111 protein-coding genes, 1 other RNA gene, 2 pseudogenes, 1 riboswitch and 1 other annotated feature (1 of these 116 running past the window's edge) are annotated in these 115,343 nt (G+C 37.2%); of the genes and pseudogenes, 92 read left to right on the plus strand and 22 right to left on the minus strand.

Features of this window, described 5'->3' with window-relative positions:
• Nucleotides 1-31: 31 nt before the first annotated feature.
• Nucleotides 32-355, minus strand: coding sequence for a transposase (locus N7Z68_RS09995; protein WP_275116927.1), 324 nt, complete (start codon nucleotides 353-355; stop codon nucleotides 32-34).
• A 488-nt stretch (nucleotides 356-843) separates the two neighbouring features.
• On the opposite strand from N7Z68_RS09995, the gene ssrS reads away from it, so the two are divergent.
• From ssrS to N7Z68_RS10025, 6 genes are all read left to right on the plus strand, one after another.
• A non-coding RNA gene (gene ssrS, locus N7Z68_RS10000) (6S RNA) lies at nucleotides 844-1,022 on the plus strand.
• Nucleotides 1,023-1,310: 288 nt separating this feature from the next.
• Entirely contained in the window at nucleotides 1,311-2,078 is a 768-nt protein-coding gene (locus tag N7Z68_RS10005) for a tRNA threonylcarbamoyladenosine dehydratase (RefSeq protein ID WP_275118343.1), read from the plus strand.
• A gap of 271 nt (nucleotides 2,079-2,349) precedes the next feature.
• Complete coding sequence (locus N7Z68_RS10010) at nucleotides 2,350-4,134, plus strand: L-lactate permease (protein WP_275118344.1); 1,785 nt, start codon at nucleotides 2,350-2,352, stop codon at nucleotides 4,132-4,134.
• Between the two features lie 228 nt (nucleotides 4,135-4,362).
• On the plus strand, nucleotides 4,363-5,082 hold the full coding sequence (locus N7Z68_RS10015; RefSeq protein WP_275118345.1) for a (Fe-S)-binding protein: 720 nt from the start codon (nucleotides 4,363-4,365) through the stop codon (nucleotides 5,080-5,082).
• A gap of 24 nt (nucleotides 5,083-5,106) precedes the next feature.
• A complete protein-coding gene (locus tag N7Z68_RS10020) occupies nucleotides 5,107-6,534 on the plus strand; it encodes a LutB/LldF family L-lactate oxidation iron-sulfur protein (protein WP_275118346.1) in 1,428 nt (475 codons plus the stop codon).
• Complete coding sequence (locus N7Z68_RS10025; RefSeq protein ID WP_275118347.1) at nucleotides 6,534-7,253, plus strand: LutC/YkgG family protein; 720 nt, start codon at nucleotides 6,534-6,536, stop codon at nucleotides 7,251-7,253. Before N7Z68_RS10020 ends, N7Z68_RS10025 begins: the two co-directional genes overlap by 1 nt.
• Nucleotides 7,254-7,575: 322 nt before the next feature.
• On the opposite strand, the gene N7Z68_RS10030 is transcribed toward N7Z68_RS10025, so the two are convergent.
• Complete coding sequence (locus tag N7Z68_RS10030) at nucleotides 7,576-8,205, minus strand: RsfA family transcriptional regulator (protein WP_275118348.1); 630 nt, start codon at nucleotides 8,203-8,205, stop codon at nucleotides 7,576-7,578.
• A 391-nt stretch (nucleotides 8,206-8,596) separates the two neighbouring features.
• Here N7Z68_RS10030 and N7Z68_RS10035 point away from each other — a divergent pair, with 391 nt between their 5' ends.
• The 21 genes from N7Z68_RS10035 (at nucleotide 8,597) to greA (ending at nucleotide 29,214) form a co-directional block, all read left to right on the plus strand.
• The gene (locus tag N7Z68_RS10035) at nucleotides 8,597-9,841 is read left to right on the plus strand and encodes a replication-associated recombination protein A (protein WP_275118582.1); all 1,245 of its coding nucleotides are present in this window, start codon (nucleotides 8,597-8,599) and stop codon (nucleotides 9,839-9,841) included.
• Between the two features lie 88 nt (nucleotides 9,842-9,929).
• Nucleotides 9,930-10,640 (plus strand): YczE/YyaS/YitT family protein, encoded by a 711-nt coding sequence (locus N7Z68_RS10040; protein ID WP_275118349.1) that lies wholly within the window; start codon nucleotides 9,930-9,932, stop codon nucleotides 10,638-10,640.
• Nucleotides 10,573-10,992: a cysteine metabolism transcriptional regulator CymR gene (cymR, locus tag N7Z68_RS10045; RefSeq protein ID WP_275118350.1), complete on the plus strand. Its 420-nt coding sequence runs from the start codon at nucleotides 10,573-10,575 to the stop codon at nucleotides 10,990-10,992. The genes N7Z68_RS10040 and cymR overlap by 68 nt, the downstream gene beginning before the upstream one ends.
• An 89-nt stretch (nucleotides 10,993-11,081) precedes the next feature.
• Nucleotides 11,082-12,224 (plus strand): cysteine desulfurase family protein, encoded by a 1,143-nt coding sequence (locus N7Z68_RS10050; RefSeq protein ID WP_275118351.1) that lies wholly within the window; start codon nucleotides 11,082-11,084, stop codon nucleotides 12,222-12,224.
• Between the two features lie 36 nt (nucleotides 12,225-12,260).
• Nucleotides 12,261-13,376, plus strand: coding sequence for a tRNA 2-thiouridine(34) synthase MnmA (mnmA, locus tag N7Z68_RS10055; protein ID WP_275118352.1), 1,116 nt, complete (start codon nucleotides 12,261-12,263; stop codon nucleotides 13,374-13,376).
• Nucleotides 13,377-13,475: 99 nt separating this feature from the next.
• Complete coding sequence (locus N7Z68_RS10060; RefSeq protein WP_275118353.1) at nucleotides 13,476-14,138, plus strand: tetratricopeptide repeat protein; 663 nt, start codon at nucleotides 13,476-13,478, stop codon at nucleotides 14,136-14,138.
• 12 nt (nucleotides 14,139-14,150) lie between these two features.
• Nucleotides 14,151-16,427 (plus strand): SF1B family DNA helicase RecD2, encoded by a 2,277-nt coding sequence (gene recD2 / locus N7Z68_RS10065; protein WP_275118354.1) that lies wholly within the window; start codon nucleotides 14,151-14,153, stop codon nucleotides 16,425-16,427.
• Between the two features lie 55 nt (nucleotides 16,428-16,482).
• Nucleotides 16,483-16,956 carry a PRC-barrel domain-containing protein gene (locus tag N7Z68_RS10070; RefSeq protein ID WP_275118355.1) on the plus strand — a complete coding sequence of 158 codons (474 nt, stop codon included), beginning with the start codon at nucleotides 16,483-16,485 and terminating at the stop codon, nucleotides 16,954-16,956.
• Between the two features lie 18 nt (nucleotides 16,957-16,974).
• A complete protein-coding gene (locus N7Z68_RS10075; protein WP_216829090.1) occupies nucleotides 16,975-17,163 on the plus strand; it encodes a YrzR-like zinc ribbon domain in 189 nt (62 codons plus the stop codon).
• A gap of 22 nt (nucleotides 17,164-17,185) precedes the next feature.
• Entirely contained in the window at nucleotides 17,186-17,368 is a 183-nt protein-coding gene (locus N7Z68_RS10080; RefSeq protein ID WP_275118356.1) for a DUF3918 domain-containing protein, read from the plus strand.
• Nucleotides 17,369-17,654: 286 nt separating this feature from the next.
• Nucleotides 17,655-18,719 (plus strand): AI-2E family transporter, encoded by a 1,065-nt coding sequence (locus N7Z68_RS10085; protein ID WP_275118357.1) that lies wholly within the window; start codon nucleotides 17,655-17,657, stop codon nucleotides 18,717-18,719.
• A gap of 45 nt (nucleotides 18,720-18,764) precedes the next feature.
• Nucleotides 18,765-18,972, plus strand: a binding site (T-box leader).
• A 438-nt stretch (nucleotides 18,973-19,410) separates the two neighbouring features.
• Nucleotides 19,411-22,053, plus strand: coding sequence for an alanine--tRNA ligase (gene alaS / locus N7Z68_RS10090; RefSeq protein ID WP_275118358.1), 2,643 nt, complete (start codon nucleotides 19,411-19,413; stop codon nucleotides 22,051-22,053).
• A gap of 86 nt (nucleotides 22,054-22,139) precedes the next feature.
• Nucleotides 22,140-22,409: an IreB family regulatory phosphoprotein gene (locus tag N7Z68_RS10095; protein ID WP_209122861.1), complete on the plus strand. Its 270-nt coding sequence runs from the start codon at nucleotides 22,140-22,142 to the stop codon at nucleotides 22,407-22,409.
• The gene (gene ruvX, locus N7Z68_RS10100; protein WP_275118359.1) at nucleotides 22,409-22,828 is read left to right on the plus strand and encodes a Holliday junction resolvase RuvX; all 420 of its coding nucleotides are present in this window, start codon (nucleotides 22,409-22,411) and stop codon (nucleotides 22,826-22,828) included. The genes N7Z68_RS10095 and ruvX overlap by 1 nt, the downstream gene beginning before the upstream one ends.
• Before the next feature lie 14 nt (nucleotides 22,829-22,842).
• Complete coding sequence (locus N7Z68_RS10105; RefSeq protein ID WP_275118360.1) at nucleotides 22,843-23,151, plus strand: DUF1292 domain-containing protein; 309 nt, start codon at nucleotides 22,843-22,845, stop codon at nucleotides 23,149-23,151.
• Between the two features lie 484 nt (nucleotides 23,152-23,635).
• On the plus strand, nucleotides 23,636-24,799 hold the full coding sequence (gene mltG / locus N7Z68_RS10110) for an endolytic transglycosylase MltG (RefSeq protein WP_275118361.1): 1,164 nt from the start codon (nucleotides 23,636-23,638) through the stop codon (nucleotides 24,797-24,799).
• 191 nt (nucleotides 24,800-24,990) lie between these two features.
• On the plus strand, nucleotides 24,991-25,638 hold the full coding sequence (locus tag N7Z68_RS10115; protein WP_275118362.1) for an O-methyltransferase: 648 nt from the start codon (nucleotides 24,991-24,993) through the stop codon (nucleotides 25,636-25,638).
• Nucleotides 25,639-25,652: 14 nt separating this feature from the next.
• Complete coding sequence (locus N7Z68_RS10120) at nucleotides 25,653-26,585, plus strand: peptidase U32 family protein (RefSeq protein ID WP_275118363.1); 933 nt, start codon at nucleotides 25,653-25,655, stop codon at nucleotides 26,583-26,585.
• Between the two features lie 12 nt (nucleotides 26,586-26,597).
• Nucleotides 26,598-27,875 (plus strand): peptidase U32 family protein, encoded by a 1,278-nt coding sequence (locus tag N7Z68_RS10125; RefSeq protein ID WP_275118364.1) that lies wholly within the window; start codon nucleotides 26,598-26,600, stop codon nucleotides 27,873-27,875.
• Nucleotides 27,875-28,522, plus strand: a complete 648-nt coding sequence (udk, locus tag N7Z68_RS10130) for a uridine kinase (RefSeq protein WP_275118365.1) — start codon at nucleotides 27,875-27,877, stop codon at nucleotides 28,520-28,522. Before N7Z68_RS10125 ends, udk begins: the two co-directional genes overlap by 1 nt.
• A 215-nt stretch (nucleotides 28,523-28,737) precedes the next feature.
• Nucleotides 28,738-29,214, plus strand: coding sequence for a transcription elongation factor GreA (greA, locus tag N7Z68_RS10135; protein ID WP_275118366.1), 477 nt, complete (start codon nucleotides 28,738-28,740; stop codon nucleotides 29,212-29,214).
• A gap of 68 nt (nucleotides 29,215-29,282) precedes the next feature.
• Here the strand turns inward: greA and N7Z68_RS10140 are convergent, their stop codons facing one another.
• Nucleotides 29,283-30,512 carry a L,D-transpeptidase family protein gene (locus tag N7Z68_RS10140; protein ID WP_275118367.1) on the minus strand — a complete coding sequence of 410 codons (1,230 nt, stop codon included), beginning with the start codon at nucleotides 30,510-30,512 and terminating at the stop codon, nucleotides 29,283-29,285.
• A gap of 363 nt (nucleotides 30,513-30,875) precedes the next feature.
• Between N7Z68_RS10140 and N7Z68_RS10145 the strand changes: the two genes are divergently transcribed.
• From N7Z68_RS10145 to N7Z68_RS10160, 4 genes are all read left to right on the plus strand, one after another.
• Nucleotides 30,876-31,253, plus strand: coding sequence for a GntR family transcriptional regulator (locus N7Z68_RS10145; protein ID WP_275118368.1), 378 nt, complete (start codon nucleotides 30,876-30,878; stop codon nucleotides 31,251-31,253).
• Entirely contained in the window at nucleotides 31,250-32,110 is an 861-nt protein-coding gene (locus tag N7Z68_RS10150; protein ID WP_275118369.1) for an ABC transporter ATP-binding protein, read from the plus strand. The genes N7Z68_RS10145 and N7Z68_RS10150 overlap by 4 nt, the downstream gene beginning before the upstream one ends.
• Nucleotides 32,094-33,266: an ABC-2 transporter permease gene (locus tag N7Z68_RS10155; RefSeq protein ID WP_275118370.1), complete on the plus strand. Its 1,173-nt coding sequence runs from the start codon at nucleotides 32,094-32,096 to the stop codon at nucleotides 33,264-33,266. Before N7Z68_RS10150 ends, N7Z68_RS10155 begins: the two co-directional genes overlap by 17 nt.
• An 88-nt stretch (nucleotides 33,267-33,354) precedes the next feature.
• Nucleotides 33,355-33,942 (plus strand): YrrS family protein, encoded by a 588-nt coding sequence (locus N7Z68_RS10160; protein ID WP_275118371.1) that lies wholly within the window; start codon nucleotides 33,355-33,357, stop codon nucleotides 33,940-33,942.
• A gap of 204 nt (nucleotides 33,943-34,146) precedes the next feature.
• On the opposite strand, the gene N7Z68_RS10165 is transcribed toward N7Z68_RS10160, so the two are convergent.
• A complete protein-coding gene (locus N7Z68_RS10165; RefSeq protein ID WP_275118372.1) occupies nucleotides 34,147-34,356 on the minus strand; it encodes a DUF2536 family protein in 210 nt (69 codons plus the stop codon).
• A gap of 123 nt (nucleotides 34,357-34,479) precedes the next feature.
• Here N7Z68_RS10165 and mtnN point away from each other — a divergent pair, with 123 nt between their 5' ends.
• Both mtnN and N7Z68_RS10175 read left to right on the plus strand, forming a co-directional pair.
• Nucleotides 34,480-35,175 (plus strand): 5'-methylthioadenosine/S-adenosylhomocysteine nucleosidase, encoded by a 696-nt coding sequence (mtnN, locus tag N7Z68_RS10170; RefSeq protein ID WP_275118373.1) that lies wholly within the window; start codon nucleotides 34,480-34,482, stop codon nucleotides 35,173-35,175.
• Between the two features lie 155 nt (nucleotides 35,176-35,330).
• A complete protein-coding gene (locus N7Z68_RS10175; RefSeq protein ID WP_275118374.1) occupies nucleotides 35,331-35,579 on the plus strand; it encodes a YrhC family protein in 249 nt (82 codons plus the stop codon).
• 186 nt (nucleotides 35,580-35,765) lie between these two features.
• On the opposite strand, the gene N7Z68_RS10180 is transcribed toward N7Z68_RS10175, so the two are convergent.
• The 3 genes from N7Z68_RS10180 to N7Z68_RS10190 all read right to left on the minus strand — a co-directional run bounded on the left by N7Z68_RS10180 (nucleotide 35,766) and on the right by N7Z68_RS10190 (nucleotide 38,584).
• Entirely contained in the window at nucleotides 35,766-36,338 is a 573-nt protein-coding gene (locus N7Z68_RS10180) for a YIP1 family protein (RefSeq protein WP_275118375.1), read from the minus strand.
• A 319-nt stretch (nucleotides 36,339-36,657) separates the two neighbouring features.
• Nucleotides 36,658-38,304 (minus strand): sodium:solute symporter family transporter, encoded by a 1,647-nt coding sequence (locus tag N7Z68_RS10185; RefSeq protein ID WP_275118376.1) that lies wholly within the window; start codon nucleotides 38,302-38,304, stop codon nucleotides 36,658-36,660.
• Nucleotide 38,305: 1 nt separating this feature from the next.
• Nucleotides 38,306-38,584 carry a hypothetical protein gene (locus N7Z68_RS10190; protein ID WP_275118377.1) on the minus strand — a complete coding sequence of 93 codons (279 nt, stop codon included), beginning with the start codon at nucleotides 38,582-38,584 and terminating at the stop codon, nucleotides 38,306-38,308.
• 346 nt (nucleotides 38,585-38,930) lie between these two features.
• On the opposite strand from N7Z68_RS10190, the gene N7Z68_RS10195 reads away from it, so the two are divergent.
• Nucleotides 38,931-40,433, plus strand: a complete 1,503-nt coding sequence (locus N7Z68_RS10195; protein WP_275118378.1) for an MDR family MFS transporter — start codon at nucleotides 38,931-38,933, stop codon at nucleotides 40,431-40,433.
• Here the strand turns inward: N7Z68_RS10195 and N7Z68_RS10200 are convergent.
• The 3 genes from N7Z68_RS10200 to N7Z68_RS10210 form a co-directional block, all read right to left on the minus strand.
• Nucleotides 40,430-41,059 carry an NUDIX hydrolase gene (locus N7Z68_RS10200; RefSeq protein ID WP_275118379.1) on the minus strand — a complete coding sequence of 210 codons (630 nt, stop codon included), beginning with the start codon at nucleotides 41,057-41,059 and terminating at the stop codon, nucleotides 40,430-40,432. The genes N7Z68_RS10195 and N7Z68_RS10200 overlap by 4 nt on opposite strands.
• Nucleotides 41,060-41,249: 190 nt before the next feature.
• Entirely contained in the window at nucleotides 41,250-43,238 is a 1,989-nt protein-coding gene (locus tag N7Z68_RS10205) for a S9 family peptidase (protein WP_275118380.1), read from the minus strand.
• An 11-nt stretch (nucleotides 43,239-43,249) separates the two neighbouring features.
• Nucleotides 43,250-43,693 carry an Lrp/AsnC family transcriptional regulator gene (locus N7Z68_RS10210; RefSeq protein ID WP_275118381.1) on the minus strand — a complete coding sequence of 148 codons (444 nt, stop codon included), beginning with the start codon at nucleotides 43,691-43,693 and terminating at the stop codon, nucleotides 43,250-43,252.
• A 214-nt stretch (nucleotides 43,694-43,907) separates the two neighbouring features.
• On the opposite strand from N7Z68_RS10210, the gene N7Z68_RS10215 reads away from it, so the two are divergent.
• From N7Z68_RS10215 to N7Z68_RS10265, 10 genes and pseudogenes are all read left to right on the plus strand, one after another.
• Nucleotides 43,908-44,585, plus strand: coding sequence for a response regulator (locus tag N7Z68_RS10215; RefSeq protein ID WP_308447223.1), 678 nt, complete (start codon nucleotides 43,908-43,910; stop codon nucleotides 44,583-44,585).
• 243 nt (nucleotides 44,586-44,828) lie between these two features.
• Nucleotides 44,829-45,161 carry a hypothetical protein gene (locus tag N7Z68_RS10220; protein WP_275118382.1) on the plus strand — a complete coding sequence of 111 codons (333 nt, stop codon included), beginning with the start codon at nucleotides 44,829-44,831 and terminating at the stop codon, nucleotides 45,159-45,161.
• A gap of 510 nt (nucleotides 45,162-45,671) precedes the next feature.
• Nucleotides 45,672-47,417: a PucR family transcriptional regulator gene (locus N7Z68_RS10225; protein WP_275118383.1), complete on the plus strand. Its 1,746-nt coding sequence runs from the start codon at nucleotides 45,672-45,674 to the stop codon at nucleotides 47,415-47,417.
• Nucleotides 47,418-47,710: 293 nt separating this feature from the next.
• Nucleotides 47,711-48,873 (plus strand): annotated as a pseudogene (locus N7Z68_RS10235) (IS3 family transposase).
• Nucleotides 48,874-50,148: 1,275 nt separating this feature from the next.
• A complete protein-coding gene (locus N7Z68_RS10240) occupies nucleotides 50,149-51,357 on the plus strand; it encodes a M24 family metallopeptidase (RefSeq protein ID WP_275118385.1) in 1,209 nt (402 codons plus the stop codon).
• Nucleotides 51,358-51,379: 22 nt separating this feature from the next.
• Nucleotides 51,380-52,585, plus strand: coding sequence for a cystathionine gamma-synthase family protein (locus tag N7Z68_RS10245; protein ID WP_275118386.1), 1,206 nt, complete (start codon nucleotides 51,380-51,382; stop codon nucleotides 52,583-52,585).
• A 24-nt stretch (nucleotides 52,586-52,609) separates the two neighbouring features.
• On the plus strand, nucleotides 52,610-53,647 hold the full coding sequence (locus N7Z68_RS10250) for a homoserine dehydrogenase (RefSeq protein ID WP_275118387.1): 1,038 nt from the start codon (nucleotides 52,610-52,612) through the stop codon (nucleotides 53,645-53,647).
• Between the two features lie 109 nt (nucleotides 53,648-53,756).
• Nucleotides 53,757-55,190, plus strand: coding sequence for an aldehyde dehydrogenase family protein (locus N7Z68_RS10255; protein WP_275118388.1), 1,434 nt, complete (start codon nucleotides 53,757-53,759; stop codon nucleotides 55,188-55,190).
• A gap of 310 nt (nucleotides 55,191-55,500) precedes the next feature.
• The gene (locus N7Z68_RS10260) at nucleotides 55,501-55,809 is read left to right on the plus strand and encodes a hypothetical protein (protein WP_275118389.1); all 309 of its coding nucleotides are present in this window, start codon (nucleotides 55,501-55,503) and stop codon (nucleotides 55,807-55,809) included.
• A gap of 40 nt (nucleotides 55,810-55,849) precedes the next feature.
• Nucleotides 55,850-56,092, plus strand: a complete 243-nt coding sequence (locus tag N7Z68_RS10265) for a helix-turn-helix domain-containing protein (protein WP_275118390.1) — start codon at nucleotides 55,850-55,852, stop codon at nucleotides 56,090-56,092.
• A 35-nt stretch (nucleotides 56,093-56,127) separates the two neighbouring features.
• Here the strand turns inward: N7Z68_RS10265 and N7Z68_RS10270 are convergent, their stop codons facing one another.
• The 3 genes from N7Z68_RS10270 to sinI (N7Z68_RS10280) form a co-directional block, all read right to left on the minus strand.
• On the minus strand, nucleotides 56,128-56,463 hold the full coding sequence (locus N7Z68_RS10270; RefSeq protein ID WP_275118391.1) for a helix-turn-helix domain-containing protein: 336 nt from the start codon (nucleotides 56,461-56,463) through the stop codon (nucleotides 56,128-56,130).
• Between the two features lie 81 nt (nucleotides 56,464-56,544).
• Nucleotides 56,545-56,667, minus strand: a complete 123-nt coding sequence (locus N7Z68_RS10275) for an anti-repressor SinI family protein (RefSeq protein ID WP_275118392.1) — start codon at nucleotides 56,665-56,667, stop codon at nucleotides 56,545-56,547.
• 477 nt (nucleotides 56,668-57,144) lie between these two features.
• On the minus strand, nucleotides 57,145-57,279 hold the full coding sequence (gene sinI / locus N7Z68_RS10280) for a DNA-binding anti-repressor SinI (protein ID WP_275118393.1): 135 nt from the start codon (nucleotides 57,277-57,279) through the stop codon (nucleotides 57,145-57,147).
• 301 nt (nucleotides 57,280-57,580) lie between these two features.
• On the opposite strand from sinI (N7Z68_RS10280), the gene N7Z68_RS10285 reads away from it, so the two are divergent.
• The 30 genes from N7Z68_RS10285 to N7Z68_RS10430 all read left to right on the plus strand — a co-directional run bounded on the left by N7Z68_RS10285 (nucleotide 57,581) and on the right by N7Z68_RS10430 (nucleotide 86,878).
• Complete coding sequence (locus tag N7Z68_RS10285; protein WP_275118394.1) at nucleotides 57,581-57,925, plus strand: helix-turn-helix domain-containing protein; 345 nt, start codon at nucleotides 57,581-57,583, stop codon at nucleotides 57,923-57,925.
• Nucleotides 57,926-58,152: 227 nt separating this feature from the next.
• On the plus strand, nucleotides 58,153-58,845 hold the full coding sequence (locus N7Z68_RS10290; RefSeq protein WP_275118395.1) for a YveK family protein: 693 nt from the start codon (nucleotides 58,153-58,155) through the stop codon (nucleotides 58,843-58,845).
• Complete coding sequence (locus N7Z68_RS10295; protein WP_275118396.1) at nucleotides 58,838-59,500, plus strand: CpsD/CapB family tyrosine-protein kinase; 663 nt, start codon at nucleotides 58,838-58,840, stop codon at nucleotides 59,498-59,500. The genes N7Z68_RS10290 and N7Z68_RS10295 overlap by 8 nt, the downstream gene beginning before the upstream one ends.
• 261 nt (nucleotides 59,501-59,761) lie before the next feature.
• Complete coding sequence (locus N7Z68_RS10300) at nucleotides 59,762-59,905, plus strand: hypothetical protein (protein WP_275118397.1); 144 nt, start codon at nucleotides 59,762-59,764, stop codon at nucleotides 59,903-59,905.
• Between the two features lie 25 nt (nucleotides 59,906-59,930).
• Nucleotides 59,931-61,757 (plus strand): polysaccharide biosynthesis protein, encoded by a 1,827-nt coding sequence (locus N7Z68_RS10305; RefSeq protein ID WP_275118399.1) that lies wholly within the window; start codon nucleotides 59,931-59,933, stop codon nucleotides 61,755-61,757.
• A gap of 18 nt (nucleotides 61,758-61,775) precedes the next feature.
• Nucleotides 61,776-62,654: a UTP--glucose-1-phosphate uridylyltransferase GalU gene (gene galU / locus N7Z68_RS10310; protein WP_275118401.1), complete on the plus strand. Its 879-nt coding sequence runs from the start codon at nucleotides 61,776-61,778 to the stop codon at nucleotides 62,652-62,654.
• 26 nt (nucleotides 62,655-62,680) lie between these two features.
• Entirely contained in the window at nucleotides 62,681-63,847 is a 1,167-nt protein-coding gene (locus N7Z68_RS10315; protein ID WP_275118402.1) for a glycosyltransferase family 4 protein, read from the plus strand.
• On the plus strand, nucleotides 63,810-64,877 hold the full coding sequence (locus N7Z68_RS10320) for a glycosyltransferase (RefSeq protein WP_275118403.1): 1,068 nt from the start codon (nucleotides 63,810-63,812) through the stop codon (nucleotides 64,875-64,877). Before N7Z68_RS10315 ends, N7Z68_RS10320 begins: the two co-directional genes overlap by 38 nt.
• A 2-nt stretch (nucleotides 64,878-64,879) precedes the next feature.
• Entirely contained in the window at nucleotides 64,880-66,010 is a 1,131-nt protein-coding gene (locus N7Z68_RS10325; protein WP_275118404.1) for a glycosyltransferase family 1 protein, read from the plus strand.
• 16 nt (nucleotides 66,011-66,026) lie between these two features.
• Nucleotides 66,027-66,929 carry a glycosyltransferase family A protein gene (locus tag N7Z68_RS10330; RefSeq protein ID WP_275118405.1) on the plus strand — a complete coding sequence of 301 codons (903 nt, stop codon included), beginning with the start codon at nucleotides 66,027-66,029 and terminating at the stop codon, nucleotides 66,927-66,929.
• Between the two features lie 43 nt (nucleotides 66,930-66,972).
• Nucleotides 66,973-68,040, plus strand: coding sequence for an EpsG family protein (locus tag N7Z68_RS10335; protein ID WP_275118406.1), 1,068 nt, complete (start codon nucleotides 66,973-66,975; stop codon nucleotides 68,038-68,040).
• A gap of 25 nt (nucleotides 68,041-68,065) precedes the next feature.
• Nucleotides 68,066-68,239 (plus strand): YwzD family small protein, encoded by a 174-nt coding sequence (locus N7Z68_RS10340; RefSeq protein WP_275118407.1) that lies wholly within the window; start codon nucleotides 68,066-68,068, stop codon nucleotides 68,237-68,239.
• Complete coding sequence (locus N7Z68_RS10345) at nucleotides 68,239-68,835, plus strand: sugar transferase (protein ID WP_275118408.1); 597 nt, start codon at nucleotides 68,239-68,241, stop codon at nucleotides 68,833-68,835. The genes N7Z68_RS10340 and N7Z68_RS10345 overlap by 1 nt, the downstream gene beginning before the upstream one ends.
• 13 nt (nucleotides 68,836-68,848) lie before the next feature.
• The gene (locus N7Z68_RS10350) at nucleotides 68,849-69,484 is read left to right on the plus strand and encodes an acetyltransferase (RefSeq protein ID WP_275118409.1); all 636 of its coding nucleotides are present in this window, start codon (nucleotides 68,849-68,851) and stop codon (nucleotides 69,482-69,484) included.
• A 49-nt stretch (nucleotides 69,485-69,533) separates the two neighbouring features.
• Complete coding sequence (locus tag N7Z68_RS10355) at nucleotides 69,534-70,649, plus strand: aminotransferase class I/II-fold pyridoxal phosphate-dependent enzyme (protein ID WP_275118585.1); 1,116 nt, start codon at nucleotides 69,534-69,536, stop codon at nucleotides 70,647-70,649.
• Nucleotides 70,650-70,660: 11 nt separating this feature from the next.
• Nucleotides 70,661-71,401: a glycosyltransferase family 32 protein gene (locus tag N7Z68_RS10360; protein WP_275118410.1), complete on the plus strand. Its 741-nt coding sequence runs from the start codon at nucleotides 70,661-70,663 to the stop codon at nucleotides 71,399-71,401.
• Between the two features lie 17 nt (nucleotides 71,402-71,418).
• Nucleotides 71,419-72,654 (plus strand): glycosyltransferase, encoded by a 1,236-nt coding sequence (locus tag N7Z68_RS10365; RefSeq protein ID WP_275118411.1) that lies wholly within the window; start codon nucleotides 71,419-71,421, stop codon nucleotides 72,652-72,654.
• 11 nt (nucleotides 72,655-72,665) lie between these two features.
• Nucleotides 72,666-73,712, plus strand: coding sequence for a glycosyltransferase (locus N7Z68_RS10370; RefSeq protein WP_275118412.1), 1,047 nt, complete (start codon nucleotides 72,666-72,668; stop codon nucleotides 73,710-73,712).
• A gap of 1 nt (nucleotide 73,713) precedes the next feature.
• The gene (locus N7Z68_RS10375) at nucleotides 73,714-74,874 is read left to right on the plus strand and encodes a polysaccharide pyruvyl transferase family protein (RefSeq protein WP_275118413.1); all 1,161 of its coding nucleotides are present in this window, start codon (nucleotides 73,714-73,716) and stop codon (nucleotides 74,872-74,874) included.
• 12 nt (nucleotides 74,875-74,886) lie between these two features.
• Nucleotides 74,887-76,077 (plus strand): glycosyltransferase, encoded by a 1,191-nt coding sequence (locus tag N7Z68_RS10380; RefSeq protein WP_275118414.1) that lies wholly within the window; start codon nucleotides 74,887-74,889, stop codon nucleotides 76,075-76,077.
• Between the two features lie 6 nt (nucleotides 76,078-76,083).
• Complete coding sequence (locus tag N7Z68_RS10385) at nucleotides 76,084-77,271, plus strand: glycosyltransferase (protein ID WP_275118415.1); 1,188 nt, start codon at nucleotides 76,084-76,086, stop codon at nucleotides 77,269-77,271.
• Between the two features lie 15 nt (nucleotides 77,272-77,286).
• On the plus strand, nucleotides 77,287-78,483 hold the full coding sequence (locus tag N7Z68_RS10390; protein WP_275118416.1) for a glycoside hydrolase family 88 protein: 1,197 nt from the start codon (nucleotides 77,287-77,289) through the stop codon (nucleotides 78,481-78,483).
• On the plus strand, nucleotides 78,477-79,037 hold the full coding sequence (locus tag N7Z68_RS10395; RefSeq protein WP_275118417.1) for an acyltransferase: 561 nt from the start codon (nucleotides 78,477-78,479) through the stop codon (nucleotides 79,035-79,037). The genes N7Z68_RS10390 and N7Z68_RS10395 overlap by 7 nt, the downstream gene beginning before the upstream one ends.
• Before the next feature lie 187 nt (nucleotides 79,038-79,224).
• A complete protein-coding gene (locus N7Z68_RS10400; RefSeq protein ID WP_275118418.1) occupies nucleotides 79,225-79,770 on the plus strand; it encodes an acyltransferase in 546 nt (181 codons plus the stop codon).
• A 2-nt stretch (nucleotides 79,771-79,772) separates the two neighbouring features.
• Entirely contained in the window at nucleotides 79,773-80,675 is a 903-nt protein-coding gene (locus N7Z68_RS10405; RefSeq protein ID WP_275118419.1) for a beta-1,6-N-acetylglucosaminyltransferase, read from the plus strand.
• Nucleotides 80,676-80,702: 27 nt separating this feature from the next.
• Nucleotides 80,703-81,905, plus strand: a complete 1,203-nt coding sequence (locus N7Z68_RS10410; RefSeq protein ID WP_275118420.1) for a protein kinase family protein — start codon at nucleotides 80,703-80,705, stop codon at nucleotides 81,903-81,905.
• 53 nt (nucleotides 81,906-81,958) lie between these two features.
• Nucleotides 81,959-83,734, plus strand: coding sequence for an ABC transporter ATP-binding protein (locus N7Z68_RS10415; RefSeq protein WP_275118421.1), 1,776 nt, complete (start codon nucleotides 81,959-81,961; stop codon nucleotides 83,732-83,734).
• 76 nt (nucleotides 83,735-83,810) lie between these two features.
• Nucleotides 83,811-84,848: a UDP-glucose 4-epimerase GalE gene (galE, locus tag N7Z68_RS10420; protein WP_275118422.1), complete on the plus strand. Its 1,038-nt coding sequence runs from the start codon at nucleotides 83,811-83,813 to the stop codon at nucleotides 84,846-84,848.
• Nucleotides 84,849-84,878: 30 nt separating this feature from the next.
• On the plus strand, nucleotides 84,879-86,054 hold the full coding sequence (locus N7Z68_RS10425; RefSeq protein ID WP_275118423.1) for a glycosyltransferase family 4 protein: 1,176 nt from the start codon (nucleotides 84,879-84,881) through the stop codon (nucleotides 86,052-86,054).
• The gene (locus N7Z68_RS10430; RefSeq protein WP_275118424.1) at nucleotides 86,051-86,878 is read left to right on the plus strand and encodes a glycosyltransferase; all 828 of its coding nucleotides are present in this window, start codon (nucleotides 86,051-86,053) and stop codon (nucleotides 86,876-86,878) included. The genes N7Z68_RS10425 and N7Z68_RS10430 overlap by 4 nt, the downstream gene beginning before the upstream one ends.
• Nucleotides 86,879-86,948: 70 nt before the next feature.
• Here the strand turns inward: N7Z68_RS10430 and N7Z68_RS10435 are convergent, their stop codons facing one another.
• Together N7Z68_RS10435 and N7Z68_RS10440 are read right to left on the minus strand one after the other, a co-directional pair.
• Nucleotides 86,949-87,377, minus strand: coding sequence for a right-handed parallel beta-helix repeat-containing protein (locus N7Z68_RS10435; RefSeq protein WP_275118425.1), 429 nt, complete (start codon nucleotides 87,375-87,377; stop codon nucleotides 86,949-86,951).
• Between the two features lie 438 nt (nucleotides 87,378-87,815).
• Nucleotides 87,816-88,340, minus strand: a complete 525-nt coding sequence (locus tag N7Z68_RS10440) for a right-handed parallel beta-helix repeat-containing protein (protein WP_275118426.1) — start codon at nucleotides 88,338-88,340, stop codon at nucleotides 87,816-87,818.
• Nucleotides 88,341-89,341: 1,001 nt separating this feature from the next.
• Between N7Z68_RS10440 and N7Z68_RS10445 the strand changes: the two genes are divergently transcribed.
• The 10 genes from N7Z68_RS10445 to N7Z68_RS10490 all read left to right on the plus strand — a co-directional run bounded on the left by N7Z68_RS10445 (nucleotide 89,342) and on the right by N7Z68_RS10490 (nucleotide 99,628).
• Complete coding sequence (locus tag N7Z68_RS10445; protein WP_275118427.1) at nucleotides 89,342-91,282, plus strand: asparagine synthase-related protein; 1,941 nt, start codon at nucleotides 89,342-89,344, stop codon at nucleotides 91,280-91,282.
• Nucleotides 91,283-91,296: 14 nt separating this feature from the next.
• Complete coding sequence (locus tag N7Z68_RS10450) at nucleotides 91,297-91,452, plus strand: paeninodin family lasso peptide (protein WP_275118428.1); 156 nt, start codon at nucleotides 91,297-91,299, stop codon at nucleotides 91,450-91,452.
• Between the two features lie 416 nt (nucleotides 91,453-91,868).
• Nucleotides 91,869-93,815 carry an asparagine synthase-related protein gene (locus N7Z68_RS10455; RefSeq protein ID WP_275118429.1) on the plus strand — a complete coding sequence of 649 codons (1,947 nt, stop codon included), beginning with the start codon at nucleotides 91,869-91,871 and terminating at the stop codon, nucleotides 93,813-93,815.
• An 18-nt stretch (nucleotides 93,816-93,833) separates the two neighbouring features.
• Complete coding sequence (locus tag N7Z68_RS24360; protein ID WP_373323127.1) at nucleotides 93,834-94,001, plus strand: paeninodin family lasso peptide; 168 nt, start codon at nucleotides 93,834-93,836, stop codon at nucleotides 93,999-94,001.
• A 151-nt stretch (nucleotides 94,002-94,152) separates the two neighbouring features.
• Nucleotides 94,153-95,082 carry an aldolase gene (locus N7Z68_RS10465; protein ID WP_275118430.1) on the plus strand — a complete coding sequence of 310 codons (930 nt, stop codon included), beginning with the start codon at nucleotides 94,153-94,155 and terminating at the stop codon, nucleotides 95,080-95,082.
• A complete protein-coding gene (locus tag N7Z68_RS10470; protein ID WP_275118431.1) occupies nucleotides 95,079-95,366 on the plus strand; it encodes a lasso peptide biosynthesis PqqD family chaperone in 288 nt (95 codons plus the stop codon). Before N7Z68_RS10465 ends, N7Z68_RS10470 begins: the two co-directional genes overlap by 4 nt.
• Nucleotides 95,367-95,405: 39 nt before the next feature.
• On the plus strand, nucleotides 95,406-95,885 hold the full coding sequence (locus N7Z68_RS10475; RefSeq protein ID WP_275118432.1) for a lasso peptide biosynthesis B2 protein: 480 nt from the start codon (nucleotides 95,406-95,408) through the stop codon (nucleotides 95,883-95,885).
• On the plus strand, nucleotides 95,878-97,047 hold the full coding sequence (locus N7Z68_RS10480) for a nucleotidyltransferase domain-containing protein (RefSeq protein WP_275118433.1): 1,170 nt from the start codon (nucleotides 95,878-95,880) through the stop codon (nucleotides 97,045-97,047). Before N7Z68_RS10475 ends, N7Z68_RS10480 begins: the two co-directional genes overlap by 8 nt.
• 11 nt (nucleotides 97,048-97,058) lie before the next feature.
• Nucleotides 97,059-98,870 (plus strand): ABC transporter ATP-binding protein, encoded by a 1,812-nt coding sequence (locus tag N7Z68_RS10485; RefSeq protein ID WP_275118434.1) that lies wholly within the window; start codon nucleotides 97,059-97,061, stop codon nucleotides 98,868-98,870.
• Nucleotides 98,871-99,139: 269 nt separating this feature from the next.
• A complete protein-coding gene (locus N7Z68_RS10490) occupies nucleotides 99,140-99,628 on the plus strand; it encodes a VanZ family protein (RefSeq protein WP_275118435.1) in 489 nt (162 codons plus the stop codon).
• Nucleotides 99,629-99,746: 118 nt separating this feature from the next.
• Here N7Z68_RS10490 and sinI (N7Z68_RS10495) read toward each other — a convergent pair whose 3' ends face one another.
• Entirely contained in the window at nucleotides 99,747-99,956 is a 210-nt protein-coding gene (gene sinI / locus N7Z68_RS10495) for an anti-repressor SinI family protein (RefSeq protein ID WP_275118436.1), read from the minus strand.
• A 39-nt stretch (nucleotides 99,957-99,995) separates the two neighbouring features.
• Nucleotides 99,996-100,091, minus strand: a riboswitch (cyclic di-GMP riboswitch).
• Nucleotides 100,092-100,611: 520 nt separating this feature from the next.
• On the opposite strand from sinI (N7Z68_RS10495), the gene sigK reads away from it, so the two are divergent.
• Nucleotides 100,612-101,316, plus strand: a complete 705-nt coding sequence (gene sigK, locus N7Z68_RS10500) for an RNA polymerase sporulation sigma factor SigK (protein WP_275118437.1) — start codon at nucleotides 100,612-100,614, stop codon at nucleotides 101,314-101,316.
• A gap of 163 nt (nucleotides 101,317-101,479) precedes the next feature.
• On the opposite strand, the gene srtD is transcribed toward sigK, so the two are convergent.
• On the minus strand, nucleotides 101,480-102,055 hold the full coding sequence (srtD, locus tag N7Z68_RS10505) for a class D sortase, LPxTATN-specific (protein WP_275118438.1): 576 nt from the start codon (nucleotides 102,053-102,055) through the stop codon (nucleotides 101,480-101,482).
• A gap of 158 nt (nucleotides 102,056-102,213) precedes the next feature.
• Here srtD and N7Z68_RS10510 point away from each other — a divergent pair.
• From N7Z68_RS10510 to N7Z68_RS10520, 3 genes and pseudogenes are all read left to right on the plus strand, one after another.
• Nucleotides 102,214-103,367, plus strand: a pseudogene (locus tag N7Z68_RS10510) (iron-containing alcohol dehydrogenase).
• Between the two features lie 12 nt (nucleotides 103,368-103,379).
• A complete protein-coding gene (locus N7Z68_RS10515) occupies nucleotides 103,380-105,056 on the plus strand; it encodes an ATP-binding protein (protein ID WP_275118439.1) in 1,677 nt (558 codons plus the stop codon).
• 66 nt (nucleotides 105,057-105,122) lie between these two features.
• Complete coding sequence (locus N7Z68_RS10520; RefSeq protein WP_275118440.1) at nucleotides 105,123-106,586, plus strand: sigma-54-dependent transcriptional regulator; 1,464 nt, start codon at nucleotides 105,123-105,125, stop codon at nucleotides 106,584-106,586.
• A 116-nt stretch (nucleotides 106,587-106,702) separates the two neighbouring features.
• Here the strand turns inward: N7Z68_RS10520 and N7Z68_RS10525 are convergent, their stop codons facing one another.
• The 5 genes from N7Z68_RS10525 to pssA form a co-directional block, all read right to left on the minus strand.
• Nucleotides 106,703-107,359: a carboxymuconolactone decarboxylase family protein gene (locus N7Z68_RS10525; protein ID WP_275118441.1), complete on the minus strand. Its 657-nt coding sequence runs from the start codon at nucleotides 107,357-107,359 to the stop codon at nucleotides 106,703-106,705.
• 31 nt (nucleotides 107,360-107,390) lie between these two features.
• On the minus strand, nucleotides 107,391-108,911 hold the full coding sequence (adh, locus tag N7Z68_RS10530; protein ID WP_275118442.1) for an aldehyde dehydrogenase: 1,521 nt from the start codon (nucleotides 108,909-108,911) through the stop codon (nucleotides 107,391-107,393).
• A 156-nt stretch (nucleotides 108,912-109,067) separates the two neighbouring features.
• Nucleotides 109,068-110,228, minus strand: a complete 1,161-nt coding sequence (locus tag N7Z68_RS10535; RefSeq protein WP_275118443.1) for an iron-containing alcohol dehydrogenase — start codon at nucleotides 110,226-110,228, stop codon at nucleotides 109,068-109,070.
• A gap of 395 nt (nucleotides 110,229-110,623) precedes the next feature.
• Complete coding sequence (gene hbs / locus N7Z68_RS10540) at nucleotides 110,624-110,896, minus strand: non-specific DNA-binding protein Hbs (protein ID WP_275118444.1); 273 nt, start codon at nucleotides 110,894-110,896, stop codon at nucleotides 110,624-110,626.
• A gap of 133 nt (nucleotides 110,897-111,029) precedes the next feature.
• On the minus strand, nucleotides 111,030-111,569 hold the full coding sequence (gene pssA / locus N7Z68_RS10545; protein ID WP_275118445.1) for a CDP-diacylglycerol--serine O-phosphatidyltransferase: 540 nt from the start codon (nucleotides 111,567-111,569) through the stop codon (nucleotides 111,030-111,032).
• Nucleotides 111,570-111,692: 123 nt separating this feature from the next.
• On the opposite strand from pssA, the gene N7Z68_RS10550 reads away from it, so the two are divergent.
• The 4 genes from N7Z68_RS10550 to N7Z68_RS10565 form a co-directional block, all read left to right on the plus strand.
• Nucleotides 111,693-112,493, plus strand: a complete 801-nt coding sequence (locus N7Z68_RS10550) for a phosphatidylserine decarboxylase (RefSeq protein ID WP_275118446.1) — start codon at nucleotides 111,693-111,695, stop codon at nucleotides 112,491-112,493.
• Nucleotides 112,490-113,632, plus strand: a complete 1,143-nt coding sequence (locus N7Z68_RS10555; RefSeq protein ID WP_275118447.1) for a CdaR family transcriptional regulator — start codon at nucleotides 112,490-112,492, stop codon at nucleotides 113,630-113,632. Before N7Z68_RS10550 ends, N7Z68_RS10555 begins: the two co-directional genes overlap by 4 nt.
• Before the next feature lie 176 nt (nucleotides 113,633-113,808).
• Nucleotides 113,809-115,221, plus strand: a complete 1,413-nt coding sequence (gene glcD / locus N7Z68_RS10560; protein WP_275118448.1) for a glycolate oxidase subunit GlcD — start codon at nucleotides 113,809-113,811, stop codon at nucleotides 115,219-115,221.
• Nucleotides 115,218-115,343, plus strand: the 5' portion of a protein-coding gene (locus N7Z68_RS10565; RefSeq protein WP_275118449.1) for a (Fe-S)-binding protein. Its footprint extends 1,209 nt past the window's final position; 126 of the gene's 1,335 nt are visible here — the first part of the coding sequence; its start codon is at nucleotides 115,218-115,220; its stop codon lies off the right edge, out of view. Before glcD ends, N7Z68_RS10565 begins: the two co-directional genes overlap by 4 nt.

Here is a 115,343-nt window from a genome sequence, read left to right on the forward strand (position 1 = left end):
TCGGAGCGATGTTTCTCAATGAACTCAAACCTCATGGCCGTGGTCTGCTGAAGATGTGCACCGCCTTTTTTACAATAGCTAATTCTTCTTTTGTAGATGCTAGCTCGCGGTCCTTTTCTTTCAATTGGCGCTCTTTATCACGTAGCTGTTGTTCTAACTGAAGGTTACGTTCTTCAGCTGCTAAAGGTTCATTCTCAAACTCACGATATTGAGTCATCCACTGATGCAAGCAACTAAGCGGAATATCTAATTCCTGTGCAATATCTCTCATTGTTTTCCTTTGTCTTTGTTCTTGTGCGAATTTAACCGTTTGTCGTTTAAATTCTTCATTATACCTTTGCCGATGTTCACCCATGGGAACCCCTCCTTGTTATTATCATCATATCCAAAAATGATGTTCGTTAAAGGGGTGTCCACTTTTTATTCTAATTGCACTCAGTCCTCTAAATCCATAAAGTTGACGATTTTCCCTAAAATAAGGGCTTCTGAGTCCGCTAAAGATATCTTATACGGATCAGAGCGTGTATCCTATATCTTCTACTAAGGGCTCCAGTCCATACGCCGCTAAACGGTCGCTTCCACTTTTCGATGTCTAGTTCCAGGTGCCATCGGCTCGATGTCGCTTCTGTCCATCAAAAGTGTCCAAAGGTCAGGACACTAATTGCTGGCCCTCCAGCGCTTGTCGCCGATAAGCAGGCACCTTCCACCTTTCATAATTCCTAATGAAACTTTAGCATAGCTTATATCATTTTTCAAAAGTTGACTTAATAGAAAATTCTGAAAGGTTTACTTTTTTCGCTTGAAGCTCATATCTTTTTATGCTATTATTTCCTTAACAAAGTAAGAGTCCTAGCGTGTTCGTGAGCGACTGACAGTTTTGAGCCAACATTTTTTTATTGGGAGTATCAAGTCTTCTTTTGGAATACATGCCTTCATTTGTGAGGACGTATAAAGAAAGAAGCTGGACACCCACCTGCGAGAGCAGGTTCAAAACTAGGGAGTTACGGCACTTTGGGTCTCTTATTTATTTTACGCTTTAATCTGAGCTGACTTTGTTCTGCTTCTTAATCGATGTGAAATGTGTATTACTACACGTGACGATGTCGAAAAGATGCGTATACTAAAAGTCAGCTTTTTCTTATGGCTGCTCGCCTTTTGGTACATAATAAGGATAGGTTTCATAACACTATAGATTTTTTATGGAAGCTGTGGTATATTTTACCCCGACTACTTTTATAGGTATAATCAGTATATTAAAAAAGCTAACAGTTGTTGAATGTGTTTTTATAGAGAGAAAGGACGAGGAACGAATGTTGTATCAATTTTCAAGAAATGAATTAGCGATAGGAAAAGACGGAGTAGAAGCTTTAAAAAACAGCACAGTTGCCGTGTTAGGAATAGGAGGAGTAGGTTCATTTTCAGCCGAAGCTCTTGCTCGGTCAGGTGTGGGTCGATTAGTATTAGTGGACAAAGATGATGTCGATATTACAAATGTAAACCGTCAAATTCATGCTCTGTTATCTACTGTAGGAAAACCGAAAGTGGAGTTAATGAAAGAACGTATTAAAGATATCAACCCAGATTGTGAAGTTATTGCTTTAAAAATGTTTTATACAGAAGACACATATGAGGATTTCTTTAGTCATGGACTAGACTTTGTCGTAGATGCTTGTGATACGATCACTTATAAAATTCATGTCATTAAGCAATGTTTACAAAGAAATATTGGGATTATTTCGAGTATGGGTGTTGCCAATAAAATGGACCCGACGAGGTTGCGAATTGCCGATATCTCAAAAACAAGTTACGACCCAATTGCCAAAGTGGTTCGTACAAAGCTTCGTAAGGAAGGTATTCATAAAGGAGTAAACGTTGTGTTTTCTGACGAGATCCCAGTGAAAATCCGTGAAGAAATTCGTAAAGAAATCGTTCCTGAAAAGGCTGAAGAAGGACCAATTCGCAAGGCAAAACTGCCGCCATCTTCCAATGCATTTGTACCGTCGGTTTCAGGACTTATAATGGCAGGTCATGTTATTACAACAATTTTAGAACAAAATGAAATTACAATTGAGCGTTAATGAACCCAATACTCACAAAAAATCACGATGCAAGTAAGGTATCGTGATTTTTTGATCTTTTCAGCAAAGAGTTGCAATCATAGGATATATTTCCATGTAAATACAAGTGAATTTTTTTCAAAAATATATTGAATAATTTATGAACTTTTTTTATAATGAAAGCACTTACAACAAATGAAACATCTGATGACCATAAGACATGATGATACGGTTATTAGATGACAGTGTTTGGTTTGCAAGAGTTACATATATTTTAGGGGGAAGACGAACTATGAGTTTAGGAGTTTTATCACTATTGGCATTAGTGCCTATTTTAACTGTATTAATATTTCTGGTTATATTAAGATGGCCTGCAAGTCGTGCAATGCCTTTGGCGTTTGTTGTGACAGCAGCAGTTGCACTCCTTGTTTGGAAAGTGCCTTTTAACCAAGTGGCTGCAGCCAGTTCTCGTGGCTTAGTTACGGTTATTGAAGTATTATTTATTGTTTTCGGTGCTATTCTTCTTTTAAATACGTTAAAAGAAAGCGGGGCACTGCACTCAATTCGTGAAGGTTTTACAAATGTATCCCCCGACCGTCGTGTACAGGCGATTATCATTTGTTGGTTATTCGGTTCATTTATTGAAGGCGCTTCTGGCTTTGGTACTCCAGCAGCTATTGCTGCTCCACTATTAGTAGCAGTTGGTTTCCCAGCGATGGCTGCAGTTATGGTTGCATTAATTATTCAATCCACACCAGTAACATTTGGAGCGATTGGAACGCCAATTTTGATCGGTGTTAATAACGGTATTGGTACAGATGAGAAAGTTTTAGCTACTGCTGCGGAATTAGGAATGACCTATGAAGCGTACTTAAATTCAATTGGTGCACAAACAGCTATTTTTCATGCCATTATCGGTACATTAATTCCATTATTCATGGTTGCAATGTTAACTTGGTTCTTTGGTAAAAACAAATCAATTGCAGAAGGTTTAGCGATTTGGAAGTTTGCTATTTTTGCAGGACTTGCGTTTACGGTTCCTTATGCATTAATTGCTAATTTGTTAGGGCCGGAATTCCCGTCACTATTCGGTGGGTTAATTGGTTTAGCAATCGTTGTACCTGCAGCAAAACGCGGTTTATTTATGCCGAAGAAAACGTGGGATTTTGATCGTAAAGAAAACTGGGATCCTGAATGGGTTGGTAAGTTACAAATTACAAATGAAGCACCAGCTAAAAAAGTGTCAGTTTATAAGGCATGGGTTCCATATGTACTCGTTGGATTATTATTAGTATTAACTCGATTAAACGAGCTGCCTATTAAAGGTTGGTTAACTAGTGATGTTGTAAAAATTAATTTCACAGAGGTATTTGGTACATCGATTTCATTTGCAAGTACACCACTATACCTGCCAGGTACAATTATGGTTGTAGTTTCACTAATCTGTATTGCTTTATTCGGCATGAACGGACAAGCATATGGACGTGCGGTTAAAGACTCGTTTATGACAACCGTAAGTGCTGCAGCAGCTTTACTATTTGCAGTACCAATGGTTCAAGTGTTCATTAACTCAGGGGTTAATGCTGCAGAATTAGCGAGTATGCCGATCTTATTAGCAGAAAGTGTATCTCTGTTGATTGGTGATAATTGGCCGGCAGTTGCTCCTTTAATTGGTGCACTTGGAGCCTTCGTTGCAGGAAGTAATACAATTAGTAATATGATGTTCTCTTTATTCCAATTTGGTGTCGCTGATAATATCGGCGTCAACCCTTCTACGATTATCGCTTTACAAGCGATAGGTGGAGCGGCAGGTAACATGATTTGTGTGCATAACGTTGTAGCAGCTTCAGCGGCTGCCGGGTTAGTCGGGCGTGAAGGAACATTAATTCGTAAGACAATGATCCCGACTTTATACTATATTGTATTTGCTGGTGGTCTTGGGTTTGTTTTCCTATACGGTGTAGGATTTAATATTGGAACATTCATGGTATTAGCTGTTGTTGCAGGTATTGTCTATGCTATTTTAAAAGGAAATAAACAAAGTAAGAAAGACCAAGACGATCAAATTGCCGCGTAAAGTCGTTGTGTATACTGGTGATCTTGATTATAATTTAATGTAAATGTTGAAAGAGCGTTAGAGGTCGACTCATGCTTGTTTGGACACTTCATCTATTGATTGAGGTGGTGCTGGACTGTTGAGTGGGCCCCAATACGCTTTTTCAATTGTTATAGACTCAGAGTGAAATATCTTATTTTTAACATAATGGTCTGATGACCAGATAACTGATGAAGGGGATGTTATCCTATGAAAGTATCATTATTTATAACCTGTCTTGCGGATGTTTTTTATCCAGGCGTTGGTAAAGATACAGTAGAAATCTTAGAAAGACTTAAGTGTGAAGTTGTGTTTCCTGACAATCAAACGTGCTGTGGCCAGCCGGCCTACAACAGCGGTTATCATAAAGAAGCGAAAGAGGTTGCCAAACATATGATTGAAACATTTGCTGCATCTGATTATGTCGTTTCACCGTCAGGGTCTTGCGTTTCGATGATCCACGAATATCCACATCTTTTTAAAGATGATGAAGCGTGGAAGGCAAAAGCGGAAGCGTTAGTTGCTAAAACGTTTGAACTCACTCAATTTATTGTGGATGTCTTAAAAATTGAGGATGTTGGAGCATCGCTGCCAACGAAAGCGACGTACCATACATCGTGCCATATGACTCGTTTATTAGGTGTGAAAGATGCACCGATGAAATTATTAGAAAATGTCGAAGGTCTTGAGTTTGCAAGTTTACCAAATAAAGAAACGTGCTGTGGTTTTGGTGGTACATTCTCGGTTAAAATGGTTCCCATCTCAGAACAGATGGTTAATGAAAAGATCGATCATATCGAAGAAACAGAAGCAGAAGTGCTAGTTGGAGCTGACTGTGGCTGCTTAATGAATATTGGCGGCAGGATTGAACGACAAGGAAAGCCGATTAAAGTAATGCATATCGCGCAAGTATTGAACAGTAAAAAATAATAAACAAGTAAGGCGGTGATACAAATGACGATGAAAATAAGTGATGAGAAGTTTTTTGACCGAGTGGATAAGGGGTTAAAAAATGAATTTATGAGAAATGCAATGGTTTCTGCTCAGGAACGCTTAAAGAATAAGAAACTAGAAGCGCAAGAAGAGCTAGGAAACTGGGAAGAGTGGAGAGATTTAGCGGAAGAAATTCGCCAGCATACGTTAGAAAATCTAGATTACTATTTAGAGCAGTTAACTGAAAACGTAGTGAAACGCGGGGGACACGTCTTTTTTGCACAAACAGCAGAAGAAGCCAATGAATATATCACAAATATAGCAAAGCAAAAAAATGCCAAAAAAGTCATTAAATCTAAATCGATGGTGACTGAAGAAATTAGCATGAATGAAGCGCTAGAAAAAGCAGGCTGTGAAGTGATTGAGTCGGATCTAGGGGAATACATTCTGCAAATCGATGATCACGATCCGCCGTCACACCTTGTTGCTCCTGCACTGCATAAAAACAAAGAGCAAATTCGTGATACGTTCTCTGAAAAACGAGGTTATGACAAATCGTCCAAACCGGAGGAACTAGCACTATTTGCAAGAGAACAATTACGGAACGAATTTTTAGAAGCTGATATCGGTGTGACCGGCTGTAACTTTGCTGTTGCAGAATCAGGGGCCATTTCACTTGTTACGAATGAAGGAAATGCTCGTCTGTCTACTACACTTCCAAAGACACAAATTACAGTAATGGGTATGGAACGAATTGTACCGACTTGGGAAGAGCTTGATATTTTAGTAAGTATGTTATGCCGCAGTGCTGTCGGCCAAAAGTTAACGAGTTACATTACGGGATTAACAGGACCAAAAGATGAAGGTGACGTTGATGGACCTGAGGAGTTTCATCTGGTCATCGTCGATAATGGACGTTCAAATATTTTAGGAACAGAATTCCAAGCAGCACTTCAATGTATTCGATGTGCTGCCTGTATTAACGTTTGTCCCATTTATCGTCATATCGGCGGCCATTCTTATGGTTCTATTTATCCGGGACCAATTGGAGCGGTTCTTTCTCCATTGCTTGGCGGGTATGAAGATTATAAAGAACTTCCTTATGCTTCGAGTTTGTGTGCAGCATGTACGGAAGCATGTCCAGTAAAAATTCCATTGCATGACCTGCTCGTCAAACACCGTCGCAATATTGTTGAAGAACAAGGAAAAGGTGGCTTTGGTGAGAAGTTAGCAATGAAAGGCTTCGCAATGGCGGCTAGTTCACCAAAGTTATATAGCATGGGTTCAAAAATGGCACCATCGATGATGGGACCATTTGCAAAAGAGGGGAAAGTGACAAAAGGTCCTGGTCCAATTAAGCCTTGGACAGACATTCGTGATTTCCCGGAGCCAAGTAAAGAAAATTTCCGTAACTGGTTTAAGGATCGTGAAAAGGGGGAGAACAACTAATGGCTAACGGTACAGTACACAACAAAGAAAAGTTTTTAAATCAAGTAGCAAAAAGTCTTGGTCGAAGCCGGCAAACAGGTCCTGTCTCACGTCCGAATTGGAAAAAACAACCCCAATGGGATGTTTTTAAAGATCTAACACAAGATGAACTTCTTGATGTGTTAAAAGAACAATGTGCTCGTATACACACTCAGGTCGCTCTAGCAACAACAGAAACATTAACTGATGTACTATCAGAGGTTGTTGATGGCTTTGAAGCAAAATCAATTGTAAGCTGGGCAGACCCTCGTTTAGAAGAGTATGGGGTTGATCAGTATTATAAGCAAGCGGATGTCAAAGGAATAGATGTTCATATCTGGGATACGAATGCAGGAGAAGAGAATATAAGAATTGCTGAGAAGGCGGATATCGGTCTAACGTTTGCAGATTTAACGCTTGCAGAATCTGGTACAGTTGTTTTACTGAGTGATAATGGCAAAGGAAGATCTGTCAGTCTTCTACCGAAGTATTATGTAGCCCTTATACCAAAAAGTACGATCGTTCCAAGAATGACACAAGCAACAAGCTATATTCATAAGCTTCAAGAAGAAACAGGTAAAGTGCCTTCTTGTGTCAATTTCATTTCAGGTCCAAGTAATAGTGCTGATATTGAAATGAACTTAGTTGTAGGTGTTCATGGTCCTATTAAAGCAACGTATATTATTATAGAAGATAAATAGAGAGGATGTTCAAAAAGTCCGGGAAAAATAGCTTTCGAGAGAAGAACTTCGACTAAGAGCCCCACGTCCTGTGGGAACGTCGAAGTCACCACATCCTGTGGAAGCTCGTCAGCTTGCTCCTTCACTCCTCACGTATTAACCGCATACGTTCCGCTCCTTGGAAAAGAAGAACACTTTTCCGGCGTGCGAGGATTATGCTTACGGAGCAACCAGCTTTATGCTCGGAGACTACACTTCCTTGATTTTCTCGGCTCTTTTTGTCCTCCTTTTTGAACCGTACAAATAGAAAAGAAAAAAGCAACAGAAAAGAATTCTGTTGCTTTTATTTTGCGACTTTTTCTAGATTACCGTTTTTATCCATGCGGAATGTAGCGTTAGATAAAGGCTCTTCTTCTTGTAAAATAGCCATACGTCTAGCACGATTCATAATTTGAATAAGTGATTGATAGTCCTCTTCAATCGTTTGATGCTCATCTTGGATCGTCTTCAACTCAGCTTCAAGCTCTTTGTTTTGCGTTAATAGCTCAAGGTTTTCTTTTAATAGCTTTTCATTCTCTTTTTTCAATTGATCTGCTGGAAGTTGATTTGAAGTTAGAGAACGAAGGTATGAAATAACCGTTTCGATATCTAAACCTTCTAAGTTTAAAGGTTGTGCTGTATTCATAACGGGATAATATAAAGAAGCGTTTCTTACAGGTCTGCGATTCGTTGCGAATGCAGCTGCTCTCTTACGTTCTTTACGTTCTTTTTTAGCTTCTCTAATTTGATCTACATATTTTTGACGTACAACTGCGTTCCAACGAAATCCACAAGCTGCAGAAGTTCGGTGTAATTCATCTCCTACTTCATCAAATGCAACTAATTGAGTACTTCCTTCTCGAATGTGACGTAATACGGTTTCTGCTAAAAGAACATCATCTTCATGTGACCAAGCATCTTGGCGTACTTTCATAATACCATCTCCTTATCTTTCTTGATTTACAAGTAAATTCATATTTTAGTTAAATTTACTAATACTATTACCAAGAATTCTAGGAATTATACATTCGATATGAAAATACTAGTATTGCTTATTAACGAAGAGGTTCATCAATCAGACGAAATACAGTCCTTCCGTTTGCAAACTAGAACGGTATAGTATATATAATAGAACTATTAATATTTGGGACTATTACTAAAAAGCCAATGGACTTGGTCCAGTTAAGGTGTCTAAGAGAAAAATGGATGGACTATTAGAATAAGAATAGATAAATAATCTAGAGAATACTAGATTGATACAAGGAATGTTTTATTGGAGTTGATATATAGTGGAAAATTACTTTACGGAACCACTTGCCTATCGAATGCGACCTGCGGCATTAGATGAAATTGTTGGTCAAAAGCATATTGTCGGTGAAGGTAAATTATTGCAGCGAATGATTAAATCGAACCGATTATCGTCTATTATTTTATATGGGCCACCAGGAACAGGAAAAACAACCATTGCCAATGTAATCGCACAGCTAACTTCATTGCCTTATTATGAAATCAATGCTGTTTCGTCAGGAAAAAAAGAGATGGAAGCCGTTGTTCAAGAAGCGAAATTACTCGGAAAGTCGATCTTATTTGTTGATGAGGTCCATCGATTTAATAAAAGTCAACAAGACTTCTTACTTCCATATATGGAAAGCGGACTGATTATTCTCATAGGAGCAACGACAGAAAATCCACATTTCGAAATTAATAATGCAATTAAGTCCCGATGTACCGTTTTAGAGTTAACTCACCCGCAGCCTGATGAGATTAAAGAAGTGTTACAGAGAGCCTTACATGATGAGCGGAAAGGCTTTGGGAAACTCAATATCGAATTAGAAGATGGTGTTCTTGATGAGCTGGCTCTCCATTGTGGCGGAGATATTCGCGCGGCACTTAATGGCCTAGAGATCGCTGTATTATCAACGGATCCAAATGATGATGAGCAAATTTTAATTACGCTAGATATCATTAAAGAGTGCTTACAAAAGAAAAGTTTACATTATGATAAAAAGGGAGATCACTTTTATAACATCATTAGCGCCTTTCAAAAAAGCATGAGAGGGTCTGATGTAGACGGTGCCCTTCATTATTTAGCTCGGTTAATTGAAGCAGGAGACTTGGATGTGATCTGCCGAAGACTGCTCGTAACAGCATGGGAGGATATAGGTCTTGCGAACAGCCATGTTCCTCAAATGGTATTGTCAGCGATCCAGTCAGCAGAAAGGCTAGGATTGCCTGAAGCTCGGATTCCATTGTCTGTTGCTGTGACAGAGTTATGCCTTTCTCCCAAATCAAATAGTGCTTATAAGGCATTAGATCATGCATTAAATGATGTTCGGTCCGCCAATATTGGAGAGGTACCTGATCATTTAAAAGATGCACATTATCGAGGGGCAAAGGAATTAGGTCGAGGGGTAGATTATAAATATCCTCATGACTTTGGAGGTTGGGTAAAGCAACAATACTTGCCGGATCATTTAAAAGACAAAAAGTATTATAAACCAAAAGAAAGCGGGCAAGAAAAGAGACTCGCTCAATTCCATAATCGCATTCAAGAATTGAAAAAGAGTTAGATCTGTTTCCATGCAAATAAAATCCCATTCATGCTATAATGGCAAAGAATTTAAAGTTTGAGAAGAGCATAGAGAGAAGGAATTCAACATGGGATTAGAGGAGCACAGCGATTGGAAAAGAAAGAAGCTAGGCCTGCGTTGGGGAATTTTTATGTTAGGTTTAGTGATCATGTCTTTTGGAATTGCCTTAATGATAACAGCTGATCTAGGAAGTGCTCCTTGGGATGTACTTCATATTGGCCTGACCTTGCAATTAGGGTTAACTATCGGTACATGGTCAATTATTATGGGATTTGTTATTATTGGGGTTACAACCTTATTGACAAAAGAATGGCCTCAAGTAGGTGCGTTTGTTAATATGGTCCTAGTTGGAGTTTTTATTGATATTTTTTTATTTGTATTAAGTACGCCAAGTTCATTTATTGGCAAACTTATTATGCTGGTAAGCGGAATTATTATAATTGGTTACGGGATTGGCCTTTACATTGCACCTAAATGTGGAGCCGGCCCTAGAGATAGCCTTATGTTAGCAATAACGGAAAAGACAAAACTCAAAGTACAATGGGTTCGAAGTGCAATGGAAATTGTAGTTCTTACAACGGGATGGTTATTAGGGGGACCTGTTTTTATTGGGACTTTAATTTTTTGTTTTGGAATTGGAAGTGTGGTAGGGATTACTCTGCCACAATGCCAACGACTAGTGGATCGATTGATAGAAAGAGGGGTAAATAATGAAGATATCAACAAAGGGACGTTACGGGTTAACCATCATGATGGCATTAGCAAAGAAATACGGTGAAGGACCGATTTCATTAAAATCAATTGCAAAGGATCACGATCTGTCTGAGCATTACCTAGAGCAATTAATTGCACCCTTACGTAATGCGATGCTTGTTAAAAGTGTAAGAGGAGCATATGGCGGCTACATGCTGGCTAAAGAACCAGTTGAAATTACAGCTGGGGATATTATTCGTGTTCTTGAAGGGCCGATTAGCCCAGTTGAAGTACTCGAGGATGAAGAACCTGCAAAACGTGATCTATGGATAAAAATCCGTGATGCGGTTAAAGATGTATTAGATAATACTACACTTCAAGATTTAGCTGAATATGAGGATAAAGGAAACCAGGAATATTACATGTTCTATATCTAATTTCTTGCCTTTATGGCTGTTTCTATAAAAGTGGTATATCACCAAATAGATAGAAAACATATAAGTGAACGATAAAGTAGGTGTGGAAATTGAAACCGATATATTTAGACCATGCAGCGACTTCACCCCTGCATCCGAAAGCATTAGAAGCGATGATGCCCTATTTCAGCGAGCATTTTGGCAATCCTTCAAGTATTCACAGCTTTGGTCGCAGAACGAGACATGCATTAGATGAAGCTAGATTATCGTTAGCTCAAACGATCGGGGCTCATCCAGATGAATTAATTTTTACAAGCGGTGGGACGGAAGCTGATAATATGGCGATCATCGGCTATGCGTTGAAAAATAAAGCCAAGGGAACTCATATTATCACAACAGTCATTGAGCATCACGCTGTTCTACATACATGTAAGTCATTAGAAGAACAAGGGTTTGAGGTCACTTATTTACCTGTAGATGAACAGGGGAGAGTGTCGTTAACGGATTTAAAAAATCATGTCCGTGAAGAAACGATCCTCGTTTCGATCATGTACGGGAATAATGAAGTAGGTGCAGTTCAACCCATTGCAGAGATTGGTGCGTTCTTAAAAGAACAGGGCATTGCGTTTCATACGGATGCCGTCCAAGCCTATGGAACGATCCCGTTAGATGTTGAGGAATTGTCGGTACAGTTTCTATCCGTTTCTGCCCATAAAATTAACGGACCAAAAGGAACTGGTTTTTTATATGCAAAAAAGGGCTATGATCTAAAGCCTCAATTGTTCGGTGGGGAACAAGAGAGAAAACGCAGGGCTGGGACAGAAAATGTAGCGAGCATCGTCGGCTTTGCAGAAGCTGCAAAAATAGCAATGGAAGACGTGCAAGAAAAGAGGCAGCGCTATTTTCAATTTCGTGAGCAGATGATTGGTATTTTTCAAGAAGAGGGGCTAGACTTTTCTGTTAACGGGCATGTTTCCGATGTCCTTCCGCATGTTTTAAATATCAGTTTTAAAGGTGTGAATGTAGAGTCACTGCTTGTTAATTTGGATCTAGCAGGGATAGCGGTTTCTAGCGGATCAGCATGTACAGCCGGATCCTTTGAGCCATCGCATGTTCTTTCGGCGATGTTTAAAGATGATGAAAAAGCAAAATCGTCCGTGAGATTTAGCTTCGGATATGGAAATACTATAGAGGATATAGAGAAAGTAGCTAAGGAAACAGTAAAAATCGTCAAAAGAATTACAGCACTATAAGCTGTTACAGCCTTAGCTTTGTAGGTGGTGAGTAGTATGAACAGACAACTAGATAAAAAGCCAGAAGATACTCGTGTCGTTGTTGGAATGAGTGGAGGAGTTGACTCGTCCGTTACTGCCCTCGTTTTAAAAGAACAAGGATATGATGTGATCGGCATTTTTATGAAAAACTGGGACGATACAGATGAGAACGGTGTTTGTACCGCGACAGAAGATTATAACGATGTTATTAAAGTATGCAACCAAATTGGTATTCCGTACTATGCCGTTAATTTTGAAAAGCAATACTGGGATAAAGTGTTTACTTACTTTTTAGATGAGTATCGGGCAGGCAGAACACCGAATCCAGATGTGATGTGTAACAAAGAAATAAAATTTAAGGCCTTTTTACAACATGCACTAACACTTGGTGCGGATTACGTAGCAACCGGTCACTATGCGCGTGTCGATTTCCATGATGGAGAGCATCGTTTAATTCGTGGCTTAGATAATAATAAAGATCAAACGTACTTCTTAAATGCGTTAAGCCAAGAACAACTCTCCAAGACAATGTTCCCAATTGGACATATCGAGAAAAAAGAAGTCCGCGAAATTGCAGAACGAGCGAACTTAGCAACCGCTAAAAAGAAGGACAGTACGGGGATTTGCTTTATAGGTGAACGTAACTTTAAAGAGTTTCTAAGCTCCTATCTACCTGCTCAACCTGGTGAAATGCAGACGCTAGATGGAGAAGTCAAAGGAAAACATGATGGCCTCATGTACTACACATTAGGACAACGCCAAGGATTAGGTATCGGCGGTGCTGGAGAGCCTTGGTTTGTGATCGGAAAAAATATCGAGAAAAACATATTGTATGTTGGACAAGGGTACCATCATCCAGGTCTCTATTCATTAGGGTTAACCGGTGTCCATGTGAATTGGATCAGTCCTAATCCGCCAACGGAGCCATTCAAGTGTACAGCAAAATTCAGATACCGTCAGCCAGATCAAGGAGTTACCGTCATTCCGCTCCCGGACAACAACGTCAAAGTCATTTTTGATGAACCACAACGAGCAGTTACCCCTGGTCAAGCTGTCGTGTTTTACGACGGTGATGTATGTCTAGGCGGCGGTACAATAGATGTCATTTTGACAGAAGAGGGAGAACTTTAATCTAAGTTCTCCTTTTGTGTTTGGGTGACAGTCACAATTCTTTGATATACTGAATGAGGACAACCACATATTAAGTTAAAAGATAAGGATGGGAAAATAATGAGCGATTACATACAACAAGGAATGCAAGCGATGCAAGAAAGAGATTATGAAAAGGCAGCTTTATACTTTAATCAAGCAATTGAAGCTCATCCAAATGATCCAGTCGGATTTATTAATTTTGGAAATTTACTAGCGATCGTTGGTGAATTGGAAAAAGCGATCGTATTTTTTGAAAAGGCAATTTCCTTAGATGCTTCTGCAGCAACAGCCTATTATGGTGCAGGAAATGCCTTTTATCAACTGGAGAAATTTGATGAGGCGATTCAGATGTTTAACCAAGCGATCCAAAATGAGCTTAAAGAGGCTGATGTTTATTTTATGATTGGGATGAGTCACTATCAATTAGGACAATTAAATCATGCACTCGTTCATTTTCAAACGGTAACGGAAATGAATCCAGACGATATTGATGCTCGTTTTCAATACGGCCTTTGCCTTGCACAACTTGAACAAATAGATGAGGCGTTGAAACAATTTAAAGAAGTTGTAGCCCAAGAGGAAAATCACGCTGATGCCTTTTTTAACATCGGTGTAGCCTATGCGTATAAAAACGAACTAGAAAAAGCGTTAGAAGCGTTTAATCGAGCAATTAAAATTCAACCAGACCATCTCCTTGCTGGAAACGGGAAAAAGAAAATGGAGGAACTGCTAACGCAATAGGAGGCAGATAAAATGGAGAACCGAGGAAGTCAAGAAGACCAAGCTCCATATATAAAAGGAGAGGTCACTCACGTTATTTTTCATAACGAAGAAAATTTTTATACCGTAGCGGCTGTAAAAGTTCTCGACACCACAGAGCAGCTGGATGAACCACAAGTTACCGTTGTCGGAACGCTGCCCAAAGTAGAACCTGAGGATGTATACGTCTTTTTTGGAAGGCTGCATGACCATCCGAAATTCGGCTTGCAATATGTGGTCGAGCAATTTCGCCGAGACATTCCGCAAACGGCTCAAGGGATTATTCACTATTTATCAAGTGATCGATTTCCAGGGATCGGAAAGAAAACAGCCGAGTCCATTGTTAAAAGCTTAGGAGAACGTGTAATTACATTGATACTTGAAGACCCTTCCGTACTCGAAAATGTTCCGAAATTAACTGAAGATAAACGTAAATTAATATATGACCAATTAGTAGAACACCAAGGAATCGAACAAGTCATATTATTTTTATCGAAATACGGGTTTGGGATTGAACTCGCAGTTAAAATTTATCAGGTATATAAACAACAAACACTTGATGTCATTCAAACTAACCCGTATCAATTGATCCAAGATGTAGAAGGGATCGGCTTTAAAAGAGCAGACCTGCTCGGTGAAGCAATTGGAATTTCAGGTAATCATCCGGACCGAATTCAAGCGGGCTGTATTTTTTGCTTAAATGAACTAAGTAATCAACAAGGACATGTCTTTCTAGCTCAAACTGAAATTGTTCATGAAGTCATTCAATTATTATCGACGTCTTCCAACCCGATTTCAGCAGAAGAAGTAGAAAGTGCTTTAACGATCATGGATGAAGAAGGAAAGATCGTCATTGAAGAAGAACGCATTTACTTAAAGACATTATTTTTTGCTGAAAAAGGCTTAGTGACGAATATCAAACGTCTTGTGAACCGTGAAGAGCCTTTGACATTTGTTCAGTCTGAATTTTTAACAGCACTTGGTGAGTTAGAGGAAACTTTGAAAATGGAGTACGCGGAATCACAGAAAAAAGGAATTGAAACCGCCCTTTCTTCACCCATCATGATCTTAACGGGTGGACCCGGTACAGGAAAGACAACGGTTATTAAAGGAATTGTGGAGATTTATGCCAAGCTTCATGGCGTATCACTTGAACCGAGTGATTATAAAGACGGAAATCCATTCCCAGTCCTTCTTGTAGCGCCTACCGGAAGAGCCGCTAAACGAATGGGGGAAGCGACAAACCTTCCTTCGTTAACGATTCACCGCTTATTAGGATGGAAAGGCGGAACGGGTGGATTTGAAAAAAACGAACATGAACAATTAGAAGGGAACTTACTTATTGTCGATGAAGTATCGATGGTGGATATATGGCTGGCCAATCAATTATTTAAATCCATTCCCGATCATATGCAAGTGATTTTAGTTGGTGACCAAGATCAGCTTCCATCCGTTGGTCCGGGACAAGTTTTAAGTGATTTACTGCGGTCACGTGCGATACCTATTGTTGAGCTAACGGATATTTACCGGCAGGAAGAAGGATCGTCGATTATCAAGCTTGCTCATGAAATTAAAAATGGAGCGTTACCAGAAGACTTAAAAGAAGCGAAAGATGACCGTCGTTTTTTTCCATGTCACCAAAATCAAGTAATGCAAGTGATCGAAAAAGTGTACCTTAATGCAGTAAAAAAAGGATATGCACCAAAGGATATCCAAGTTCTAGCCCCGATGTACAGAGGAAATGCAGGAATTGAACGACTGAACCTCCACTTGCAGAACCTTGTCAATCCTCCTGTAGAAGGGCGAAGAGAAATCGAATTTGGAGACGTGGTGTATCGAAAAGGCGATGTTGTCCTACAGCTCATGAACAATCCCGATGAGCAAGTGTTTAATGGAGACCGCGGTGAAATTGTAGCGATTATCTATGCAAAGGAAAATGTAGAAAAAGTCGATCAAATCGTCATTTCTTTCGAAGGAATAGAGGTCGTATACACTAAAAAAGATTTAAGCCAAATTACACATGCGTACTGTTCATCGATACATAAAGCGCAAGGCAGTGAATTTCCGATCGTTATTATGCCTGTCGTGAAAGGATATTTTCGTATGCTCAGACGTAACCTAATTTACACGGGAGTGACAAGAGCTAAGCAATTTTTAATCTTATGCGGCGAACAAGATGCCCTTTTCCAAGCGATTGAGCAAAAAGACGAGCACAATAGAAATTCCATGCTTTGCGATAAGCTAAAGGATTCATTGGTAACAGGAAACTAGGATGAAGACAAAGTAAAAGGCAGAAACTATAACTGTTCGAGAGGAGGAGGTTCCTTTGCGAACATTTTCAAGTATTTGCGGCCAGTCCCTTTTTTGTGCAAAAACAGGAGAAGAACTTGGAACCGTCAATGATTTGTTGTTAAACGATCATGGAGTGGTGACTGGTATTGTGGTAGATAAAAAAGGTTGGTTTAATCGTCACCTATTTGTTCCGATTGATGCAATTACAGGGTTCGGACATGAAAGTCTCATGATCCAAGATTTAAAGGATGCTTCGATATACCATAAAAAGAAGACGGAGCATCACTTAAAGCAAGGGAAGGAAAAGCTGTCAGGAAGACCATTACTGACAAGTGAAGGCGAAAAACTTGGGTTGGTAGAAGATGTATATTTCATGGAAGAATTGGGCACGATTGTAGGGTATGAAGTAACAGAAGGTTTAATTGCTGATATTAAGGAAGGACGTAAAGTAGTGAAGACGGATCATCCTTTAACAATCGGCAAGGATATCCTTGTTGTTCAATTATAAAAAAGAGGAGACCCTATGATGCAATGTCCAAACTGTAATTGTAAAGATATCGGAAAAATAGGAACAAATCAATATTATTGTTGGAATTGCTTTGTTGAAATGACAATTACCAAAGGAAAATTGTCACTTCATCAAGTGGAAGAAGACGGTTCACTCAGTTCCTTAGACGACCTATTTGAAGACCATGATTTACAAATAGAAATGTAATTCCAATCTGGTGGTGATACGGATGCGTAATCTATTGTTAGCAATTGGTTTAGGCGCGGCGGCTTACTCGATGAGAGATCGCCGTAATCGAAAACGAATGATGCAATGGGTGCAGCCACTTACAAAGCTCGATATTCAAAATATCGTCCCAGATCAAAATGACTTACAAAAAATGAGAAAACGAATGATGAAAAACTTTGCTTAATTTTATAGAGATCGATACATCTATTTGTATCGGTCTCTTTTTATTTTTGTTGTAGACATCAGCGTTTGCAAGGCAGCTATCTTAGTAATGAAGAGGCATGAAAAGTTGGTGGCTGTCACAGTTTGGCAAATAAATTCTTCAATTCGGACAATAAAATAGAAAAACGGACAATAAAAAATTAAATCGGGCAATAAATTAAGTAAAAGAATATGACTAGGCCGACATGCTTCCTTTCTCTTCATAGTTTTTGCGTAATTGTGCAGTATATAACTATGGAGGAATTTATATGGAACATACAAAAGGGATCAAGTGGATTATTCGGTTATCTATTACAATTTTAGTATTGTTATGTATATACTTTTTTTTACAAGTGTCTCCACTCTGGTTACCGGTCTTAGAAGTATTATCAAGAGTGGCTATTCCCTTATTAATTGCAGGTATTATTACTTATTTATTACATCCTATTATTGAAAATGCTCATGCTTATGGACTTCCTCGCCCTGTTGCCGTTTTAATCATTTATTTACTATTTTTTGGGGGAATTGCTTATTTAATTACTGCTGCTTTCCCTTATGTTGTTGAACAGCTCAGGGAGTTTGTAGAAAATCTCCCTTATATAATTCAGCAAATTCAACAGTGGAGTAATCTATTCGAAAGACAAATCAATGCTTTACCAGAAGGAATGCAAGCACAATTAGCGGATTGGATGACTGGCTTAGAGGCACAGGCTGATTCATTAGGAGAACGCATAATAGACACACTGGGATCGATTATTGGTTCATTTATTTACTTTATCGTTATCCCGTTTCTAGTCTTTTATTTACTAAAGGATTATCAATTGATTGAAAAAGTTGCGTGGTATGTTACACCGAAAAAGTGGAGAAAAGAAGGCGTTGCATTTATTCGTGATGTCGATCATTCCTTAGGAAACTATATCCGCGGACAAATTCTTGTATCGATGTGTGTCGGCCTCATAGCGATGATCGGGTTATGGATTATTGGCGTTCCCTATCCGATAATTTTGGGGTTATTTATTGGGATGACCGATATTATTCCATACTTCGGTGCATTTCTTGGGGCGTTTCCAGCTGTTATTGTCGCCGGACTTCATTCTTGGCAAATGCTTATTTTTACAGTGTTACTGATCTTTATCCTTCAACAAATAGAGGGAAATATTTTATCGCCCGTTATTGTGGGGAAGTCTGTGCATTTACACCCTATCTTAATTATGATTGCTCTTCTCATTGGAGTAGAAACCGCCGGAATACTTGGACTCGTTTTAGCTGTTCCTGTCCTATCGGTTGTAAAAGTGGTATTGCTCCATTTGCGAACAAATTTACTCAATCATTGACAATTGGTGTGTCGATTTCTATAATAATATTGAAATCAAAATATAATGAATACGTTGAAGGAAAAAGTATGTTAAAGCCCGTTTGATAGAGAGGTATTTCCTAGGCTGAGAGAAATACTAAACGAAGAGTAACAGAAAGCTACTCCTGAGTGTAGAAAAACCTACCGTTAGCTGCGTTAAAGCATATCGAGTGATGGACTATTGGTGTCCATAACTAGGGTGGTACCGCGTGAATATAACTCTCGTCCCTTATTTTAGGGAGGAGAGTTTTTTTATTTGTTCGGCGGGTTTTCATCGAACTGGATGAATTTGAATGATGAATTTGCATCTTGAGTTAGTTTAGCGGACACACAGGCCCTTATATCAGTAGAAAACCTCTTTTTTATTTGTTTAGAGGACTCAGAAGCCCTTATTTACTACATTTCATGATGTTTTTTAATGATTTCAAGCAAATAGAGGCCTCTCAGTCCGCCAAAAACAAAAATAGGTGTTTTACCCTCGAATAAGGTCCTCTCAGTCCGCTAAATAAAGGCCGGTAGCAAAATCATCGTCAATGACATAATCATTGACTTAAAGGCTGAGCAGATTGCTCTTGCACATAATCACTGCTAGCCACCCGTCTTCCGCTTTTAGGATTATTTTTTACTTTTTTTGGTTACGATGAATAACGAGAATTAAGGAGGAATACATAGTGAAGAAGTTAACTTCTGCTCAAGTACGTCAAATGTATTTAGATTTCTTTAAGGAGAAAGGTCATGATGTGGAACCGAGTGCATCATTAGTACCTGTCGAGGACCCGTCACTGCTATGGATTAATAGTGGTGTAGCTACATTGAAAAAATATTTCGATGGACGAGTTATCCCGGAAAACCCTCGAATCACAAACGCTCAAAAATCGATCCGAACCAACGATATCGAGAATGTAGGAAAAACAGCGCGCCACCATACGTTCTTTGAAATGTTAGGTAACTTTTCGATCGGTGACTATTTTAAAGAAGAAGCCATTGACTTTGCATGGGAATTTTTAACGAGTGAAAAGTGGATTGGTTTTGATCCAGAACTCTTATCGGTAACCGTTCATCCCGAAGACGAGGAAGCCTATAACTTCTGGAAAGAAAAAATCGGGATTCCAGAAGAAAGAATAATTCGTCTTGAAGGAAACTTCTGGGACATCGGGGAAGGTCCGAGTGGTCCAAATACGGAAATTTTCTATGATCGAGGACCAAAGTATGGAAATGATGAAAATGATCCAGAACTATATCCTGGTGGAGAAAATGATCGTTATTTAGAAGTGTGGAACTTAGTATTTTCACAGTTTAACCACAATCCAGATGGTACATATACACCGCTTCCTAAAAAGAACATTGATACAGGCGCAGGGTTAGAACGACTAGTTTCAGTCATTCAAGATGTTGAAACTAACTTTGATACGGACCTCTTCATCCCGATTATCCGTGCAACAGAAGAAATTTCAGGTGTGAAGTATGGTCAGGACAAAGAAACGGATGTGTCTTTTAAAGTCATCGCAGACCACATTCGAACGGTTACGTTTGCAGTTGGTGACGGTGCACTGCCATCGAATGAAGGACGTGGCTATGTTCTTCGTCGTCTTTTACGTCGTGCTGTTCGCTATGCAAAACTAATTCAAATTGAAAAGCCGTTCATGTATAATCTCGTTCCAATTGTCGGAGAGATTATGGTCGATTTCTACCCGGAAGTGAAAGAAAAAGCCGACTTTATTCAAAAAGTCATTAAAAATGAGGAAGAACGCTTCCACGAAACCCTTCATGAAGGGTTAACGATCCTGTCTAAAGTCATTGCTGAGGCTGAGAGTAAAGGTGAAACGACGATATCTGGCAAAGACGTGTTCCGTTTATATGATACGTATGGATTCCCTGTGGATCTTACGGAAGAATATGTAGAGGAAAAAGGTCTAGTCATAGATCGTGAAGGCTTTGAGCGTGAAATGGAAGGTCAAAGAGAACGTGCACGTGCGGCTCGACAAGAAGGCGACTCGATGCAAGTTCAAGACCTTGTCTTAGGTGAATTAAAAACGGAAAGTACATTTGTCGGGTATGAACAACTTTCAGCAGAAGCTACAGTTGAAGTCATTATTAAGGATAAAGAGTTAACTGATTTTGCAGGAACATCACCTGATACGATTCAAGTGATACTTGATGTCACACCTTTTTATGCGGAAAGCGGTGGGCAGGTTGCTGATAAAGGTGTCCTAACAGGTGATGGATTTGTGGCACATGTTGAAGACGTACAAAAAGCACCAAATGGTCAAAACCTTCATCTTGTTAAAGTAGTAGAAGGGACATTGAAAAAAGGTGCAAAAGCAGAAGCTGTTGTTTTAGAAACGAACCGTAATGGAATTGTAAAAAACCATACAGCAACACATTTATTACATCGAGCATTAAAGGATGTACTAGGAGAGCATGTCAACCAAGCTGGTTCATTAGTTTCTGAGGATCGTTTACGTTTTGACTTCTCACACTTCGGTCAGGTGACAAGTGAAGAATTAACGAAAATCGAAGAAATCGTTAATGAAAAGATTTGGAATGCAATCTCAGTAAATATTATGAGTAAAAACATTGAAGAAGCTAAAGCAATGGGAGCAATGGCTTTATTCGGTGAAAAGTATGGGAATGTCGTTCGTGTCGTTCAAGTAGGCGATTACAGTATTGAGCTTTGCGGCGGTTGTCATGTCCAAAACACAGCTGAAATCGGTCTTTTTAAAGTGATTTCTGAGTCTGGTATTGGAGCCGGTGTTAGACGTATTGAGGCTGTAACTGGCCAAGGTGCGTATGAATTTATGAATGGTCAACTCGATTTATTACGCGATGCGGCCGACCTGTTAAAAGCGAAAAACCTGAAAGATGTTCCACAACGTGTACAAACGATGCAACAACAAATCCGTGACCTTCAACGAGAGAATGAGTCACTAAGTGCTAAATTAGGAAATATGGAAGCAGGCAACCTGATTAACGAAGTTATCGAAATTGCTGGAACTAAAGCACTAATTAAGCAAGTTCAGGCAACTGACATGGATAATTTACGAGGAATTATGGATACACTGAAAGATAAAATTACTTCAGGGGTTATCGTACTAGGAGCTGCAAGCGGTGGGAAAGTAAACATCGTTGCTGGTGTTTCTAAAGACCTTGTTGAAAAAGGTTTCCATGCTGGAAAACTAGTGAAAGAAGTTGCTACGCGTTGCGGTGGCGGTGGCGGTGGCCGTCCTGATATGGCTCAGGCAGGTGGTAAAGATCCTGAAAAGCTGGAAAGTGCTTTAAATTATGTTGAAGAATATATAAAATCAATTTCCTAAAAAGGAAAATTTAGTGTACAATTAAATCAAACTACTGTGGGTATGAATACTCACAGAAATAGGCAGTATAGAAAGAGGTGTTTGTGATGGGCTCAATGGACAATACGATGAAGTTTAATATTCAAGAAGATACGGTTGATGTCGATGTCCGCGAAGTGCTGCTAACGGTTTATGAAGCCCTTGAGGAGAAAGGTTATCACCCCATTAATCAAATTGTAGGATATCTTTTATCGGGGGACCCTGCTTACATTCCTAGACACAAGGATGCAAGAACAATTATTCGTAAGTTAGAGCGTGACGAATTGATCGAGGAGCTAGTTAAGTCTTATTTATCACAGCACCAAAAGGAGAAGTAATGAGAATTTTAGGCTTAGATGTAGGCACTAAAACAATTGGAATTGCTGTTAGTGATGAATTAGGATGGACTGCTCAAGGAATTGAGACGTTTAGACGAAAAGAGGACGACCCGGCAGCGGATATCAATTATATTGTGAATCTTGCCAACGAGTATAAAGTTGGTAGCATCGTTGTCGGACTGCCTAAAAATATGAACGGAACGATTGGACCTAGCGGCGTGGCATGCCAACAATTCGCAGAAAATGTAAAAGAACATGTCGAATGCCCTGTCATCTTATGGGACGAGCGTTTAACGACGGTTGCAGCAGAACGTATGTTAATTTCTGCTGATGTAAGCCGTAAAAAGAGAAAACAAGTCATTGATAAGATGGCAGCAGTTATTATATTGCAAGGCTATTTAGACAGTAAATCAAATTGATGAAGAGGTGTAGTATGACACAAGAAGAAAGAGAACGTATTATTATCCCTGATGAAAATGGGGACGAGCATTTATTCGAAGAACTGTTCAAATTTACAGTAGATGAAACAGGTAAGAACTATATCTTACTTGTACCAGTCGGAGACAGTGAAGAAGATTTAGAAGATGACATGCAAGAAGTCATTGCCTTTCAATACGAGGACAAAGAAGGCGACGATGGAAGCGACCTTGCATTAATGCCTATTGAAACGGAAGAAGAATGGGCAATGGTTGAAGAAATGTTCAATACATTCGTTGAAGAACAAGACGAGGAAGAAGAATAATTAAGTTTGAAACAGAGCCAACTTGGCTCTGTTTTTTTTGGTGTGTGTGCTGTTTCCTAACAATTACGGATTGCCTTCTATAATTTCTAGGATGAGTCCGATATGAGAGGGAACAAGTGTAACGGGGGTCAAAACAGCGGATTGAAGCTCGAAAAAAGAGGAAAGCGAGAAAAACGGGAATCAAAGAGCCGATTGAAGCTCGAAAATAGAGGAAAGTGAGAAAAACGGGGGTCAAACAGCGGATTGAAGCTCGAAAAAAGAGGAAAGCGAGAAAAAGCGGTCGTCAAAAGTTAGATAGAGCACGAAAAATATCGACAACGGTGCGCATCTATACATAATATCCTAACAGAATTAGAAGAGTAAGAACCTCAGTGAGGACAACACTGAAACAACTCGATTCGCATCTGGAAATAAAATCTGTCTTTTTTACACGAATAATGAAATGTTTTGTAGTATAATGGTAATCGTGAAAGGGGGATATCTAGTGAGTGATCAAAATAAAGATGAGCAGCTAGACAAATATGCTGAAAAAGTTCGGAGGGCAAAGGTCGTCCGCAAAATTGTTCTTATTTGCGTTGCCATTATCTTTTTAATTTTTATTTCTGCAGTAACTTTTAGTTATTTATATATTAAGTCAGCAATGGGACCTGTCGATGCTGAAAGCACAGAAATAGTCAATGTTGAAATTCCAATTGGTTCTTCTAGTACTTCGATTGGGAGGATCCTTGAAGAAGAGGGAGTCATTAAAAACGGAACATTCTTTAGGTACTATGTAAGATATAAAAATGAATCTGGCTTTCAAGCAGGTAAGTATGAGTTAACAAAAGCGATGAATTTAGATGAAATCATTGATGAACTTAAAGAAGGCCTAATGATGCAAGAGGCTGACCTAATGTTTACGATACCTGAAGGGTTATGGTTAGAAAATACAGCACGTTTAATTGCGAAGAATACAGACCATACTGAAGAAGAAATCATGGAAACATTAAGCAATGAAGAATATCTAGAAGAATTGATTGAACGCTATTCAGTTTTGACAGAAGATATTCTTACCGATGGGATCAGACATCCGCTAGAAGGATATTTATTCCCAGCGCGATATGATTTTGTAGATGAAGATGTTTCAATAGAAACGATTATTGAAGCGATGATCGAACGAACGGATAAGATTGTAGCCAAATACATGTCGTATTATCCAGATCATCCGTATACGGTTCATGAGACTTTAACATTAGCGTCGATTATTGAGCGAGAAGCTCAAAAAGATCAAGATCGATACACAATTTCCGGTGTATTGTACAATCGATTAGACCGCAATATGAGGTTGCAAGTAGATCCAACGGTTGCTTATGCAATTGGAGAACACTTATATATGACGTCTTTTGCGGACTTACGGGTAGATTCACCTTATAATACGTATATGTACGCTGGTATTCCGATTGGCCCTGTAGCAAATCCTGGGGAAGCATCGATTAAAGCTGCCTTTGAACCAGCAGAAACGGAGTACATTTATTTCTACGCAAGGTACGGTGGGGATGTACTATATACTGTTACGTATGAAGAGCATAACCAAAATGTTCAGAAGTATCGCCATGAATGGCAAGAAGCAAGACAGTCAGAAGAAAATAAAGAAGACGAAGAAGAGTAATCACAAAAATAAACAGCACGAGCACTAGGATGTAAGGATCCTAGTGCTTTTTATAAGTAGTCTCGTCAAGGCTTAGTAATATCACTTTTTTCTAATTCTCCATTCACACTTTCATAAGATGAATTTCGTGAACTACGGTGATTGTGGTAAAATAAAGCGTTATAGATGTGGAATACTAAGGAGGAAAAGCGATGCTTCCTAATAATGATCATAAAATCGATGCTTATATTGAATCACTGATATGTGAGCGAAATGAGCTTCTTATAGAAATGGAGCAACTGGCAAAAGAACAACAAGTACCCATTATGGAATTAGTTGGAATTGAAACGTTGCTACAGCTGCTTAGAATGAAACAACCTAAGTCAATTCTTGAAATTGGGACAGCAATTGGTTATTCAGCAATTCGAATGGCTCAAGCAGTAGATGATGTGAAAATCATTACGATTGAGCGTGATGAACCAAGGTACAAGCAAGCTCTAGAATTTGTTGAAAGAGCAAATGTAAGTGATCAAGTAGAAATTATCTTCGGGGATGCCTTACATGTAGGCGAACAACTTGAATTATATGCCCCATTTGATGTATTATTTATTGATGCTGCTAAAGGACAATATGAGAAGTTCTTTCAAATATACGAGCCATTGGTACGACCAGGTGGCTTAATCATTTCAGATAATGTACTATTTCGCGGCCTTGTGGCTGAAGAATATATTGAGAATAAAAATCATGCTGGCATGGCCAAAAAACTTCGTCGGTACAATGAGTGGTTGATGAAAAATGAACAGTTTACTACTACAATATTGCCAGTAGGAGACGGCATTGCCTTATCAATAAAAAAGTAAAGAAGGTGTAAGACATGGGGAAGAAACCAGAAATCCTAGTAACCCCAAATAGCGTTGAAGCCATCGAACGATTAATTCAAGCGGGTGCAGATGCAATTCTAATTGGTGAACAACGTTTTGGTTTACGTTTAGCGGGGGAATTTTCTAGAGAAGATGTAAGAAAAGCAAAAGAAATTACCAAAGCGCACGGTGCAAAAGTATATGTGGCAATGAATGCCATTCTCCATAATGAACATTTGGATGAAGCATCTGACTATATGAAATTCCTTAATGAAACGAATGTAGATGCAATTGTATTTGGGGATCCAGCGATCTTAATGTTAGCCCGTGATGTCGCTCCAACGATGAAGCTACATTGGAATCCAGAAACGACAGCCACTAACTGGTATACAGCAAATTACTGGGGAAGACAAGGAGCAAAGCGAGCAGTCCTCGCTCGTGAAATTAATATGGATGCGATCGTGGAAAGTAAAGAGAACGCAGAAGTCGAAATCGAAGTACAAGTGCATGGCATGACGAACATGTTCCAATCCAAACGTTCATTAGTTGGGAACTACTTTGAATATCAAGGTAAAAACCTAGAGATTGAGAAAACAGAGCAAGCGCGACAAATGTTCTTGTTCGATAAAGAACGAAATGCGAAGTACCCGATTTTTGAAGATAAAAATGGTACCCACATCATGAGTCCGAAAGACATCTGCATCATCGATGAGTTAGAAGAAATGATTGATGCTGAAGTCGACTCGTTTAAAATCGATGGTATTTTAAAAAGTACTGAGTATATGGAAAAAGTAACTCAAATGTATCGAGAAGCAATTGAATTATATTTAACAGATGAAGATGCGTACGCAGATAAAAAAGAAGAGTATGTTGAAAAAATTCGCGAGATCCAACCGGCAAATCGTGACATCGACACAGGCTTCTTCTTTAAAGAAACGGTTTATTAAGGAGGGAATACGATGCAAGCTATATCAGAAGTGAACGAAACAGGAAAACGTGTCATTACAAAAAAGCCTGAACTCCTCGCACCAGCTGGTAGTTTAGAAAAGCTAAAAATTGCTGTTCATTACGGAGCTGATGCGGTCTTTATCGGTGGACAAGAGTTCGGACTTCGCTCGAATGCAGACAACTTCTCAAAAGAGGAAATGCGTGAAGGTGTTGAATTTGCGAAGCGTTACGGGGCAAAAGTATATGTTACGACGAATATATTTGCTCATAATGAAAATATGGACGGCTTAGAAGAATACTTGGAAGGTCTTCAAGAAGTAGGCGTTACCGGTATTATTGTTGCAGATCCATTAATTATTGAAACTTGTCGTCGAGTAGCACCTAATGTTGAAGTGCACTTATCTACACAACAATCATTAAGTAACTGGTTAGCGGTCAAGTTCTGGAAAGAGCAAGGTTTAGAGCGTGTTGTTTTAGCTAGAGAAGTTGGCTTAGAAGAAATGCTTGAAATGAAAAAACACGTGGATATCGAAATCGAAACGTTTATTCACGGTGCTATGTGTATTGCTTATTCAGGTCGCTGTGTATTGAGTAACCATATGACAGCGCGTGACTCTAACCGCGGCGGCTGTTGTCAGTCCTGTCGTTGGGATTACGACCTATTTGAACAAAAAGAAGAAGGAAAAGGTCTCGTAAAAGAGATTCCTTTGTTTGCAGAAAATGATACCCAATATACAATGAGTCCAAAAGACCTAAACTTGCTACAATCGATTCCACAATTAATTGAAGCAGGAATTGACAGCTTAAAAGTCGAAGGTCGTATGAAGTCTATTCATTACGTTGCAACCGTTACTTCTGTATACCGAAAAGTAATTGATGCTTATTGTGCAGACCCAGACAACTTTGTCATTCAAAAAGAATGGTTAGAGGAACTAGAAAAGTGTGCGAACCGTGACTTTGCACCACAGTTCTTTGAAGAAACACCAACATTTAAAGAACAAATGTATGGTATTCATCCGAAGCGTACGACGTATGATTTTGCTGGACTTGTCTTAGACTATGATGATGAGACTGGAATTGTCACGTTGCAGCAAAGAAACCATTTCAAACCAGGAGATGAAATTGAATTTTTCGGTCCTGAGATCGAAAACTTTGTTCAAACGGTTGAAGCGATTTGGGATGAGGATGGTAATGAATTGGATGCAGCTCGTCACCCGTTGCAAATTGTTAAAATTAAAACGAAACACCCCGTATATCCATGGAATATGATGCGTAAAGAGGTTAAATAATGAAACAAAAGCCAATCATAATTGGTGTGGCAGGAGGAACAGGTTCAGGTAAAACGACTGTTGCAAAAGAAATTTTTCACCAATTTAATCAAAAATCTATAGTATTAATCGAGCAAGATGCATATTATAAAGACCAAAGTCACTTATCGTTTGAAGAAAGACTAGGTACGAACTACGATCATCCATTGGCATTTGACAATGATCTTCTATTGAAGCATTTACAAACGTTGTTAAATGGCGAGTCAATAGAAGTGCCTGTTTATGACTACGCACAGCATACAAGGTCTGATACATTCATATCTGTTTTACCAAAGGATGTCATTATTTTAGAGGGTATCTTAATTTTAGAAGATAAGCGACTTCGTGATCTAATGGATATCAAATTATTTGTTGATACAGATGCTGATATCCGGATATTAAGAAGACTTTCTAGAGACATTCAAGAACGTGGTAGAACATTAGAGTCTGTAGTGGAGCAATATACCACTGTAGTTAGACCGATGCATTTACAGTTTATAGAACCAACTAAGCGGTATGCTGATATCATTATTCCTGAAGGTGGACAAAATAGGGTTGCTATTGATTTGATGGTAACAAAAATCCGCTCTATTTTTGAAGCGCAGTCCTTTTTAACGAAATATCAGTAAAAACAAGAAAAAAAAGTAAAAAGTTATCATATCAGGATAGCAGGATACGTTGTTTTTGTTTATACTATAAGAGTATCTTTAAAAGGGCTTTAAAGAACTAATGGGATAAAGAAAAGCGAGGTGATGAACCTTGCTTTTCTTTTACATAGCCTAATTTCTAGAAATATCATTTCATAGTAAATATACTTTTTTTGTAGGAAAGAGGAGTGAACGTCATGGCTGAAGAAAAAACACATTATATGACCCTTGAAGGGAAACAAAAGTTAGAAGAAGAATTAGAGTTCCTAAAAACGGAAAAACGTAAAGAAGTCGTTGAACGTATTAAAGTAGCCCGAAGTTTCGGTGACCTTTCTGAGAACTCAGAGTATGATTCAGCAAAAGAAGAGCAAGCTTTTGTTGAAGGGCGTATTTCGACTTTAGAAAAAATGATTCGAGATGCAGTCATCATTAAAGAAGATGAAACGAATACTTCTGTTGTTTCTTTAGGAAAAACAGTTCGTTTCGTTGAACTTCCTGATGGAGACGAAGAAGAATATACAATTGTTGGTAGTGCAGAATCTGATCCGTTTGAAGGCAAGATTTCAAACGACTCTCCAATGGCCCAAAGCTTACTTGGAAAATCGGTAGGTAATAAAGTAACCGTTAACACACCAGCTGGTGAAATGGAAGTTAAAATTCTAGAAGTAAAATAATAAGGAAAAGAACTGTTCATTGTTGAACAGTTCTTTTTTTGACTGTTTAGAAATCGAGTCTTAAGACTTTACTCACTTACAATATAAACCGTCGTTTGCAAGGGAATGTTATTGTACATCCATAGTACATCCTCATTGTGCATGCGGATGCACCCTAAGCTAACATGTTTCCCAATAGATGAAGGGTCATTGGTGCCGTGTATACCGTATTTAAAGTTATTCGTCCCTGGAACATTCAGACCTAACCAGTGGCTGCCTAATGGGTTATTTGGGCTTCCTCCAGGAATGTTCTTCGGATTATACCAAGGCTTTTCTACTTTATTGACAATCTGAAACGTTCCTTCAGGTGTTAAGGAAGCATCTTTCCCAGTCGCGACGGAAAATGTCCTTAATACTTCAGAATTTTGATACACGGTTAATGTATTCGTCGTTTTATTCACCTTTATGGTGATCCCGCTTGGCTTGTAATTTTTTAAAATTGTCGGATGTGGGATCGTTAGTGTCATTCCTGCTTTGACATCGGCCGCTGGATTTACAATTTGATTATAATTTGCAAGCGGAATGAGTTGATCTGCGTTCTGATAGTATTTCATTGTAATGTTAAATAAGGTCTCTCCGGACTCAACTTTATGAAAAGCGATAATATCTGGATCTGGGAGATTTAACTTTTGACCCGCTTTAAGATCAGTCGCTGGATTGGCAATTTTATTGAATTGCGCAACTTTATGTTGTTGAGTGTCTGGGTTGGTATAATATTTTTTCACGATGCTGTATAATGTCTCATTTGGTTTTACTTCGTGAGTAATGACAGTTTCTGCTTTTTTACTGGGCTCACTTTTTGGTTGTTCTGACGGTTGGTTGGTTTCTCTCGGCTTTACATTATTGTGAGATGATGTTTTGTCGGCATTAGAGCTTGTTCCTTGGTCCACTTCATTTTGTTTTTGTGGATGTGTGTCTTGCTCCACTTCTTTTGGATCATCTATTTCATCGGTTTCTTCATGTGCGTTGTCTGTTTCTTCTCCTAATTCATCTTCTGATGGCTCTTCTACAAGTTCTTTTTCAGCATCTTGCTTCTTTTCTAGTGGATTACTTTCCTCGTGTTGCTGTTCTTGATTGAAGACCCCTAATTGTGATGGGACTAACCCTAGTTTTAATACGGCGGCTGTAGCTCCTCCTAAAGTTAACAGGAGTAGGACAGCTACTAAAATAAATGAAGACATCTTGCTCTTTTTCTTTTTTCTCTTATGTTTAACTGAACGAGGTATAAACTCACTATGCTCTTTTGATTTCTTAGACACCCAAACTTCCTCTTCTCTATAAATAATAACTTTCCAGGTGAATTACAAAAAACTAAACATTTATTCCGCAAAAATCGAGAAATTCCTTTATTATTTGACAAAATAGTCCTTTTAAAAATTAAATTAGATCTTAAGTTCTATACTTCCAATGATCTAGAGTAAGAAAAAAGGAAAAGAGAACTACGCCTTCCTAATTATTCGACATTGATTGCCAAATTTCCTATATAAGTTATGTAAGAAGTTGAAAATTTGACACTAGAACGCGTTGTAATATTCGAAAATACATCGGTGATTTTTTCCTTGTTTTAAAAATAGAGTGGGTATATACTGGGTATATACTTTATACACAGTTGAGGTGACAACATGTGGATTCACCTTTCGAATGAATCAAAAGACCCGTTATATAAACAATTAAAAGATCAAATTAAACAACAAATTATTGACGGGACATTAGAAGGAGATACCGAATTACCATCGATCAGAACGCTGGCTAAAAACATACAAACGAGTGTAATTACCGTTAAACGGGCGTATTCAGAGTTAGAGCAAGAAGAATTTTTATATACGCGAGCCGGCCGAGGAACGTTTGTAAAAGCAACGGAAAAAAGAATATTACAACAAAAAGTCGAAAAACAATTTGAAACAGAAGTAGATCGACTTTTTCAGCTAGGGGCTAGTCTAGGACTCAGTATAGAAGAGATGATGACAATTATTCAGAGATTAAAGGAGGAAAGAAAGTGAGAGGTATCGTTACAGTTAAAAAAGCAGTTCAATCGTATAATGAATTTCAGTTAGGTCCAATTGATTTAAGCATTAAGGAAGGCTACATAACAGCAGTGATCGGACGGAACGGGGCAGGAAAGACGACACTATTAAAAGGGATCGCACATATTGAACCTTTTTTAGATGGTGAAGTCACTGTTGCAAATAGCTCGTATGATCAAGACCGGATACAGTTTAATCGGACGATCTGTTACGTTTCTGAAGAGATCAATATGTACAGCGATTTTACAGTGCAGCAATCGATTGATTTTGTCTCTTCATTTTACACCAACTGGGATAGCGACCTTGAACAAAGGTTATTAAAAGAATTTCAATTGTCTTCTAAAAAGAAAATCCATCAGCTTTCTAAGGGGATGAAGTTAAAGGTCAATGTGCTTTTAGCTCTTTGCTTTCATCCAAAGGTACTGATTTTAGATGAACCAACTGCAGGACTTGATCCAGTAGCTAGACAAGAATTATTAGTTTTACTTCAGCAATGGATTGAAACAGGAGAAAAGACCGTCATCTTATCCTCCCACATAACAACTGATTTTGAACAAATCGCTGATTACGTCATGTTTTTAAGAGACGGGCAAATAGTGTTATATGATGATAAGGAAAAGTTAAAAGATAAGTATCTCTACTTTACGGCAAATCATCATACAGATCTCTCTAATGCTCGAATTTATGGCTATCAAAAAGGAGCATATGAGGTGACAGGTGTAATCGATAGCGAGCAGGAAAATACGTTTGATGCGCAATTACGCCCGGCTACTTTAGATGAAATTTTATACTACGTAGTGGAAGGTGGAACAAACGATGCAATCTTTGATTAAGAAAGATTTACTTTCTTTGAAAAGTATTTCAATGATTTTTATTCCGCTCACGATCTTATTTCAATTTTTTATCACTTGGTATGTTAGTAGTATGAGTGGATTTTTATTAAATGATTTAAGTGGAATTATCTTTTTTATTGTATTGTTTAATTTATTGATGAGTTACGGGTTGATTACTCATATTTGTAATGCTGAGGAGTTAAGTGGAGTCAATAAAAGGATCCGTAGTTTGCCTATTACTGTTTCAACGATCGTCGTTGCAAAATTTACTTCGACTCTTATTATACTGACTAGCATTAATGCGATTACATTCGGTACGTTATTTTTTGTTCAAGCCATCCTAGGGCATCCTGTAGGCATAGGGGACTCAGGTGGTGCTGTGCTGCTCATTAATGCATTAATTCTATTGTTTATTAGTTTTTATTTATTCGCTCATTTTACTTTTGGCTCTTATATAGCGGTTTGGATCGGTCGACTGTTTATTGTTACAGCGGTTTTCCTGCCAATGTTTTTAAGCTGGCCGTCGAGTCTTATCTTTGGGGTGCCGATCGGTGTCATTACACCGTTATTAAATCAATTTTTCTTTATCAGTACCTTAATATTAGTTGGGAGTTCGATGTGGTTTTCCATACAAAGTTATCGTGATTTTTATATTGAAAAGAAAAAACTCAAGATGACGATGGCTTTTTTTAGTACATTCATAATTCTCATGTTGCTCATAGTGACGTCGGCAGTTGCACTTTCCTCTCCTCCTTTAAATACGAAGGAAGAAATTATTGATCATATATCAGTAGAACGCTTAGTTATAAACTATAAACCAGATCAATCATATGGAAGAGAAATATATGGAATAGAGTATGAAGTAATTCTCACGGCTTCTCCCCTATCGAACCCAGAGCTTCTTCAAGAGCTCGGTATAAGCCTTGTTTTTTCTAAAGATGATCCATTGTTTGATTTAATTGGACATGATATGGGGGTTCATTATAGCAGTTGGTCGTTTCATCAAAATCGTCCCACTTTCTGGCTGAACGGCGAAACAAGTCCGTATGATATGGACGAAGATCAATTATTAAAAGCAATTAGTGAAAGCCGCCCACAAATAGCCATTTTTGAAAATTTTCAGATAAAAGCACCGACAAGACTGATAAACTACTAGAAACGTCAAAGAAATAGTAGTAAAATAACTAGAAATTGAAGAAGTTGCATGGTAGTATTAGGATGGAATTGGGAAGGAGAGAAAGTCAATGAACTACTCAACTCGATATGATCAACGTAAAAAACGTCGTTTAAATCGGTTGCTGAATGTAGCAATCGGAATTGTAGCTATCTTAATTATATACGTTGCGGTAAAAGTTTTCTTTACTCCTGGAGGCAGTGAAGAAGTAATTGCTGATCTTGAGCAAGAACAACAACAGGAAGAGCAAAGTACAGAAACGGAACAAACGATCGAAAATGACCGTGATATCGATTCTTCTCAAGAAGAAGCAGAAAACGAGGAAATTCGTGAAGAAGAAGAGGAAGCGGAAGAAGAGCTGTCTGACGGTGAATGGCAACCGATTGGGACCGTGCAAAGTGAACCATTTACAATAGACTTTACGAGAGATAGCGTTAATTGGAAAGAGATGACCCATGCCATTCAATATGCAACAGGGTTAGATGATGACATGACTATTTGGCGAATAGAAAATGGTGGCGATGCAATGAGTGCCATTGGTACAGTGAGCGATAAGAACAATAGAAACACTCCTTACCGAGTAAGGATCGAGTGGGTACCAGAACGCGGCTGGAAACCAGTGGAAGTTATCAAATTGTCTTCAAATCCATATTTATAAAACAAGATTTTAATAGCTTATTATAAAATTAAGGCTCCCCATTCTACAAGAAGGTGTGGAGCCTTTTTTGATGTCTAGCTCCAGGCGCCATCGGCTCGAGGTCGCTTCGGTCCATCAAGCGTGTCTACAGAACAAGACACTTATTGTTGGCCCTCCAGCGCTTGTCGCCGATAAGCGACGCCTTGAGACTTTCATATTTAGTAGCTATTTTTTCGCTTTAAAATGAACGATGGCTGTATATATAGGTAAAGAAGTTCTTTGGTCAATATGTACAGTATGCTGAACATGATGAACTTGTAACATGAGGACCTTATTGTTATCAATTTGTTCATTCATTTGCTTTTCTAATTCTTTTAAGCTCCGAGCTTCGAAACATTCTACTTTATCTTCAATCACATCTAAATGAATTTGCATCGTTATTTCTCCCTTTTTATCAAATTTCAGTTATAATATACCAAGAACAATGGACATTGTATACTTTACTGTTTTATATGGAAAAATGTTGAAGTAAATGTTGCAAATGAAAGGAAGATAGACATGAAAATTGGAATAATTGGTGCAATGGATGAAGAAGTAGAATTACTAAAAAGTAAATTAGACAATAGAATCGATCAAACGATTGCAGGCTGTGAATTTCATGAGGGAAATTTAAATGGTCTCGAAGTTGTCCTATTAAAGTCAGGAATCGGAAAAGTAAATGCAGCAATTGGAACAACATTGCTTATTCAATTATTTAATGTTGAAAAGGTCATTAATACGGGGTCTGCAGGCGGTTTTCATGAAGGGTTAAAGGTTGGAGATATCGTCATCTCGACGGAAGTCCGATATAATGACGTTGATGCGACTGTCTTTGGGTATGAATTTGGACAAGTCCCAAGAATGCCGGCTTTTTATTCTCCAAATGAAGAATTAGTAGCGATTGCGGAAGAAGCGGCAAATGACGTTGGAGTTCATTCTGTAAAAGGACTAATCGTATCTGGGGATTCGTTCATGAGCGACCATGCTCGTGTAGAGGATTTAAAAGTTCGCTTTAATAACCCTTACTGTGCAGAGATGGAAGCAGGAGCCATTGCACAGGTATGCCATCAATTTAATTGTCCGTTTGTTATCATTCGTTCACTTTCTGACATAGCGGGCAGTGATGCTAAAGTTTCATACGATCAATTTTTAGAGAAGGCATCTGTTAATTCCGCGAACCTTGTGTTACTAATTGTCGATCAATTGAAAAAGTAAAGAGCGGATGTTACAGGCAGTGCCATACTAGCTGGCACCAGCAGTTCTTGAACTGCGGGTATCCTATATATTCCCTCTAGTAACAACAGTTACATCCTCTTGACTACAGTTTTCTATGCTAGAATAGAAGAGTGTTGATAGGGAGGAATGTAAACATGGATGATAAGAAGATTCGTGAAATTAAAGGAAAAGCAGAAGATTACAAGCGATTTGGTTTTATTTTATTGTCCTTAAGTGTATTTATGTTTCTTGGTATCATTATTCCAAACGATGTTCCTTTAACAGGAAATTATGTTGAATATATGATGGTTGGAACCGTGTTATCGTTAGTGATGGCATTGATTTTTCACCGAAAAGCGATGCGCTATCGCAAAGAACTCGATAACGAAGAGTATGGACAATAATATTCGATAATTAATATAAATGGTGAAGAGGATGACAATTGGGTCATCCTCTTCTTTGCTACGTAAAAGGTGGTATATATACAATAAAAAGGTCCTACATATACAAAGAAAGGTACCACATGTATGTACAAAAAGGGTACCAGGTACCTTTAGTGAACTAAAGGGTAACTGGTACCTTAGGTTTGTTTAGGTTGCTGGTGGCGTTACGATGTAGTAGATACTAATAAAGAAGATAAAGATTACGAGTACGGATGCATATGCTTTCCATGGTACAAATTTTTGCGTAACAAGCACGATCTTTACACATGTCATGTACATCCAAGCAATCCCTAATAAAACACCAACTACTGCGATGAATGGAACTGTCGCCCCAACGCCGTCAGCAATAAATCCTGGCATCGCTAGAATAGAAGGGATCAGGGCTCCGGCTGACAGGCGGAAAATTTGTCCGAGTAAGCCAGGACCTCCAAATCCGCGAGAGGCTGCCCATAAAAGCAGCGATAGTGCCACTCTCGTCAGAAAGACCATAATAATTCCAGATAGGATGAAAAATCCAGGTACAACTATATTTCTTAAAAACTCAGCTTCAAAGCTTGAAATATAGTCGATATTCTGCTGAATAGAGATAAAGCCATAAATGACACCTAAAAGGATAGTAACAAGGTGACCCCATATATTCCATTTTGGAGAAGTGGTTAGTTCGGCTATAGCTTCATGGTTTAGTAGAGTGGTGCGAATATAAAGTATCAACCCTGTCATAAATATCCCCTCATTTATATCATTGTTTGTTGTAGCTTTTCTATTGTCTAGTTTCAGCGCTCAGCGTCTAGTGGACTTCGCTCTCCTCCTTACGATAAGTCAACATCTGCTCGTTTGCACTCGCCGTGTTTCCTTTATCTCATACGGAGGGCTCCAGTCCATACGTCGCTAAACGAGCGCTTCCACTTTTCTATCTGTCTAGCTGCAGGCGCCATCGGCTCGAGGTCGCTTCGGTCCATCAACGTGTCCAAAGACCGGACACTAATGCTGGCCCTCCAGCGCTTGTCGCCGATAAGCAGGCGCCTTTCGCCTTTCTAACTTAAAATTCCCAAGGCATCAGTGCCCAGACAAAGATGGCAATACTTATTGCAGTAATTAAAAATGCTCCAAATGTGCTGTTGTAACGAGCTGGATTAACGTCGTTCCAACCATGAATACGTTCAATTAACTTGTGATCAGCTTTAGTAGGCAAGTTCTTTTGTAAAGCTGGGATTCGGTTTGTAATATATGATACTACAATTAGTAAAATAAAGCTAAGCGGTACACATAACATTGCTCCAGATAATCCCATACCATCTGTTAAGGCATGGCCACTGACAACGATGTTAGGGAATACGAAAGGAGAAACGATGATGTACAGAATTCCACCAACTAAAGAAGCTGCCATTGCGCCGTATCTATTCGCTTCTTTCCACCATACACCCATCATGATGAGAGGGGCATTGGTAACGCCTGCTAATCCAAAGGCCCAGAGAATACTTACGGTTAAGAATTCAGGTGGATTAAATGCTAGTAGTACACTGACTAAACCACCCATTGCAATTGAGATATAACCTAGACGTACTTTAGATTTACTAGTTAAGTTTGGCTTAAGTGTCGTAACAATATCTTGAGAAATTAGAGCACCGATTGCTAGTAAGTTACCACTTAAAGTAGATAGACCAGCAGAGATCGCACCAGCAATAACAAGTGCTGTTACCCATTCAGGATTGTAAACTAAGTTTAAGATAATTGTAAGTTTATCCGCATCTGCAGAAGAAATTTCTACTCCAGAAATTTGCGTGTAGTATACCCCTGCAAACCCCATTGCATAAGTAGCAGAGAAAACAAGACCTAAAACTAATGCAAACCATACCATTGCTTGACGTGCACTTTTTAAACTAGATGCTGTGTAAATACGCATCGCTAAGTGAGGTAATCCAAGAGAACCAATCGTTAATGCAGGAATAATTGCAAAATACCATTTAGAAGAATATTGGTAGTCAAAGAAACTCGGCATTGCTTCTAACATGGCAGGAACCATATCTGCATATAAAAGTGGAGGGAAGTACCAACCAGAACCACCCATAGCTTTCATGATTGCTCCTAATGGAACGATAAACATTAGTGCAATAATAACCATTTGAATAGCAGCGTTGTTTGTAGCTCCACTCATACCACCAATGGTTACATAACCAACAATTAAAATACCACCAACAATAAGTCCAGTAATATAAGGAATACCAAGTAACGTTTCAAATGTAACAGCAATACCGATCATTTGTCCTAGCGCGTACATAATTGAAACTAAGATCATAAACAATGCAGCGATAATAGAAGCAGAAACACCATAACGCTCACGAACGAAGTGAGTAGGTGAGAAAGCACCCATACGACGTAAAGATGTTCCGTAAATAATTGTGATTAATGGAATAGCTAAAATCATTTGGATCCATAACATAACGAATGGAACTTGGAGGTTTAAGATTAATCCGGTAACCCCTAAAAATGTAGCTAAACTCATGTATGTTGAAGCCATTGCAAGACCATTGGTTACTGGTCCGACACCACCGCCAGCGGCATATAAGTCCTCGACGGATTTACTTGCACGGTTAGAAAAATAACTTACAGCATAGAATAGTACGAATGTTGCGATAACGATTACGATACCTATAATTGGATTGGATAACTGCCACGTTTGGTCCATCTTAACTTACTCCTTTCTGGCTATCATTTGTGTCTTGACTTAATCGAGCATTTTCTTCATCAATTGCTTCATCGATGTGATTTCCAATTTTCCCTGCAATTAGGGTTAAAATGAAAATACCAAACCAACCGATTAAAATTGGAACGATGTACATAATTGGGAATCCGAACAAGTTCCCTTCTACTGGAAAGATAGAAAAGATAAAGCCGACATGCCCAGCCAGTAGGAAAATAGCAGACATAATAATTGTAAACCAAACTTCTTTTTTATACGCACTCATTAAAAATCTCCCCCTTCATTTTGTAAGTGCTTTCATTTTTACCTGAGCTCACTAACCCATTGATGAACTGAACGAACACTCAATCTGCCTTCAAACTAAAAATAAAGCTGACCGACCAGTCAGTTTTATGGAGATGAACTTCCCCTAGTTGAAGAAAAAAATGAGTTAAAAGGATCCCCCTCCCTTTCACAAGTAGAGAAAAATTAGTAAACTTAATTAGAATTTACACGAAATTTGGAATTGTTTCAAGATAAAATCGTAAGAAATTATATTTTATTTTAATTTTTCTGATATTTTATATGAATTTTAATACAATAAATTACATAATTAGAAAGAGATGATAAATATGAAAGAGCTATTACAACGTAAAACAACGAACCGACCAATTGTCTTGTTTGCAATTATTATGGCGATGTTTATGGCAGCCGTTGAAGCCACGATCGTCGCGACCGCGATGCCAGGAATTGTATCAGATCTAGGTGGATTTAGTTTATTCACTTGGGTTTTTGGCGGGTACTTACTAATGCAAGTGGTATCGATCCCGATCTATGGTAAATTAGCAGATTTATTTGGAAGAAAAATTATTTTTTCGATTGGGATTTTCATCTTTCTTGTTGGGTCCATATGGTGTGGGTTTGCGACTTCGATGGAATGGTTAATTATTGCTAGATTTATTCAAGGTCTAGGAGCGGGTGCAGTTCAACCAATTGCAACAACAATCGTAGGTGATATATATACAAAAGAAGAACGGGCAAGTATTCAAGGCTATCTAGCAAGTATTTGGGGGATCTCATCCATTCTAGGTCCCGTTCTAGGGGGAGTATTTGTTCAATACCTTCATTGGTCTTGGATTTTTTGGATGAATATTCCGTTTGGTATATTAGCTGTTCTTTTAGTCGTATTATTTTTAAAAGAGAATGTTGAGAAGACGAGACCGGCAGTCGACTATTTTGGAGCCCTCTTAATCTTAATCAGTGTTGGATCTTTAATGATGGTGTTAATTCAAGGCGGGGTTCAATGGGACTGGCTTTCACTGCCCGTCTTATTATGTATCAGTCTTTTTGGGATTAGTTTTATTGCGTTCATTTATCAAGAAAAACGAGCACAGGAACCGATTATGTCGATGGACATATGGGGAACACCATTGATTGTGATTGCAAACATTGCATCATTCGCATCAGGAGCATTGCTGCTGGCAGTATCGTCCTTTCTTCCTACGTATGTCCAAGGAGTCATGAATCAGCCGGCAATGATTGCTGGGTTTACATTAACGATGATCTCCATTGGATGGCCGATATCATCAACGATTGCCGGTAAACTTCTACTTAAAATTGGTTATAGAAAAGCAGCTCTTATCGGTGGTTTTGCTTTAGTTTTAGGTTCGACCTTTTATTTAACTTTATCGATCGTTCATCATCCGGTTTGGGCAGGGTTAGGATCGTTTTTTATTGGAGTAGGAATGGGCTTTTCAACGACAACGTTTATCGTTTCGATCCAAAGTCATGTCGATTGGAAAAAGAGAGGTGTGGCCACGGCTTCCAATATGTTTATGCGGACATTAGGAGGCGCAGTTGGTGTGGCCTTATTAGGTGGAATTCTTAATAGCAAGTTGAAATCACAGCTTGAAGGGGTTGTAGGAACTATTGACTATGAAATAGATATGGATATTGTCAATATTATTTTAAGCCCCGAACAAAGAAAAGTACTGACGGAACAAGAAGTTGTATTTATTCAAGAAGCTCTTTCACAAGCGTTATCTTATGTGTATTGGGGGATTTTCATATTCGCACTCATTAGTCTCACATTAATATTCTTTTTACCGCAAGATGAAAAAGTAAATGAAAATTAGATATCAGATTTAACTAACTCAATAAAATGCTGAAGAATCCGAGCTGTTAAGCCCCAAATGACATATTGATCGTAGAAGTAAAAAAACTCTGGAAATGCATGAGTTCGTTTCGTATAGGCTTCGCGATTCGGAATGCGGTCAAATGGAAAGTTATCATCAGGCTCAAAATGAATATTCATGTTGTACATTTTCGGTTCATTTTCTAGTAAAAAGGATAAAGGAACGGTAAATACTTCTTCAACTTCATGTTCACTCGGCGAAATCTTTTCGGGTGACAAGATTTGACCAACAAATGGGAAGATTGTCCCGCGGAATGGTGTGACTAGGACATCTAAAGCAGCAATAGTAGTAATGTCAGCATCAGTTAGTCCCAGCTCTTCACATAATTCCCGTTTCGCCGTTTCTTCTTCAGATGGATCCGTTGCATCAATTTTTCCACCGGGAAAGCAGATTTCGCCGGGTTGGCGGCTTAACTGTTTGGAGCGTACTTCGAATAAGATGTGAAGTTCACCATCTTTCTCAATAATCGGGACGAATACCGCTGATTTTAAAGCACGCGAATCTTTTAAAACACCAGCATCTCTTTTTGCGAGGAGTTGCTTGATTTGATCTATATTTACTGACATTTCCTCCATCTCCTTGCCATTTTTATTACTATCATACCAAAAAAAGAAGCTGACTCATAAAAGTTTGCGCTCCTCCCATGTATTTATCATGGGAAATAACAATTCTTCGAGTCAGCTTCTTTTAATGCGTAAGTGTTTTCTTAAGTCTAGATGAGCGCAATTTTGCGGGAACAAGCGATCTATAAATTAATTAAAGTTTTTCATTAAACCAATTAACGATATGATTTAATCGCTCAATGCGAAGGTGTGGCGGACCGCTGCGTGAAAGTTCATGGTTCGATTCTGGGAAACGAACAAACATCGTATCTTTCTTTTGATGCTTTAAGGCAATGTATAGTTGTTCTGCTTGTTCAATCGGGCAACGATAGTCATTTTCACCGTGTAAAATTAACAATGGTGTTTCAATGTTCTTTACATAACGAAGTGGAGAGTGGTACCACAGCTTTTCTGGATCCTCTTGGAAGCAAGCACCAATTTCCCATTTTGTAAAAAAGTAACCAATGTCACTAACACCATAGAAACTCGTCCAGTTTGAAATCGAACGTTGGGTAACAGCAGCTTTAAAGCGATTCGTATGACCGACAATCCAGTTTGTCATAAAACCACCGTAACTTCCTCCAGTTACACCTAGGCGATCTTGGTCAATGTAATCAAAGTTTTCTAGCACAAAATCAACTGCTGCCATTAGATCCTCATAATCTTTTCCACCATAATCACCACGACAAGCGTTCACAAACTTTTGGCCGTAACCGTGACTGCCTCGAGGGTTCGTATAAAGAACAACATAACCTTGAGCAGCTAAAAGTTGGAGCTCATGGAAGAACGAGTTGGCATACATGGCATGCGGACCACCATGAATTTCTAAGATCATTGGGTATTTTTTACCTTCTTCAAAGCCATGAGGTTTCATGACCCACCCGTGTACTTCCCAGCCGTCACTTGCCTTTGCTGTAATCGGCTCAGGGATGGAAAGATGAACTTCCGAAAGAAAAGCTTCATTAATATAAGTCAATCTCGTTTTCTTTTTCTCACCTAAGACGATTTTGTAAAGATCTCCTGGATTGGATGCATCACTAAGTCCAATGATGGCAAATTTTCTATCCTCATCAAACGTATATCCATACACATGACCTTCTTCAGCGAAAATTGGTGTAATTTCATGATTCTCATCAATTGCATAGAGGCTCGTATTCCCGTTTTCACTGCCAGTGAAGTAAAGTGTTTTTCCATCATTTGACCAGATCGGACCAGGGTTTGGATGACCAGAACGCATGTCAGAAATGGCAGCATCGGTAATATGGACATCCCATGTTTCTGTAATACATTTCTTTTTCTTCGTATGGATATCAATCGTGTAAATTTGATTGATCGTTGCCCCTAAATATTCACGTTCGTTACCAAAACAAGCAATCGTTTTTCCATCCGGTGACCAAGTTGGGTTCGTGTACACCCCGTTATGATCCGTTAACAAAGTAAGCTCTTTCGTTTCTACATTTAAAAGGTAGAGATCGGAAACGATTTGATAGTCAGCGTCATCTGTTAAGTTGGCTGAAAGTGCGATCGATTTCCCATCCGGTGACCAAGAGCTCGGTTCATAACTAAAACGGCCAGAAGTAAGCTCTGTGATTTCATTTGTTTCTATATTAATAAGTGCCAGCTGTTGATACGTTTCGTTATGGAAACCAGCACCATCTGATTTATATTTCAGGCGATTGACAACAAGAGGTTCTGATTTCTTCTTTTCTTTCTTCTTTTCCTCTTGGTCAAAGACACTCTCATCTTGATCTAGCTTTAATGACGTTTTAAAAAGTAATTGCGTGCCACACGGTGCCCAAACCGGGTTTGATGCACCATTTTTAGATTGGGTTACTTGTTGTGGCTCGCCGCCTTCAGTAGAGATAACCCAAATTTGTGATTTTCCAGAACGATTCGAAACGAAAGCGAGTTTCTTGCCATCTGGAGAAAAACATGGAGAGTGATCGCGTACTTTTCCGAATGTCCACTGTACACTAGAAGTTTCATCGAAACGTTGGAAATGAAGGTGAGAACGGTACTCTTGATCTTCATCAATTGTTGTTTTTACAAATACAAACTTGCCGTTACATGGAGAAATTTGAGCTTCGCCGACATTCGAAATTTTAAACAGATCCTCACTAGTGATTGGTCTTTTGTTTGGCATATGTATCCCCCTTAATGAATTTCAAACGTATTTTTATTAACTTCTAGTTGAACCATTACATTCGACTTGTTAATACCTGAAAGCGTATTCAAGTCTTTTAAAAACAATGTTAAATCATCATATGTTTTAACATTTACTTGCATGAGCAGTTGATATTCCCCAGTGATCAAAGAAACGTGCCGTACTTCCTTATAGGACATCATTTTTTCCATTACATCATTTAACTTCTGTGACTCAACACCTAGTTGTAAGATGGCGGAAACTTTTAACCCAAGTGAAATTGGATTAACGACCCCGACTACTTCTAAAATTCCTTGATCTACAAGAGTTCTATAACGAGTCCGCACTGTTTTTTCTGTCACCTCAAGTTGACTGGCAATTTCAGTAAAAGACATTCTTCCATCCTTTGAAAGCAGCTTAAGGATGCTCTTATCCAGGTCATCAATATCTCTCAATCAAGAAATACCTCCTTCAGGTCATAAAAAGATAGATAAGGTCTAATTCTGTTCGCTCTTTGCAAGTATACTCCTAAAATAAGAATGGTCTTTATAAAAAATTACTCAAATTAGGACTAGCTAAAGTATATAAAAATTATTGTTAAAACTCAATTGTTTTACAAATTATCTGGTAATTTCGTCGTATAATGGTGGTAGGAGATTTTAAATTGAGGTGAGTGAGTTGACGGCTATAAAAGTATTAATTGCGGACGATCAAACATTGATGAGGGAAGGTCTGAAAACGATCATTGAACTTGAAGAAGATATGGAAGTTGTAGCGACCGCTCAAGATGGACAAGATGCTATTGAAAAAGTAAAGATGTTTGAGCCGAACTTAATCTTAATGGATATTAAAATGCCAAACATGAACGGGATCGACAGCTTAAAAAAAATAAAAAAACTAAACCCGCACATGAGAATTGTTATTTTAACGACCTTTGCTGAAGACGACTATATTATCGAAGGTTTAGCAAGTGGTGCGGATGGATTTTTGCTGAAAGATATGAATTATGATCAATTAATTCACTCCATTCGAGAGGCTGCTGTTGGTCAGTTAATGCTTCCGACGGTCATTGCATCAAAATTGGCACAGCGTCTTTCAAAATTTAATTCGGCGATCGAAAATGAAATAAACGTTGATAAGCTTAAAAAGAACGGAATTCATTTATCTGAACGAGAACGAGAAGTTGCGTCTTTAGTTGTTAAAGGATTTAGCAACCGAAAAATTGCCGGGCAACTTTTTATTAGTGAAGGAACGGTAAAAAATTACATCAGTGAAATTTACAGCAAACTTGGGGTGAAAGACCGCGCACAAGCAATTGTTTATTTAAAAGAACTGCAGTTAAAATAATTCGATTTTCCTTTTTTATCCCGTTTAACAGGCGCTAAGAATTCCACTTCAAGCTTTTGAGGGAGCAAAAAGCTAAGTGGAAAATAAGCGCCTTTAACAACCCGATTGGTTCAACTAATTTTCAGTGAGGATGAGGGGAATTGCACTGAAAAAGTTTCACTGTATCTAATAAAAGAATGTGACATAATTTTCATGTTCTTGTAAATCCTATGTGTAGGGTAGATAGAAAGGATTGATTGAATCATGGATAAAAAGCAACAAATGGAACAGATCGTCAACGATTTCTTACAACATGCACAGTCAATTTCCGGTGATTTAAAAACAAATTTAAATCAAGTGAAGGAGCAACTCCACTCCATGTCAGCAGAGGACATTGATATGAAAAGTGACCATGTATTTACGTCTCCAGCCAGTCAGCATCAGCATCAAGATGATCCACAATCGATGCTTCAATCGATGTACAGCGAGATGGAAAGAGTGGCTAGACAAGAGCAAGATAACCAGCAATTACAAGAAGTCATCCAACAAATGAGATACTACTTCAATATTGAAGAAAAAGACGGATTTTTTCCGTAAGAAGATCTGACATAAAAGCTGTAAAAATAAGATTTATTTTTTATACTAATCTTACAAGGTGCTCCTTAACCAAAGAGTTGGCTCCAACTGTTCTCTCTCCAACTCCCCCTAGTGGCTATCCATTTCATTGGATAGCTATTTTTTTGATCAAAATGAAGGAAACAAAAGACTATCCCGTTTAAAAACTCCCGCTTCACAAGATTTTGGGGAACTCAAAAGGCTAAGTGGGTGATGGTTGAACAGAGACTAAGGTGTCTGTGAAAATTTCTGTGTGACCGACATCCTGTGGTCCACAGTAAAAATCCGATTGGTTTAACTGATTTTCAAGCCCCCCACTGAAAGCAATTCACTTTATAAAAACCTGCAAAAAAGAAGCAGACAATGAAGGAAACTGAATACTGGTACTCGAAAAAGGGTAAGAATTAGAGAAAATACTTGTCTTTGCTAATAATTAGAAGAGTAGTTTAATACTGTGGTAGTAAGAGAACTTTTCGAAGAGGAGGCAGAGCTTTGCAACTTACAATGAATGATATTATGAATTTCGATTTGTTGGATTCGGCTCGTGTCCTTTCTGGGGAAAAGTATTTGAAAGAACGTTATGTCGAGTGGGTTTCAATTACAGAGAACCCAGTGGAAAATTTTGTCCGTAAAAATGAACTGGTTCTAACGACTGGCATTGGCTGTGAACAAAATATTGACGCTTTTGGGCAATATGTTCAAGATGTTGTCGATTCTGAAGCAAGCGCCTTAGCAGTTGCCACGGGTCGTTATATTTATGATATCCCGACTGAAGTCATTCAACTGGCTGAGCAAGCGCAGTTTCCAATCATCGACATTCCTTGGGAAATAAGGTTTGCAGATATTACACATGAGGTCATGAAAGAACTGAACCGCAGGCAACAACAAGAATTAAAAGAGTCTGAAAAAGTCCAGCAGCAACTGATAAATATTTTATTAAATGGCGGAAATTTAGACAAAGTGGCACAATATGTCGGAAAGCATATTCAGGCCCCCGTGCTCATAACTGACAAAGACGGTCAAGTCAAAGGAAGTGCCCGGCAAACGAAAGAGATCCGATCGATGTGGGGAAAGCTAAGAGCGGATAACAAAGTCCCCCACCATACATTTATAACAGATGATACGACACATCATCCACTACATCAAAAAATTCATAAACTCGATCATCCCCCGTGGAAAATTGTCCAGTTACCGATCATCCAAGATGTTCATCGTGTTCTCGGATTTTTATTTATTATTTTACATTCTACTCACCCTCTTAAAGAGCACCTAAGCCACTTTTCTATTAATCTTCTCGAACACGCTTCAACCGCAAGTGCGCTTTGGTTTTTACGTGAAAATGCAGTGCTAGAAACTGAATTTAAGTTGCGGGATGATTTCGTATGCAGTATCGCCAAAGGAGATTTAACCTCTTGGGAACGGATTAGTGAGCGTGCCAGACTGCTAGGATATGATGTAAGTGTTCCTTATGTTTGTATTGTCGGTTATCCGGAAAATTTGCGAGCCATGTATGAAAAAAGCGATCAAATCAAGCATACGAGTTATGAAAAGTGGTTGCATAGCATGGTCTATTACATTGAAGAAGAAGTGGTATTTGCGAGCCAATCTTTAGAAAAGCAACTGCTCATGACCTATCAACTGGATGAAATTATAATATTCCTTGAAGCAACCGTGGTCTCAAGAAAAGACAGTGTTCACTATTTTCTCGACCTACTCGAACGACGATTGGGAAACTTATTACCAGGAGTAGTCATGTCGTGGGGGATTGGCAGAGTGTATGATGAGGAATTAAAGTTTACAAAAAGTTATCGAGATGCGCAGCAGTCACTCGAAATTGGCAGGCGCCAAAAAGGGCCCGGTCAAAGAATGTATTACGATGACTCTAAAGTCGAACGCATCTTATTATCTCTAAGTGAAAATGAAGAAGTCCAACACCTATCAGAATCCGTAATCACACCATTAATCAATTACGATCAAGTCCGACAAATGGAACTCGTCCGCACATTTATAATATTTACGCAGCATCACTACAATGTCAGCAAAACGGCACGCAGCCTGTCCCTCCACCGCCAATCATTGTTATACCGCCTCAGAAAAATTGAAAAACTAACCAAACTGTCACTCGTAAATCCAGACGACTTATTCCTATTAAACTTAAGCATTCGAATATGGCTGGCCACATCCGCACCAGAAGATGCCCGCAACTATATTCACTCTCAGAAGCCGCTCATTGAATGAAGGTAGATTGTATATTTAATTCGTAGAATAGTGTTCGATAGAAAAATAGAATAAGTAGGGAAGGGGTATAAATCGGATGAGATTTATATCTCTTTTTTAGGTTAGTAGAGAGATTACGAGGCCCTATGAGCTAAGTAAAGGGAAAGGGGCATTTATGAGTTACAGCAATAGAGATTAGAGTGCGGTAGAGGGGAAAATTAGGAGAAAGCGTGAACGAAATGAATGTAGACTATAAAGTGGACACGCAATGGAGAGACTTTTAAAAACAAGAATCTAAAATGGAGCGTGTCAAAATGGCTAGAAAATATGATCATGAATTTAAGGAGTACATTGCAAAGTTAGTTGTAGATGAGGGGAACAAAGCAACAGATGTCGCTAGAGAGATGGATATATCCCCCAAAACAATATCACGCTGGGTTAGAGATTACCGTAATAAAATAAAGTTAAATCAAGAGGAGATCAGCTATATCACACCAAGCGAATATAGAAAACGGGAGAAGGAGTTATTAGATCAAATCAATAACTTAAAGGAGGAAAATGAAATCATAAAAAAGGCGGCGCACATCTTCATGCAAAGCCAGAAGTAATTTTTCAATTTATCTTTAGGCATCGAAAGGAATTTCGAATAGTGAAGATGTGCACCGTTTTAAAAGTATCTAAAAGTGGTTATTATAAGTGGCTTAATAAGAAAGAGTGTGATTTACAGAAAAAGAAGAAGAAGTTAATGGCTAAGGTCCGAAGACTTTTCTTTCAATATAGGGAGGTGTACGGAAGCCCAAGGATAACAAAAGAGCTACATAAGGAAGGGATTACGATTTCAGAAAAAACCGTTGGTAGGTATATGCGTGAAATGGGTCTTCGAGCCATTCCAGAACATCGATTTGTAGTAACGACAGACTCTAATCATAATAACCCTATTTATCCAAATCTATTAAAACGTAAGTTTAATCCCGAAAAAGCAGATCGTGTCTGGGTAACAGATATTACTTATATCTGGACCCTAGAGGGGTGGTTATATTTAGCTACTGTTATGAATTTATTTTTACGAAAAATTGTCGGATGGGCTACAGATAAAAAGATGACAAAAGAATTGCCATTAAAAGCATTAAATCGAGCGATTACCTCAAGAAAACCTTCAGAAAAGCTAATACACCATTCTGACCGCGGGAGTCAATATACATCAAACGATTATATTGCACGTTTAAAGGAATGCAACATTCAAATAAGCATGAGTGGTAAAGGGAACTGTTATGATAACGCATGCATGGAGTCTTTTTTTGCCTCCTTAAAAAAAGAGTTAGTGTATCGTCATAAGTTTGCTAGTCGTGAGGAAGCTACTAAGGAGATCTGGGAATACATCATGAGCTTTTACAATGCAAGAAGAAGTCATTCAAGTATTGGCTATGTATCACCAAATGAATATGAAAGAAGTTATAAAGAAGTTATAAAGAAGTAGAAACAGGAGAAAGAGCGGTATAAAGATTTATGATCACTCAAAGTAACTTTACGTGGAGTGGCGGGTATGTTAGCCTTTTGGGCTAGCCACTGGATAATTAAACCAAGTGGCTTCGTGGCTAGGAAGACATACCCGCGGAGGCTCCATGTCAAGTTGCGAGACAACGAGCAATTCCCTTCTTTGGGTCTTTAAGAAATTTATCAGAATACTTAATAATAATAATACTCTCTAAAAAAATACATTTAGGCTGTAAAAATAAAGGAATAGATTAAATATATCTCTCTTAAATTTGTCCACTTTCTTGACAGAAGACCAGTAGAGGAAAAAATAGGAGGAAGCGTGAACGAAAAGCGCTGAAATGTGAGCAGTAGAGGAAAAAACTAGGAGAAAGCGAGAACGAAAAGCAGTGAATGGTGTGCGGTGGAGGAAAAAACTATGAGAAAGCGCTGGATCGTGAGTAGTAGAGGGAATAATTAGGAGAAAGCGTGAACGAAAAGAGCTTAAACGTGTGCGGTGGAGGGAATAATTAGGAGAAAGCGTGAACGAAAAGCGCGGAATCATGAGCGGTGGAGGGAATAATTAGGGAAAAGCGTGAACGAAAAGCGCGGAATCGTGAGCGGTGGAGGGAAAAACTAGGAGAAAGCGTGAACGAAAAGCGCGGAATTGTGAGCAGTAGAGGAAAAAATAGGAGGAAGCGTGAACGAAAAGCGCTGAAATGTGAGCGGTAGAGGAAAAAACTAGGAGAAAGCGAGAACGAAAAGCAGTGAATCGTGAGCGGTAGAGGAAGAAATTAGGAGAGAGCGTGAACGAAAAGCAGTAATTAGTGAGCGGTATAGAAAAAATTAGGAAAAATCATGAACTAAAGCAGTGATTAGAGCATAATAAAGGAAAAAATAGAGGGAACTATGAGCTAAAGCAGTGATTAGAGCACAATAAAGGAAAAAATTAGGTGAATACATGAACTAAAGCAGTGATTAAATCATAATAAAGGAAAAAGCTAGGAGAAATAAATAGTGCATTATAGAGAGTGATTAGTGCAACCTCCGTCCCTACAGCTGGCTCCCCGCAAACCGCCCCCCATCCGAAGCCCCGCGACAGCCCATCACAAGATCCACGCCCCCCCACATCACCCAAAACCTAACAAAAGTGTACTACATGATAACTGAATATTCTTACACTTTTTACAATATCGGGTTTGGCTCCATTCGCTTATGATAATAACAAATCACAAAAAGTAAGGAAAAAAGGAGAAAGGGGCGAAAGGAGTGGGAGAAGATGCTCCATTTTACACATGGGGAATTTCATGAGCGTTTGCGTCGAACAAAAGAGAAAATGGTTCAAGAAGGAATTGAAGTGCTTGTTGTGACCGACCCGGCCAATATGAATTATTTATCAGGATACAATGGATGGTCATTTTATGTTCATCAAGCACTGATCGTGATTATCGATGAACCGCAGCCACTATGGATTGGTAGAGAAATGGATGCGAATGCTGCGAAAGTAACAAGCTGGCTCTTTCATGAGCATATTATTCCGTACCCAGATTATTACGTGAATTCGAATACGACACACCCGTATGATTTCATCGGAAACATTTTAAAAGAAATTGGCCAAAGCAAGAGAGTGATCGGTCTAGAAATGGATAACTACTATTTTTCAGCGAAGTGCTTTCAACGTTTACAAAAAGCTCTTCCTCAAGCTGTTTTCAAAGACAGTACGAATCTCGTTAATTGGGTGCGTATCATAAAATCGGATACGGAAATTGAATATATGAAACGTGCAGGTCAAATCGCCGTTCGTGCGATGAAAGTCGGCATTGAAGCCATTGATGTTGGTGTACGGGAATGCGATGTGGCGGCGAAAATTTTTGAAGCTCAAATTAAAGGAACACCTGAGTTCGGCGGCGATTATCCCGCGATCGTTCCACTCATGCCGGCAGGTGAACACACATCTACCCCCCATATTACGTGGAGCGATGAAACGTATAAACCGAATACGACCGTTTTAATCGAATTAGCTGGATGTTACCAAAGGTATCACGCTCCTCTCGCCCGAACCGTAACGATTGGTGAGCCAGAAGAAAAGGTGAAGGATTTATCTGAAGTTGTTATTGAGGGCATGGAGAGTGCATTAGACGTAATAAAACCAGGAATTACGTGTGAAGAAGTGGAGCGCGCCTGGAGAAAATCGATCCAGAAAAGAGGCTACCAAAAAGAGTCAAGGATCGGCTACTCAGTCGGCCTAAACTATCCGCCAGACTGGGGTGAGCATACGGCAAGCTTACGTCCTGGTGATCAGACGGTCTTAAAGCCGAATATGACCTTTCATATGATCTTAGGCATCTGGATGGATGACTATGGCGTTGAACTAAGTGAGTCCTTCCGTGTCACAGAAACAGGATATGAATTATTAGCAAGTGCACCGAGAAAGTTGTTTGTCAAACACGCAGGAAAGAAATTATGGCCAGGGGGAATGGGAGCGTAATTAATTCAAGGAGGTAGATCGTATGGAAAACAAAATGAAAAAAGCAAATATGGGGACAAAAGCCGTCTGGGCAGGGGAGAAGGACTACCTTGTGCATGGAGCAACTCAAGTACCTGTCATACCGAGTGTTGCTTACAACTATGATGATATGGAAGAGTGGTATGAAGTCGCAGTTGGACGTAAAAAGGGACATATTTATGGCCGAAACACGAATCCAACCGTTCAAGCGTTTGAAGATAAATTAAAAGAACTTGAAGAAGCGGCAGCAGCGACGAGTTTCTCAACGGGGATGGCAGCAATAAGTAATACGCTTTATACCTTTTTGCGACCAGGCGATCGTGTCGTAACAATTAAAGATACGTACGGCGGAACGAATAAAATTTTTACGGAATTCCTGCCTCAAATGGATGTAGAAATTACATTCTGTGAAACAGGTAATCATGAAGACGTAGAAAAAGAAGTCGCCAAAGGCTGCAAGATTTTATATCTCGAAACCCCAACCAATCCAACGGTAAAAATTACCGATATTAAGCGCATGGCCGCAGCCGGTCAAAAAGCTGGAGCGATCGTCATCGTTGACAATACATTTGCGACACCGTTAAACCAGCAGCCGTTAAAGCTTGGAGCGGATATCGTCCTTCATAGTGCAACCAAATTTCTCGGCGGCCACGCAGACGCCTTAGGCGGAGTGGCGTGCAGTAATAACGAAGAGTATATCGAAAAAATATATCATTACCGAGAAATCAACGGGGCAACGATGGATCCGTGGGCGGCATACCTCATCTTACGTGGAATGAAAACGCTCGAGCTTCGCGTTCGACGTCAAGAAGAAAATGCATTAAAGCTAGCAAACTATTTAAAATCAGAAGAGATGGTCGAATCTGTATTTTACCCAGGACTTGAGGAGCATCCAAACCATGATATTGCGAAAAAACAAATGGTTGGCTTCGGGGGCATGATGAGCTTCTCTGTCAAAGGCGGCATCGATACCGTAAAAGAACTTTTACCAAACTTAACATTTGCTCATCGTGCAGCGAATCTAGGAGCTGTTGAGACGACAGTAGGCCCTGCAAGAACGACTAGTCATGTGGAGTGTACCCCAGAAGAACGTAAAGCGATGGGAATTCCTGAAGGACTCATTCGTGTCTCATGCGGGATTGAAAATGCGGAAGATATCATCAACGATTTTAAAGAAGCCTTTACGCATGTGAAAGAGGCAGTTCGCTAGCCATTTCTGAAGGAGGCTTAGACTATGCAGAAACTAGCTTTATTAGGATTTGGCACAGTTGGTCAAGGATTGGCGGAAATTTTAGCAGAAAAAAAAGCTGCCTTGAAAGCAGAAACCGGTTGGGAAGGAAAAATTGTTGCTATTTCAGATGTCATGAAAGGCTCTATTTATGATCCAGACGGCCTTGATATAGAAAAAGCATTACACATTGTGAAACGAACAGGGACTCTTGATGACTACCCCGATAGCGAGCGGTTAGTTCGCGATTTAGACAGCTTTGACACGATTGAGCAAACGAACGCAGATACGATTGTCGAAGTGACGTTCACTGATGTTAAAACCGGCCAACCGGCAATCGACCATTGCAAAGCGGCGTTTAGAGCAGGAAAGCATGTCGTCATGAGTAATAAAGGTCCTGTCGCTCTAGCTTATAAGGAGCTGTCACAATTAGCGCAACAACACGGTGTGCGCTGGGGCTTTGAAGGAACGGTCATGAGCGGTACGCCCGCCCTTAGAATGCCGCTCACAGCATTAGCAGGCAACGACATCAAAGAGATTACAGGCATTCTAAATGGAACGACGAACTACATGTTACTCAGAATGGAAGAAGGGCTTTCCTATGAGGAAGCCCTCGAAGAAACACAACAACTGGGTTATGCCGAAGCCGACCCAACGAGTGATGTAGAAGGCTATGATGCGCGGTATAAGATCGTTATTCTCGCTAATACCGTCATGAATTCTTTGCTAAAAGTCGATGATGTCCAGTGTGAGGGCATCACCCATCTGACCCCTTATGATATTAAAAAAGCGAAATCGAAAGGAAAGCGGTGGAAATTAATTGCTCGTGTCAGCAACGAAAACGGCCAGATCAAAGCATCGGTAAAACCGGAAATGCTCGATGAAACCCATCCACTCGCTTCCATACAGGGGGTCCTAAATGCAGTAACTTTTGAGTGTGATTTAGCTGGAACGATCACCCTTTCAGGCCCTGGGGCAGGACGAACGGAAACAGGATACTCCTTGTTAATCGATTTATTGAATATCTATAGGAACCATTTATAGATGTTCACAGCTCAAAATGGATGTTTTGAGTTAACTTGAACGACAAAGCTTGATAGACAGATGGAAAAGAGATGTGAGGTTTTATAAAAAATGAAAGGTGGGAAAGCCAATGAAAGTTCGAGTGGCACAAAGGAAAATGTTTCTCGCCGGAAAGTGGGTGACCCGAGACCAGACGATTACAGTAACCAATCCAGAAAATAATGAAGCAATTGCTACAGTGCCGGCAGCGACAAAGGAAGATATGCTTGAAGCGGTTCAAGCAGCTAAAAAAGGAGCTGTCGTCTCAGCAAAGTTGCCTGTTTTTAAGCGAATCGAAATTATCCAGCGAGCGGCGGATTTCATAGAAGAACAACAAGAAGATTTTGCGGTCACGATTGCCTTAGAAGGCAGCAAAACGATCCGCGAAGCGAGAAAAGAAGTAGCACGATGCATTCAAACATTGCGCATCAGTGCAGAAGAAGGTCGGCGACTAGAAGGAAAAACGATCCCTTTTGATCAAAGCAACGGAAATGAAAATCGGTTAGGATATTACTCTTTGTTCCCGATTGGAATTATCGGCGCGATCACACCGTTCAATGATCCACTGAATTTAGTCGCTCATAAAATTGGTCCAGCGGTGGCCTCAGGTAATGCGATTATTGTAAAACCAGCAACGGTGACACCGCTTAGTGCATTAAAGCTGGCGGAAGCATTTTCACAGGCGGGGCTCCCAGATGGAATTTTATCCGTCATTACGGGTAGAGGTGCTGAAGTTGGAGATACTCTCGTTACTCATCCTGATGTTAGAATGATTTCTTTTACAGGCGGTTTAGAAACCGGAACAGAAATAGCGAAAAAAGCGGGCTTGAAAAAACTAAGCATGGAACTCGGATCGAACTCTCCCGTCATCGTGTTGAATGACGCCAATCTCAATCAGGCAGTTGACTCTACGGTTTCTGGAGCATTCTGGGCAGCTGGTCAAAACTGCTTAGGCGTTCAACGCATTTATGTAGAAAAAGACGTGTATGAAGAATTCACAGCGCAATTTATTGAACAAACAAAAGCATATCGAAAAGGCAGTAAGCTGTTTGATAGTACCGACATGGGACCACTTATTAATGAACGAGAGGCGGTCCGTGTTGAGAGTCTTATAAAGGAAGCGGTCAAACAAGGTGCTACTTTAGCATGCGGCGGTAACCGAGAAGGAGCTTATCTCGAGCCGACCGTTTTAACAAACGTTCCGCCAAATGCAACGATCGCTAAAGAAGAAATCTTCGGACCCGTCGTCTTGCTCTTCGCAGTTGATAGCTTACAAGAAGCGATTGAACGATCAAATGATGTAAACTATGGCTTACAGGCAGGGATTTTTACCAATCACATTCAGGCCGCTTTTGAAGCGATCCAAAGTCTCGATGTCGGCGGTGTCATGGTGAACGACAGCAGTGACTTCCGTATTGACAGCATGCCATTCGGCGGCGTCAAAGGATCAGGATTAGGAAGAGAAGGTGTGAAATACGCAATTCAAGAAATGACCGAACCAAAAGTCGTATGCTTCAATCTTTAAAGCTTTTAAACCAAAATATTTTAGAGTGGTAGGGCCGTAATAAGGTGTCCTATCACTTTTTTATTCCACTAAATGTCATAAAGAAGATATCAAACTTTCGCATTAGTACTAAAGTTTAATTTAATTTTAGTACAATGTTATTTTCTGTTCTTAATACAAGCATAATTTAAATAAGTTAGATATAAAGAGAAATTTGAAGAAAAGTTAAGTTTTTTTGTTCTTTATTGCATAAAAAGGGTGTGTTGATATGTTTACTATAACGAACATAAGTAATAATATATTCTTTATAAAGAACAGTGGTGTTTTTAAAATGGGAAAGGAGGCTATGACGATTCAAACGATTGAAATTGAAAGTCCGATACTGGCCGAGTTAATAATTCATATTGTAAATGGTAAAGTAGTCGACTCAAAGCCAACGAATGTAAATGTAGTTGAATTTACAACAACATCACTTAAATTTCTGAGTTCTTTAAGATTTCCAGTGTCAGAGAATGTTGTTTATAGATTAAGGTTAAAGATGTTCGGTACCCAAATGGAAGTGTATGGAATGATTTTAACTTCAGTACAACAAGACCAAAGTGACCATTTTTATTATGAAATGAATTTTAAAGTGTATTAGTAACTTTTAAGGATGACAAAAAAAAGGGTGGGGTACATATATGAATGGGGGGAATATTAGACAGCTGCGACAAAAGAAAGGTATGTCTTTAGACCGTCTGTCCGAGTTATCAGGTGTCTCAAAGTCTTATCTAAGTTATATCGAACGTGGCTTACAAACGAACCCAAGTATTTCTGTATTGGAGAAAATGTCTCAAGCTCTTGGAGTAGAGCTGTTATATTTAATAGAAGTAATAAATACGGACTCTGAAGGAGAAGGCGAAAAACACCCCACCTCAATGTAATGAGATGGGTGTTCTTCCTTTCTATAATTTGTTACTTAATTGTTATTTTTACGCCATTTATTGAATTCTAAGTATTCGCGGAATTGTTCTTTAGTTACACCAGAATCCATTGCTTCTTTAACTAGTTCTACCCAAGCAGAGTCTAAGTCATATTCTGTATTCGGTTTCTTTTCTTTGTTTTCGTTTAAAAGCGTTTCGACACTAACGCCTAATACCGAAGAAATCTTTTCTAGGAATTGTATAGAGGGATTAGATTGGATGTTTCTTTCAATGGAACTTAAGTAAGATTTTGCTACTCCAGCCGATTCCGCTAATTCTGATAAAGACAAGCCTTTTTCTAATCGTAGTTTCTTAACAGTTTCTCCGATCATCTGTATCGTTTCCTCTCTCAACCTGTTTACTAAGTAAAATTATAACAGGATAAGGCTTGTACTGTAAATAGAACTGAGAGATCATGTTTTTGTGATTTTCGTAAAGAATTCTCTAATCTCCTCGATAGTTAAACCTAATTTTTTAGCCTCTTCCATTAAAACTGTCCATTCTTTGTCTAAAACCTCACAGGTCTTAGTGTCCATTTATTAACCCCCCAGTCCCTAAATTTATAATTATGTATATTATCCGTATAACATAGTCTCTAGAAAATTATTTATTTCAACTGTAATTAGTATTTATGAAAATGTAACTATGATTTATTTAACTCAGTACTATCATATATAAAAATCCTGAAAAATTTTAGTTACTGAAGTCATATTTATAAACGTTTCTTCATGATTCTTCCAATTTATATCACCTGAATAGAAGCAAACACTTAACCTATAAGTGTTTTTAAATACTTTAGTTAGAATTTATATAAAAATCTAACTATAATATAATCTATATTTTGACCTATTTTGACAATAAAACAAAAAATATCCTAAATTTTGTATAGGTAAAAAGGTAGTGATTATAGTTTTTTATACCTACTTGATTATGGAGAGAGTAATAGTACTTATCCACTTTGAATTTACGATCATCTTCTTACCTTTCAAAAAATAGTTAAAGACGTGCCACTTTTATTTCTCTTGTTTAATTTGATCAAGAAAGATTTTAACTTCACTTGGCTCCATTCCATTTTCTTTTGCCTCTTTCATAAGTAATACCCATTCGAAATCTAATTTACAATCTTTTGAAGACAGTATTGGATCCATCAAGAAAAACTCCCTTCCATTAACAATAAATATTAGTTTCGTTCATTATATAGAACGAAACTAAAAGAAATCAATAAAAAAATTTAAAAAATGTTGTTCGTTAAAAAATATGGAAATAAATAAAAAGTCATGATTTAATCTTACTTATTATATTTAGTTCTATAAAAAGAACTAAAGAGTATTTATTACTAAAAATACTTTAAACTTTGTATTGTTCATTTTGACAATTCGTGTTATGTTTTCTATATAAATTGTTCTTTTTTGAGAACATTGTTATTTCATATATTGGGGTGAGATGAGTGTGAAGCATATTGGAGAGAGGATTAAAAGTTTAAGACTAGAACATGGAATGACTTTAAAAGAGTTAGGGGATGCAATTGAATTTAATTATAGTAACTTATCAAAAATAGAACGTGGAAACCGTAAGCCTGCTATTGAGGTATTAGAAAGTCTTTCAACCTTTTTTAATATTGATATTTCATATTTTTTTAATGGACAAAAGAGATTATCCAATACAGGAAATCCAGAACATAATCAATTAATTAATATTTCAGAAGAAATGAGACGGAATAATATAAGTTTAGAAGAATTATTAGAAATGATAAAAAAGTTAGATCAGATTAAAAACGCATCAAAAAGTAATTAGAAGAATTTTATGAATAAAATTGTTTTTTCTATTGACACGTTCTTTATAAAGAACTAGAATGGCATTATAATAGGTTTTCCAAACTGAACAACTAGTTCTTTTTAACTAAAAATACACCATATATAGGTGGTAAATTAGAATGGAGATGCTAAAATTGATTTTGTTGTTCTTTAAAAGAAACGACTTTGGTTCTAGTATTAAAAGTTTATGTACTGGTGGAATATGACATGGCAAAAGAAATTAACTTAAGAGAACTATATATTATCTTAAAGAAGCGTTTCTGGATTGTTATTATCATTACATTTATTGCTGGAATTGCAGGGTATTTCCAAAATTCAACTCATACGACCTTACTATATCAAACATCTAGTCGAATTATTGTTGGTGCAAATGCAGACTATATGAATACATTGAGAGTTATTATGAGAGATACGATTATAATGGAAAAGGTTATTGAAGAATTAGATTTAAAAAAATCGCCAGAACGTTTAGCGGGACAAATAACAGTTGATAGTATTGATAATTCACAAGTAGTTAGGATTACAGTGGTCGATACGGATCCCGTGTTGGCAGCAGATATTGCAAATACAACAGCTACTATTTTTAAAAATGAAATCGGAAATATTGTAAACTTTAACGATGTTAGTTATCTATCTGAGGCAAAAATTAACCCATACCCCATAAATAGTCAATCAAACAAGACTTTCTATGTTTCTATTGTAATGGGACTTGTATTTGGAACTGGATTTATCTTCTTGCTTAATTCCTTAGATGACAAAGTGCGTTCAGATCGTGATATAGAAGAATTAGTAGGTATACCAGTTTTAGGAAGTGTTTCTAAGATGAACAGAAAAAATATTAATAAACACAAACATAAGCATCTAGAAATAGAATCGCGAGGTGAAGATGTTAATGCTTAATAGACTTAGAAGTCCATTAAAAAAAAATAAAAAAAGAAACCTAATTACTTACACTAATCCAGAATCTATAATTACTGAAGAATTTCGAGCAATACGAACGAATATACAATTTACTTCTGAAGAGCAAAATTGTAAAGCTATCTTAATGACATCACCATCTACAGAAGAAGGAAAATCAACAACTGTTGCAAATCTTGCAGTTTCATTGGCTCAACAAAAAGATAAAGTCCTAATAATTGATGCTAATCTAAGGAGTCCTCGAATACATTCAATTTTTAAGCTGAACAACTCTATTGGTTTATCGTCAGTACTTACCAACCGGAAGAAGTTTGAAGAAGCAATTAAGGAAACCAATATTGGAAAGTTGGAGGTCTTATCGAGTGGACCTATTCCTGAAAATCCTGCAGAATTATTAGGATCAAATTCATTCTCGAATTTACTTGATTTAGCATCACAAATGTTCGATTTCATTTTAATTGACTCGCCAGCAGTACTAGAATATTCTGATACAAAAATTTTAGCTAATCAGTGTAAGAATGTGATCTTAGTTGTTAGGCATGGAAAAAGTAATATCGAGAAGGCGATTGAAGCAAAGAAAGTCTTGAAAATAGCAAAAGCTGAGCTTGTAGGAGCCATTATAAATGAAAAGTCATAACATTATTTTTTTTACCCGGTCGTTCTTTATTGAGAATTAACTGTACGCTAAAGTGAATTATAGGTGATATCTCCTTACCATTATCAATGGAGATACTCGATCATGCTGTGGGTTGAATAAACCTTAGACGCCCGTCGTCAATAGTATGGTGTGAGGGTGGGTTAGATGCCCAAGCTTTTATTAAAGCTTTTTAAGTATATGGTTTACTCTAAAACGTATATTTAAAAACTTTTAATAAGAAACCCAAAGGAGTGTTTTTCGATGATAAAAGATATTGATCACCTTCCTAAATCAATAAAAAAAGCTATTAGATATATAAAACAAGATGCATCCAAGGAAGAGCTCAACGAGATTAAAAGGTTAGTTGATTATGCGATTGAAAGACGATCGTTAAAGCTGGAATAGAAACTGTAGAGAAAGGAGGGGCTTTATGACCTACCATCAAAGGTTGTCTTTATTTATTTTAATTGACTCATGTATTGTATTATCAGCGATTTTCTTTAGTCGCTTTCTCGTAAGTGCCGATTTAAATGTTTTAACGTTACCAATTGTTGTAACTTCCCTAGTTATTTTACTAAGCCATCATTTCTTTTCAATTTTCTTTAAACTTTATAAAAAAGTTTGGGAGTACGCGAGTATTGGGGAATTAGTCATCATCTTTAAAGTTGTGACCTTTTCAATAGTCACTGCATTTCTAGTTCAACAATTTATCTTTCAAGATACTTACGATCGAGTTTTAGTAATTACCTGGATGCTTCATATTTTATTGATAGGCAGTTCCCGTTTTTTATGGAGAATGTACCGAGATACACATATGAATAAAATTGACAATAAGAAAAGAACACTCATTATCGGAGCTGGGGCAGCTGGAACGATGGTAGCAAGGCAACTACTTAGAAGTAATGATGGTGAATTACTTCCTGTAGCCTTTATAGATGATGATATCCATAAACAACACTTGGAGATCTTAGGCGTATCTGTTGTAGGTGGATCAAGTGATATTGAGTCTGTTGTTGAAGAGTATCATATTGATCACATCATCATCGCTATTCCTTCACTAAGTAAAAAAGAACTAAATTCAATATTTGAAGCTTGTGTCCAAACAAAAGCCAAAACACAAATATTACCGATGTTAGAGGATCTAGTAACTGGCAAAGTTTCAGTCAATCAATTTCGAGATGTGCAAGTAGGTGATCTATTAGGAAGAGAACAAGTACAACTCGATATTGATAAAATTTCAGATTATGTGACGGATAAAGTGGTTTTAGTAACAGGTGCCGGCGGTTCGATTGGTTCAGAAGTTTGTCGCCAAGTATCAGGCTTTAATCCAAAGCAGTTAGTTCTTTTAGGACATGGTGAAAATAGTATTTACTCCATTGAAATGGAGTTAAAAGAGACATTTAGGAATACTAATATTGAGTTTATTACGGAGATCGCAGACATACAAGATGCTGAAAAGATGATCAACATTATGAGTACATATCATCCAGATGTTGTATATCACGCAGCTGCTCATAAACATGTTCCGTTAATGGAAAGAAACCCGGAGGAAGCTATAAAAAATAATGTAATCGGAACAAAAAATGTTGCCAATGCAGCCAGTGTGTGTGGTGTTGATACCTTTGTCATGATCTCTACAGATAAGGCCGTTAATCCAACAAGTGTAATGGGTGCAACAAAGCGGCTAGCTGAAATGATCATACAGGATATGGACAAGCGATCGAAGACCAAGTTTGTTGCTGTACGATTTGGAAATGTATTAGGCAGTAGAGGAAGTGTTATTCCACTATTTAAAAAGCAAATCGAAAAAGGTGGGCCGGTTACGGTAACACACCCTGAAATGGTTCGCTATTTTATGACCATCCCTGAAGCATCAAGGTTAGTCATTCAAGCAGGTGCTTTAGCAAAAGGTGGAGAAATTTTCGTCCTCGATATGGGAGAACCCGTTAAGATCGTAGACTTGGCCAAAAACCTTATTAAACTATCAGGTTATTCTCTTGATGAAATTGATATTGAATTCAAAGGAATGCGACCAGGAGAAAAGCTCTTTGAGGAATTGTTAAAAGAAGAAGAAATAGAAGAACGTCAAGTGTATCCAAAAATCTATATTGGAAAAACAGCAGCGCTCTATATCAAGGAGATTGAAGAAATCATAAATAACTATAGCTGTTTAGATAAAGCAAGCATTAGAGAGACTTTACTTCAGTTAGCTAATACAAAAGTAACTCAAGAACCATTAATGACAATATCAAGTTAAGTAAAAGGAGTAGATACAATGAAAGTGAGAAAGGCGATTATCCCAGCTGCTGGGTTAGGAACTAGGTTTCTTCCAGCAACAAAGGCGATGCCAAAAGAGATGTTACCGATCGTCGATAAGCCAACGATTCAATATATTATTGAAGAAGCGATCGAATCTGGGATCGAGGATATTATTATCGTTACTGGAAAAGGTAAGCGATCGATTGAAGATCATTTTGATCATTCTTTTGAATTAGAACAGAACTTACTTGAAAAAGGTAAATTCGAATTATTAGATGAAGTACAAAAATCATCAAAGCTTGTAGACATTCATTATATCCGCCAAAAAGAGCCAAAAGGATTGGGGCACGCGATTTGGTGTGCACGAAAATTTATCGGAAATGAACCGTTTGCAGTTCTCTTAGGGGATGACATTGTAAGTGCGGATAAGCCTTGTTTACAACAGATGATGGAACAATATGAGCGTTATAATGCTTCCATCATAGGTGTACAACATGTTACAGATGAAGAAGTATCGAGGTATGGAATTGTTGACGCGAGTCCAATTGGTGAGCGTTTCTATAATGTTAGCAATCTAGTAGAAAAACCAAAACGAGAAGAAGCTCCATCTAACCTAGCTATTTTAGGGCGTTACATTTTAAGCCCAAAAATCTTTGAAATACTCAATAACCAACAGCCGGGAGCTGGTGGGGAAATTCAATTAACAGATGCGATTAGTGGCCTGAATAAACAGGAAGCGGTATACGCATATGACTTTGAAGGAATTCGTTATGATGTTGGTGAAAAAATGGGCTTTATTCAAACGACGATTGAGTTTGCCTTACAACGTGAAGACTTAAGACATGACTTATTAGAATACTTGTCAAAAGTAATGGAAAAGGAATTAATTAAATAATTAAATTAATTAAACTGGTGATTAAAATGCCTAATAAAATTTTATTTTGCGCCACTGTGGATTACCATTTTAAAGCCTTTCACTTACCTTATATGAAGTGGTTTAAAGAACAAGGCTGGGAAGTTCATGTTGCAGCGAATGGTGAGGTTGAACTGCCATTTACTGACCAGAAATATAATATTCCTATTCAACGTTCGCCTTTTAAGTTACAAAATGTGAAAGCCTTCAATCATTTAAAAGCAATCATTAACGAACACCATTATGAAATCATCCATTGTCACACACCTATAGGCGGGGTACTGGCTCGACTAGCTGCAAGGAAAGCACGAAAACAGGGGACAGAGGTTCTTTACACTGCACATGGTTTTCATTTTTGTCAAGGAGCTCCCACTCTTAATTGGTTCATCTATTATCCGATTGAAAAGCAGCTAGCTAACTATACCGATTGTTTGATTACCATTAACCAAGAAGATTATGAATTGGCCAATAGTCGGAAGTTTAAAGCTGGTCTTATCGAGCGTGTCCATGGTGTAGGTGTTGATACGAACCGTTATAAACCAATACTAGAAACTGAAAAGATTGAACGCAAAAAGTTGTTTGGATACCATCCAGATGACTTTTTAATTTTTTATGCGGCTGAATTCAACAAAAACAAAAATCAGCAATTACTGATCCGCTCGCTTGTTTTAATTCAAGACTATATGCCAAATGCTAAGCTTTTATTGGCGGGGGAAGGCGCCCTCCAAGAACACTGTAGACAATTAGTAAAAAAATTAGGGATAGAGCATATGGTTCAATTTCTTGGATTTAGAAAAGACATTGATACTCTCCTACCAATCTGCGATATCGCAGTTGGTTCAAGTTACAGAGAGGGATTGCCTGTAAATATTTTGGAAGCAATGGCATGCGGTTTGCCAATTGTAGCGAGTAAAAACCGGGGACACGTAGAATTAGTCCAAGATCACGTCAATGGTTATCTTGTATCACCGAATGACTACGGAAAGTTTGCCAGGAGCTTGTTAAGAGTTTATCAGAATGCAAAACTGCGAAAACAAATGGGAGCAGCGAGCAGGGAGATGGTCGAAATCTATTCCTTACAACAAATTAATCTCGAACTGAGTGCTATTTACAACCGTTACATGCTGGAGGAAACGAATGAAACCAAAAGTAAGTATCATCATGCCGGTATATAATGTCGAAAGTTATTTAGAAAGATGTATGGCAAGTTTACAAGTTCAAACATTATCTGATATTGAAATGATTGCGGTCAATGATGGATCGACTGATAGAAGTTTAGACATTCTTAATGAATATGCTTCAAAAGATCAACGAATTAAAGTGATCGATCAAGAAAATGGAGGCGTATCTTCAGCAAGGAATGCTGGACTAGAAGCTGCAAGGGGAGACTACATCGGCTTTGTAGACCCTGATGACTGGATAGACAAAGAAATGTATGAAGTATTGTATGAAACAGCGGTAATTGAAAGTGCTGACATCGTAATGTGCTCGTATATTCGTGAATTTGGAAGTCACTCAAGGGAAAAACAATTTAACCTACCAGCGAAAGTGTCTTATAAAGGTCATGAGGTCCAACAAAATGTAATGAGAAGGTTAGTTGGCCCTTTAAACGAAGAAGTGGCGAACCCAGAGTTGTTAGATGCTTGGGGTACAGTATGGTCAAAGCTTTATCGAGCTGAAATTATTAAAAATAACAACATTACATTCACAGATCTAAGTGTGATTGGAACAAACGAAGATTCCTTATTTAATATTCAGGCTTTGTACTATGCCAATACATTCACTTTTCTAAACAAACCCTTTTATCATTATTGGAGAGCCAATGAAACTTCGGTTACCACTGGTTATAAGCCAAATCTGTTAAAGAAATGGTTGCAGTTATATCAGATAATAGAAGAATTTTTAAAAGAAAAAAATATGGATGCCGAGTTTTATAAAGCTCTAAATAATCGAGTAGGGTTAAATACGTTAGGTCTCGGTCTAAATGAACTGAGTAAAGCTAATAAGCTATCACCCATTGGTAAAATAAACAAGCTGAACCTCATCTTGAAAAACTATCGGATAAACTGCTCGCTTCATGAGATAGAGCTCGGACAGTTTCCCATAGTATGGAGAACATTTTATCTTTGTGCCAAGCTAAGATTTGCTCTCGGTTTTTACTTAATGCTTTCAAGTATTGAAGTTCTGCGAAAAGTAATTAGATAGGAGTGTTTGCACTGAAACCGATACGTATACTCCAAGTCGTAACGATCATGAATCGTGGCGGACTTGAAACGATGTTAATGAACTATTACCGAAAGATCGACCGTTCTAAGATACAGTTTGATTTTATGGTCCATCGTACGGAAAAAGGGCATTATGATGATGAAATATTGGCGTTAGGTGGAAGGATCTATCAGATGCCTAAAATTCGTCCAGGGAATTATAACTTATATTTCAAAGAGCTGAATCAATTTTTTGCTTCACACCCTGAATACCAAGTTGTTCATTCCCATATTAACGAAAATAGTAGTTTTGTGCTTCGCGCCGCCAAGAAAACAGGAGTTCCTTGTCGAATTGCACATAGCCACTTAAGTGACTTAGGGATTGATTTAAAACTTCCTTTTAGGGTTTACGCAAGGCTGGCTATGAAAGATAATGCTAATCAATATTTTGCATGTTCGAAACAGGCGGGTGAGTGGTTATTTGGAAAAAAAGCAAATAACTCACAGCAAGTAAAAGTGTTGAACAATGCGGTTAATATAGAAGAGTTTAAATTCAACGAAATAACTAGAGAAAAGATTAGACAAGAACTAAAAGCAGATAACAAACTCGTTATTGGTCATATTGGTAGGTTTAATAAACAAAAAAACCATGACTATTTAATTAATATTTTTAAAGCAGTCCATGAGAAGCAACCAAACTCCATCCTTGTTTTAGTTGGAGAGGGACATTTAAGGTCGCAAATTGAAAAGAAGGTTAATGATTTAAATTTAAATCCCCATGTTCGGTTTCTAGGAGTAAGGGAAGATATAGCAAATCTTATGCAAGGAATTGATTTATTCCTATTTCCGTCCCTTTTTGAAGGACTACCAGTAGTACTTGTTGAGGCGCAGGCAGCTGGCTTAAAATGTGTTGTCTCTAGCTCGATCACTGATGAAACTAATGTGACTGGTATAGTAGATTTTATTCCATTGAACCGATCACCAGATGAATGGGCTGAAAAAATATTATCTTCTACTTTTGAACATACAGATACATCAGATATGCTACGAAGAAAAGGGTATGACACAGCAACAATGGCAGATTGGTTGGCGGGCTATTATATGGGATATGCCTTTAAAGAAAAGCAAGCATAAACACGGAGGTTTAATAATGAATGTAACATTAACGATTTTTACACCTTCATTTAACCGAGCGTATTGTCTTCATTTGTGTTACGAGAGCTTGAAGAGACAAACTAGTAAAGAGTTTGTTTGGTTAATTATAGACGACGGCTCAACAGATAATACGAGGGAACTTGTGGAAAGTTGGATTTTAGAAGGAATTATTCCTATCTACTATCACTATCAAGAAAACCAGGGAATGCATGGGGCACATAATACAGCTTATGAGTTAATTGAAACTGAACTAAATGTATGTATTGATTCCGATGATTACATGGCTGATGATGCAGTCGAAAAGATATTGTCATTTTGGAAACAGTATGGAAGTAAGGATTATGCGGGTATTGTAGGACTCGATGCAACACTAGATGGTGAGATTATTGGAACAAAAATACCAGAACATCTTGAGAAAGCGAAACTTTCTGATTTGTATGGTAAATACAAAGTAAGAGGCGATAAAAAGCTTGTTTACCGTTCTGAGCTTACAAGAAAATCACCGCCTTATCCATTATTTCCTGGAGAAAAGTATTGTCCATTAAGTTATAAGTATATTCTGATTGATCAAGAGTTTCCATTACTTGTTATGAATGAAGTATTATGTCACGTCGAGTATCGCCAAGATGGCTCAAGTATGAATATGATCAAGCAATACAAGAAAAACCCTCGAGGTTTTTCTTTTTTTCGAAAAGTAGCGATGCAATACGCGCCAACCTACAAAGATAGAGTAAGAGAGTCCATTCATTATGTTTCAAGTAATTTAATGGTTAAAAATTATAATTTCTTAATAGATTCGCCATGTAAATTAACAACACTTTTGGCTACTCCGTTTGGTATTTTACTATACTTATATATTCAAAATACCAAAAAAGCTACCGTATTAAAGAATGGATAAATTTATGTAATTAATGTCTGCTCTATGGAAAGGATTTTTATAGATGACAGTCCTTTATCTCAATCTTTCTATAGTTTACTTGTTTTCACTGTTATCCAGATATTTATCAACACCTACTTCATTAAATCCTGCTTTAGTCAAGCCACACAAGTTATTTGTGTTATTAGCGATTTCTACACTAGTGTTAGTTTCAGGTCTTCGGAACAATATTGGGGATACCTACTATTACATGCATTCATATCGGGAACATCCAATGACATGGGATAAAGTATTTGATGGGAAAGATCCTGGGTTTAATATTTTACAATTATTATTACAGCAACTATCCAGTGATCCGCAATTATTATTATTAGTAACAGCTTTATTAACAAATACATTAATTGTTATTACCTTATACAAATATTCAAGATTTTTTGAATTAAGCTTATATGTTTATATTACATTAGGATATTTCTTAGTGTCAATGAACGGGGTAAGACAGTACTTGGCTGCAGCTATTGTTTTTATTGCTACTAAATATTTATTAGAAGGTAAATTTAAAAGGTATGTGCTGGTCGTTTTATTAGCATCTACTTTTCATCAGTCAGCACTTATATTAATTCCTATTTATTTTATTGTGAGAAGACCGGCCTGGTCTAAAGTAACTTTTATTTTGCTTGCAAGCTCCATTCTCATCGTTTTAGGTTTTAATCAGTTTATGGATCTTTTATTTACGGCAATTGAAGACACTCAGTATGGGGACTATAAAAGCTTTGAAGGTGTAGGGGCAAACAAACTCAGGGTAGCAGTTGCTGGAGTACCTCTACTTATTGCATATATTGGAAGAGAAAAGTTAAAAAACATTTTTCCTCATAGTGATGTCATCATTAATATGTCACTCCTAGGGTTTATATTCATGGTCATTTCAACCCAAAATTGGATCTTTGCCCGTTTTACAATTTACTTTGGATTGTACCAATTGGTCTTAATATCTTGGATAGTCTTACTATTTAGAGAGAAAGACCGTAAGCTTGTTTATTTCGGTATTATTGTTTGTTATTTTATTTATTTTTACTTTGAACATGTATTATCGTTAAACATCATCTACAGAAGTAACTATATCAATCTATAAAAATGTAAAGGATAGGTTGAGGAAAATGGGTATATCAGAAAAATTAACGCAAGAGAAGTTCGAGACAATCTTAAAGAAAGTCTATGATATTGGACAAACGGAATCGCAAATGGATGCTAAAACATTAGTCGAAGAAATTAAACAACAAATTATAGAGGTAACAACCTCAACGAATGCTACTTCTAAAGGTGATAAGTGATGAAGAGGATATTTGATGTGCTAGTTTCATTGATATTACTTCTTCTTTTATCCCCACTTATTTTTATTGTAGCCATTTTAGTAAAAAAGAAATTAGGCATTCCAATCTTGTTTAAGCAACAACGTCCAGGGTTATATAGCAAACCCTTTTATCTCTATAAGTATAGAACGATGACAGATGAAAAAGACCATGAAGGAAACCTCATGCCAGACCATGTGAGATTAACGTCTTTTGGAAAGTTCCTTCGTAAATGCAGTCTAGATGAATTGCCGCAACTTATTAATGTACTTAAAGGAGACATAAGTTTAGTAGGCCCGAGACCGTTATTAATGGAATATGTTCCGCTGTATTCTGATCAACAATTAGCTCGTCATAATGTAAGACCTGGAATAACCGGATGGGCACAGGTGAATGGGCGTAATGCAATAACCTGGGAAGAAAAATTTGAGTTGGACGTTTGGTATGTTGAAAACCAATCTTTTTGGCTAGATATCAAAATTCTATTCTTAACCGTTTATAAAGTATTTAAATCAGAAGGAATTAATCAACAAGGCAGTGTTACCACTGAACGATTTAAAGGACAAATTACACGATGAAAGCGGGGGTCTTATGAATATCGTCATTGTTGGACGAGGCGGTCATAGTAAAGTGGTAAGAGACATTATTGAAAAATATGATCATTATGAGGTCATTGGTTATTTGGACGACATATACAAAGACTTTGAAATTACTGATAATATTTATACCGGTCCTCTTTCATTAGTCCATAAAATGGTTGAATACTTTAATGATTTAAAGTTTATTATTGCGATTGGAAATAATAAAACGAGAAAACAAATCGTTGAATACTTAAATCTACCTGAAGAGTATTATGCTACGTTTATACATCCAACAGCGGTTATAAGTCGAGATGTTCAAATAGGTCATGGAACTGTGATTATGGCAAACACAGTAGTTAATTCAAGTGCAGTGATTGGAAGTCACTGTATTTTAAATACGAATTCTGTGATCGAGCACGACAATTTTATAGGAGATTTCGTTCATATTTCACCCAAAGCCGCTCTTACCGGTACTGTTCAAGTTGAAGAAGGAGTCCATATTGGAGCAGGGGCTTCTATTATACCGAACAAAAGAATTGGCGAATGGTCAGTAATCGGTGCAGGGGCCACTGTCATTCACGATATTCCGGCATACAGTACAGCGGTTGGTGTTCCTGCAAAAGTACAAATGAAAGAGGGGGTATAATTTGAAGCAATTAGAGACAAATAAAAGAATTTTTTTATCATCACCACATATGAGTGGGAATGAGGCAAAGTATATAAGGGAAGCATTCGATACGAATTGGATTGCCCCACTTGGACCAAATGTTGATGCGTTTGAAAAAGAAATAGCCAACTATGTAGGAGTCAATGAAGCGGTTGCCTTAAGTTCTGGTACAGCAGCTATTCATTTGGCTCTTATTTTATTAGGGGTCGAAACAGGTGATAAGGTATTTTGTTCGAGCTTAACCTTTGTTGCAAGTGCGAACCCGATCCTTTATCAAGGTGCTGAGCCCGTTTTTATTGACTCTGAGCCAGAGACATGGAATATGTCGCCTGATGCATTAAAAAGAGCTTTACAAGATGCAGCAATCGAAGGAAAGCTTCCGAAAGCGATCATCGTTGTCAACTTATATGGTCAAAGTGCAAAAATGAATGAGATTGTGGCCTTATGTAATGAGTTTGGCGTTCCGATGATTGAGGATGCAGCTGAATCGTTAGGTTCAACGTATAAAGGAAAACCAAGTGGAACCTTTGGTGAATTTGGAATTTTCTCTTTTAATGGTAACAAAATCATTACGACTTCTGGTGGGGGGATGCTCGTAACAAATGATCATGAGAAGGCACAAAAAGCTCGGTTCCTTGCGACTCAAGCAAGAGACTCGGCTCAACATTATCAGCACAGTAGCAGAGGCTACAATTATCGTATGAGTAATATTTTAGCAGGTATAGGAAGAGCTCAATTAGAGGTACTTGAAGATAGAGTAAAGGCAAGACGATTGATTTATGAACGATATGCTCAGGAATTAGGTTCAATTCCAGGGCTCTTTTTTATGTCTGAATTAAAAGAAACCCACTCGAATCGGTGGTTAACTGCATTAACAATAGAAGAAATGGAAGCTGGATTTTCAGCAAATGAGGTAATTCAGTCACTCGCAGAAGCAAATATTGAAGCACGTCCTGTCTGGAAGCCCCTTCATTTGCAGCCATTGTTTGCAGGAGTAACCTATTATCCACATGATGAAGAACGAGATATTTCAGAAGAGCTATTCTTTAAAGGCCTTTGTTTACCATCAGGTTCCAACTTAATGATAGAGGAGCAATTAAGAGTTATCAATGTTATTAAAAGCGCAGTTAAGTTAAAGGTTTAGTAGGTGAATCCATGTCAACTAACAGAAACATCCCTAAAATTATCCACTACTGCTGGTTTGGTAATAATGAGAAACCTGACATTGTTAAAAAGTGTATAGCATCGTGGAATAAGCATTTGTCAGATTACGAGATCAAAGAATGGAATGAAAAGAACTTTGATTTTTCTAGTAATGCATATGCTAACGAAGCTTATCAAAACAAAAAATTTGCCTTCGTCAGTGATTATGTCAGGGTTCATGTGCTTTATCATATCGGTGGCATATATCTGGATACAGACGTAGAAGTGTTCAAGTCATTTGATGATCTTCTGCACCTTGAGTCTTTCTGGGGGTTTGAACAAGAAAGTTTTATAGGGACTAGTACGATTGGTTCTAAAAAAGGAAACCCACTTATTAAAATGTTTCTTGACTCCTATGAAGATAAGAATTTTGTGAAAGAAAACGGAATGCTCGATCAATTAACAAATGTTGCTATCATCTCGGAGCTTCTACAGAATAAAGGTCTAAAGCTAAATGGAAAGTTTCAAGAGCTTGATGAGCTCGGTACATTCTTTCCACAAACGTACTTTTCTCCTTATGACTATATTAATTGTAGAAAGTTTATTACGAAAGACACTTATGCAATGCACCATTTTTACAAAAGTTGGCTGCCTCCTAAAGCAAGAATGAAAGGAAATTTAAAATTTCTTGCCTCAAAGATTATAGGTGGTAATAACATAGCAAGAATACGGAAATTAGTATCAAAAAATTAGGTATTTTGGAGGGAGTTATGAAAAAGAAAATATTAATTGCTTCCTTCGACATGGAAGTAGGCGGTGTTGAGAGAAGTTTAATCAGTATGCTTGAGAATTTTAATTATGATAATTATCAAGTAGATCTCATGTTATACCGCCACCAAGGTGACTTTATGAATTTAATACCAGAACAAGTAAACCTTTTACCTGAAATACCCCAATATGCAACGTTCCGTAAATCAATTAACGAAGTTATAAAAGAAAAACGGTATGCGATTGGTACTGCTAGACTGCTGTCAAAATTAAGTGTGGATTTCTATAATAAGAAGAAAAAAATCGCTGAACCTGGTTATTATCAGATGCAATTAATGTGGAAGTATGCGTTGCCATTCTTACCACGTTTAACAGGAGAATATGACGCTGCCATTAGTTATTTATGGCCACATGATTTTGTAGCTGAAAAAGTAACAGCCACCCAAAAAATTGCTTGGATACACACGGATTTTTCTACGATTGAAACTGACATACATATGGATATTAAAATCTGGGATAAATGTAATAATATTGTTGCAGTTTCAGATGCATGTAAGATTGCTTTTATTAATAAGTACCCAGTGCTTAATAGTAAAGTAGAAGTAATAGAAAACATTACATCCCCTTTATTTATTAAGAAAATGGCCAATGAGAATATTGCAAACCCAATGAAAAATGATAAAAGATTTAAAATTATTACAGTAGCTCGATTGTCCCATGCTAAAGGTATAGATAATGCTGTCAAAGCATTGAATAAATTAAAGGATAAGGGCTTAAAAGATATTGCATGGTACGTAGTTGGGTATGGCGGAGACGAAGCAATGATTAAAAGCTTAATTAAAGAAAATCATCTGGAAGATAGTTTTATTCTTTTAGGAAAACAAACCAATCCGTATCCATTTATAAAAGAAGCAGATATATACGTTCAGCCTTCTAGGTATGAAGGAAAAGCGGTAACGGTAACGGAAGCCATGATTTTATCTAAACCTATTCTTATTACCAATTATTCCACAGCTCGAAGTCAAGTAAATGATAATGTAGATGGAGTAATATGTGAACTGAGCATAGATGGAATTGCAACTGGAATTGAAAGGTTAATAGAAAGCAAAGGTCTTAGAGAAAAACTTAAAAACAACCTAACACAAAAGGAATTTAGTAATCGTGATGAACTCAACAAGCTGTATAGCTTAATCAATAAAAATATAGACAGAAAAGTTAAGCAACTAGAAATTGTATAGGAGTGAAGACAGTGGAGTATAAAGTAAGTGTAATTGTACCTGTTTATAATGCTGAACAATTTCTCTCACAATGTATTAAATCACTCTTAAACCAAACACTCCAACAATGTGAGTTTATCTTTATTAATGACGGATCAATCGATGATAGTGAGAAAATTATTAAAGAGTATAAAAAGAAGGATTCGAGAATTAAATTAGTTAATCAAGAAAACCAAGGGGTAAGTATTGCGAGAAATACAGGCATTGAAATAGCGTCTGGAGAATATATCGGGTTTGTTGATGCGGATGACTATATCGAAAGTGACATGTATAAACAAATGTACACTAAAGCTAATACATGTAAATGTGATGCAGTAATTACAAATTTTGAAAGCGAAATTGAAGGCCATAAAGTTATAACAACCTATCCATTTCCAGAAAATCAAGTATTAGATCGTACTTTTATTGAAGATGAGTTGTTACCTTTTTTCTTGAAATCAGAAACGCTAAATACTGCCTGTAATAAAATTTATTTCAATAAGAGGATCAACGAAAACCATATTAGATTCCCAGAAAAAGTTGCATTAGGAGAAGATGGTATGTTTAATATGCAATTTTTTTGTAGTGCATCAAATGTCAAATATCTTAATTATACTGGATACCATTACCGTGAAGTAAACGGTAGTGCAACAAGAAATATTTTGAGTAATAATTATTTTGTTAGAGCGCTAGAAGTATATAATCTTGAATTACCTCCTATCTATTTAAAAAAATTAAGTAAAGAAAGAGTACAAGAATTAAAAGCAACAAAACTTATTAATAGTGTTCTTTCTTACATATACATCTACTTTTCGGCTTCTAAAGAATTAAGCTTTAAAGATAGGTATAGTTATGTTAGTGAAATGATAGGTCACCCAGTTGTAAGAGATTCGATATCCTCTTATGTAAATGAAGTTGCAAATAATTTAGGAAGATATGACAAGCTTTTAATCCAAATGATAAAAAGAAAAGCGACATTTGCTTTGTACTGTGCAACTGCATATAGTAAATTAAGAAATCAACGCTTTGGAGGAAGTTAATATGAAACTAATGATGTTTGCTCATGATGGTAGCTCAAATAGAGGCTGTGAAGCAATCGTACGCTCATCTACAAAACTTATAAAGGAAAAATTAAATGGGGCAAAAGTCTTTTTAGTATCAAATAACCCATCCACAGATAAAAAAATTGACTTATTAGATAATATATTTGATGGGTCAAGTACACCTATTAAGAAATATTCTTACCCGTGGTTCATCTCTTCTTTTAAGTTAAAATTTTATGGAGATGAAAGTTATGCTTTAGGTAAAGTGCATCATAAAATTATTAAACGTATTGAAGGTATGGATATTTGTTTATCTATTGGGGGTGATAATTATTGTTATGGTGAACAACCTGGTTGGTATGAAATTAATAAAAGAGTAAAAGAGCAAGGAAAAAAATTAGTACTGTGGGCTTGTTCGATTGGGGAAGAGGATATATCAACTAGAAAGCTCGAAGACTTAAAACTGTTTGATCTTATATTAGCGCGTGAAACACTTACGTATAACATGCTCATAGAAAAAGGTCTTACGAATGTAAAACTATGTGCAGATCCAGCATTTACTATGGAAAAAGAAGAATTACCTTTACCAGAGGGTTGGCAAGTAGATAATACAATAGGAATAAACTTTAGTCCTTTAGTTATGAAAAAAAACCACAAATCTAAATTCGCAGTTAGGGAACTAATTAAATATATATTAAAAACGACTGATTGTACAATAGCATTAACACCACATGTAATACAAATAGATAACAATGATTATATAGTTCTATATCAACTTTACGAAGAATTTCGTGAAACTGGAAGAGTAATTTTGTTACGGTCAGATTTAAATGCCATTCAATATAAAGGATATATTGCTAGAATGAGGTTTTTTATTGGAGCTAGAACTCATGCAACAATTGCAGCCTATTCCAATTATGTTCCAACGATGGTTTTAGGCTATAGCGTGAAATCTAAAGGAATTGCTAAAGATATTTTTGGCGAAGAAAAGTTAGTGCTTAATCTTGAAGAACTTTCAGACAGTAGAAAATTAATTAATAACTTTAATGAAATGGTTAATCAGGAAGAAGAAATTAAACAAATTCTCAAAACTAATATTCCGAATATCAAAAAGATGTCTTATAAAGCAGTAGAAGATTTAAAAGAATTGATTAAATAGCTGAGGTGTTATATGAAACAAAATATATTATTTGTAATGCCTAGCTTATCAGCTGGAGGAGGAGAAAAAAGTTTAGTTAATTTACTAACACAAATTGACTATGAATTATACGATGTAGAGTTGTTCTTGTTTAAAAGAGAAGGTCTATTCTTAAATATGTTGCCAGAAGAAGTTCAAGTACTAGATTTTCCCAAAGAATACAAAATCTTCTCGAAAGGTTTATTTACTTCATTTATAACTTTTATGAAGGAAAGACAATTTAGTCTCGCATTTTACAGAATTATGTTTACTGTAAAAAGTAGATTGATCAAGGACAATAAAAACGCTGAACAACAAACTTGGAAATATTTAAATATGTATTTTAATACAACTCATAAAGAATATGATGTAGCTATTGGTTTTCTAGAAAAAACGTCTATATATTATGTAGTAGACCGAATAAAATCAACCAAGAAAATAGGTTGGATCCATACCAATTATTCGAATTCAGGAATGAATAAAGATATTGACCATCCTTATTATGAAAAATTAGACCGAATTGTTACAGTGTCCCAGGAATGTGCTAAATCGATTAGTGAGATCTTCCCAGACTTCAAGGATAAAGTAGACGTGATATTTAATATAGTTTCACCCAAAATAATAGATAAACTTTCAAAAGAAAATATGGACATGGTAATGGATGATAAGTTTGTTAATATTGTAACAATGGGAAGATTAAGTTACGAAAAAGGAATTGACATGGCTGTTAATGCTTGTGACTTATTGGTTAAAAATGGTTTTAATATAAAATGGTATGTTTTAGGAGAAGGGGATGAAAAAGAAAACTTAGAAGAATTGATCAAAAAAAAGAAACTAGGAAACAATTTTTTCTTACTAGGACTAAAAGAAAATCCCTATCCATATATAAAAAATGCTGATATTTATGTGCAACCATCTAGATATGAAGGGAAATCGATTGCTATTGACGAAGCGAAAATATTAAAAAAGCCGATTGTTGTAACTAATTACAATAGTGCTAAAGATCAAATTGCCAATCGGGTAACAGGAATAATTGAAGAATTAAATGCAACTAGTGTTGCCGAAGGTATTCAATTATTAATTGAAAATGAAGAGATAAGAAAAAGATTAATAAATAATCTTCATGCTGAACAACTAGGAACTGAAGGAGAAATTGAAAAACTATATGATCTAATAAGGCGGTGAGTGAGTTTGAAAAAAGACCTTCTTTTCATATTAAATAACTTAAATTGTGGGGGGGCAGAGAAAGCACTTATCTCACTTTTGGAGACGATTGACTATACAAGATTTAATGTAGATCTATTTTTGTTTAAACATGAAGGACTTTTCTTTAACAAAATCCCCCAACAGGTAAATATCATAAAAGAGCCTAGCAATTATAGTTATTTTGACATGCCAATAAAAAAGGCTCTTCTTCAAAGTACAAAAAAAGGAAATTTACGGTTAATGTGGTCAAGGCTTCAAGCTGGTTACATATTTAAAACTGAAGTTAATCCTGCTAGATGTGAACAAAAGGTGTGGAAATATATACAAAAAAACTTAGACAATTTAGATAAGGAATATGATGTAGCAATTGGATATTTAGAAAAAAACCCAATCTATTTTTGTTTGGATAATGTGAAAGCAAATCTAAAATTGGGGTTTATCCATAATGACTATGACAAATTAGGGATGGATCCAATGATCGATAATAAATATTTCAATAAACTAGATAAAGTAATAACAGTATCTAATGAATGTGCTAATGTTTTAAAACAAAGGTTCCCGCAGTATAAAGAAAAGGTAGAAGTAATGTATAATATTGTTTCTCCCAGTCTTATTCAAAAAATGTCTCTGCAAAAGTTAGATGATCCACAAGACGGAATTAAGATTGTTTCAGTTGGAAGGCTAAATAAACAGAAGGGATTTGAGCTTGCAATTGACGCTTGTGAAAAGTTAGTTCATCAAGGGTACCAGGTAAGGTGGGATGTAGTAGGGGAAGGCCAGGAAAGAAGTGAATTAGAGAAATTAATAAAGGATAAAAAATTAGAAAATATATTTATTCTACATGGATTAAAAGAAAATCCCTACCCTTATGTAAGAGCAGCGGATATATATGTTCAACCTTCAAGGTTTGAAGGAAAGTCAATAGCAATCGATGAAGCAAAAATACTTCAAAAACCAATTATAACTACTAACTTTACTACAGCTAAAGATCAGATTAATCACGAAGAAACTGGTTTGATCGTAGAAATGAATGGTGAAGCAATTGCAAAAGGAGTACAAAGGTTAATTGATGATAAAACATTAAAAAATAAATTAATAAAAAATTTAACACAGGAAAAGCTTGGTACAGAAGAAGAGATTTTAAAATTATATGATATTATCAATGCGGGCTAGAGAGGTACTTTTTAAATGACGTTATTACTAATAAGCTTATTAACCATATTTAGTGGCATTATCATTATTATTTTAATAGATATTATCCCGATTTTTAAGGATTGGGCAGGAAGAATTCATATTGGAAGATTTACTAGTAAGGAATCCTGGAACAAAGCCATAGTTAGTCGTGGTATACAATGGTTAAATCATACCCCAAAAATAAAAGTAACTGATAATACTAGGCTAGTCTTTATTGATATGTTAAAAGGAAATTATTCGAAGGATGCAATTCAGCATTGGCAGGAAGCGGCATTACTATTGGGGTTAATTGAATACTTAAGAACGAAGGATGATGCTGCCTTAGAAAAAGAGATTAACCAATTTCTAAATCGAAAGTTTGATCAATCAGGCCAGTGGATCGAAAAACCTGAGCATGTAGATGGAGCTATTCTAGCTTATGCTGTTATAAAGCTAAATCATATTGAAACAGGTAAGTATAAAAAAGCTTTTGATTACACGTGGAACCTAATTAAAGAACATATTGGGGAAGATGGAACAGTAGGATATAGGAAATCTATGATGGACTACAGATACGTAGACACGATAGGTTTCATATGTCCTTTTTTAGTGGCTTATGGATTGAAATATCAAATAGAAGAATGCATAGACTTGGCTGTTAAGCAAATAAAAGAATACGAACAATGGGGGATGTTAGAAGGTCATTTTATACCATGTCATGCCTATAAAGTGAAGAATAAAGCACCACTTGGTTTGTATGGGTGGGGAAGAGGTCTTGGATGGTATGCAATTGGACTTATTGATGCTTGGGGTGAATTACCGCAAGATCATCCTTCTAAGGACATCCTAGAAGAGAGTGTTAAGAAGTTTGCTAGAGCAGCTATGAATTTTCAGCAAGACAATGGTAGTTGGAACTGGACAGTAACAAGAAATGAAAGTCGGCCAGATTCTTCAGCAACAGCAACTCTAAGTTGGTTTTTAATCAATGCAGCGAAAATTGAGGGTATTTCAGAGGAATGTCAAAGTAGTACAAGAGATTCAATTAAATACTTTATGAGTGTAACGAGAAGAAATGGTACGGTAGACTTTTCACAAGGAGATACAAAAGATATTGGAGTTTATTCTAGTATCTTTAATAAACTTCCTTTTACTCAAGGGTTTTGTATTAGGTTATTAGCCTCTTACAAGAAAAGGAGTTCTTCAAAATGCTAAAAATAATTAATTATCTAAAAGTTAGGTTGAGAAAAATTTTTTTAGAGGAGATATGGTTAGAAGACTATATTAAGCTAGGGTTACAAATAGGAGAGAATTGCTCTATACAACCAGGAGTAATTCTCGATTACTCACATTGTTGGTTAATAAAAATTGGTAATAACGTTACCATAGCACCACAAGCATATATATTAGCTCATGATGCAAGCACCAAGAGATTAAATAATTATACAAAGATAAGCAGTGTAACTATCGAAGATAATGTTTTTATAGGAGCTAGAGCTCTAATTATGCCAGGAGTTACCATTGGGAAAAATTCTATAGTTGCAGCTGGAAGTATAGTAACAAAATCAGTTCCAGCGGAGAGTGTTGTAGCAGGTAATCCAGCAAGAATAATAACTACGTTGGAAGAATATATGTACAAAAAAAATAATGAATTATTACAGTCTCCAAATGTTTTTGACTATAAATATACTCTAAATGGAAATATATCAAATGAACAAAAAAATATTATGTACCTTGAATTAAAAAATAAAATTGGATTTATCGAATAGAGTGATAGCAACTGTTTAATAACTATATATTGGAAAACCTTGAGAAGAAATATTAAATAAGCAGTGAATAGAGTAAACTTGTAAAGTGTTTTCCATGTATTGATACCTTAGACATTGGGTATTATTAGTTTTCCTCAGAATTATCTATAAAGTTAGTACAAATGTATAGTAAAGGACAGATTTTATTATGATGTTACGTATTTTAAAATCACTAAAAACAAGAATAAATAATAAATTAAATCCGAGAACAGAATTAGAAGTGTTGAGGGAAAGAGGTTTAATTCATGGAAGAAACTTTAATTTTTTTAATAGTCATATAGACTATGGTCACTGCTGGCTTGTAGAAATTGGAGATGATGTGACTATTACTAATAGTACCATTTTAGCCCATGATGCAAGTATGAAACTTCAAACAGGAAAATCTAAAATAGGAAAAGTTAAAATAGGTGATAGAGTATTTATTGGGTATAACAGTGTCGTTTTATGTAATGTAAGAATAGGGAATAACGTTATAGTAGCAGCAGGGTCGATAGTAACTAAAGATATACCAGAGAATAGTATAGTAGCGGGAAATCCAGCAAGAATAATAGGAAAAACATCAGAGTATATAAAAAAACAAAAAGAGTTTATGAAAGTTAAACCTGTCTATGATACTTATTGGCCAAATAAAACTGATAATCAAATAAATCAAATAAAAAAAGAACTAGATAATGACTTTGGGTATGACGAGTAAATATGAGAAAGGAAACCGGTATGAAAATAGCTTATATCATTCTAGCTCACAACAAACCTGAACAATTAATTAGATTAATTAACAGGCTAAATGAAGAGGATATAACATTTATTATCCATTATGATAAAAATAGTCCTGACTCAGAATTTGGAGAGCTTAAAGATTTCTTTAGTAATTATAATAATATTTATTTTTCTGAAAGGATTAAATGTTACTGGGGGGGGATTAATCTAGTTAGGGCAACATTAGGGTGTTTAAGTTTACTTCAAAAAGAAAATATTCAATATGATTATGCGTCGCTTTTAAGCGGTCAGGATTATCCCCTTTTTAGTAATAGTAAGATTAAAGAATTTTTCTACCAAAATAAAGGGAAGCAGTTTATGCAATATTTTAAACCGATAAATGTTTGGAAAAATGAGGACAGGATAAGGTACTACTATTTTAATAATTACAATATCAGAGGAAATTCGTTCAAGAAATTTGTTTTCAGTAATTTTAACCGAATAATTAAGAAGTTAAACATCAGGAGATATTACTATCCATTTGAAGAATTTTATGGTGGAAGTCAATGGTGGAGCTTATCAAAGGATTGTATTAATTATATTTTAGATTATACCAGACAGAATGGTAAGGCAGTTTCCTTTTTTAAATATGTTTTTATTCCAGATGAAATATTCTTTCAAACTATCATATTGAACTCAGACTTTAAAGAACTTGTAGTAAATAATCACCTAAGGTATATTGATTGGTCTAGTGATCCAGCTCCTAAAGTTTTAGGAAAAGAAGATCTAAATTTACTTATTAATTCAAATAAATTATTTGCTAGAAAATTTGATTGTAATAAAGACTCAGAAGTTTTAGATTTAATTGATGAAATTTGTGAAGGAAAAAAACTTAAAATATAGGGGCGATAATTAATTAAGGGGATGAAGATGAAGAATAAAGAGTATACTTATTTATTTGTTGATAATTCTTTATATATTAACTTAGAGCAAAATATCATAAGCCTAATGATTTATTTATTTTTTAAGGGTAAGCCTTTTAACTTTCTTGAAAGAAAAACAAATAATATAGTTCTTAATCAATTTGTTTTCCTTAATAGAACTTTTCGTGTATTTGAATTTATTTACCTTTTTAATAAAAAAAGGCGTATTCATGACAAATCGAATGGTATTTTTCCTACAATAACTTCTAATTTTTCTGGGAATTGTTTAATAGTTCTGCGTCAAGGAGAAAGAAAAATAATAAACTTTAGAGAAAATAATGTATTAACTTATTACTCAAGAGATATAGGAACTAATACTATTGAAAACAGGATTAATACAATAATAAATTCTCAGAAATGTAATCTTGCACCTACAGTCATTAATTACGATATAAAAAAACGATATATAAGAGAAGATTACATTAATCTAAAAACTCCCTCTTATAATTATTATAATACCAAACATATTAATAATGAGTTATTTCCTATACTAAGCAAAATTATGACAAGTACCAATCCAAAAGTTACATTGTTAGGAGACTATTTGAATGATTCGACTAAGCGATTAAACGTAGTAATGGAAAGGTATGAAAACAAAGATAGTGTTAAGGAACATAATATAATAAGAATTTGTAACTTCCTTAATGACATAAAAAAATTTTTAAGAAGTTATCCGTCTGGAAAAGAAATACTTATGGTGTTTTCACATGGCGATTTTTGGGAAGGAAATATTCTTAGAAGTAAGTCTAGATCTAAGGTAATTGATTGGAATACCTTAGAGGTTAGAAGTGCTTACTTTGATTTTTATTTTATTTTATTTCATAAAATTTCACAAATAAAAGAAGAAACTGAAAGGATCTACATAGTAGAACAAATTGATCTACTGTTTAGCAATTTCAATGTTTATTTAAAAGAAAATAATATTATTTCAAATTCAAATACCTTAAATGGAGAATACGCTGAATTCTATAGATATTTATTTTACGTAGAATCTATACTATTAAAATTACAAGAATATAGCGAAATGGATTCGAAGTATTTAAAGGTAGTACTTTCTTGGGTAGAATTGCTTGAATTATATGAATACAACATGCGATCTAAAGAAGAACAAAATCAATTAGAGTTGAATGGTATTAAAAAATTAAGCTAATATACAAGGTGTTTCCATATAGCGAGAGTATTAAGTTGAAAAGGTGTGTAGAAATGAAAAATAATTTAAAAAAAATTTTAATGCTCTTCAATCCAAAGGAAAAGAAAAAATTAATATCATTATTTTTTCTAATGATAATAGCAGCACTATTAGAAACGGTAGGAATAGGGTTAATAATCCCTTTTGTAGGGATTATTACTAACCCAGAAATTATTCACGAACAGTCTGCTCTATTATATATTTTTGAACTATTTAATTTTCAATCTACAACAGCATTTATCATATTTTCCGTAGTGATCTTTTTATCTGTTTTTGTATTAAAGAACCTATATTTATTATTTTTTTATTATGCACAGTATAGAGTTATTTTTAATCAGCAGGTAAGACTATCAAGTAGATTATTTAAAGAGTATCTAAAAAAGCCGTATACTTTTCATTTACAACGTAACACAGCAGAGCTCTTAAGAAATGTTAATGGAGAAGTACCTAAAGTATTCCAAGGAATTATCCTATCTACTTTTCAATTATTAACGGAAATTCTTGTAATTACTTGTATTTTAATATTGTTATTATTTACTGCTCCTATTGCAACAATAACAGCTTCGATATTATTAGGTAGTAGCGTAATAATATTCTTTAATTCTTTCCGCAAAAAAATAACTTCCTTAGGTAAGGAGCAACAAAAAGTTGGAAGTTCGATGATTAAATGGGTAAATCAGGGATTAGGAGCAAGTAAAGAAGTAAAAGTATCAGGGAAGGAAAACTTCTTTATTAACTCCTATAAAAATAAGAGTCAAATTCAGGCAAATAATAACCGTTATATGAGAATGTTAGAGCAAGTCCCTAGATTATTCATAGAAACTTTGATAGTATCAATTGTATTTATTACAATGCTAATAATTATCTTACAAGGTACAAACACAACACAAATTGTGTCCACAATGGCACTATTTGCTATGGCTGCTTTTCGCCTTATGCCTTCCATTAATAGAGTAATAGCAATGATCACAACAATAAAATATAGTCAACCAGCATTGGAAGTCGTTTATGAAGACTTGTTTGAAAATACTGATATTACAGAGATAAAGCATTCGATTAACCTATTTGAAAAAAGCGATATAGGAGGGAGAAAATTTAAAGATTCACTTCAATTAAAAGACGTTTCCTTTCGCTATCCCAATCAAAGAGAATATTCTATTAAAGATGTTTCATTAACTATACCAATTGGTCACTCAGCTGCATTTATCGGAGAGTCAGGTGCTGGAAAAACAACTGTTGTTGATATTTTACTAGGGCTTCTCTATCCAGAAAAAGGAAAGGTAATAGTTGACGGGAAAAGTTTATTTGAACAAAAATTATTATGGCAACAAAAAATTGGATATATTCCTCAATCTATTTATTTATCAGACGATACAATACGAGGAAACGTTGCATTTGGACTTGATAGTGATTGTATTGATGATGAACAAGTATGGTATGCATTAGAGCAAGCGCATTTAAAAGAGTTTGTCATGTCATTACCAGACCAATTGGATACTCATGTCGGGGAGCGTGGAGTTAGACTATCAGGAGGTCAACGTCAACGGATTGGAATAGCAAGAGCTTTATATCATAATCCAGAAATCTTATTTATGGATGAGGCTACATCAGCTCTTGATATTGAAACAGAAAAGGAAATCATGAAGGCAATCGATGGATTAAAAGGTGAAAAAACATTAATTATCATTGCACATCGTTTATCTACAATTGAGAATTGTGATACGGTCTTTAAAATGAGTAAAGGAAGACTAGTTTCAGTGGAAAATAAAAATGAAAGATCTGTTTTATAAAAATACTCAATAAATTTAAAGAAACATCTCATTAAATGAGATGTTTCTTTTTTTCTTTTTAGAGAGGAGTAGAATTATGAAAATCTTAGTTACAGGTGGTGCAGGATATATAGGGTCCCATACTTGTGTTGAACTATTGAATGCAGGTTATGAAGTTGTGGTTGTCGATAATTTAATGAATAGTAAGCAGGAGTCTTTAGAAAGAGTGCGAGAAATTACTGGTAAGGAAGTGTTGTTTTATCAGGTAGATTTACTAGATAAAGAAGCCCTTTTTGATGTATTTGCTAAGCATAGTATTGAGGCTGTCATTCATTTTGCTGGACTTAAAGCAGTAGGGGAGTCTGTTTCTCTACCAACGAAATACTATCACAATAATATTACTGGGACACTCAATCTATGTGAGGTGATGGAAGAGTTTGGAGTTGACCGAATGGTTTTTAGTTCTTCTGCTACTGTCTATGGACTTCAGGAATGTGTTCCGTTTCACGAAGAATTATCCCTTCAGGCAACGAACCCTTATGGTAGAACAAAACTAATGATTGAAGAAATATTACAGGATCTCTATGTTTCAAATAATAATCGGAGTATTGCTTTATTGCGTTACTTTAACCCAGTCGGTGCTCACTCGAGTGGATTAATAGGAGAAGATCCAAACGGGATACCGAATAATTTGTTTCCATACATCACTCAAGTAGCAGTAGGGAAGCTAGGAAAACTAAATGTTTTTGGTGGAGATTATCCTACACACGATGGAACGGGTGTACGCGACTATATCCATGTAGTTGATCTAGCAAATGGTCATTTGAAAGCACTAGAACAAGTTTTAAATACAACTGGAGTTAATGCTTATAATTTAGGAACTGGAAATGGTTACAGTGTTCTCGATATGGTCCACTCTTTTGAAAAAGCAACTGGGAAGAAAATTCCGTACCAAGTCACTGAGCGACGACCAGGAGATATAGCTATTAGTTACGCTGATCCTTCGAAGGCGAAAAAGGAGTTAGGTTGGGAAGCTGTAAAAGGAATAGATGAAATTTGTGAGGATTCATGGCGATGGCAATCGCAAAATCCAAATGGGTATGATACAAGGTTGGAAAGGCAAGTTACAAAATAGTGGTAAATTACCAAAAGAGAGCGTGAGAATGTGAATAAGGTAAAGCTCTGTGTTGTAACGACAACCTCGATAACAATTAGAAGTTTTCTGTTACAACAACTAGAATTCCTAACAAATAATGGCTTTGATGTTACGGTCATTTGTGATGAAGATGAAGAGCTGAGAAGAGAGTTACCTAAGGGGATTCAATATCGATCGATTAGAATGAAGCGAGGGTTGGATCCATTCGGTGCTTTAAAAAATAGCTATTTCCTTTATCGGGCTTTTAAAGAAGAAAAATTTGATATTGTGCAATATTCCACACCGAACGCTGCTCTATATGCTTCAATTGCTTCTTACATGGCTAAGATCCCGGTACGGTTATATTGTCAGTGGGGGATTAGGTATGTTGGATTTAAAGGGATACGTAGAAAGCTTTTTAAGATAGTTGAAAAAATGATTTGTTCATTATCGACCTCTATTCAGCCTGATAGTTTAGGTAATCTTACATTCAGCCGTCAAGAAAATTTGTATACTGCTGAGAAAAGTAAAGTAATTGGGAACGGTAGTGCAAATGGAGTCAACCTTATAAGGTTTGATTTTTCTAAAAGAGAATGTTGGAGTGGAGAAATTCGCCGAAAATATAATTTACTAGAAGACGAAATTATATTTGGTTTTACAGGAAGAATAACGAAAGATAAAGGAATTAATGAGCTTTTAGAGGCGTTTCAGGTTATATGCAAAGAGTTCAATAACGTTAAACTATTAATTGTTGGCCCGAGTGAGAACTATGGTATAAATTCGAGCTTATATGATTGGTCCCAGCAAAGTCATTCCGTCATTTATTGTGGATATACAGATCAAGTGGAGAGGTATTATGCTGCAATGGATGTTTTTGTTTTACCGAGTTATCGTGAAGGTTTTGGCACCGTTGTTATTGAAGCGGAAGCTATGGGGATTCCTGTGATAGTCTCTGATATTCCTGGACCGACGGATGCGATGGTAGAAGGACAAACGGGAATGGTAGTACCAAAAGGTGAAGTAGAGCCATTAATAGAAGCGATGAAGAAAATGTTAGATACTTCACTTCGAAAAGAGATGGGAAACCGAGCAATCACATTTGTAAGTGAAAGTTTTGAACAAAAAACACATTGGCAACATATTCTTAATGATCGAAAACAACTTGTAGCTGAGTTAGAGAACGATAAGAGGGAGGTTTCCCTATGATCGTACAGCCAAAAGTTTCCATTATTATGGGCGTATATAATGCGGCAGTGACATTGAGTGAAAGCATAGATTCGCTATTAAACCAAACCTATACCAATTGGGAATTAATTATGTGTGATGATGGTTCATCTGATGAGAGCTACCAAATAGCAAAGCAATATGAAAAGAAATATTGGAATGTTAAAGTAATTAAAAATGGCCAAAACCAAGGACTAGCGTCTAGCCTTAACCGTTGTCTAGAATATTGTACGGGCGACTATATTGCAAGGCAGGATGCGGATGATCGTTCTCTTCCTACTCGTATAGAAAAAGAGGTGGAGATGTTAAATCAAAACTCCCAATATGATATTGTCAGTACAGGGATGAGGTTTTTTGATGAAAAAGGTACCTGGGGAGAAATCTGCCCTGTTGAAGAGCCATTAGCGGCTGATTTCATCATTCAATCTCCTTTTTGTCATGCCCCATCTATGGTCCGGCATAAAGCACTATTAGCCGTGAATGGCTATGATGTTACTAAAAAGACGTTACGAGTAGAAGATTATAACCTATGGTTTCGGATGTATGCAAACGGTTCTAGAGGTTGTAATATAATCGAGCCTCTATATGAAGTACGAGATGATAGACATGCTATTCATAGAAGGAAGTATTCATTGAGAGTTAAAGAAGCTTACGTTCGTTTCACTGGTTACAGAATGTTAAATTTACCAAAATCCTCTTATATATATGCTTTACGACCACTTATTGTAGGTTTACTACCAGTAAGTGTATATAAATTTCTTCGCAAGCTTAGATATATGAGACGACAAAAAATAGTCACCAAATAACTGTATAATCGACTAAGGTGTATTATGCAAAAAGGCTGTTGATCTATTCAATCAGCAGCCTTTTTGCTAGTTACTTTTGAGAATACGTGTCTGTACTTAAATCATTCTCCTTTAATTCAAGAATGACATTATAGAGTCTATTGTCTTCGATGGTATAGGGCGGGGCATTTTTACCGGAATAAATCGTTGAAATCCCTTTGTTTTCAATATTCGATCTAATAGTATTTTTTCTTATCGTTAGTTCTTTTACTTCATAGGGTTCATTTTTTGTCCAATAGGAGCCTACTCTGAGTATTGCTAATTCGGAACGTTCCATATGGTCTGCATTAATGTGGTTATTTTCTAATAAGACTTTATTAGCCGATGTTATAGTAATTGCATGCGTATCACCTAATGCATTAAATTCAGAGTTGGTAATAGTAACTTGATCGGGGATACCATGAACACTATTAATACTAAAACCACCATGTCTAGACTCAAAGATACAGTTTTCAAACATGTATTCTCCAGAGTTGTTGACGGCGAGGGATCCATTAACAGTTTCGTTTTCAGTAGCAATGAACTTGCAATCCTTATAAGTACCAGTTGCGTTCGGTTATAACCAATAACTTCAATGTTTTCAAAAATACTACCGTTACTCGCATTACCAGAAGAGCTATCAAGGGCAGCTTCTCCAGTTATTGTCACGTTCTTTAAACGTAATGGAATTTTATTAATTTCAAATTGAGTATGTTGTATCTTGGTATTATTGACAGCAGTGTTTGAGACCTACCAGATGGTTTTGAGCTGGCTAAATTGACAAGGCTATCCGTAAAATCCATATCATTGACTGTTAGATCATGACCGATGAAAGCAGCTAGCTCGTCATTCATTTGGTTTCCTTGAAAGTTTGCATAATTGTAGGTAAAAATATTTGTTTCATCGAAATGGTTATTTACTATTTCTCATATTTAAAGGGTTCAGATATGGCTAAGCCTATTGCTCTAGTAGAGGCAAAGTGGTTATTCTCAACTATCGCATTTCTGCCATCATACAATATTAAGTCATACCTTGCATTATCATAGAAATGGTTTTCTTTTATATGAATGTTATGGTTTAAGTTATACCCAGCCTCTAGGTCAATACCTAATTCGGGAGCAGCACCCCCCATATGATGAAAGGCACTATTAGCAATGAGTACATCGTGAGCCCCACCTATTGTAACTCCTTGCCGACGATTATGAGCAAACTCTGAGTTTTTAACCGTAATATTATGGGAAACGCCTTGCATCCAGTATTCTAGATAAATGTCGTCAGGTACATCAGTAAGAGGAAACACGACTTGCATGTAGTCTGCTTTTTTTTGAATAGGGGTAAGTCCCCAACCCACTGGAGTGTTTGAATGGGCTGAGTTATGTTTTGATAAAAATGTACCGTCTTCTTGATAAAAATAGGCGACGTATGCATAGCTTTCTTCTGGCATGTTTGTTGATGGATGAATTGAAACGTTTTTTGAATCTCAAAGTAATGGTGTTCGATTGGTAAATATGTAATTCTAGACTTTGTTCTGTCGTTAATCAAGTTTCCTTTTTCTTCGATACTTCCCGTTTCAAAATGATGTTTATAAAGACCTTGAATTAACGTTCCCATAGAGCCAATGGCTAACCCGTCACCGGTGAAGTCTCATGCTGTTGTGTTGTCAATGGTAATATCACTCGCGCCACTAGTAATAATACCGTAACCATATTCATGCGTTCCACCAGAGGAGTAGTCAAGGGTAGTTTTATCACCTTGATATGTACCACCTTTCAAGGTGATGTTTCTCACGCCAGGTCAAACTGAAGTAACGTATATTCAGGGCGGGAATTTGTTTCTTTTGCAAGATAGCTTCATCATCTAGTAAAAATTTTATATTAGAGACCATATTGATGAACTATCTTTATCTATTAGATATGTTCCTTTTGGCACTTTAAAAGTACTGTAGTCATGTTCATTAGCCCAAATGAGCGCTTTATTAAACCCTAGTTGTTTCGCTTGGATGGGTCCCGTCATTATGAATATTCCATCTTTCTATATCGAGTTCATAGAGAGGTTATTTATGACAAAGATCTCAAAGGCACTTCCTCATGATAGTAAAGGAAAAAAGTACTGAAAAGCTTAGTGCCATAGTCAAATGTATTATCTTTTTCATTGTTCAGTCCTTTCAATTAACTTCGTCTTTAGTCAATCACAGTATAGATCAAATTCTTACTTTATAAACTCTTTTAACAGTTGAGTCGTAGTATTGTGTAGATTAAAAAATTATAAGAAAAACGTTGACAATGATAGTTGTCGAAACTTATAATGTTCTTTATTAAGAACCTCAGTTTATACAAACCATGCTAACAGTTCTATTATAATTAGTAACTGTTTATATTTTCGATCTAATCGTTCTTTATTAAGAAAGAAATGCAATTTATAGCAGAACTTATATGGAGGAAACGGATGAGTGCTATTGCTGGTATCTACCATTTAAATAATCAACCTGTGTCTCAAGAAGCTAGCATAAAGATAATGAGCGAACTTTCAAAGTTCCCTGCTGATCATATCCATACATTATCTGGCGAACACTTTTTTCTAGGATGTCATGCTCAGTGGATTACCTCAGAGTCAGTCGGTGAAACTCTACCATTCTATGATTGGGATAGAAAGTTAGCTATAACGGTAGATGCCATTATTGATAATAGACAGGAACTATTTGATAAATTACAAGTGCCTTATGATAATAGAAAAAGTATGCCGGATAGCCATTTAATTTTGCTTTCCTACGATAAATGGGGTGAAGATAGTCCGAAGTACTTAATAGGTGATTTTGCATTTATGATCTGGGATGAACGTAAGCAAATGTTTTTTGGAGCAAGAGACTTCTCAGGAAGTAGAACTCTCTATTATACATATAATCAAAAAAAGTTTGCCTTTTGCTCAACAATAGAACCCCTTCTTACATTACCAGGGATAAAAGGGGTATTAAATGATCAATGGCTTGCTGAATTTCTAGCAATTGCAGGAATGATTGATACCGCTGATGCTTCTATAACACCGTTTAGGGATATTCATCAATTAGCACCCGCCCACAGTATTACTGTTAAGAAAAGTGGTACCAAGCTGCAAAAGTATTGTCATTTTAATACTTCAGAAAAGCTCAAGTTAAGGTCAGATGGTGAATACATCGAAGCTTTTCAAGACATTTTTCAGAAGGCAGTTGATTCACGGTTACGAACTCATCTTCAAGTGGGGGCACAATTGAGTGGAGGTCTGGATTCAGGGTCCATTGTAGCTTTTGCAGCCAACACTTTGCGTCAGGAAGGAAAAACCTTACATACTTTTAGCTATATTCCACCAAGTGATTTCGATGATTTTACACCTAGACACCTAATGCCTGATGAACGACCGTTTATTCGATCTACTGTTCAACATGTTGGAGGGATCAAAGATAACTATTTCAATTTTGATGGTCGAGATCCATATACAGAAATAGATGATTTCCTTGACATTATGGAAATGCCTTATAAATTTTTTGAGAATTCGTTTTGGTTAAAAGGAATGTTTGAAAAGGCATCTGAAGAAAATATTGGTCTCTTACTTAATGGTGGTAGAGGTAACCTGACTATTTCTTGGGGGGCAGCAATTGATTATTATGCAATTTTATTAAAAAAGTTTAGATGGTTACGTCTTATGCAAGAGTTGAATTATTATAGTCAAAACTTAGGTGGAGCTAGGTTTAGAAGATTACCTCTAATTGCCAAAACTGCTTTTCCTTTTATTAATGAACGACTTTCAGTGAATCATAGTTACACAAATCCGATGTTAATCAACCCGGACTTTGCTGAAAAGATTGCTGTATTTTCTAAGTTAAAAGAATATGGCATGGACGAGTCGGGGTGGTTTTCATCACCAAATATATATGAGCAGAGAGTACGTCATTTTGAGGATGATTTTCATTGGAATGCTAGTAATACTCTTGCGGCAAAATTGTCGATGCGGTATCGATTATGGAAACGAGACCCTACAAATGATCTTCGTGTCGTACGATTTTGTTTATCACTACCGGAGGAACAGTATGTTCAGAAAGGACTAGACCGTGCTTTAGTTCGCAGGGCAACGGATCAATTACTACCCGAAAAAATTCGATTAAATCAGAAAGTTCGAGGTGTTCAAGGGGCAGACTGGGTTCATCGATTGATGCCCAAATGGGATCGCTTTATGAATGATCTCCATGAGCTTGTGAATGACGAAATATCAATGAACTATTTAAATCGAGAAACGGTGCAAAGCGCTTTAGAAAGTGTTAGGAATGGGGTTAGTCCGGAGTATGTTCTCAACCCTGATAGTAAGGTGCTCATGAGAAGCTTGATCGTTCACAAATTTATAAAAAAATTCGCTTGAAAGGAGGTGACAACATGAAAAGAGAATGGAAAAAGCCAGAATTAGAAGTGTTAAATGTTAGTGAAACAATGGCATCAACTGTTTATGGTCCTTATACAGATGAAGCTTATGTACCAGGAGAAAGTGTAGACCCAAATGACCCTGAAACTTGGGATCGTTTTACGAGCTAAGTATTACTATACTTAATTTTATTAGCCTTCATAAGTCAAATTAATATGACTAGATCCCTCTTACCTTACTTGTAAAGTATGGGGGATCTTTTATATATTTGAGCCTGTTAATGTTGGTGTTGATTTTGGGCTTGAAATGTAAAACTTATAGAGCGCATTTTGAGCCGAAGATTGATGAGTATCAACTCTTGATTTACTAAACTGTCTTTAATAAAAATTATTTGTTAATGTTATTGACTTCCTACTGATTAGGTGTTAATTTATGTATATATATTTGTTCGTTATAAAGAATTAAATTATTGAGGTATCTAATTTTAATAAAGCTTTAAAGAGCTTTTAATTTTTAAACTTTTTGTTCTTTATCAAGAACTAATTGATTTTACTAGTTAAATATATTGACTAGATGGAGGAGCAGGATGAGTGCTATAACTGGGGTCATTAATCTTAATAATCAACCTATAGATAAATCATATATAGACATGCTGATGAGTGCCTATAATTACTATTCCTTTGATGCTATTGATACATGGTTGAAGGATAATGTGTTTCTTTGCTGCCATGCACAATGGATTACTCCAGAGTCTCTTGGAGAAAAGCTACCTTATTATGATTATGATCGACAATTGGTCATAACTGCTGATGCCATTATTGATAATCGGCAAGAGTTATTCTCTAAGCTACAGATTGATCGCGATGTTCAAAAGACTATTCCAGATAGTAAGCTCATTCTATTAGCCTATGAAAAATGGGGGGAAGATGCTCCGAAGCACTTAATTGGCGACTTTGCTTTTATGATTTGGGATGAAAAAAAACAAAAATTGTTTGGTGCAAGGGATTTTTCTGGGGCACGAACACTTTATTACGTTAATGGTGAATATCAGTTTGCATTTTCTACTACAATAAAACCTTTATTTAGCCTACCTTACATTAGTACAAAATTAAATGAAGAATGGTTAGCTGAATTTATAGCTATTCCTTCAATGGTCGAAGCGGTGGATATGTCAACTACAGTTTATCAATCCGTCTTTCAAGTACCGCCATCCCATAGTATCACTGTAGAAAATAGAAAAGTATCGTTAAAAAGATATTGTAAGGTATTTACAGGTGAACAAATAAGGCTAAAGTCTAATGAAGAATATGAAGAAGCATTTCGTGAAGTTCTTGAGGAAGCTGTCAAATGTCGTATTCGTACTCATGGTTCAGTAGGTTCTCATTTAAGTGGGGGATTGGACTCGGGTTCAGTAGTAAGTTTCGCTGCAAGAGAATTAAAGAAGCAAAATAAAAATATACATACGTACAGTTATATCCCTGAAGAGAATTTTATAAATTGGACACCTAACTATTATATATCTGATGAAACACCATTTATCAAAGAGACTGTAAACTACGTAGGAAACATAATAGACACCTATTGTGACTTTAAAGGAAAAAGCCCATTGAATGTAATAGATGATTTTCTTGAATTAATGGAAATGCCATATAAATTTATAGAAAATACTTTCTGGTTAAAGGGTATTTATGAGGTTGCTGAGCAAAATGGAATAAAAGTTTTATTAAATGGTGCGAGAGGGAACCATTCCATTTCTTGGGGTTCTTTAAACTTAACATATAATTACTATTCAACGCTACTTAAAAAATTACAACTAATTCGTTTAAATTATGAATTAGATTCGTATTGTAAAAATTTTAGAACAGGTAAATCTGTAATGGTACCTTTTATAGCTAAAAAAGCTTTTCCTCTATTAGCACAAAGTGTGAGAAAGAATGATGAAGGAAATCAATTTCAATCATTTATTAATCCTAATTTAGCTAAGAGAACGAGAGTTTATGAGAAATTAATGTCCTTTGGTGTGAATCCTAAAGGAGGATCTGTCACTGACTTGTCTAGTTATAGAAGAAAGTATTACGACCAGTTATTCCCATGGAATAAAAGTGGAGTGGCAGGAACCAACTTGTCTTTAAAATATTCGATTTGGGATAGGGACCCTACAAACGATATACGTGTAATTCGCTATTGTCTAGCTATACCGGATGAGCAATATGTAACGGGTGGGTTAGAGCGATCATTAATTCGAAGGTCTATGAAAAATCTTTTACCTGATAAAGTGAGACTTAATCAAAATAGTCGAGGAATACAAGGTGCCGACGTAATCCATCGAATGACTTCTAATTGGGGGAGCTTTATTTGTGAAATAAAACAGTTAAGTATCGATTCAAGAATGTCTGAATTATTAGACATGAATGTAATAAAAGAAGCAGTTAAAGAGTATGAAAATCAGCCACGTCCAGAAATGGTTTTTGAAGATAGTTTTAAAATCTTAACACGTAGCTTAATCCTTTACCGATTTATGAATAAATTTTAATTGAAAGGAGGTGATAAGATGAAAAAATTATGGAAGCAGCCAAACCTAGAAATTCTTGATGTAAGTATGACAATGAATGGACCAGGCAATGCAAACCCAGATTGTTTTGATGTTTCTGAAGGAAAAAGCGAAACACATGATGGGCAATCTAATGCAAGTTGTAGAGATGGTCAACTCTTTAGTTAAGAGGCTTTTTTGAAGAAGTTTTAGACACCAGCCCTTATACCTTAAGCAAGTATAAGGGATGTTTTGGAGAATTTCTAATCAAAAAATAAGCAGCTTGGAAGTTCTCCAGAATAGTTAATTGAGCTAATAAAAAATTGGGGGAACCAAAAACATGAATCATTTTCTAACTTACAGAGGATTTGGTTTTAATATAGCAAGTGTCATTCCACTTCGCGAATTATTGGTGATTGATAATGGAGAAAACATTGATATTACAATTGAGATGGCTGATTTATCACAAATGTGGGAGGACTTATCCGATCCTGACTATGATCCATATTTTGTAATCTATGAAAATTTCTTATTGTTTCATATGCCAAACACAGCTATCTTTCTTATAGAAGAGGGTAAACGTATTTATGTTTCTCCTATGAACGATGTTGACGAAGATACTCTCAGGCTTTACTTACTGGGAACCTGCATGGGTGGGATATTAATGCAACGCAGGATCCTGCCGTTACATGGTAGTGCGATTGCCATTGATGGAAAAGCCTATGCGGTTGTTGGAGACTCTGGTGCGGGTAAGTCAACACTTGCTTCTGCCTTTTTAAAGAGAGGCTATCAGTTAATTAGTGACGATGTTATTCCTGTGACTTTAAGTAAAGGGCAGACTCCATATGTTACACCAGCCTACCCTCAGCAAAAGTTGTGGCAAGAGAGTTTGACCGAATTTGGTATGGAATCAGGAAAATACCGACCTATTGTTGATCGTGAAACAAAGTTCGCTATACCTGTCGTTCATCAATTTGTAGATGAAATCTTACCACTAGCAGGGATCTTTGAATTAACCAAAACCAGTAATGATGAAATTCAGTTGTTACCTATACAAAAACTGCAGCGTTTTCAGTTACTTTTTTATAATACGTATCGAAACTTCTACATTGAACGTGCCGGGTTAATGAAATGGCACTTCGACTTTTCCGCTAAGATGGTCAACCACATAGAGTTCTATCAGATCCAACGACCGACATCACGTTTTACAGCGAACACATTAACCGAGATGATTTTAGACACTATTCAAAAGGAGGCAAACGTAATATGACAACGAAGCAAATCGGACTACGTACTATAGTTAATCAAGGCCCAGGAAATATTGTAAGTGATATGGATGGCGAAAAAGTAATGTTAAGCATTGATAAAGGTAAATATTTTAACTTGGGTGATGTAGGTGGAGACATTTGGGAGCTTATTGAACGCCCTATTAAAGTGGAAGAAATTGTTGAAAAGCTACTAAAAGAGTATGATGTCGAGCATAGCCAATGTGAAGAACAAGTCGTTTCTTTTCTGACTTTATTAGCGAAAGAGGATTTAATTCAGGTAAACTAACATGTTATTAATAGGTTCGAGTACTAGAGGAGACCAGGTATGATGTTACAAAAAATAAAGGCTTTTGTGAAATTAGACGTAAAAACGAAGCTGATGTTTCTCGAGGCATTTCTGTTTTTAGGTTGGGGACGGATAATGAAGTTACTTCCTTTTTCTAAAATTGCTCCGACTTTAGGGTTACCTATGGAAGAAACAAATCGTGATTATAATGAACAAGAAAAAAGGGTACTTGCTTCTGTTTCTCAATCCATACACATCATGAGTAAATACACATTATGGGAGAGCCAATGTTTAGTTAAAGCAATTGCGGGAATGAAGATGCTTGAAAGACGAGGAATTGAGAGTACTATTTATTTAGGGACAGCGAAGGATGAGAGGGGATTATTAATTGCTCATGCTTGGTTAAGAAGTGGTCCATTTTATATTTCTGGAGCCGAAGAGATGGAGAGGTTTACTGTCGTTAGTAAATTTGCCAAAAGAATAAGTGCCCGTCAGATCAAAGGAGAACATTATGGATAATATTCAGGCTCTCAATATACAAGACATCCCGAAGGAATTATCGGTCATGTTACAAATGCTTAGCCATCAACAACATTCATTAGATGAACACAAATTAGAAAAAATCGATTGGGACTTATTCGTGGAGTTAGCTTTGCATCACCGTTTATATCCTGTATTATATCCGGAGTTAAAGAAAGTAAGTAATTATGTTCCTGCAAATGTCCTACAACTGATTCATGGGTACTATAAAAGAAATACATTTCAAATGTTGCATCTCAGTGCAGAAATGGAACAAGTGAATGAACTATTTATTATTAAAGGTATTCCTCTTCTTTTCCTAAAAGGACCTGTTTTGTCTCATTCTCTTTATGGAAATCTCTCTTTACGAACATCAAGTGATTTGGACTTCCTCATTCCTATTGAACGTTTACAAGAGAGTGAGCAATTACTAGTTGAGCTTGGTTACGAGAAAGATGATTATATTGAGACGGTTTTAGAAGATTGGCGTTGGCGACACCACCATGTCACGTATTTCCACCCTCAAAAAGGAATTAAGCTAGAAATTCATTGGCGACTTCATCCCGGACCAGGAAAAGAACCGACCTTTCAAGAATTATGGAACCGTAAGCAAACAAGTAAGTACTCACACCATCCGATCTACATGCTTGGCTATGAGGATCTGTTTATTTTTCTCGTCTTACATGGAGCTAGACATGGTTGGTCGAGATTACGGTGGCTCGTGGATATTCATCAGATCTTACAAAAAGACATTGATTGGAAAGTATTGCACCACTTAATGAAAAGATATAAGGCTAAGCCTATCTGTGGGCAAGCTGTTATCTTATCGTCTCAATTTTTTCAAACAAATGTTCCAAAAGAGCTTAAGCCTTTAATCAATCAACCGTCAACTAGATTAGCTCAGGAAGCCATCTTTTATTTAGAGAGAATGGTTAACCTTCATACAGACCCTGTCCCTGAAGAGGTGTCAAACTACCATAAACGTCATTTATTCTCTTTAATGTCTAATCAGCAGAAAATCCTATTTATCTTAAGTTTTTTATACCCATACCCAGAAGATGCTGAAACATTACCATTACCGAAGCCACTTCACTTCTTGTATTTCCCTTTGCGACCCTTTTTGTGGGCTTGGAGAAAAACAAGAAAGCATGCGATTTCGTAGGGGGACTTATCTTGAAACATATTTTCTACTTTTTAAAGAAAATTCATGGTTATGCAGGCAAAGCACTCTATATTAATCTAATGGCGATGCTTTTTATTAGTTTGCTAGACGGAATTGGGATCCTGTTGTTAATTCCACTGATTAGTATGAGTGGCATAGTTGAGTTCGATACTACAGGTATACCATTACTAGGAGCATTTCAGTTTTTTGAAAATATTCCTAGCAACATTGGGTTACCTATTATTTTAGGCATTTTTGTACTGATTGTTATTGGTCAAAACCTCCTGCAAAAACAAATTACAATTAAAGGGACGATTATACAGCATGGTTTTTTTAGGTACCTCCGTGTAAAAACCTATGATTCTATCCTTCATGCGAATTGGAGCTTTTTCGTTAAAAATCGTAAATCGGATTTAATCAATTTATTAACGGCGGAAATTGCCCGGGCAAGTGCTGGGACACATTCATTTTTGCAATTTTTATCATCTCTTATTTTTACGTTTATCCAAATTGGGATTGCCTTTTGGCTTTCACCAACCATTACTACGTTCGTGTTGGTTTGCGGGGCTGTACTTGTCTTTTTAAATCGAAAGTTCCTAAAACGGTCCCTCGAACTTGGCAGTAGGAATTATACGTTAGGAAAACAATACTTAGGTGGTATTACGGATCAAATTAATGGGATTAAAGATATTAAGAGTAATACGTTAGAAGAATCGCGGATGAATTGGTATCGTATGGTTACTAAAAGTATGGAGCAGGAGCAAATTGAATATACCCGATTAAAGACTACATCGCAGTTATATTATAAAATCGCATCTGCTGTTCTTATCGCAACGTTTATCTATTTTTCGGTTAACTTATTTAATGCTCAAATCGCACAGCTCATGTTGATTATCATCATCTTCTCGCGTTTATGGCCACGTGTTGCTGGAATTCAAGGTTCACTTGAGCAAATTGCAACTACTATCCCTGCTTTGCAAGCTGTGATCGCTATGCAAGAAGAGTGTGAAAAAGCTAGGGAATTTACGTTAGCTGAGAATGCGAAAGTATTACCGTTACAGGTACATCAGGCTATCGAATGTTCTAATGTAGCTTTTCGCTATAACACCAAAGAATCAAAGTATGCATTAAACAATATTAATGTTCGTATACCAGCTAACCAAATGACGGCAGTAGTTGGGCCATCTGGTGCTGGTAAGAGTACATTGATTGATTTGTTAATGGGACTTAATCAACCTGGAAAAGGTCAAATATTAATTGATGGGTTTCCGTTATCTGATTCAAATTTAATTTCATTACGAAAAGCTATTAGCTACGTTCCACAGGATCCATTCTTATTCAATGAATCCATCCGAGAGAACTTGCAATTGGTCGTACCAGATGCAACGGAAGCGGAAATGTGGGAAGCACTTGAATTTTCATCGGCTGCCGAATTCGTGAGAAAGCTTCCAAACGGCCTGGACACTCTTATTGGTGATCGTGGTATTCGCCTATCTGGTGGAGAACGTCAACGTTTAGTGCTGGCAAGAGCGATTTTACGAAAACCTTCAATCCTGGTACTTGACGAAGCGACAAGTGCACTTGATACTGAAAACGAGTCAAAAATTCAAGAAGCCATTGACCGTTTAAAGGGACGTATGACCATTATCGTCATTGCGCATCGCTTATCGACGATCCGAAATGCTGATCAGGTAATTGTTCTAGATGAAGGTGAGATTATTCAACAAGGTGGCTTTAGCCAACTTGCTGGAGAGAAAAAAAGTATGTTTAGTAAACTCTTAAATAAACAAATGGAAGTTTTACAATCACAGACACCTACTTAATTTGGCAGGTGTCTTCTTCTATTTTTCTTTTATGGTACGCAACTTTATGAAGAAATTTAATTTTCATCTCGTAATCTCGGCAATCTTTGTAAAGTGTTAGGTTGTACCCATACAAACAACGATGGTAGGTTTTCTTGACTTTTACTTGCACCTTGTTGAAGAATATGAGCATTTGTATGACCTCCTCTATAATTAGTATTACTGTCAAGAGAGAAGTATTCAATTCGTTGTTTGGTTCCACAATGCCGCACATGAAAGTAGGTAATTCCGTGTATTTGTTTTTTATTCGTCTTTTCTTTTTTACCATGCCATTGCTGTATATTTGTTTAATCTGGCTACAATCGAGTCGTTTAAATCCGAGCCAATTAGAAGTAATCGCCCCTAGTATAAACTTCAATTTACTCTTGGCTGTTGGCATCATACTTGAACTCGGGCATTTAATTTTATTTGGTATGCTCTACCTCTTTATAATCTTTGCATTGCTAACTTTCGGTCCATTAACTCGAACAAAAGAGTTTATTGCTTTGGCCATATCTCTTTCGTACAGCGTCATTGATGAAGTCCACCAGTACTTTGTCCCGTTTCGTTCTTTTGGGTTTGATGATATTTTAAAAAACATGTTTGGCGTTTTCGTTTTATGGGTAATAGTTAGAAAGAGCTATCGTAATGGTAGTTCCAGATTTGGTGGATTTTTAAGAAGGTTATCCAATCTACCTGCAAAGGGTCGAAGGGAAAAAAGCATGGAAGAAAGGTTCTGACTCATTGTTAGTGCGTAATGATTCAAAATAAAAAGTGATAAATGATGGTTGGTTACATCATTTATCACTTATAAATCATCGTATACGAGATACTGTGGTACAACAAGGCGTTTAATGGTCATATATGAGAAACTCTTGCCTTGTACTCACTCAATTGATCGAGAAATGGGTGTCTTTTTTTCAAGACAAACATTTTCGAATCTTCGGTGCGCTTTTGACTCGTTACTAAGAACCTCCTAATTTCTTTTTTACTTAATCCCAATTCCAGTGCTTCCTTCATTAAGTCTACCCATTCTAGGTCCAACTTCTCTTTAACACTGTTATCCATACGTTATTTGCCTCCTAAAATACTAATTTTTATAGCATTTCAGGCAGTCCAGCCATCATCATTGAAAATAATAGTATCAACCTTAGACCTGTGACTTTGCGTCCCCACTTTTCAATAGGTTTGCCCTTTTCTGATTATATTTTCGGGAATGTTTCACTATTTTTTATAGTTTTTGAGATTATCTATGACTTATGTATGATCTGATTTTTAGTATAAACGATCAATAAAAATTCCTTTGTAGAATGATGTCGATTCCATTTTGTCCAAATTCAAACAAAAAACTAGTTTGTTCTTAAGTTTAGTAGTACTAAATACTCACATTAACAATATGAATATAGTGAAAATAGATTGAATTAGGATTTAAGTCCTTTATTTGTAACTATTTTACAACCGTATTTTATAGTATTTCTTGTTAAAATGGCAAAAAAAATGTCGAAAATTTCCAAAAGTTTTTTTCTGAAAAATTGGAAAAAAGTTATTGTTTCTAGTGTGTTTTTTAGTGTGACCATTGGAATGTTAAGTAATGGACAAGGCCTAATGAATATATAAGGAAAGACCTCATTGTAAAGAAACTATAACTTATTTTAATTGTACAGACACGACCGAGCCCATCCCTACATAGACATAAGATATCAAAACTTATGGGGGTGAGGAAGTGTCATTATTTGCAGCCATCACCTATTTCTTTAAGGAAGTCATTGTTTTTGTATCGTACGTAAAAAACAATGCCTTCCCGCAACCGCTTTCGAAAGCAGAGGAGCAAAAGTACTTACAGCTCATGGAGCAAGGAGACGAAGAAGCTCGAAATCGCCTCATTGAACATAATTTACGATTAGTTGCCCATATCGTTAAAAAGTTTGAAAATACACGTGAGGATACCGAAGACTTGATCTCGATAGGTACGATTGGGTTAATTAAGGCGATTGAGAGCTATTCGCAAGGTAAAGGAACGAAATTAGCGACATATGCAGCAAGGTGTATTGAAAATGAAATCCTCATGCACCTTCGTGCGTTAAAGAAAGTAAAAAAGGATGTTTCTCTCCATGATCCAATTGGAACGGATAAGGAAGGAAACGAAATTACGTTAATTGATGTCCTCCAGGAAGAAACCGACGACATCGTTGACACGATCCAACTGAAAATGGAAAAGAAACAAATTTACGATTACATCCACGTTCTAGATGAACGTGAAAAAGAAGTCATTGTCGGGCGGTTCGGCTTAGACTTAATGAAGGAAAGAACACAGCGTGAAATTGCAAAAGAATTAAATATTTCGCGAAGCTATGTTTCTCGGATTGAGAAACGAGCTTTAATGAAATTGTTCCATGAGTTTTACCGGAGAAATAACGGGCAGGTATAGAATGAGAAAGGAAGTATGAGAATAGTGACTTCTCATACTTCCTTTTAGTTGAATTCCATATTGTTTTTCACATGCATTCCAAAAGTATATCGAAATGCTAGTTTCCATATAAATATAAGATAGGCAGCGTGAGAATAGTCGTTCTCGCGCTGTCTTTTGACGTTTAATCAATCGGTTTCGCATAAATAATATAACGGTCCGGTGCACTGCCTACATAAGAAAATGGATAACACGTCGTGACAACTAGTACTTCATCCGGTGCTGTTGAGCCTATAATCGTTCGATCATCAGCATCCACGATTTTCGTACCTTCAATCTCATACGCAAACTCCCCATAAGGAAGTTTAATAATAAATTGATCCCCAATTTCAAGATCGCCCATTCTACGAAACACGGTATCTCGGTGACCGGATAAGACAATTTGATCGTTTTGCGTTGGCCAAGCTGTTCCTTTGTAGTGACCGACACCTTTTTCTAATTCATCTTCATCTGTTCCTTCAACGATTGGAAGTTCTGCATGAATGGCAGGTATCGATAATATTCCAACGGTTTCTCCCACTTCAGGATTAAAGTCGTCGATGGTAGGTCGAACGTTATCCGCTGTTTCTGACGTTTTGAGAAGTTCATAAGCAGACGTAAGACTGGCTTTTTGAGCTGATTGTGTTTGCCAATATTGATATCCACCGAACAGAAGTAATCCTAGTCCAGCTATGATAAATATGTATGAGAATACTTTCATAAATCTCTTCCTTCTGACTAATAGTTTAAGTACTTCTATTTTATACTGTGTCGACCGAATTTCGCTATAAAAACTTGTCCCTTAAATCCAAAATATAGTAAACTAATGAAAACGATTACAAATTTTTCTAGATTAATAGGATGGGTTGTTGATAATCAATGATCAATAAATTTATGTCTCCTGAAATTATTTTTGGTAAGGGTGCGTTGGAGCATGTGGGGGAAAGTTTTTTACGGTTGGGTGCAAGGAAAATATTGATTGTCAGTGATACCGGTGTTTGTCGTGCGGGTTGGGTGGATCTGGTGATGGAGAATTGTTTGAATGCTGGATTGGAGTATTCGACTTTTTTTAATTTAACGACGAATCCGAAAGATTTTGAAGTGACGTACGGGGCTCAAGTGTTTGCAGAGACGGAATGTGATGCGGTGCTTGGCATTGGCGGTGGCAGCGTCTTAGATGTCGCAAAGGCAATAGCAATTGTCGCGACAAATGGTGGAAAGATCAATGATTATGAAGGGGTAGACAAGCTGTTGGCACCGTTACCGCCAACAATAATGGCGTCGACAACGGCTGGTTCAGGCTCTGAAGTTTCCCAATTTTCTGTCATCGTAGACTCCGAGAAGAAAAAGAAGATGACGATTATTTCAAAATCGCTTATTCCTGATATCTCGATCACCGACCCACTGACTTTAGCGACGAAGGATGCGAGTTTAACGGCAGCGACGGGTCTAGATGTGTTAACTCATGCGATTGAAGCGTATGTAAGTATTGCGGCTACACCGCTTACAGATGTCCAAGCCAAGAATGCCATTCAGCTAGTCAGTAAATATTTACGGCCGTCTGTAGCGACCAAGTCGAATGAAGAAGCGAAACATGCGATGGCGATGGCGAGTCTTCAAGCGGGCTTAGCATTTTCAAATGCGATATTAGGAGCCGTTCATGCGATTTCTCATGCGGTTGGTGGGCGGTATGAATTATCCCACGGGGAAGTGAATTCAATACTATTACCTCATGTTATGGACTTTAATTTGTTAGCAAAACCTGAAAGGTATGTTGAGATTGCTGAATTACTAGGCGTGGATACGAGAGGACTTCAGCCGATGGAAGCAGGAAAAAGAGGAATTGAGGTCATTCGCCAACTAACTAAGGAAGTTGGGGCCCCCCAGCATTTTCCGAATTAGGCTTACATTCACCAGATGAAGAAAGTATGAACGAAATGGCAACGATGGCACTTGAAGATGCATGCATGATTACGAATCCTCGTGATGTAACGACAAAAGATATAAAGGACATTTTTTCACGAGCGATGTAGGGGAGATGACCAATGCCGATCAATGAAAAACAGATGATGATTGAGAGATTAACAGGGGTTAAATCGTCCAAAAGAAATTACTATACAGAGCTGAAAAAAATGGTTGAGCAGCTCGAAAAGAAGAACATGAAACTAGAAATTATTAATGAAGTGACGAAAAGCTTTACGATTGACATGACGATGGATGAACTTCTGAAAAATATCATGGAAAAACTTGAAAAGCTTTATACGTTTGATCGTATTAGTCTCACGATTTACGAGGGTCAACAGTTAATCTTAACGAATGTGTATCCGCAAGATTCATTTTTCTTAAAGGTAGGGGAAGTCCTGCCAAATAAAAATTCATTGTATTATCAAGTCATCCATGAAAAGAAGGTTCTTATGAATGATGTGAATGGAACGTATGGACAATTATCTGACGTCGAGAAAAATACAATGAAGCTTTTAGGAATAGAAACCGTTGTTTGCTTACCTCTTTTTCGGAAAAAACAAGTGATTGGTGTGCTCAGTCTTGGCAGTAAGACGAGAATTGATTACCCGAATGATGACTTTTCGTTTCTTGAACAACTAGCCGATCAAATGGCGGTTTGTATGGAAAACTCATCGTTATATAATGCCGTATTAAACGGAAAAAAAGAATGGGAAGAAACGTTTCGCGCGGTTCAAGATTTAATTTTATTTGTTGGTTTAGATTACCGGATTATTCGCTTTAATGATTCGGTCAAAGCGTTTTTTCAATTAGAAGATGATCACTTGTATGGAAGAAAAACTTATGAAGTCATTCATTATCAAGATCCGATTGACTGTCCAGTCAGTGAAAGCTACCGGACGCAGAAAACTGCTTTTCGTCAGTCGCGATTAGATCATAATCGAATTTGTGATATTTATACATATCCGGTTTTTAATGAAAACCAAGAAATGTACGGTGTCATTATTTACTTGAAAGATGTAACAAAAAAATTATATACCGAAGCGCAATTGATGCATTCGGGTAAACTGGCTGCCATTGGGGAAATGGCGGCTGGAGTAGCACATGAATTGAATAGTCCGTTAACCGCGGTTATCGGGAATAGTCAATTACTTTTACGTGATTTTGATGAGCAGGATCCGGCCTACAATTTATTGAAGGATATTCATAATTGCGGGGTGCGAAGTAAAAATATCATCCGTAATCTATTAACGTTTTCCCGCCAAGATGAATATGAATTTGAGCCGTGTCAAATCAAAAAAGCCGTTGAAGAGGTATTGAGCTTAATTCGTTATCAGGTTGAACGACAATGCGTATCGTTACGTGTCGACCTTGACCCGTCGCTTCCGATGATCGAAGGTAATTTACAACAGCTCGAACAAATCGTTATTAATTTTATTTTAAATGCAAGAGATGCTTTAGAAGAAACTGAGCAACTAGAAAAAGAGATTGTAATTCAAACAGGGATGAAACAGATCAAAAATGAAACGTTTGTTTATTTGTCGGTACAAGACAATGGAGTGGGCATTAGTGAAGAAGAAATTAACGAAATTTTCCGTCCGTTTTACACGACGAAAGATGCGTTGAATGGAACAGGTTTAGGTTTGTCTGTTAGTTTAGGCATTGCCAAAGAACATGGCGGCGGCATTGAAGTAAACAGTGAAAAAGGAAAGGGAAGTACATTTATTTTATTAGTGCCCCTGAAAAAAGAAGGCCATTAAAGATCCTTAAGGATTAGATGAGGAATTTGAAAAGCTCTTCAACTCCCTAAAGGAAGGAGTGTTTAAATGACAAAACTGCTCGTGGTTGATGATGAATACGAAATTGGAAATTTCTTAAGCTACTTGTTTACGAAAAAAGGCTATGAAGTAAGTGTGGCACGGACTTATCAGGAAGTCGTTAATCACTTAAGTCAAACAAGTTTTCACCTAGCAATGGTCGATTTAAAAATGCCGGATACGAACGGTTTACAAGTGTTACAAATGATTAAGGAAAAAACGCCTTCATGTAAGGTCATTATCATGACGGGTTATAGTACGGTTAAGACGGCTGTTGATGCGATTAAAAACGGTGCGAATGATTATATTGAAAAGCCGTTTGATGATATTGATGAACTTGAAAAACATGTGGACAATTTGCTTCACGTTCCTGGTGCTTTTTTAGATGAAGAAATTCAGAAAGTGGCTCAACAAATTGGGATGATCACAGGAAACAGTACTGAGATGAAAACAATGCTTAAGATGGCCTATAAGTTTGCGAGTAAAAATATAAATATTTTACTAGAAGGAGAGACGGGTACAGGTAAGGAAGTGCTGGCTCGGTTTATTCATGAAGCAAGTCATCGGGTACAAAACCCGTTTATCGGTTTGAACTGTGGGGCTTTAACGGAAACGTTGTTAGAAAGTGAATTATTTGGACATGAAAAAGGGGCGTTCACAGGAGCGGGACAGCAACGAAAAGGGCTGTTTGAAATGGCCAGTCATGGTACGCTCTTTTTAGATGAAATAGCAGAAGCCTCGCCAGCCATTCAAGTGAAGCTTCTCCGAGTGTTAGAAACGAGAGAGTTTATGCGAGTTGGCAGTGAGCATACGTTAAAAACAAATGCGAGAATTGTGGCAGCGTCGCATGTAAATTTACACGAAGCGGTACGTAATCGTTCATTTCGTGAGGATTTACTCTACCGGCTCGATGTCGTGAAATTACAAATTCCGCCTTTACGAGAGCGTAAAGAAGACCTTTCTCTGCTGATTCAGAAGTTACTAGAAAACCAGCCAGCGATTGAATTCTCACACGAATCTCTAGCGATGATGAAAGACTATCATTGGCCGGGAAATATTCGTGAATTGTCGAATGTCGTGACACGAGCTGTAGCGTTAGCAGAAGGTGAAACAACTATCATTACGCCAGATTACTTGCCAGTAACGATCCGTGAACGTAAAAAAGTAATCCCCATTCAACGCAAGGAAGTGGAACTAGCTGCCGATTCTGTTGTTAAAGATTTCTCAAAGTCTGAGTTGGAACACTTTTTAGAACAGTGGAATGGTGAGATGCTCGATTTGTTAGAGGAACAAGGCGACCTAGAGCAAGTGAAGGAAAACATTAAAAAATTAGAGGAAGTTGTCGAAAAAGCATTTGTCTATAAAGCCCTTCGCGACACATTGGGGAACCGAAAAGAAGCGTCAAAAAAACTAAATACGACCGTTAGAAAACTTCGTTACATATTAAACGAAAAAGGGCACGGTATCCGCTAAATTCAGCAGCACAAGAAAAATCGCATTGGGTCCAAGATCCAATGCGATTTTTTTAGTTAAGAGTTTATATAACTCTATCTTTTTCTGATCAGTATTGCCCCTATTAGTGCAATTTCTTACGCATCATAAGCTTCTAACATATTGACAGCGTGAGCCAGTGCTGATCCGGCTTTAAGTGCAGTTGCGACCATAACAGCCTCGGCGAGTTCATTGAGTGACGCACCTGCTTTTTTTGCTGCCTTTGTATGAAGGTCGATACAATACGGGCAGCCTGTCGTATGGGCGCAAGCGACAGCGATTATTTCTTTTTCTTTGCTTGATAATGCTCCGTCTTTCAGTGCTTTCTGATCAAAGTCAATAAAAGCAGCAAACGAGTCACCTGTTAGCTTCGAGAATTCCATAATTCGCCCAAAATATTGTTGCTTGTATAACACTTCTGTATCTTCTGTATACGAGTTCAGTGCATTGACACCGTGAGCGAGGGCGGACCCGGCTTTAAGAGCGGTTGCGACCATAATCGATTCGCTTAATTCCTCAAGCGTCACTTCTTCTTTTTTACTGTTAGACACATGAAGGTCAATGCAATACGGGCAACCGGTAATATGAGCGATGGCGACCGCAATAAGTTCTTTTTGTTTTGTCGTTAATTCACCGCTACCTAAAGCTTGCTGATCAAAGTTTAGAAACGCCTTAAACGAATCCGGTACATATTGGTTTAATTCACCTAATCGATTAAACGTCGATTTTTTATATAAACTATCTTTATCTGACAATACAATCACTCCCTAAAAATGATCTATGTTTTTAAAAGAATCCTAGCGCGTCTTCACTGTAACTGACGAGCATGTTTTTCGTCTGCTGGTAATGGCTGAGCATCATCTTATGATTTTCGCGGCCGATACCCGATTTCTTATAGCCGCCGAATGCTGCATGAGCAGGATACGCATGGTAACAATTCGTCCAGACACGACCCGCTTCTATGTTACGGCCAAAACGGTACGCTGTATTGATGTTACGAGACCATACACCAGCCCCTAATCCGTATAACGTGTCATTGGCAATGGCAAGCGCTTCTTCTGCGTCACTAAACGTCGTTACCGCTACAACAGGTCCGAAAATCTCCTCTTGGAAGATACGCATGCTGTTGTCTCCCTTAAACACAGTCGGTTTCACGTAATAACCGTCTTTCAATTCATTGCCTAACTCATTGCGCTCTCCGCCAATTAAGCATTGGGCACCTTCTTGTTTTCCAATTTCTAAGTAAGAAAGAATTTTCTCTAGCTGTTCTTGAGATGCTTGAGCACCCATCATCGTTTCTGTATCTAGCGGGTTTCCTGTTTTAATCGCCTCGACACGTTGAAGTACTCGCTCCATAAACGGCTCATAAATCGACTCATGTACAAGGGCACGAGACGGGCATGTACACACTTCGCCTTGGTTTAAGGCAAACATGACAAATCCTTCAATTGCTTTGTCAAAAAAGGCATCGTCTTTTTCCATAATGTCTGGGAAGAAGATATTCGGCGACTTTCCGCCAAGCTCAAGCGTAACAGGAATGATATTTTCAGATGCATATTGCATGATGAGGCGACCCGTTGTTGTTTCTCCAGTAAATGCAATTTTTGCGATACGATCACTAGAAGCGAGCGGCTTACCTGCTTCAACACCGAAGCCGTTGACGATGTTGACAACGCCTTTAGGAAGTAAGTCTTCAATTAGTTCCATAAGAACTAAAATGGATGCAGGCGTTTGTTCTGCTGGCTTAAGAACGACGCAGTTTCCAGCAGCAAGTGCAGGAGCAAGCTTCCATACGGCCATTAAGATTGGGAAGTTCCACGGAATGATTTGGCCAACTACCCCTAATGGCTCATGAAAATGATAAGCCACCGTGTTGCTGTCAATTTGCGAGATACTTCCTTCTTGACTGCGAACGACACCAGCAAAATAGCGGAAGTGGTCAATCGCAAGCGGAATATCCGCATTTAATGTTTCGCGAACCGCTTTTCCGTTTTCCCACGTTTCAGCCACCGCAAGCATTTCTAAGTTTTCTTCCATGCGATCGGCAATTTTATTTAAAATAATGGCGCGTTCAGCAGGTGATGTCATTCCCCAGCTTGTCTTTGCTGCGTGTGCGGCATCAAGAGCCATCTCAATATCTTCAGCAGATGAGCGTGCGACTTCACAAAAGACTTGGCCCGTTACCGGTGTTTTATTTTCAAAATACTCACCGTTCACTGGGGCTGTCCATTCGCCGTTAATGTAATTTTCGTATCGTTTTTTAAATGTAACTTTTGCATTTACTTCTCCTGGGTTTGCATAAATCATGTCCATTACCTCCATCTATCTATATGAAATAAAGGATGGGAATAGACCCATCCCGATTTGTGGTTGTGATTTGTGAACTATTTTACGAAATGAATATCTTAACCTTTATGTGTTTTGTGTACCATATACCTTCAAAAAGGAGGACAAAAAGTTCCTTTAGTAAGAAGCGCGGATAATCTCTTGAAGCTCATCCATCGTCGCTTTACGAGGGTTTGTTAATGCGCAAGCGTCTCGCATAGCATTTTCAGCAAGGACTGGAATGTCTTCTTCTTTGGCACCTAATTCTTTAAAGCCGGTTGGAATTCCAACGTCTTTTGTCAGTGTTTCAATGGCTGTGATTGCTTTTTCAGCAGCTTCTCTTGTAGATAAACCGCTTACATTTTCACCTAAAGCAACGGCAATATCGACAAAGCGTTCAGGTTTTGCAATTAAGTTAAATCGCTCAACGTGAGGTAAAAGGATCGCATTACACACACCATGAGGTAAGTTATAAATCCCGCCAAATTGGTGAGCAATTGCGTGAACGTATCCTAAGGAAGCATTGTTAAACGCCATTCCTGCTAAAAACTGTGCATAGGACATTTGGTTTCTTGCTTCGATATCTTCACCATTTGCAACAGCTGCACGAAGGTTTTTACTAATAATTTTCATTGCTTGTAATGCGCAAGCATCTGTAATTGGTGTTGCATTCGTTGATACGTAAGCTTCAACAGCATGAGTGAGTGCATCCACTCCTGTAGCCGCAGTTAATCCTTTAGGCTTCTTCACTGTTAAAATCGGATCGTTAATCGAAACTGTAGGCGTTGTATGTTTGTCGACAATCGCCATTTTCACTTTTCTTTCTGTGTCTGTAATAATACAAAAGCGTGTCATTTCACTTGCTGTACCTGAAGTCGTATTAATAGCAACAAGTGGAGGCATCGGTGAAGAAGATTGATCAACTCCTTCATAATCGTGGATCTTACCACCGTTCGCTGCGACAAGACCGATTCCTTTTGCGCAGTCATGCGAACTTCCGCCGCCTAATGAAATGATTGCATCGCATCCTTGTTGTTGGTAAACAGCTAATCCATCATGGACATTTGTATCGGTTGGGTTTGGTTCAGCACCAGGGAAAATTTCGACTTCAACACCAGCTTCACGAATGAGCGCAGCAACTTCGTCAGCTACACCCATTTGGTTTAAACCTTCATCGGTAACGATTAATGCTTTTTTGCATCCTAAAGATTTAACTCGTGGTCCAGCTTCTTTCACTGCTCCTACACCCATTAAATTGACGTTTGGAATATAAAATCCATATACTTGTTCGTTTGCCATTGTAAAACTCCCCCTTAAAATTGAATTCACAACTTATAATGCAAACACTGTGCCAAAAGTTTGAATATTTTAAATATTAAATAAAAAACAGGGTTATAGGGAAATAGCTAAGGAGGCGAAACCTTATTGGATCAACACTTAAAATCGATTAGAAAAAATTTAGGGGAAATGAATGGAAGGGGCTTTTTTTGCAAAAAATGAAAATGCTAAACAATTTGTGGAAACTGAATCGTTGCCGATTTTTCGGCCGAATTGGACGAACGATTGTCCAATGAGCCAAACGTAATAATTAATAAGGTCTCATCAAGTGAAGGCTAACGTCAAAGCGTAAGTGAAAAAACAAAAAAAGCAATGGAGCTTGTCCATCGCTTTTTCATTCAACTATAAATATACAATTAGTTTACAGCGTCTTTTAATTGCTTACCAGGTTTGAACGCTGGGTTTTTAGTAGCTGGGATTTCAATCTCTTCACCAGTTTGCGGGTTGCGTCCTTTACGAGCAGAACGTTCACGTACTTCAAAGCTTCCAAATCCAACTAATTGAACTTTTCCACCATCTTTTAAAGCGTCAGTAATGCTTTCAAATACAGCGTCTACTGCTTTCGCTGCATCTTTTTTAGAAATCTCTGCTTGTTCAGCAACTGAATTAATTAAATCTGTCTTGTTCATGGAAAAACTCCCTTTCATTACTATAAATAATTGCCTGCATCTCAAATTTAATCGTGAAACCCTAGTAGTGTCAAGACTTTAGAGAGAATTTCATGAAAAAATGCCATTTTTTTCTCGTTTTTTTGATAAATTTCTATACTTTTCGTATCTTAAAGGTACCAATCATTAGAAATGCTAGAATTAAAGTAATGAACATAAATTGATAATCAGGGATGATATCGATCAGTAAAAAACTCAATGTTAATAAGAGTCCGGCTACTGTAATCGGTAATCCAACAAAAAAGCCGTGCGTATCCGTGACGTTAAATCGTGCGAGTCGAATGGCGCCGCAAGCGATAAAAATAATGGCGAAAAATGCGCCTGGCATTCCAAATGTAAATAAAACACCTTGGTATAATAATATAGCAGGGGCTACACCAAATGAAATGATATCACTGAGGGAGTCGAGTTGTTTTCCAAGTTCCGATGTAGTATTTGTTTTACGAGCGACCATACCGTCAAGACGATCAAATACGGCAGCGATGGTAATTAATAGTAAACTCGTCCGTAATTCGCCTTGTAGTACTAATAAAATCGCCATGGCACCAAACCCTAAATTAATCAATGTAATGAGATTTGCCGCTTGACTTTTTATTTTTTTAACGGTTTGATCTAAGTGTTGTAATAAAAACATAACTTCACTCCTTAAGTTTATGTAAAAAATTGGAGTAGATATTGAATTGTCTTAAAATTTTATGATATCATAAAGGGCTGTTGGCTACTAGAGAAAAAAGTATTGTCTATTCGGAGGTATTTTGTGAAAAAGCAATTATATCGTGCATTTGTTGAATTATCTGGAAATCGTGTTAACTCTCATTTGTTACGTACATTTACGACTTCCCGCTTAAGTAAAGGCATCAATCGTTCCTTTACAAAAACTTATAAATTAAATACAGAAGAAATGGAAAAACCATTACATGAATATAAAAGTTTACATGAATTATTTACGAGGCGTTTAAAAGAAGGCACTCGACCGATCGATGCCGATGAACATGCTCTCGTTAGCCCGGTTGATGGGGTGCTTGCCCACGTTGGCCCTCTAAATGAACAGTCTGCGTTTCGTGTTAAAGGACAAGATTATACACTTGATGAAATGCTCGGCAGTAAAGTAAAGAGTCAACTGTATTGTGGAGGTACTTTTGTTATTCTTTATTTAAGTCCAAGTCATTATCACCGTATTCATAGTCCAATTTCTGGTCGTGTCCTTGAACGCTGGTATCTCGGAAAAAAATCGTATCCTGTAAATCAGCAAGGTCTGGAATATGGAAAGCGTCCATTATCGAAAAATTATCGTCACATCACTGAAATTGACGTCAATAAAAAACACATGGCTATCGTTAAAGTCGGTGCATTAAATGTGAATAGTATTGAGATAACCCATCATGATGAAGAGGTGACTAAAGGTGCTGAGATTGGTTACTTTACGTTTGGTTCAACGGTCATTCTTTTATTTGAAAAAGGGTTAGTCGATTTAGATCCTCAGTTGCAATGTCCTGCTGATGTAAAAGTAGGAATGAGAATTGGTACGATCCATCCTTCAAAGGATGAAGAGCAGTGAAGCTCCTTTCGTTATTGGCGCAGCGTATAGTGAATGAAGTTACGAAAGTCATTGACGAAGAAGTAATCGTTATCAACAAAGAAGGCATCATTATAGCCGCCAGTGATAGTCATCGCGTGGGTCATCTTCATGAAGGGGCACTGCGCGTTTTTCGTTCAAAGCAAAAGATGGAAATTACCGATGCGGATGTTCATTCGTTAGAAGGTGTGAAAGCAGGATTAAACTTACCGATCTTTTTTCAACATGACGTCATAGGTGTGATTGGGATTACTGGTGATCCGCAAACGGTGTCTCCCTTTGGTGAACTCATTCAACGGATGACCGAATTAATTATTCAAGAAGCCCATTCGGCTGAAAAGTTGAATTCTGAAATCCGTGGAATCGAAACATTTGTATATGAATGGATCCACAATCGCGAGTTTGACGAAGATTTTCATGAACGAGGTGAGTTGTTAGGGCTCGACATGGACCTATCGCGAATGTGTGTCTTGATTAACTTAAAAAGTATGAACAACGCTGATTTACATTTAGTTGAAAAAGAGACGGAAGAACGACTGCGACTTCTGTTTTCCGACCCAGCAATTCATACGATCGTCCGAGCTGGGCAGGGGCGTGTTCTACTTTTAAAAGGACTTAAACATCAAAAAGATGAAATAAATTTCCTTAAACAGCTAAAAACGATGCGGAAACAATTAGAGCAACTCACGCAAACGACTATTTTTGTTGGAGTTGGTACGAGACAAAGCCCAGATCTCGTTTTAAAATCTTATAGTGAAGCAAAGAAAGCCTTGCAGACGGCGTCAGATGCCGATCCAGTCGTTTTATATGAGCAATTGACATTAGAAGGCGTCCTTGCTGAAATAAGCGTAGACATGAAGCTAGAAGTCGCTGAGAAGGTTTTAGGGAATATGACAGAAGACCCCGAATTGATGGACACATTAGAAACCTACTTTTATTATCATATGTCATTAAAAGACACGGCAGAACACCTACATATTCATATTAACACGCTGCATTATCGGCTAAAGCGGATCCATGAGCGCTTAGGCGGGAATTTAAAAGACCCGAAGTTTTTAGCAACTTGTTACATTGCCTATATATTTTGGAAAGAAACTAGAGAAACCTACAATAATACTTGAATAATCCTTGTCTAACTTTGTGTTTTTACACATAGCCCGACGAGGATTATTTTTTTATAATTAGAGATATGAAAATTGATCAGATGACCTGATTAAGTGTTGGGTTGAGAAAAGATAGGGTGAATTTCTCCATCGTACACTTCTATCTGTTTTATCTAGTATACAGGAGGATTATTATGCTGCGAGCTGAAGTGAAAGAAAAGTTAATCCAAATTGTTGGACCTAAAAATCTATTAGACTCACAAGAAAGTTTACTTGTGTATTCATATGATGCGACACCCAATTATCAAGCGATGCCGGATGCGGTTATTAAGCCGAGAAATACGCAGGAGATTCAAGAAATTGTAAAGGTTTGTAATGAATTTAAAGTTCCAATCGTTCCACGTGGTTCGGGTACGAATCTTTGTGCAGGCACCTGTCCATTAGAGGGCGGTATTGTGATGTTATTTACGCATATGAACAAGATCTTAGAAATTGACGAAGAAAACTTAACAGTGACGGTTCAACCAGGTGTGATTACGTTAGATATGATTAACGCAGTAGAAGAAAAAGGTCTTTTTTATCCGCCAGATCCAAGTTCAATGAAAATATCAACGATCGGTGGCAATATCAATGAAAATTCAGGCGGACTTCGTGGATTAAAGTACGGGGTAACTCGTGATTACGTGATCGCATTAGAAGTCGTGCTGCCGAATGGCGATGTCATCCGTACAGGCGGGAAACTCGCTAAAGATGTGGCTGGTTATGATTTTACGAGATTAATGGTTGGAGCGGAAGGAACACTCGGAGTCATTACTGAAGCGACGTTGAAACTTATTCCAATCCCTGAAACGAAAAAGACGATGCTCGCTCTTTTTGACTCTTTAGAAGCATCTGGAGCAGCTGTGTCCTCAATTATCGCCAATAAAATTATTCCAGCAACACTTGAGTTTATGGATCAAAGTACTTTAGAAGTGGTTGAAGACTTTGCGAAAATTGGATTACCAACAGATGTTGGTGCTGTTCTTTTAATTGAACAAGATGGGCCTCGTGAAGTGGTAGAACGTGATATTGAAAAGATTGCAGAAATCTGCCGTGAACAGCAGGCGAAATCTGTTCAAATTGCTCAAACAGCAGAAGAAGGGTTAGCACTAGCGACGGCTAGACGTGCGGCACTTTCAGCATTGGCACGTAAAAAACCAACAACAATCTTAGAAGATGCAACTGTTCCTCGTTCGAAAATTGCTGAGATGGTTAAAGCGATCGATGAAATTGCGGAAAAGCATCAAGTTGAAATCTGTACATTCGGCCATGCTGGTGATGGGAACTTACATCCGACTTGTATGACAGATGCGCGTAATCAAGAAGAAATTGAACGTGTAGAAGAAGCGTTTGCTGATATATTTGCAAAAGCGATTGAGTTAGGCGGCACGATTACGGGAGAGCATGGTGTAGGTGTTATGAAAGCCCCTTACCTTGCATGGAAGCTTGGAGAAGAGGGCGTAAATGCAATGAAAACATTGAAGTTCGCGTTCGATCCAAATAACATTATGAACCCTGGTAAAGTGTTTGCCAAAGAAACAAAGAAACGGGTGGTTGTACAACGATGAGTAAAGTAACAGAACAACAAAAAACTCAAACCGTGATTGAATTTCAGAAGCGTATGGATTATGACGAACTGTTAAACTGTATGCGCTGCGGTTTCTGTTTACCGACCTGTCCGACGTACGGA

Source organism: Alkalihalobacterium chitinilyticum, assembly GCF_029028005.1.
Taxonomy (GTDB): Bacteria; Bacillota; Bacilli; order Bacillales; family Bacillaceae_F; genus Alkalihalobacterium; species Alkalihalobacterium chitinilyticum.

Bases quoted from the DNA above. Each gene is read 5' to 3' on its own strand.
- N7Z68_RS10520 (WP_275118440.1), top strand. From the start codon at position 105,123: ATGACAAAACTGCTCGTGGTTGATGATGAATACGAAATTGGAAATTTC.
- N7Z68_RS10085 (WP_275118357.1), top strand. From the start codon at position 17,655: ATGGAACATACAAAAGGGATCAAGTGGATTATTCGGTTATCTATTACA.
- N7Z68_RS10185 (WP_275118376.1), bottom strand. From the start codon at position 38,304: ATGGACCAAACGTGGCAGTTATCCAATCCAATTATAGGTATCGTAATC.
- N7Z68_RS10410 (WP_275118420.1), top strand. From the start codon at position 80,703: ATGAAGAATAAAGAGTATACTTATTTATTTGTTGATAATTCTTTATAT.
- N7Z68_RS10400 (WP_275118418.1), top strand. From the start codon at position 79,225: ATGATGTTACGTATTTTAAAATCACTAAAAACAAGAATAAATAATAAA.
- greA (WP_275118366.1), top strand. From the start codon at position 28,738: ATGGCTGAAGAAAAAACACATTATATGACCCTTGAAGGGAAACAAAAG.
- N7Z68_RS10360 (WP_275118410.1), top strand. From the start codon at position 70,661: ATGTCAACTAACAGAAACATCCCTAAAATTATCCACTACTGCTGGTTT.
- galU (WP_275118401.1), top strand. From the start codon at position 61,776: ATGAAAGTGAGAAAGGCGATTATCCCAGCTGCTGGGTTAGGAACTAGG.
- N7Z68_RS10275 (WP_275118392.1), bottom strand. From the start codon at position 56,667: ATGGACACTAAGACCTGTGAGGTTTTAGACAAAGAATGGACAGTTTTA.
- N7Z68_RS10465 (WP_275118430.1), top strand. From the start codon at position 94,153: ATGAATCATTTTCTAACTTACAGAGGATTTGGTTTTAATATAGCAAGT.
- N7Z68_RS10035 (WP_275118582.1), top strand. From the start codon at position 8,597: ATGCGACCTGCGGCATTAGATGAAATTGTTGGTCAAAAGCATATTGTC.
- N7Z68_RS10080 (WP_275118356.1), top strand. From the start codon at position 17,186: ATGCGTAATCTATTGTTAGCAATTGGTTTAGGCGCGGCGGCTTACTCG.
- N7Z68_RS10265 (WP_275118390.1), top strand. From the start codon at position 55,850: ATGAATGGGGGGAATATTAGACAGCTGCGACAAAAGAAAGGTATGTCT.
- N7Z68_RS10190 (WP_275118377.1), bottom strand. From the start codon at position 38,584: ATGAGTGCGTATAAAAAAGAAGTTTGGTTTACAATTATTATGTCTGCT.
- N7Z68_RS10305 (WP_275118399.1), top strand. From the start codon at position 59,931: ATGACCTACCATCAAAGGTTGTCTTTATTTATTTTAATTGACTCATGT.
- udk (WP_275118365.1), top strand. From the start codon at position 27,875: ATGAAACAAAAGCCAATCATAATTGGTGTGGCAGGAGGAACAGGTTCA.
- N7Z68_RS10455 (WP_275118429.1), top strand. From the start codon at position 91,869: ATGAGTGCTATAACTGGGGTCATTAATCTTAATAATCAACCTATAGAT.
- N7Z68_RS10005 (WP_275118343.1), top strand. From the start codon at position 1,311: ATGTTGTATCAATTTTCAAGAAATGAATTAGCGATAGGAAAAGACGGA.
- N7Z68_RS10165 (WP_275118372.1), bottom strand. From the start codon at position 34,356: ATGCAAATTCATTTAGATGTGATTGAAGATAAAGTAGAATGTTTCGAA.
- cymR (WP_275118350.1), top strand. From the start codon at position 10,573: ATGAAGATATCAACAAAGGGACGTTACGGGTTAACCATCATGATGGCA.
- N7Z68_RS10175 (WP_275118374.1), top strand. From the start codon at position 35,331: ATGGATGATAAGAAGATTCGTGAAATTAAAGGAAAAGCAGAAGATTAC.
- N7Z68_RS10390 (WP_275118416.1), top strand. From the start codon at position 77,287: ATGACGTTATTACTAATAAGCTTATTAACCATATTTAGTGGCATTATC.
- N7Z68_RS10205 (WP_275118380.1), bottom strand. From the start codon at position 43,238: ATGCCAAACAAAAGACCAATCACTAGTGAGGATCTGTTTAAAATTTCG.
- N7Z68_RS10030 (WP_275118348.1), bottom strand. From the start codon at position 8,205: ATGAAAGTACGCCAAGATGCTTGGTCACATGAAGATGATGTTCTTTTA.
- N7Z68_RS10290 (WP_275118395.1), top strand. From the start codon at position 58,153: ATGGCAAAAGAAATTAACTTAAGAGAACTATATATTATCTTAAAGAAG.
- N7Z68_RS10145 (WP_275118368.1), top strand. From the start codon at position 30,876: ATGTGGATTCACCTTTCGAATGAATCAAAAGACCCGTTATATAAACAA.
- N7Z68_RS10315 (WP_275118402.1), top strand. From the start codon at position 62,681: ATGCCTAATAAAATTTTATTTTGCGCCACTGTGGATTACCATTTTAAA.
- hbs (WP_275118444.1), bottom strand. From the start codon at position 110,896: ATGAACAAGACAGATTTAATTAATTCAGTTGCTGAACAAGCAGAGATT.
- glcD (WP_275118448.1), top strand. From the start codon at position 113,809: ATGCTGCGAGCTGAAGTGAAAGAAAAGTTAATCCAAATTGTTGGACCT.
- N7Z68_RS10355 (WP_275118585.1), top strand. From the start codon at position 69,534: ATGAGTGGGAATGAGGCAAAGTATATAAGGGAAGCATTCGATACGAAT.
- N7Z68_RS10395 (WP_275118417.1), top strand. From the start codon at position 78,477: ATGCTAAAAATAATTAATTATCTAAAAGTTAGGTTGAGAAAAATTTTT.
- N7Z68_RS10415 (WP_275118421.1), top strand. From the start codon at position 81,959: ATGAAAAATAATTTAAAAAAAATTTTAATGCTCTTCAATCCAAAGGAA.
- N7Z68_RS10515 (WP_275118439.1), top strand. From the start codon at position 103,380: ATGCCGATCAATGAAAAACAGATGATGATTGAGAGATTAACAGGGGTT.
- recD2 (WP_275118354.1), top strand. From the start codon at position 14,151: ATGGAGAACCGAGGAAGTCAAGAAGACCAAGCTCCATATATAAAAGGA.
- galE (WP_275118422.1), top strand. From the start codon at position 83,811: ATGAAAATCTTAGTTACAGGTGGTGCAGGATATATAGGGTCCCATACT.
- N7Z68_RS10260 (WP_275118389.1), top strand. From the start codon at position 55,501: ATGGGAAAGGAGGCTATGACGATTCAAACGATTGAAATTGAAAGTCCG.
- N7Z68_RS10345 (WP_275118408.1), top strand. From the start codon at position 68,239: ATGAAGAGGATATTTGATGTGCTAGTTTCATTGATATTACTTCTTCTT.
- N7Z68_RS10405 (WP_275118419.1), top strand. From the start codon at position 79,773: ATGAGAAAGGAAACCGGTATGAAAATAGCTTATATCATTCTAGCTCAC.
- N7Z68_RS10075 (WP_216829090.1), top strand. From the start codon at position 16,975: ATGCAATGTCCAAACTGTAATTGTAAAGATATCGGAAAAATAGGAACA.
- N7Z68_RS10380 (WP_275118414.1), top strand. From the start codon at position 74,887: ATGAAACAAAATATATTATTTGTAATGCCTAGCTTATCAGCTGGAGGA.
- srtD (WP_275118438.1), bottom strand. From the start codon at position 102,055: ATGAAAGTATTCTCATACATATTTATCATAGCTGGACTAGGATTACTT.
- N7Z68_RS10295 (WP_275118396.1), top strand. From the start codon at position 58,838: ATGCTTAATAGACTTAGAAGTCCATTAAAAAAAAATAAAAAAAGAAAC.
- N7Z68_RS10535 (WP_275118443.1), bottom strand. From the start codon at position 110,228: ATGGCAAACGAACAAGTATATGGATTTTATATTCCAAACGTCAATTTA.
- N7Z68_RS10010 (WP_275118344.1), top strand. From the start codon at position 2,350: ATGAGTTTAGGAGTTTTATCACTATTGGCATTAGTGCCTATTTTAACT.
- N7Z68_RS10160 (WP_275118371.1), top strand. From the start codon at position 33,355: ATGAACTACTCAACTCGATATGATCAACGTAAAAAACGTCGTTTAAAT.
- N7Z68_RS10115 (WP_275118362.1), top strand. From the start codon at position 24,991: ATGCTTCCTAATAATGATCATAAAATCGATGCTTATATTGAATCACTG.
- N7Z68_RS10120 (WP_275118363.1), top strand. From the start codon at position 25,653: ATGGGGAAGAAACCAGAAATCCTAGTAACCCCAAATAGCGTTGAAGCC.
- N7Z68_RS10350 (WP_275118409.1), top strand. From the start codon at position 68,849: ATGAATATCGTCATTGTTGGACGAGGCGGTCATAGTAAAGTGGTAAGA.
- N7Z68_RS10220 (WP_275118382.1), top strand. From the start codon at position 44,829: ATGGATAAAAAGCAACAAATGGAACAGATCGTCAACGATTTCTTACAA.
- N7Z68_RS10340 (WP_275118407.1), top strand. From the start codon at position 68,066: ATGGGTATATCAGAAAAATTAACGCAAGAGAAGTTCGAGACAATCTTA.
- N7Z68_RS10430 (WP_275118424.1), top strand. From the start codon at position 86,051: ATGATCGTACAGCCAAAAGTTTCCATTATTATGGGCGTATATAATGCG.
- N7Z68_RS24360 (WP_373323127.1), top strand. From the start codon at position 93,834: ATGAAAAAATTATGGAAGCAGCCAAACCTAGAAATTCTTGATGTAAGT.
- pssA (WP_275118445.1), bottom strand. From the start codon at position 111,569: ATGTTTTTATTACAACACTTAGATCAAACCGTTAAAAAAATAAAAAGT.
- N7Z68_RS10330 (WP_275118405.1), top strand. From the start codon at position 66,027: ATGAATGTAACATTAACGATTTTTACACCTTCATTTAACCGAGCGTAT.
- N7Z68_RS10300 (WP_275118397.1), top strand. From the start codon at position 59,762: ATGATAAAAGATATTGATCACCTTCCTAAATCAATAAAAAAAGCTATT.
- sinI (WP_275118393.1), bottom strand. From the start codon at position 57,279: ATGGATCCAATACTGTCTTCAAAAGATTGTAAATTAGATTTCGAATGG.
- N7Z68_RS10245 (WP_275118386.1), top strand. From the start codon at position 51,380: ATGGAAAACAAAATGAAAAAAGCAAATATGGGGACAAAAGCCGTCTGG.
- N7Z68_RS10095 (WP_209122861.1), top strand. From the start codon at position 22,140: ATGGGCTCAATGGACAATACGATGAAGTTTAATATTCAAGAAGATACG.
- sinI (WP_275118436.1), bottom strand. From the start codon at position 99,956: ATGGATAACAGTGTTAAAGAGAAGTTGGACCTAGAATGGGTAGACTTA.
- N7Z68_RS10320 (WP_275118403.1), top strand. From the start codon at position 63,810: ATGAAACCAAAAGTAAGTATCATCATGCCGGTATATAATGTCGAAAGT.
- mtnN (WP_275118373.1), top strand. From the start codon at position 34,480: ATGAAAATTGGAATAATTGGTGCAATGGATGAAGAAGTAGAATTACTA.
- N7Z68_RS10125 (WP_275118364.1), top strand. From the start codon at position 26,598: ATGCAAGCTATATCAGAAGTGAACGAAACAGGAAAACGTGTCATTACA.
- N7Z68_RS10440 (WP_275118426.1), bottom strand. From the start codon at position 88,340: ATGCCAGAAGAAAGCTATGCATACGTCGCCTATTTTTATCAAGAAGAC.
- mnmA (WP_275118352.1), top strand. From the start codon at position 12,261: ATGAACAGACAACTAGATAAAAAGCCAGAAGATACTCGTGTCGTTGTT.
- N7Z68_RS10470 (WP_275118431.1), top strand. From the start codon at position 95,079: ATGACAACGAAGCAAATCGGACTACGTACTATAGTTAATCAAGGCCCA.
- N7Z68_RS10435 (WP_275118425.1), bottom strand. From the start codon at position 87,377: ATGTTTGAAAACTGTATCTTTGAGTCTAGACATGGTGGTTTTAGTATT.
- N7Z68_RS10270 (WP_275118391.1), bottom strand. From the start codon at position 56,463: ATGATCGGAGAAACTGTTAAGAAACTACGATTAGAAAAAGGCTTGTCT.
- N7Z68_RS09995 (WP_275116927.1), bottom strand. From the start codon at position 355: ATGGGTGAACATCGGCAAAGGTATAATGAAGAATTTAAACGACAAACG.
- ruvX (WP_275118359.1), top strand. From the start codon at position 22,409: ATGAGAATTTTAGGCTTAGATGTAGGCACTAAAACAATTGGAATTGCT.
- N7Z68_RS10250 (WP_275118387.1), top strand. From the start codon at position 52,610: ATGCAGAAACTAGCTTTATTAGGATTTGGCACAGTTGGTCAAGGATTG.
- N7Z68_RS10200 (WP_275118379.1), bottom strand. From the start codon at position 41,059: ATGTCAGTAAATATAGATCAAATCAAGCAACTCCTCGCAAAAAGAGAT.
- N7Z68_RS10375 (WP_275118413.1), top strand. From the start codon at position 73,714: ATGAAACTAATGATGTTTGCTCATGATGGTAGCTCAAATAGAGGCTGT.
- N7Z68_RS10020 (WP_275118346.1), top strand. From the start codon at position 5,107: ATGACGATGAAAATAAGTGATGAGAAGTTTTTTGACCGAGTGGATAAG.
- N7Z68_RS10475 (WP_275118432.1), top strand. From the start codon at position 95,406: ATGATGTTACAAAAAATAAAGGCTTTTGTGAAATTAGACGTAAAAACG.
- N7Z68_RS10335 (WP_275118406.1), top strand. From the start codon at position 66,973: ATGACAGTCCTTTATCTCAATCTTTCTATAGTTTACTTGTTTTCACTG.
- N7Z68_RS10025 (WP_275118347.1), top strand. From the start codon at position 6,534: ATGGCTAACGGTACAGTACACAACAAAGAAAAGTTTTTAAATCAAGTA.
- N7Z68_RS10240 (WP_275118385.1), top strand. From the start codon at position 50,149: ATGCTCCATTTTACACATGGGGAATTTCATGAGCGTTTGCGTCGAACA.
- N7Z68_RS10480 (WP_275118433.1), top strand. From the start codon at position 95,878: ATGGATAATATTCAGGCTCTCAATATACAAGACATCCCGAAGGAATTA.
- N7Z68_RS10255 (WP_275118388.1), top strand. From the start codon at position 53,757: ATGAAAGTTCGAGTGGCACAAAGGAAAATGTTTCTCGCCGGAAAGTGG.
- N7Z68_RS10450 (WP_275118428.1), top strand. From the start codon at position 91,297: ATGAAAAGAGAATGGAAAAAGCCAGAATTAGAAGTGTTAAATGTTAGT.
- N7Z68_RS10155 (WP_275118370.1), top strand. From the start codon at position 32,094: ATGCAATCTTTGATTAAGAAAGATTTACTTTCTTTGAAAAGTATTTCA.
- N7Z68_RS10445 (WP_275118427.1), top strand. From the start codon at position 89,342: ATGAGTGCTATTGCTGGTATCTACCATTTAAATAATCAACCTGTGTCT.
- N7Z68_RS10195 (WP_275118378.1), top strand. From the start codon at position 38,931: ATGAAAGAGCTATTACAACGTAAAACAACGAACCGACCAATTGTCTTG.
- N7Z68_RS10040 (WP_275118349.1), top strand. From the start codon at position 9,930: ATGGGATTAGAGGAGCACAGCGATTGGAAAAGAAAGAAGCTAGGCCTG.
- adh (WP_275118442.1), bottom strand. From the start codon at position 108,911: ATGATTTATGCAAACCCAGGAGAAGTAAATGCAAAAGTTACATTTAAA.
- N7Z68_RS10015 (WP_275118345.1), top strand. From the start codon at position 4,363: ATGAAAGTATCATTATTTATAACCTGTCTTGCGGATGTTTTTTATCCA.
- N7Z68_RS10180 (WP_275118375.1), bottom strand. From the start codon at position 36,338: ATGACAGGGTTGATACTTTATATTCGCACCACTCTACTAAACCATGAA.
- N7Z68_RS10365 (WP_275118411.1), top strand. From the start codon at position 71,419: ATGAAAAAGAAAATATTAATTGCTTCCTTCGACATGGAAGTAGGCGGT.
- N7Z68_RS10060 (WP_275118353.1), top strand. From the start codon at position 13,476: ATGAGCGATTACATACAACAAGGAATGCAAGCGATGCAAGAAAGAGAT.
- N7Z68_RS10105 (WP_275118360.1), top strand. From the start codon at position 22,843: ATGACACAAGAAGAAAGAGAACGTATTATTATCCCTGATGAAAATGGG.